Source organism: Pantoea sp. ACRSB, assembly GCF_022346905.1.
Lineage (GTDB): Bacteria > Pseudomonadota > Gammaproteobacteria > Enterobacterales > Enterobacteriaceae > Pantoea > Pantoea piersonii.
Window position 1 is genome coordinate 170,621 of the sequence record NZ_JAKRNL010000006.1, and the last position, 86,546, is coordinate 257,166.

Consider the following 86,546-nt stretch of genomic DNA (forward strand, 5'->3'; position numbering starts at 1 on the left):
GGTAATCGATGACGGAAAAGCCGTCGTCGGACGAATAGGGGAAAAAGGGCAGCAGATGAACCAGAGGAAAGGTGGACTGCAAATGCTGCTGATAGAAGCGGGAAAAAGTTTGCAGCGTCGGGACATCCGCCTCGCGAAACTGATCCGCGTAGGTAATCAGCACGACATCCTGCTCGTCCCAGTGCGCTTTGCGCGGCAGCTTAATCGCATCGCGCGCGGCGGCGATCTGCCGCAGCAGGCGCTCTCGCGCCGCCTGAGGAAAGGTGTCGGCATAAATTTTATCGAGCAGCGCTGTGATCGTTTCCATCGCGAATTGGGTGCCACGTCCCGGGTTGTTTTTTATGCAGGCGTGCTTTCAGCGTAGCGTTAAGAGAGGGATTTTCAACTTTACAGAGGAGGTTACGCGCGCCCGATGCAGAATAAGTCGGGCGCGCGCAGGGTTTAACGCTTTTTGCCGAAGGCCGCCGCCAGCGCATCACCCATCGCGCTGTTGCCTGCGGGCTGGCTGTTCTGGCGCGGCCGCGGCTTCGCGCCGCCAGCCGGACGTGCATTGTCGCGTGGCGCGCTGCGACCGTTGCCGCTGCTGCGCGCGTTGCTGTCGCCAGGCTGTTCATCCAGCCGCATCGTCAGCGCGATGCGCTTGCGTGGCAGGTCGACGTCCAGCACTTTCACCTTCACGATATCGCCCGCTTTCACCACCTGATGCGGATCTTCCACAAACTTGTCCGACAGCGAAGAGATATGCACCAGGCCATCCTGATGTACGCCGATATCGACAAAAGCGCCAAAGTTAGTGACGTTGGTCACCGCGCCTTCCAGCACCATGCCCGGCAGCAGATCGTTAAGGGTTTCGACCCCTTCGGCGAACTGCGCGGTTTTAAACTCAGGACGCGGGTCGCGGCCCGGTTTTTCCAGCTCTTTAATAATGTCGGTAACGGTCGGCAGGCCGAAGCGCTCGTCGGTAAAATCGACCGCCTTAACGTTGCGCAGGCTGGAGGGGTTGCCCATCAGGTCGTTGAGCGCCTGCTCGGTCGCCGCCAGGATGCGCTCCACAACCGGATAGGCTTCCGGGTGCACCGTTGAGGCGTCGAGCGGGTTGTCGCCATGGTTGATACGCAGGAAGCCCGCGCACTGTTCAAAGGCTTTCGGGCCGAGGCGGCTGACCTTAAGCAGCTGCTGACGGTTCTGGAAACGGCCGTTCTCGTCGCGCCAGCTGACAATGTTCTGCGCCATCATGCGCGTTAGTCCGGCGACGCGAGTCAGCAGCGGGACGGAGGCGGTATTAAGATCGACGCCGACCGCGTTCACGCAGTCTTCCACTACCGCGTCCAGCTTCTTCGCCAGCAGACTCTGGCTGACGTCATGCTGATACTGGCCGACGCCGATCGATTTCGGATCGATTTTCACCAGCTCCGCCAGCGGATCCTGCAGGCGTCGCGCGATAGAGACCGCGCCGCGCAGCGAGACGTCAAGATTCGGGAACTCCAGCGCCGCCAGTTCAGAAGCGGAATAGACGGAGGCGCCCGCTTCGCTGACGATCACTTTTTGCGCGGTGATATGCGGATACTGTTTCTGCACGTCGAGGAAGAAACGCTCCGTCTCGCGCGAGGCGGTGCCGTTGCCGATCGCTACCAGCTCAACCTGATGTTTCGCGCAGAGCGCGGCCACCACGGTCGCGGCTTTGGCTGCCTGGCCGGTATGCGGATAAATGGTATCGGTAGCGACCAGCTTGCCGGTGGCGTCCACCACGGCAACTTTTACGCCGGTGCGCAGGCCGGGATCGAGGCCCATGGTGGCGCGCATGCCCGCCGGTGCCGCCATCAGCAGATCGTGCAGGTTGCGGGCGAAGACGTTAATCGCTTCGTCTTCGGCGCGTTCGCGCACAGTGCCCATCAGCTCCGTCTCCAGGTGCAGCATCACTTTGATACGCCAGGTCCAGCTCACCACCGCCTTGCGCCAGCTGTCGGCCGGCGCGCCGTTAAGGCGCAGGTTAAGATGATCGGCGATCAGCGTTTCGCCGTAGCTTTCGCGCGGCGGCTCGTCGAACTGCGGATCGGCGTTCAGCGACAGCTGCAGCACGCCCTCGTTACGACCGCGCAGCATCGCCAGCGCGCGGTGCGACGGCACGCTGTTCAGCGCTTCGTGGTGATCGAAATAGTCGCGGAATTTGGCTCCTTCCTGCTCTTTGCCTTCGACTACGCGCGACACCAGATGCGCGTTTTTCCACAGGTAGTCGCGCACCTTTGCCAGCAGCGTGGCGTCTTCGGCGAAGCGCTCCATCAGGATATAGCGCGCGCCGTCCAGCGCGGCGCGCACGTCGGCAACGCCTTTGTCGGCATCGACATATTGTGCCGCCAGCTGTTCGGGATCCTGCGACGCATCCTGCCACAGCGTTTCGGCCAGCGGTTGCAGACCCGCTTCAATGGCGATCTGACCGCGGGTGCGGCGTTTAGGCTTATAAGGCAGGTAAAGGTCTTCGAGTTCGGTTTTACTGAGCGTGCCGTTAATGGCGCCGGCGAGTTCGTCAGTCAGTTTGCCCTGCTCGTCAATAGACTTCAGAATCGACTGGCGGCGCTCTTCCAGTTCGCGCAGGTAGCCGAGGCGCGTCTCCAGCTGGCGCAGTTGGGTGTCGTCCAGACCGCCGGTCACCTCTTTACGATAGCGTGCGATAAACGGCACGGTGTTCCCTTCGTCCAGCAGACGTACGGCGGCTTCAACTTGCTCCGCACGCGCCTGCAGCTCACTGGCAATAATGTGGCTGAGATCTTTCATCATCGATTCTGTCTTGCTTACAGGGTTGAAAAACAGGGGACAGTTATACGGACTGAAAAGTGAAATTGCCAGCGATGAGGGCGGCTTTCAGCGATATTCTGAATCAGGCGTCCGGGTAGGTAATTTCGTTGACATACCAGAGCGCCGGGCCCAGCGGCGTCTCTACCGTCACGGCGTCGCCCGGCTCTTTTTTCAGCAGCGCGCGCGCCATCGGCGAGTCGATTGAGATGTAGTCTTTCCGGCCGAAAATCTCGTCGTAGCCGACGATGCGAAAGCGTTTTACCTCGCCGTCGTCATTTTCTACTTCTACCCAGGCGCCAAAAAAGACTTTGCCATCCTGCTGCGGCGAATAGTCGACAATGCGCAGCGCCTCAAGGCTTTTTGTCAGATAACGTACGCGGCGATCGATTTCGCGCAGGCGTTTTTTGTTGTACTGGTAGTCGGCATTCTCGCTGCGATCGCCGAGGCTGGCAGCCCAGGTCACTTTTTTCGTGACTTCGGGGCGTTCTTCGCGCCAGAGATAGTCGAGTTCGGCTTTCAGCTTATTGAAGCCTTCACGGGTGATCAGTCGGGTTTTCATGCGTATCGACTCGGAAGCGGAAAAGCAGGCAGTGTAAAGCAAAGCAGGCGCGGCAAAAAAGAGTCGGGGAACAGGTTTTCAACAGTGAAAACCCTTTGTGTCGTTCCCCGGTGGCGAAAGGGGCAGGTACAAAAAGTTAAAACGGCTTAAATCGTTATTTTCCCGCCACGGTAGAGGTGGTGGTAGAAGAAGAGGTGCTCTTATCGCCGCCGCCTGCGGTCGCAAGCGCCACGCCGAGCAGCGCGGCGACAGCGCCGACGCCAATGGCGTTAGAGTTGCCCTGAGCGGTGGTCGAGGCCTGCGCGCCGGCAGCTTCGCCGGTAGCGGTCGCCGCCAGAGCAGGATTCAGACTAAGGGTGGCCAGCGCACCCAGCACTAACAACGTTTTTTTCATTATTGCTATCCCTGTAGTGAAGCGAGTGAAAGCAGTGTGGTGCAATTCACAGCAGGCGGAAAGATAGCTTTACTAATTGATTTAACGGGCTTTATTTTTGAATGGCCTGAACCCTGTCGGAAATAGCGTTAATCCGAGAGAAGCGTGCGGCAAGACGCGCAAAGGATGATATTTTATGCTGTCGCCCGACGAGGCCGCCCCGCATCGGCGTACGGAAAGAAAACGACGAATAGCGCCTAAGCCAAATTGAAAATTAACTCTTTGATCTGCAAGCGTGATTAAACGGCGGCTCAATTTTACGGCCGCAAATATCGAGAAAAAGCGGCTGACTTTCAGAATTGCCGTAAAGGCTGTGATCGCGGCAGAAATAAGTGATTTTACATTTAGCGCAGCGAGAAAATTAAAGATAAGCTCCTGTTTAATATGCTTTGTAACAATTTCGACTAGAATATAAACCATTAATGGCTGTCACAGGCAGACAAGTTTTTTTAACAATATCGTCTCAGGCAATGGCGCCTTTGGGAGTAGGAAATGCAAGAGAACTACAAAATTCTGGTCGTTGATGATGATATGCGTTTGCGTGCGCTGCTGGAGCGCTATCTCACCGAGCAGGGCTTTCAGGTGCGCAGCGTCGCCAACGCCGAGCAGATGGATCGTCTGCTGACCCGTGAATCCTTCCACCTGATGGTGCTGGATCTGATGCTGCCGGGCGAAGATGGCCTGTCAATTTGCCGTCGTCTGCGCAGCCAGAGTAACCCGATGCCGATCATTATGGTGACGGCGAAAGGCGAAGAGGTCGATCGCATCGTCGGGCTGGAGATCGGCGCGGATGACTATATTCCAAAACCGTTCAACCCGCGTGAACTGCTGGCGCGTATCCGCGCGGTGCTGCGTCGTCAGGCTAATGAGCTGCCGGGCGCGCCTTCGCAGGAAGAGGCGGTTATCGCTTTCGGCAAGTTCAAGCTGAATCTCGGCACGCGCGAAATGTTCCGCGAAGATGAGCCGATGCCGCTCACCAGCGGCGAGTTCGCCGTACTGAAAGCGCTGGTCAGCCATCCGCGTGAACCGCTGTCGCGCGACAAGCTGATGAACCTGGCGCGCGGACGCGAATACAGCGCAATGGAGCGCTCCATCGACGTACAGATCTCGCGTCTGCGCCGCATGGTAGAAGAGGATCCGGCGCACCCGCGCTATATCCAGACGGTCTGGGGCCTGGGCTACGTTTTCGTTCCGGACGGTTCTAAAGCATGAGGCGACTGCGCTTCTCGCCTCGAAGCTCATTTGCCCGCACCCTGTTATTGATCGTTACCTTGCTGTTCGTCAGCCTGGTAACGACCTATCTGGTGGTGCTCAACTTCGCCATTCTTCCCAGCCTGCAGCAGTTCAACAAGGTGCTGGCGTATGAAGTGCGCATGTTGATGACCGACCGGCTGCAGCTGGAAGACGGCACGCAGCTGGAGGTGCCGCCCGCCTTTCGCCGCGAGATTTACCGTGAGCTGGGCATTTCGCTCTATACCAATGCGGCGGCCGAAGAGAGCGGGTTGCGCTGGGCGCAGCATTATGAATTCCTCAGTGAGCAGATGGGCCAGCAGCTTGGCGGGCCGACCGACGTGCGCGTCGAGGTCAATAAAAATTCGCCGGTGGTCTGGCTGAAAACCTGGCTGTCGCCTGACATCTGGGTGCGCGTGCCGCTGACGGAGATCCATCAGGGCGACTTCTCGCCGCTGTTCCGCTACACGCTGGCGATTATGCTGCTGGCGATTGGCGGCGCATGGCTGTTTATCCGCATCCAGAACCGACCGCTGGTGGATCTGGAGCACGCGGCGCTACAGGTGGGTAAAGGCATTATTCCGCCGCCGCTGCGCGAGTATGGCGCGTCAGAGGTGCGTTCGGTGACGCGCGCCTTTAATCAGATGGCTGCCGGTGTTAAACAGCTGGCGGACGACCGTACGCTGCTGATGGCGGGCGTCAGCCATGACCTGCGCACGCCGCTGACGCGTATTCGTCTCGCCACCGAAATGATGGGCGAAGAAGATGGTTACCTCGCCGAGTCGATCAATAAAGATATCGAAGAGTGCAACGCCATCATTGAGCAGTTCATCGATTATCTGCGCACCGGGCAGGAGATCCAGACCGAACGCGCCGATCTCAACGGCGTGCTGGGCGAAGTAGTCGCCGCCGAAAGCGGCTACGAGCGCGAGATTGAGAACGCCGTGATGCCGGAAGAGCTGATGCTGGATATCAACCCGCTGTCGATTAAGCGCGCAGTGGCGAACCTGGTGGTGAACGCGGCGCGCTACGGCAATGGCTGGATCAAGGTGAGCAGCGGCCGCGAACTGCATCGCGCCTGGTTTCAGGTCGAGGATGACGGCCCTGGCATCAAGCCGGAGCAGCTGTCGCATCTGTTACAGCCCTTTGTACGCGGCGACAGCGCGCGCAGCACCAGCGGCACCGGCCTTGGGCTGGCGATTGTGCAGCGCATTATTGATGCGCATCAGGGTTCGCTGGAGATTGGTGAGAGCGAGCGCGGCGGGCTGCGGATTCGCGCCTGGCTGCCGCTGACGGAACAGTCTGCGCCGGGCAGTAACAGCGCGACGCAGAGCTGAGCAGTAAGCGGGCGCGGCGATGGCCGCGCCCAAAGTTTTACAGCACCGGACCTGCTTTAACCAGCGCGGCGCCCGCCGCGTTATCGGTATATTTCTCGAAGTTAGTGATAAAACGCTGCGCCAGATCGCGCGCCGCTTCCAGCCACTTCTCATTGCTCTCCCAGCTGCTACGCGGATCGAGCGTCGCGGCGTCAAGCTGACCCAGCGCTTTCGGCACCTGGAGATTGAACACCGGCAGCGTCTCGGTTTCGGCATCGTCCAGCTCGCCAGCCAGAATCGCGTTGATAATGGCGCGCGTATCCTTCAGTGAAATACGTTTACCGCTGCCGTTCCAGCCGGTATTGACCAGATAGGCCTGCGCGCCTGCCGCCTGCATACGCTTCACCAGCACTTCCGCATACTGCGTCGGGTGGAGCGTCAAAAACGCCGCGCCGAAACAGGCAGAGAAGGTAGGCGTCGGCGCAGTGACGCCGCGCTCGGTGCCAGCCAGCTTGGCGGTGAAGCCAGACAGGAAGTGGTACTGCGTCTGCTCAGGGGTCAGGCGCGACACCGGCGGCAATACGCCGAAGGCGTCGGCGGTCAGGAAGATCACTTTCTTCGCGTGGCCCGCTTTCGAGACCGGACGCACGATATTGTCGATATGGTCGATAGGATAGGAGACGCGGGTATTTTCCGTTTTGCTGTCGTCGTCATAATCGACGCTGCCATCTTCGCGCACCACGACGTTCTCCAGCAGCGCATTGCGACGGATGGCGCGGTAGATTTCCGGCTCGGCCTGCTCAGAGAGCTTAATGGTCTTGGCGTAGCAGCCGCCTTCGAAGTTGAACACGCCGTCGTCATCCCAGCCATGCTCGTCGTCGCCAATCAGCTGACGTTCCGGATCGGTGGAAAGGGTGGTCTTGCCGGTGCCGGAGAGGCCGAAGAACACCGCCACGTCGCCCGCTTTGCCGACGTTAGCCGAGCAGTGCATAGAGGCGATGCCGCGCAGCGGCAGCAGGTAGTTCATCACCGCAAACAGCCCTTTCTTCATCTCGCCGCCGTACCAGGTGCCGCCGATCAGCTGCATCCCTTCGGTAAGGTTGAACGCCACGAAGTTTTCTGAGTGCAGTCCCTGCGCCTGCCAGTTGGGGTTAGTGCACTTCGCCCCGTTCAGCACCACAAAATCGGGTTTAAAGTCTGCCAGCTCGCTTTCGCTCGGCTGAATAAACATGTTTTTGACGAAGTGCGCCTGCCAGGCCACTTCAGTCACGAAGCGCACGCTGAGGCGCGAATCGGGGTTGGCGCCGCAGAAGGCGTCGATAACGAACAGACGTTTACCCGAGAGCTGTTCGGTTACGCAGGCTTTTAGCTGCTGCCAGGTTTCCTGCGACAGCGGCTGGTTGTCGTTTTTGCCTGTTCCTTGATCGTTCCACCACAGCGTGTCGCGGGTGGTGTCATCGCGGACGATATATTTATCCTTTGGCGAGCGGCCGGTAAAAATGCCGGTATCGACCGCCACTGCGCCGCTTTGCGTCAGAGTGCCGCGCGCATAACCTTCCAGCTCGGGACGGAGTTCTTCGGTAAACAGCGTATCGAAATCGGGGTTGTGGACCACTTCGGTGTTGCCCTCGATGCCCAAAGCGGCAAGATCTTGCGAGGTCAGGCCGGTAACGCGCATGTGACTGCTCCTTAAATCGTTTTGGTACTGCACAGGCGAATAATTATTGGTGTCGCGCCATCCTCTCCGCGTGTTGCTGGGCGGATGCACGATCGCGCGCAGTGTACTCTTCTGAGCCTGTGGGAAAAGCGTTGTCCATCAGAAATGCGAACCAGGGCGCGTTAAGCAGCAAAAACAACCGCTTTTGAAACTAAAGTTAGCGTGAAAAGCTTATTTTACTTTGTAAATTAAGGGGATATAGCGGGGAGGAAAAAGGGCGGCAAAGCCGCCCAGGGATAAATCAGTGGATGCTGTCGCTGTTTTCGCCTTCTGCGCCGCCTTTGCGGATCGCCGCGATATCGACCGCGTCGTAGACGTAGTGCGTGCCGCAGTAGTCGCAGTGCATATCGACCTGACCATCCTCTTCGATAATCTCATCAACTTCATGCTGAGGCAGGGTTTTCAGCACTTCGCCGCAGCGCTCGCGCGAACAGGTACACTTAAAGCTCACCGTCTGCGGATCGAAGACGGTCGCTTCTTCCTGATGATAGAGACGCCACAGGACGTCGGTCGCCGGCAGATCGATCAGCTCTTCGCTCTTCACGGTTTCGGTCAGCGTCGCCAGGTGGTTGAAGTCTTCGGTCTGGGTATCCTGCGCCGGCAGAACCTGCAGCAGAATGCCCGCCGCCCCTTTTTCATTGGTGCGAATAAACAGGCGGGTTGGCAGCTGTTCAGAACGCATGAAATAGTCTTCCAGACAGGCCGCCAGCGTATCCCCTTCGAGGCCGACGACGCCCTGATAACGCTCGCCTTTCTCAGGCGAAATGGTGATTGCCAGATAGCCGGTACCGACCATGCTTTTCAGGGTACTGTCCGCCGGGATATCGCCCTTCACGCGCGCAACGCCGCGCAGTTCCTGGCGGTTATTGCCGTTGATGACCGCCAGCGACAGCGGACCATCGCCCTGCAGCTGCACCGTAATGTCGCCGTCAAATTTCAGCGTGGCGGTCAGCAGGCTGGTCGCCACCAGCAGTTCGCCCAGCAGCGTCTGCACCGGTGCCGGATAGTCATGGTTTTTGATGATTTCCTGCCAGGTGTGGCTGACATTCACCAGCTCGCCGCGTACGGCCACATTCTCAAACAGGTAACGATGCAGTTGATCTTGTACAGACATAAATTTTCTCTCGTTGGGGCTAAGCCTGGTCGTCGCCCGTTAATTTAAATTTCATCAAATCGCGGCGCTCTTTTTTATCGGGGCGGCGATCGGGATGCGGCATGGTGAGCGCGTTCATTTTGCGCGCCAGCGCCACCTTTTCCCGTTTTTCAATGCTGGCTGCGGTTTCGCTGTAGAGCTGCTGCGCCACTTCCGCTGGGCCGCGCTTATCGCTCAGCGCGGTAACGATCACGGTGCGCTCGTCGTTGCCCTGGCGCAGCGTCAGCTCCGCTTCCAGCTCGACCAGCTTGCTCGGCTTGCTGCGCTGACCGTTATAGTGGACTTTGCCGCCTTCGATCATATCGCGCGCCAGCGAGCGCGTTTTGTAGAAGCGCGCCGCCCAGAGCCATTTGTCGAGGCGCACGCCTTCGCTGTTCTTCTCTTTCATTGCTGCTCCCGTTTACGCCAGCGCGCTGCACAGGGTGCGATAATCGCGGACCGCCGCGTGACGCTGGAAGACCTGATCGGGACGCCCGGAGTCGGGGTTGCTGACGCCTAAACACCAGCCGATGCCCCAGCTTTTCGCCGCGTCGAGAATGGTCTCGTTGTCATCAATAAACAGCGTTCGCGGACGATCAAATCCGGTATGCTGCTCCACCGCCTGCCACAAGCGCGGGTCCTCTTTCGGATACCCAAAGGTATGGGTGGAAAGTAATAAATCAAGGTGCGGCGCAAGGCCGGTCTGCGCCAGTTTGATATCCAGATTGTACGGATGGGCGTTGGTCAGCAGAATGGTGCGTTTTCCTGCCCGACGTAGCGCCTGCAAAAACGGTACGGTATCTTCCCGCATCGTCGCCAGGCTACGTTTGGCAAACGTCATGGCGCGAATATCCAGCGCCAGCTCCGCTGCCCAGTAGTCCAGACAATACCAGTTTAGCGTATGCGCCACCGCCTGGTATTTTCCGGCGATCAGCGCCTCCGCTTCCGCAAGTGTAATGCCGCGCGTTTCGCTCAGCGTTAGCGGCACATGCTCCAGCCAAAAATGACGGTCAAACGCCAGGTCCAGCAGCGTGCCGTCCATATCGAGCAGTACGGTATCGATTTGCGCCCAGTTCAGCGTCATCAGGCAGGTTCTCCGGTCAAAAGAGGGCGACAGGGTAGCACAGAATGGGGCAGGAGAGGGCAGGGCGGCGCGCGGGACAGCAGCCGCGCCGCGGGCATCAGAACATTGAGCGCACGCTCTGCATGGTTGTGAGATTGTGATTAAAGCACTTGTCGTAATATTGCTGGATATTCGCCATGCGCTGGCGGTTGCGGTGGATGCGGCGCAGAGAGAGCAGCGCGTTAATCAGCGCGCAGGCCAGCAATACCACCAGCAGCAGCGTCGTGCCGAGATAGCGCCACATCGCCATCGCATCCGGTTCGTTGTGCAGCGCGATATGACGCGTGCCGTTGGCGTCTACCGACAGGCTGGTAATAATGCCGCTGGCGCTGAACGAAGTATGCAGCAGCATGCCGGAAAGACGCTGCAGCTCGCGCCACTGCGACGGCGCGTCCAGATCGAACAGCGACACCGTAGGCTGCGGCTGATTCACCAGCTGGCGGCCCTCGTCGCTGACGATCAGGAATCCGCCCGGCGGCGGGCTGTTAAGGTTTTCGGCCGCGCGGCGCGTCTCGCGGAAAAAGAAGCTGGAGGTGGCGGTATTAACCAGGTTTTCCAGCGCTTCGGCGCTTACCGGGCGCAGCAGCACGTTCATGCCGTTCAGCTGCCCTGAGTCGGCGCGACGCACCAGCGTATCCCAGTCTTTGGCGTTGCCGAGGTTCACCAGCGCGTTCTTCAGCCGCACGCAATCCTGCTGCTGGCTACAGAGATCCTGCGTTTTCAGCACCAGGTCGGCAAAATCGTCCAGCAGGATCATGCCCGACTTTTGAATCGCCGACGCGAGCTGCGGGTTAAGTTTGGGATCGGTATTGGTTTCCGGATGAAGCTGCCGCGTGGTGGCATCCAGCAGCGCCGAAGCTTTATCGATAATGTCGGACTGGGGTTGCGGCAGCGGCGAGGCGTTGTTCCAGTAGACCGCCGAACAGTCAAACGGCATATAAGCGTAGCTGCGGTTGCTCTGATAGTTATCGGGGACGGAACACATGCCGGTGCCGTTAACTTTTAAAATATCGCCAACGTGCAGCGACTGCGCCGCCAGCTTATCGACGTTGTTTACTTCCAGGCTCTCAGTGCCTTTTATCCAGGCCAGGCTGAGTTTGATTGGCATACTGAGCGGGATCCAGCTGATCAGCAGCGCCATTACCAGCAGCGAACCGCAGGCCAGCACCACGTTTTTACGCCAGCGCTGGATAGGGAAGTTACGCACTTCATCCTGAAGCGATAAAAAGCGCCCCTGACGCACCACATGGCGATTCAGATAAATTTCGACATCGGTGGTCTGGCCCAGATCGTGCGCGACATAGGGCAGCCAGTGCGGCGGATAGGCGAGATCGATAATGCCCAGCGTGATATTGCTCTGCTCCTGATTCGACTCGCCGAACAGCCCCCAGCGCTTGGGCGCGCCGCGCAGGCAGTGAATATCGCGCATGCGCTTTTGGGCGGGAATGTGGAACAGCGACCAGACGCTGGCACCGATCATGGCGCATCCCAGCAGCACCAGCCAGCCCATCAGAGCCGCGGGCACCAGCAGGCTGATAAAAAAGAGTAAAAAGGCGAAGGTAATGGTCACCGCTTCGCGCGTGCCGTCCGGGCGCGTCAGCTGATACTCTTCCAGCGTCTCTTTGCGCACCTGCAGCAGCTCGACGTTTTCGCTCTCTTCTTTGCGTATAGAGGCGTTGGTAGAGCCCGGACGCACCAGCGCCGGCAGCGAAGGCTGATCGCTGCCGTAATTCACCAGCGAGTGTCCGTTAAGCGAGATGACCAGCGGGATGGTCTGGGTGCGGATCAGCTCAACGTAGTTCTCATCGGTAATATATTGTTCCCAGTGCGGCGGCAGATGCACTTCCACTTCATCAAGATAGTAGCGCCACTTGTGCGGGTCGTCGGTTGAGAGGCCATAGCGAGTAATGGCGCGCGTAACAGGGTAGACGTTGTTGCTCTGGGCGGTGAGCGTCAGGTTGTCGAAGAGAGGATGTTTTTCACCGGGTACGGCGGGGCGCGACTGCTTCGCAAGCGAGGCGACGTATTTTTCGACCGCACGACGTTCATCGTCGGTGAGTTTGCGGCAGGGCGGACTGATAAATGGCAGTGGTTTCGCCAACGGCGGACGATGCCGCATAGCGTACCAAAAGCCGATACCTGCCAAACCTGAGCAGACCAGCACTATTACCAGGACAATAAGGATTGTGCTCATGTGTTGCTCAATTCAGCCAAAATCCTGCCTTCACTTTGGACTAATGCTCCCAGATAGAACTGTTATTTAAGACAATTTTGGCGGGAATAAACTATTCTGACAAGCTAAATGCCAGAGGAAATAACGCGCAAAATCATTAAATTAGAAGTTAATGCAGCATGCCTTGTCCGAATGTTAACCGTCAGAACCTGAATTAAATATCGGTCTTTTCTGAATTTTACCCTCTGACGTTGACTTATTGCAAAAGCGTTAACTGGCGCAACAATGCCCGTAAGCCCCTGATACGGCGTAGCGTTGGGCTGAGTGGCTAAACTCGCTGTCGCACAATCGCCTGTGGTCAGGTAAGCTAATTTTTTCCCGGCATCGCACGGCGTTGAAAGTCTGAGGCTGATATGAAGAATCCGTTAAAAAAACCCGACATTCTCAATGTGGAAACCGTGGCGCGTTCGCGGCTCTTCACCGTTGAGTCGGTCGATCTCGCTTTTAGCAACGGCGCGCGACGCGTGTATGAGCGAATGAAGCCGTCCGAGCGCGAGGCGGTAATGATTGTTCCGATTATCGATAATCAGGTCGTACTGATTCAGGAGTACGCGGTTGGGCTGGAAACCTATGAGCTGGGTTTTCCCAAGGGATTGATCGATCCGGGCGAAACGGTGTTTGAGGCGGCCAACCGCGAGCTGAAAGAGGAAGTGGGCTTCGGCGCGGAGAAGCTGGAGTTTCTCAGCAAGCTGACGATGGCGCCCTCTTACTTCTCCAGCAAGATGAATATCGTCGTGGCGGAAGGGCTCTATCCTGAACGGCTGGAGGGCGATGAGCCTGAGCCGCTGATTGAACATCGCTGGCCGCTGGATAACCTGCTGGCGCTGCTGCAGGAGCCAGATTTCCGCGAGGCGCGCAACGTCAGCGCGCTGTTCCTGGTGCGCGAATGGCTGGTGCAGCAGGGACGGCTGCGCTACTAACGATTATGGTAGCGACTGAATAAGACGGCCGGCTTTTAGCATTACAGACAGCTCATAACGTTCACCCGCACTAGCACATTGCTAGTAAAAAAAGGCCGACATCGCTGTCGGCCTTTTTGCTGGGTTTATCAGTATTTAGAACAGTTCGTGGCTCTCACCGTTATCCATAATGGTGGTGCCGACGTCATGCACCGAATATTCCGTCGGCTGGGTGCCGTTGATGAAATATTCCTGACGCGTATTGCCGCCGCCGTTGGCCAGCTTGCCGGTGCTGCGGTCGATAGTGACCGTAACGATGCCGTCCGGCGGCGTCAGAGGCTGCTCCGGCACGCCGTCCAGCGCGCTCTTCATATAGTCATCCCAGGCAGGCTGCGCGCTTTTCGCGCCGCCTTCGTAACCGGAAATCTGGTTTGGAATCGCGCCTGAGAGCGTGCTGCGGCCTAAGTCGCGGCGCGCGTCGTCAAAGCCGATCCATACCGAAGTCACTACGCCAGGGCCGTAACCAGAGAACCAGGCATCCTTCGAGCTATTAGTGGTACCGGTTTTGCCGCCAATATCGTTGCGTTTCAGGTCGCGCGACGCGCGCCAGCCGGTGCCCATCCAGCCCGGTTCGCCAAAGATATTGGAGTTAAGCGCGCTTTTGATCAAGAACGACAGCGGCGTGTTGATCACATGCGGGGCATACTGCTGCTCGCCCGATTGCGGCTGAGCGGGAACCTGCTCCAGCGCGGGCTGCGGCGCAGCCTGGTTCTGGTTTTGATCGGACGTCGCGACGTTTTCGACGCTCTCCTCGTTAAGCGCCAGCGCCTTGCGCGTTTCGCCGTAAATCACCGGTAAATTGCACTGCGGGCAGGCGATGCGCGGTTTCGCTTCGAAAACCGTTTCGCCTTGCTCGTTCTCAATCTTATTGATGAAGTAAGGGTCAACCAGGAAACCACCGTTCGCCATCACCGAGTAGCCGCGAGCCACCTGCATTGGCGTAAAGGAAGCTGCGCCCAGCGCCAGCGATTCGGTATGAACGATATTCTGCGCCGGGAAGCCGAAGCGCTGCAGATATTCCGCCGCGTAATCGACGCCCATCGCGCGCATAGCGCGTACCATCACAACGTTTTTCGACTGACCTAACCCCTGACGCAGACGAATCGGGCCATCATAGGTAGGCGGCGAGTTTTTCGGTCGCCAGTCGGCGCCCGCGCCGGCATCCCAGCGCGAAATCGGTACGTCGTTCAGAATGGAAGCGAGCGTCAGGCCGCGATCCATCGCCGCGGTATAGAGGAACGGCTTGATGTTGGAGCCGACCTGACGCAGCGCCTGGGTAGCGCGGTTAAACATGCTCTGATTAAAGTCGAATCCACCGACCAGCGCGCGTACCGCACCGGTTTGCGGATCGAGCGACACCAGCGCGGAGTTGACGTCCGGCACCTGCGCCAGCCACCAGTCGTTATCCACTTTACGCACCCAAATCTGCTGGCCCGTCTGTACGACCTGGGTCACGCTTCGCGGCGTTGGACCTTGTACGGTATCGGACTTAAACGCACGCGCCCAGCGCACGCCAGCGAGGCCCAGCGAGACGCTGGTGCCATCTTTCAGCATCGCGGTCGCTTCGTCACTGCTGGCCTGGGTTACTACGGCAGGCAACAGCGGGCCGTAAACCGGCAGCGGCTTCAGCGCTTTCAGGATCTGCTCCTGGCTCCAGGCGGGTTCGCCTACTTTCCACAACACGCTGGTCGGCCCACGGTAGCCGTGGCGCATATCATAGGCCAGCACGTTATTGCGCACCGCCTCCTGCGCCGCCTGCTGCAGGCGACGGGTCACGGTGGTATAGACCTTATAGCCGTCGTTGTAAGCGCCGTCGCCGTAGCGTTTCACCATCTCCTGACGCACCATTTCGCTCAGGTAGGGCGAAGAAAAGGCGATTTCCGGTCCGTGATAGCTCGCTTCCAGCGGCGTATTGCGCGCTTCATCGTACTGCTGCTGGGTGATATAGCGCTGATCCAGCATACGCGAGAGCACCACGTTGCGACGCGCCAGCGCGCGGCTGTGGGAGTAGAGCGGGTTAAAGGTCGAAGGCGCCTTCGGCAGGCCCGCGATCATCGCCATTTCGCTCAGCGAGAGCTGGTCCACCGGCTTGCCGAAATAGACCTGCGCAGCAGCGCCGACACCATAGGCGCGGTAGCCGAGGTAAATCTTGTTCAGATAGAGCTCAAGGATCTCATCTTTATTCAGCAGCTGCTCAATGCGAATGGCGAGAAACGCCTCCTTGATTTTACGCATCAGCGTGCGTTCAGGGCTGAGGAAGAAGTTACGCGCCAGCTGCTGCGTAATGGTACTCGCGCCCTGCGACGCATGGCCGGACACCAGCGCGATGCTGGCCGCCCGGAAAATGCCGACCGGATCTACGCCGTGATGTTCATAGAAACGGCTGTCTTCCGTCGCGATAAACGCTTTGATCAGCTCTGGCGGCATCTGCTGCAGCGTCAGCGGAATACGGCGTTTTTCGCCGTACTGGGCGATCAGTTCGCCATCCGCGCTGTACACCTGCATGGGCGTCTGCAGGCGCACATCTTTCAGCGTGTTAACGTCGGGTAACTGCGGCTCTATATATTTGTACAGACCATAAATCGAGCCAGCTCCCAGCAAGATGCAACACACTGCAAGGATTAATAAATACTTTACGAACTTCACCTGGAGTTTCCCATCTGTTGTCGTTTGGGCAGTTTATAAACAACCGCGCGGTAGTATAAAGGCAAGCCAGACGCTTTGATATGTCCTTTTACCCCTGTAGATAAGGAGATCGCGCGCATGGCTTTTCAGACATGGCAAGTCGGACTGGATATTCAGAATACGCAGCTCTGCGCTCTCGCTATACAGCGCCGACGCGGCGGCTGGCAACTGTGCCGCTGGTGGCAGCAAGGGCTGCCGCAAGATACGTTAAGAAACGGCGTGCTGCAATCTTCGCCTGAATTGCAGGCGGCGCTGCGCATGCTGCAACAGCAGCTGCCGCAGCGCTATTCGCTACGCGTCGGATTACCGACGCAGCTGGTACTGCAACGGTCGCTGGCTCTGCCGACGCAGCGTCTGCAGGAGCCTGCGCTGGAACGTTACGTGACGTCGGCGGCGCAGCGTCTCTTTCCTGTCGAGCCGGAAGCGCTGGCGCTGGATTATCGCGCCAGCGACGTGGATCGCCAGCTTTACGTAACGGCCGCGCGGCAGGCGGTGATCGCGCAGTGGCTGGCGCCGCTGCAGCAGAGCGCGCTTCGCCCCAGGGTTTTTGAACTGACGACGCATGCTCTGGCCCTGACGGCGCAGGCCGCTGGGCTGGCCGACGATGCCGCGCTGCTGCTCTGTCACGACGCGCAGTGGCTCTGGTATAGCCGCGCCAGCGAGGGCGTCGTCGGCAGCGCCAGCCTGGAAACAACCGCAGAAGAAGTCGCGCAGCGCTCTTTTCCTCAGGCCAGCACGCTATACGGCTGCGCGCCCTCCGATGTCGTTCTGCCCGCCGCATTTTTTCCTTTCTCGCCGTTCAGGCTGTTTACTTATCAGCAGCCACCGCTGCCGCAGCAGGAAGCGGCGTTCTGTATCGCCGCTGGTCTGGCGCTGCGCCCGGAGGACTGCTGATGATCGCGGTGAATTTACTGCCGTGGCGGCATGCGCGTCTGCGACGTCAGCGCCGCGCCGCCCTGGGCGTTGCCGCGACGCTGTTGCTGGCGCTGATGCTGGCCACAGCCCTACAGCTGTGGCATCTCGACCGCACCAGCCAGCAGCTAAGGAGCACGCAGAACGACGCGCACGACGCGCTGACGACGCTCGCCGGGCAACTCAGCCAGCGTCGCGATCTGCAGCAGCAGCTGGCTACGCAGCAGGCGCAGTGGCGGCACGCGCAGCGCCACGCTGATGAGCTGATGCGATGGCATCAGTTCTGGCAAGCGCTGCCCGCGCTGCTGCCCGATCAGCTCTGGCTGGAGCGCGTGGAAAAAGAGCCGGCGCGGCTGAGCGTAGAAGGGCGCTCGCTGGATATGGGGGCGATAGGCGAGCTGCGTCGACGGCTCGGCGAACAGACGCTGTTTGCGGCGGTAAAGCAGGGCGATGTAGCGCGTCAGCCGGACGGTTACTATCGCTTTGCGCTGCGCGCCCGGCTGGAGGAGTCCGGCGATGAATAGCGTGCTGGAGCGCTGGCTGCGCCTGCCGCTGCGCGCGCAGATCGCTATAGCGACGGCGTGCTTTGCCCTGGCGACGCTGGCGTTGTGGCTGCTGCTTGTGCGGCCGCAGCGGCTGGCGCAGCAGGAGCTGCGCGTTGACATCGCCAGGCTTGAACAGTCATACCAGCAGCAGCTGGCGCAGCTTAACGCGCTGCCTGCGGAGGCACTGCTGCGAGCGCAGCTGGCGGATATTGCAGACCACTCTGCCGCACTCCGCGCCGCGCCGCTTGAAGCGCTGCTGGCGGCGCGTGGGAATCAGCTGGAGGCGTGGCAGCCTGAGTCAGAGCCGCGCAGCTTAACGCTGCTGATGGCGTGGGAGCAGTTTCAGCCGCTGTTCGGCGATCTGGCGCGCACGGAGGTTCCTTTCCCCGCGCGCTTCTTGCTTGAGGCGCACCAGGGAAAAGTACGGGCGAGGCTCTGGCTGGAGAGCGACGATGCGCGCTAAATGGCTGCTCCTCTGGCTGAGCACAGCCAGTCTGTATGCCGCGCCGCGCGATCCGTTTCAGCCGCTGGCGAACAGCCTGTGCGTCGCGCCGACCGCCCTGACCGGCTGGCGGCTGCAGGGCGTGCTGGGGCGAGCGCCTGCCCTGCGTGCCTGGCTGGTTTCTCCCCAGGGCACCACCGTTAAGATCGCCCCGGTGGCCCCCCTTTCACTGTCGGGCTGGCAGCTGAGCGCCATCGCGCCTCGCAGCCTGACGCTAACGACAGGCAGCGGCTGCTCGCCACAGATGATTACTCTCTCCCTGAAAGGAAGCGCTTATGCTCAGGATGACACTTTTTCTGCTGGCGAGCCTCTGGCTGACGCCGACGCTGGCGAATGACGACGATAACGGCCAGCGGCTCAGCCTAAATTTTGATGACGCGCCGGTAGCCCGGATTCTGCAGGCGCTGGCGGATTATCAGCACCTTAATCTGTTAATCGCTCCTGGCGTGGAGGGAAAGCTCTCGCTGCGGCTTGATGACGTGCCCTGGAAGCAGGCGCTCTCGCTGGTGACGCGGCTGGCGGCGCTCACGGTAGTGGAGGAGGAGAACGTGCTGCTGGTCTATCCCGACAGCTGGCAACAGCAGCAAGAGCAAGAGCTGGCGGCCAGCACGCCGCCGCCGCTGGAGCTGCGCGCCGTGACGCTGCACTACGCTAACGCGGCAGAGGTCTATCGCAGCCTGCAGGGCGAGCGGCAGACGCTGCTGACGCCGCGCGGCAGCGTGACGCTGGATGCGCGCGCTAACGCCTTACTGCTGCGCGATACGCCCTCGGCGCTCAGTGAAGCTGAACGCTGGCTGCGGGCGCTTGATGTGCCGCTTGAGCAGGTTGAGCTGGCGGCGCATATCGTCACCATCAGCGAGGAGACGCTGCGCGAACTCGGCGTTAACTGGAATCTCCCTGCCAGCGCGGACGCGGTGACCGACGCGTTGCGTAATCCACGGCTGGCGATTCCGCTGGCGGCTGGCTCGCCGGGAATAACGGCGGGCGTCACGCTGGCGCGGGTCGGCGGTCGACTGCTTGATCTGGAGCTAAGCGCGCTGGAACAGGAAAATCAGGTCGAAATTATCGCCAGCCCGCGTCTGTTTACCTCGCACCAGCAGAAGGCGACGATCAAGCAGGGCAGCGAAATTCCCTATGAAGTTTCGGCGGGCAACAGCGGCGCGACTACTATTGAATTTAAAGAGGCGGTGCTGGGCATGGAAGTGACGCCTGACGTGCTGGGCAACGGGCGCATCCACCTGAAAATCCGCATCAGCCAGAACGTGCCGGGTCGAGCGATTCAGAACGGCGACAGCAGCATACTCTCCATTGATAAGCAGGAGATCGAAACGCAGGTCACGCTGAAAGATGGTGAAACCCTGGCGCTGGGCGGTATTTTTCAGCAGCAGCGAAGCCGCGGCGAAAATCGCGTGCCGGTGCTGGGCAATATCCCGCTGCTGGGGGCGCTGTTTCGTCATCAGACCGCGGAAAATAAAAAACGCGAGCTGGTAATCTTCATTACGCCGCGATTGGTCAGGGAAGCAGCGCTTACGGCCGGATAAACCGGAAAATGCGCTCCGTAGTGCCAACTGCGTTGACGCAGGACTGGAATTAGCATACAAGGTTTAGCGATTTTTAGAACGCTGTAACCGTCCCGACGGCGCGTATCCGTCAGGGTCAGATATCTCTCCTGAAGGCGGCGCGTAAAAAGCGCAGCGCTAATGCGCATCGTTTCGCATATCGCACACCGGTCCCGCAAGGGGAATGCCGGGCGCGATTTATTCGGTTGCCAAACGCCCTTGAGTGTTGAGATAATTTTTCGTCTGACTCTTGCTAACGCTCATGAGGTCTCAGTTCCTGTCCCGCCAGCGATATCGCTGAACGCGGGGTATCATCAACGAATTCTTAGTAATACCGACAAAATGGCAGAGAAACGCAATATCTTTCTGGTTGGGCCGATGGGTGCCGGCAAAAGCACTATTGGTCGTCAGTTAGCTCAGCAACTCAATATGGAATTTTTCGATTCCGATCAGGAAATTGAGCGACGTACCGGAGCGGATGTGGGCTGGGTATTTGACGTCGAGGGCGAAGCTGGATTTCGTGACCGCGAAGAAAAAATCATTAACGAGCTGACCGAGAAGCAGGGCATTGTCCTGGCGACCGGCGGCGGTTCCGTCAAATCTCGGGAAACACGCAATCGTCTCTCCGCCCGCGGTGTCGTGGTGTATCTTGAAACCACCATTGAGAAACAGCTGGCACGCACGCAGCGCGATAAAAAGCGCCCGCTGCTGCAGGTTGATTCGCCGCCGCGTGAAGTGCTTGAAGCGCTGGCGGGCGAGCGCAACCCGCTCTATGAAGAGATCGCGGATGTCACCATTCGTACTGACGATCAAAGTGCGAAAGTGGTGGCCAACCAGATTATCCACATGTTAGAAAAAAACTGATCTAATGCCGAAAGGCTCAGTAACAGGTATCGAGCATCATGGAGAAGATCACCGTCTCACTGGGAGAGCGTAGCTATCCCATCACCATTGCCGCCGGACTGTTCAAGGATCCGGCTTCTTTTTGGCCGCTGAAAGCGGGTGATAACGCGATGCTGGTCACCAACCAGACGCTGGAGCCGCTCTATCTTGAAAAGCTCTCGGCGCTGCTGACGGCTGCGGGCGTCAAAGTGGATCAGGTGATTCTACCCGACGGCGAGCAGTACAAAACGCTGGCTGTGATGGATGAGGTCTTTACCGCGTTACTACAAAAGCCGCACGGCCGCGACACCACGCTTATTGCGCTGGGGGGCGGCGTGATCGGCGATCTTACCGGCTTTGCGGCCGCCAGCTATCAGCGCGGCGTGCGCTTTATTCAGGTGCCCACCACGCTGCTGTCGCAGGTCGATTCATCGGTCGGCGGCAAAACGGCCGTTAACCACCCGTTAGGCAAAAACATGATCGGCGCCTTCTACCAGCCCGCATCGGTAGTGATCGATACTGACTGCCTGCGTACGCTGCCGCCGCGCGAGCTGGCTTCAGGCCTGGCGGAAGTGATCAAGTACGGCATTATTCTGGACGGCGATTTCTTTAGCTGGCTGGAGCAAAATCTCGATGCGCTGCTGGCGCTGGATGAACAGGCGACAGCCTGGTGCATTCGCCGCTGCTGTGAGCTTAAGGCAGAGGTCGTCGCGGCGGATGAGCATGAACATGGCCAGCGCGCGCTGCTGAATCTGGGGCACACCTTCGGCCACGCCATCGAGGCGCACATGGGCTACGGCAACTGGCTGCACGGCGAAGCCGTCGCGGCGGGCATGGTCATGGCGGCGCGTACGGCGCAGCGTCTGGGTCAGTTCAGCGAGGCCGACACGCAGCGCATCATCACGCTGTTGCAGCGCGCGGGCCTGCCGGTACACGGCCCGGAGAGCATGAAGGCGGAAGATTATCTGCCGCATATGCTGCGCGACAAAAAGGTGCTGGGCGGCGAGCTGCGGCTGGTGCTGCCGCTGGCGTTAGGCCGCTCCGAAGTGCGCGGCGGCGTGGCGCATGATATGGTGCTGGCTGCGATTAACGACTGTCAGAAACCCTGAATATAAGCAGTTAAGTGGTGACGCGGCGCGCGGGGTGCGTATGGCCGAATGCCGCTTTACGGAGGAGGCAAAATGGATGAGTTTAAACCGGAAGACGAGTTAAAACCTGACGCCAGCGACCGCCGTCCCTCGCGCCCGCGTAAGACGGCTTCTGCACCTAAAGTGCCGGTTTCGCGCCAGCATATGATGATGGGCATCGGCATTCTGGTGTTGCTGCTGCTGGTGCTTGGCATTGGATCGGCGCTGAAAGGCCCCGATGAGAGCAAACCGGCCGCAGGCAACGGCGCGAATAACGCACCGGCGTCCTCCGGCAGCAACGGCGGCGAAAAGAGTATCGATCTTTCCGGCTCGACCACCATGAGCGGCGGCCAGACGGCGCCGACGGAAGGCGCAGCCACAGGCAACGCGCCAACCGATGGCAGCGCGCCAGCCAGTAGCAGCGCGCCGCGCGACATCTCTATGCCGCCGGTCTCCTCTACGCCGACTCAGGCAGCGCCAGTGGAGGCGCCCGCCAGTCAGCAGCGCGTCACCTTGCCTGGCGACCTCAACAGCGCGCTGAGCAATCAGCAGCAGCAGGTTGATAACGCCGCACAGGGCGGCAGCTCGCTGCCGACTGCACCGGCGACCGTCAGCGGTAGCGCTGGCAACAGCATTAGCGCGCCTGCGGCGACGCGTCCGACCACGCCGCGCCCTGCAGCGCAGCCGCATGTCTCACGCGAACCGGCGCATAAATCCGCCGCTGCCAGCCGCCCGGCGGTTAGCGAAAGCCGCACCCATACCACGCCAGCGCGTCCTGCCCTTAGCGGCACGACAAGCGGCAACGGCGCGGCATCCAGCAGCAGCGCAACAGCCAGCAGCAGCGCAGCAGGCAAGTCGGTGCCGGGCGGCAACTATACGCTACAGCTGAGCGGCGCTTCGCGCGCAGAAAGCCTGAACGCCTGGGCGAAGAAACAAAATCTCAGCGGCTATCACGTCTACAAAACCACCCGCAACGGCCAGCCGTGGTACGTGCTGGTGAGCGGATCTTACGCGACCTCGGCGGACGCCCGACGCGCCGTCGCCTCGCTGCCCGCTGAAGTACGCGCGCAAAATCCCTGGGTGAAGCCCGTGAGCCAGGTTAAAAAAGAAGCCAGCCAGTAAACCATGTGGGGCCGGTTAATCCGGCCCCGTTGATAAGCGCCGTTCTGCTGTCGGTCCGCCACAGCTCCACAATAAGATGTATAACCACGACAGCATGAAGAAAAATCGCGCTTTCCTGAAATGGGCAGGAGGCAAATACCCTCTGATGGAGGATATCCGTCGCCATCTGCCGCAAGGCGACTGCCTGATTGAGCCATTTGTCGGCGCGGGTTCGGTGTTTCTCAACACCGACTATGAGCGCTACCATCTGGCGGATATCAACAGCGACCTGATTAACCTCTATAACATCGTTAAAGACCGCAGCGCGGCGTTTATCGAGGATGCGCGTCGGCTCTTCTCGCCGGAAGGCAATACGTCGGAGTGCTATTACCTGCGCCGCACCGCCTTTAACGCCAGCCGCGACGCCTATGAGCGCGCGCTGCTGTTTCTCTATCTTAACCGCCACGGTTACAACGGCTTATGTCGCTATAATCTGCGCGGCGAGTTCAACGTGCCCTTTGGCCGCTACCGCAAGCCCTATTTTCCTGAGGCTGAACTGCTATGGTTTGCTGAGCGGGCGCAAAAGGCGACCTTTGTCTGCGAATCGTACGATGTTACCCTGACTAACGCGCAGGCGGGTTCGGTGGTCTATTGCGATCCGCCCTATGCGCCGCTGTCGGCAACGGCCAATTTTACGGCCTACCACACCAACAGCTTTAGCCTGCGGGAGCAGCAGCATCTTGCGGAGCTGGCGTCGCGGCTGGCGCTGGAGAGCCGCATACCGGTTCTGATCTCTAATCACGATACCGCGCTGACGCGTCTCTGGTATCAGGATGCAGTCTTACATGTGGTTAAAGCTCGGCGTTCTATCAGTCGGAGCATAACGGGTCGCACACAGGTCGACGAACTGCTGGCACTTTACTGCTAGTCTGTTTCGTCCGCGACCAGGCATTACGTTAGCCGCAAGGCTGGCGCACAACATTGGGAGAATCGGATGAAACAATATTTGCTGGCCCCTTCAATCCTCTCGGCGGATTTTGCCCGCCTTGGTGAAGATACCGCAAAAGCGTTAGCCGCTGGCGGCGACGTGGTGCATTTCGACGTGATGGACAACCACTATGTTCCCAATCTGACGATGGGGCCGATGGTGCTGAAAGCGCTGCGCGACTACGGCATTACCGCGCCGATAGACGTGCATCTGATGGTTAAGCCGGTCGATGCGCTGATTCCGGAGTTCGCCAAAGCAGGCGCCAGCTATATCACTTTTCATCCCGAAGCGAGCGAACACGTTGACCGCACGCTGCAGCTGATTAAAGAACACGGCTGCAAAGCAGGCATGGTATTTAACCCCGCGACGCCGCTGAGCTATCTCGATTACGTGATGGATAAGCTCGACGTGATCCTGATTATGTCAGTCAATCCTGGCTTCGGCGGCCAGTCCTTTATTCCCGGTACGCTGGATAAGCTGCGTGAAGCGCGCAGGCGCATCGATCACGGCGGCTACAATATTCGGCTGGAAGTGGACGGCGGCGTAAAAATTGACAACATCGCGCAGATCGCCGCGGCAGGGGCGGATATGTTCGTTGCCGGTTCGGCGATTTTCGGCCATCCCGACTACAAGAAAGTGATTGATGAAATGCGGCACGAACTGGAGAAGGTTAATGGCTCATTTCACTGATATCCGCGCGCTGGCGTTCGATCTTGACGGTACGCTGGTGCACAGCGCGCCAGGGCTGGCGCAGGCTATCGACCACGCGCTGGCGGATTTACAGCTGCCGCCCGCGGGCGTAGAGCGCGCCTCTACCTGGATCGGCAACGGCGCGGATGTGATGATGTCGCGCGCGCTGACCTGGGCGCTGGGCCGCGCGCCGCAGCCCGATGAGCAGCGCGACGCGCGCGCGCTGTTCGACAAACATTACGCCAGTACGGTGGAGGCGGGCAGCACGCTCTTTCCGCAGGTAAGAGAGACGCTGCTGGCGCTGCATGCCAAAGGCTTGCCGATGGCGATCGTCACCAATAAGCCGACGCCTTTCGTCGCGCCGCTGCTGGCGTCGCTGGGCATCGCCGAAGCCTTTACGCTGATCATCGGCGGCGATGACGTGATCGTAAAGAAACCGCACCCGGCCGCGATTTTCCTGGTGCTGGGCCGCTTCGGCGTGCTGCCGAATCAGCTTTTGTTCGTCGGCGATTCACGCAACGATATTCAGGCGGCCCAGGCCGCTGGGGTGCCGAACGTCGCCATGACCTATGGCTATAACTACGGCGAGCCGATTTCCGGCAGCAACCCTGACTTGACTCTCGACTCTTTTGATGAACTTTTGCCCCTTCTCGGGCTGCACTAATCAGGACACAAGTATGAGCAAACCCATTGTTTTCAGCGGCGCACAGCCGTCCGGCGAACTTACCATTGGCAACTATATGGGTGCGCTGCGTCAGTGGGTGCAGATGCAGGACGATTTCCACTGCATTTACTGCATCGTCGATCTGCACGCTATCACCGTTCGTCAGGATCCGACGGCGCTGCGCAAGGCGACGCTGGACACGCTGGCGCTCTATCTCGCCTGCGGCATCGATCCCAGCAAGAGCACCATTTTCGTGCAGTCGCACGTACCGGAGCACGCTCAGCTGAGCTGGGTGCTGAACTGTTACGCCTATTTCGGCGAGCTGAGCCGCATGACTCAGTTCAAGGATAAATCGGCTCGCTACGAAGAGAACATTAACGCGGGTCTGTTTGATTACCCGGTGCTGATGGCGGCGGATATCCTGCTTTATCAGACCAATCAGGTGCCGGTAGGCGAAGACCAGAAGCAGCACCTTGAGCTGAGCCGCGATATCGCACAGCGCTTTAACGCCATCTACGGCGATATTTTCCGCGTGCCTGAGCCTTTTATCCCGAAATCTGGCGCGCGCGTAATGTCGCTGCTGGAGCCGACCCGTAAGATGTCCAAATCGGACGATAACCGCAATAACGTTATCGGCCTGCTGGAAGATCCGAAGTCGGTGGTGAAGAAAATCAAACGCGCCGTTACCGACTCCGAAGAGCCGCCAGTGGTGCGTTACGACGTCAAGGAGAAGGCCGGGGTGTCGAACCTGCTGGATATCTTGTCGGGCGTGACCGGCAAAACTATTGCCGAGCTGGAAGCGGAGTTCGAAGGCAAGATGTATGGCCACCTGAAGGGCGCCGTGGCGGATGCGGTATCGGGCATGCTCTCTGAGCTGCAGGAGCGTTACAACCGCTACCGCAACGATGAAGCCTTCCTGGAGCAAGTGATGCGCGACGGCGCGCAGAAAGCGCGTGCGCGTGCACAGGAGACGCTGAAGAAGGTCTACGAAGCGATCGGCTTTGTTGCTGCGCCCTGAGACCATAAAAAAATACAAGGACGGCAATTACGCCGTCCTTTCAGAACGCAGGACAAACCCTTTCGCCTGCGTCAGTATCCTGCGCAAAACTTCTCGATACGGCGGCTCTCGGCCGCCGTTTTTATCTCTTCCGCTTAAAACCAGCGCAGCCGATCGCGCAGCGAAACCACGCTGCCGATAATAATCAACGACGGGCTCTCAACCTGTTGCGCCAGGTCGCTGAGCCGCTCCAGCGTGCCCGTCACTACGCGCTGTCGCGTGCTGGTGCCGTTTTCCACCAGCGCTACCGGCATATCCGCGCGCATACCGTGACGCATTAGCTGCTGCTGAATATGCGGCGCCTGCGTCAGCCCCATATAAAACACCAGCGTCTGCTGCTCGGCGGCCAGTTTTTCCCACTCCAGCGCGTTTTCCTGCTGCAGATGACCCGTCACCAGCCGTACGCTCTGCGCATGGTCGCGGTGGGTCAGCGGAATGCCGCTGTAGGCCGAGCAGCCTGACGCCGCCGTCACGCCCGGCACCACGCTGAACGGTATCTGATGCTGCGCCAGGATCTCCAGCTCCTCGCCGCCGCGCCCGAAAATAAAGGGATCGCCGCCTTTCAGCCGCACGACGCGCTTGCCGCGCTGCGCCTGTTCCAGCAGCAGCTGGTTAATCTGCGCCTGAGGCACGCAGTGATGTCCGGCACGCTTGCCGACAAAAATCCGCTCCGCATCGCGACGCACCAGGTTAAGGATCTCCTCTGAAACCAGCCGGTCATACACAATCACATCAGCCTGCTGGATCTGCTGTAGCCCTTTCAGCGTCAGCAGCCCGGCGTCGCCCGGCCCGGCACCCACCAGCGTTACTTCGCCCTGCGCGGGCAGCGCGTCGCTGAAGAGTGAATCGACCATCTGCGTCGCGCGCGCGCCGTCGCCGTTAGCCAGCGTCTGCGCCAGCCTGTCGCTGGTAAAGAAACGCTCCCAGAAATAGCGGCGCTGCGCCATAGAGGCGAAACGCTGTCTGACGCGCGTGCGCAGCGTGCCCGCCAGCGACGCCAGCTGACCAAGATGCTGCGGCAGCAGCGCCTCGATTTTTTCACGCAGCAGGCGGGCCAGTACCGGCGCGCGCCCGCCGGAAGAGACCGCCACCATCAGCGGCGAACGATCGATAACTGATGGCATAATGGCGCTGGCCTGTTCTGGGGCATCCACCAGATTACAGAAAATGCGACGCGCTTCGGCGGCCTGCGCCACCTGCTGATTCACCGCATCGTCATCGGTGGCGGCGACCACCAGCCAGCACCTGTCCAGCCATGCGTCGCTAAATGCGCCTGAGATCGGCGTTATCTCACCGCTGTCGGCCCACTGACGGAACGCAGAGGAGAAGTGCAGCGCGCCGACGTACAGATCGGCGCCGGCAGAGAGCAGCAGCCGCGCTTTGCGCTCAGCAACGTCGCCGCCGCCCACCAGCAAACAGCGTTTGCCCTGCAGGCGGCAAAAAAGAGGAAAGTAGTCCATAGAGCGTCCTGAAAGCGAGAGAGGAAGGCGGGCTGCCGGCGCGCAGGGCGTCGGCAGCGTAGCATAGCATCAGGAGAGAGGTCGGTTCAGGCGCACACTTCGACTTTGCCTGCGTTTACCCGTACCGGAAAAGCGGCGACGGAGCGCGACGCATCCTCCATACAGTAGCCGTCGCTGAGGCGAAAACGCTGCTTCTTCAGCGGGCTGGCTACCCAGAGGCTCTCTTCATGCTCGGCGATAATGCCGCGCGACAGCACGCTGGCCTGCGCAAAGGGATCGATGTTGCTGATGGCGAACAGCTCGCTGTCCTGACGCGGGCGGAAAATAGCGATCTGCTGGTTATTCACCAGCGCGCATACGCCGGTGGCTGGCAGGATTTGCTCCAGATCGCAGACGGGCGTCCACTGGCTCATACTTCGCTCTCCTCAATCAGGGTAACGGCAATGCGCTCTTCCGGCCGCGCCGGACGATGCTGGCTGCGCTCGGCGACCATCTGCACGTTGGGATCGCGCAGCGGCGCGTTGATAAAGTGGGCGAAACGCGCCTGCTGGGCGGGATCTTCCACCGCTTCTTTCCACTCGCAGCGGGCGCGGGCGCGCAGCTCGCTCAGCTCCGCCTCCAGCTTGCTGTTAATGCCCAGTTTGTCGTCGATAATCACGCTGCGCAGATAGTCGATGCCGCCCTCAAGGCTCTCCAGCCACAGCGAGGTGCGCTGCAGCCTGTCCCCGGTGCGGATGTAGAACATCATAAAGCGATCCAGATAAGCGATCAGCGTGTCGCCGTCGAGATCGGCCGCCAGCAGATCGGCGTGGCGCGGCTTCATGCCGCCGTTGCCGCAAACGTAGAGGTTCCAGCCTTTTTCCGTGGCGATAACGCCGACATCTTTGCCCTGCGCTTCGGCGCATTCGCGCGTACAGCCAGAGACGCCGAACTTCATTTTGTGCGGCGTGCGGATGCCTTTATAGCGATTCTCCAGCGCGATGCCGAAGCCGAGGCTGTCGCCGACGCCGTAACGACACCAGGCGCTGCCGACGCAGGTTTTCGCCATGCGCAGCGCTTTAGCGTAGGCCTGACCGGTCTCAAAGCCTGCGGCGATAAGCTGCGACCAGATGGCGGGCAGATCGTCTTTCTGCGCGCCGAACAGGCCGATGCGCTGCGAGCCGGTGATTTTGGTGTAAAGGCTGTAGCGCTCAGCAACCTCGCCAATCACTTTAAGACCCTGCGGCGTGATTTCGCCGCCGGGCGAACGTGGAATAACGGAATAGGTGCCATCTTTCTGGATATTGCCGAGGAAGAGATCGTTGCTGTCCTGTAGCGGCGTATGCTGCGGCGCAAGCACAAAGTCGTTCCAGCAGGAGGCCAGCAGCGAAGCTACCGTAGGTTTGCAGACTTCGCAGCCGTAGCCTTCGCCATATTTTGCCAGCAGCGCGTCGAAGTTTTTAATCTCCTCGACTCGAATCAGGTGATAAAGCTCCTGACGGGAGTAGGGGAAATGGGCGCAAAGGTGGTTATTGACCTCAATGCCCTGACGGCTAAGCTCGGCGTTCAGCACCTGCGTCAGCAGCGGAATGCAGCCGCCGCAGCCGGTTCCCGCGCGCGTTTCGCTCTTCAGCGCCGCCACGGTGTGGCAACCGCCCTGAACCGCTTTGATGATGTCGCCTTTGCTGACGTCGAAGCAGGAGCAAATCTGCGCGCTCTCCGGCAGCGAATCAACGCCCATAACCGGCTTTTCGCCACTGCCGACGGGCAGGATCAGACCTTCCGGATTTTCCGGCAGCGGAATGGCGTTAAGGACAAACTGCAGCAGATTGCCGTAGTCGCTGGTATCGCCTACCAGCACTGCGCCGAGCAGAGTTTTGCCCTCTTCGCTGACGATCAGGCGTTTGTAGATCGACCTGCTCTCATCCAGCCAGACGTAGCTGCGCGCCCCTGGCGTACGGCCGTGGGCATCGCCGATGCCGCCGACATCGACGCCGAGCAGCTTGAGTTTGGCACTCATATCTGCGCCCTGGAAGGTGCTGTCGCGGCCGGTTAAGGCATCGCTCGCCACCTGCGCCATTTTATATCCCGGCGCGACCAGACCAAATACGCGGTTCTGCCATGCGGCGCACTCGCCGATGGCGTAAATTGCCGGATCGCTGGTGCGGCAGCGGTCGTCTACGGCGATGCCGCCGCGCTGGCCGATCGCCAGGCCGCACTGTTTCGCCAGTTTGTCCTGAGGACGGATGCCGGTGGAAAAGACGATAAAGTCGACGTCCAGCGCGCTGCCATCGGCAAACTGCAGGGTTTTGCCGCCCGCAGCATGATGCACGATCTGCTGGGTGTTTTTGCTGGTGTGCACCTGCACGCCCATCTCTTCGATTTTACGACGTAGCTGCTCGCCGCCCTGAACGTCGAGCTGTTCGGCCATTAATACCGGCGCGAACTCAATTACGTGCGTTTCAATGCCTAAGTTTTTCAACGCGCCTGCGGCTTCCAGACCGAGCAGGCCGCCGCCGATTACCGCGCCGCGTTTGCTGCGGCGCGCGCAGGCTTCAATGGCGTTGAGATCTTCAATGGTGCGATAGACGAAGCAGTCCGCGCCTTCCGAGCCTTTGATCGGCGGGATCCAGGGCCAGGAGCCCGTGGCGAAGATCAGCGTATCGTAGCGGACGGCGCGGCCGGTATTGGAGTGGATCAGCTTCTCTTCACGGTTGATGGTGATGGCGCGTTCGCCCAGCAGCAGATTGACCTGATGTTTTTCATAGTAGCCTTCGCGAACCAGGGAGAGTTCTTCGGCGGTATGGTGAGAGAAGTAGGCGGAAAGGTGGACGCGGTCATAGGCGACGCGGGGTTCTTCACAGAACACGGTTAACGCGAACTGGCCGGGTTCGGCTTTGTCGATCAGTTCCTCAATAAAGCGATGCCCCACCATGCCGTTACCGATAACGACGACATTGTGCTTGCTCATACTTGCCTCAAAATTGCGGGAATTGAGGCTACAATAGCGCGCCGTTTTCAGTCCATATTGATATATATCAATTGCCTTTTCGTATACCTATTTTGAGGTATGTGTCTGTTTCTGAATCATTTTTCGTAAGTTATTCGTTCTACTAAGAAAAGAGCTGGATCACATTTTTGCGGCGGCCAGAAAAGAAAAGGGCGGCCAGCGCCGCCCTTAATCTTATTAAGCGATCTTGTTATCAGTGCATCGCATGGCCATGCTGGCGATGGCGGGTAACAAAGCCCAGCAGCACGCACATCACGAACACGACGGCATAGAGTCCATTGGCCGTCAGCAGCGCAGCATGGACGCCGCCTTGCTTCACGATGGGGCTGGTCACCACGAAGGTCAGCATGGTGCCGACGGTGCCGCAGGTGAGGATAAAGTTCACCAGCTTCGGCGAGGAGACTTTAGTCTGCAGCGAGCCGAGCGTAATGATGGTGGTGTAGATGGCGCTGGAGCTAAAGCCGAGGATCATAATCACCCAGCGCAGCATGCTGGCGTCCGTGGCGCTGACGAACCAGTACATCAGCAGCGTCGCCAGACCGGCCAGCACCATCAGAATGCGCTGCAGATCGAAGAAGCGCAGCAGGAAGCTGAAGACCCACATGCCGACCATATAGGCGGTCCAGAAGTTGCCGACCAGCTGGCCCGCGCTGGCGATATCCATGCCCATAGTCTTCGTGGCGTACTCAGGCACCCAGGAGATAAATCCGAGCTGGCCGAGGATATAGCAGAGCGCGGCCACAGCGAGGAACAGGACGCCGATGCCCCATTTCTCTTTCTCTACCGTCGGGCTGTTTTCCGGTTTGCGCAGCACCGGGAACTCGACGCACAGGGTCAGGATGAAGATGGCAACGTAGATAAGGCCGATGCAGACATAGACCCAGTACCAGGGCAGCGCGCGCGCCAGCAGGATGCCAGCCAGAACCGGAAACAGCGTACCGGCCATGCTGAAGAAGGAGTCGGTAAACAGCAGGCGCGAGCCGCGCTGACGGCCTTCATACATATGCGTAATAAGGAAGGTGCCGATCGACATGGTGATGCCGCTGACCACGCCCAGTACAAACATACAGAGCGAGAAGACGGAGAGATCGCGGCTGGTCATCAAACCCAGCACCGCCAGCACCATCAGAATAAAGCCGAAAATCAGCTGGCGCTTCAGCGGTACGATAACCATCAGCCAGGCGTTAAGGAAAACCGAGACCAGAATGCCGGCGTTCAGAAAGGTAAAGGTATTCCCCATACTTTCAATCGGCAGCTGGAAATCCTTCGCGATATCGCCCATAACCATGCCGGTGACGATCACCAGCGCGCCGGTCAGCGCGTACGAGAAAAAGCTTATCCAGGTAAGCCCAATACGATTACGATTTGTCATGTTGTGAACCTGTGAAAAACAGAGGGGGCGGCATAAAACTGTCAGAAAGTGTAAACGGAAGCGTGATCTTAATAAATAAAGACTGAAAATGACCTTTCATATTTCATTCATAATGTGACTTGTATCACGAAAACGTTTGCGCAGGCGCTTTTTCCGTCCTGAACAGGCTGTGCGTAAATAACGGTAAAACGCTGGCTCTTGTATTTTATGCTCTTTACAATCAGTCTCGTTAAAAACTGCTCTCCAGGGTAAGGAATCTTTCATGTTTAAACGTACTCTTACAGCGGCGGTCGCCCTGTTTGCGCTCTCTTCCGTTTCAGCCTCCGCGCTGGCCGCCAAAGGCGATACGCACGTCCTGCTCACGACGTCCGCCGGTAATATCGAACTCGAACTGAATAATCAAAAAGCGCCGGTTTCGGTGAAAAACTTCGTCGACTACGTTAACAGCGGGTTCTACAACAACACTATTTTTCACCGCGTGATCCCAGGCTTTATGGTGCAGGGCGGCGGTTTTACTACCGACATGCAGCAGAAGCAGACCAACGCGCCGATCAAAAATGAAGCGGATAACGGCCTGCGCAACCTGCGCGGCACCATCTCTATGGCGCGCACCGCCGATAAAGACAGCGCGACCAGCCAGTTCTTTCTTAACGTTGCTGATAACGCTTTCCTCGATCATGGACAGCGTGACTTCGGCTACGCGGTTTTTGGTAAAATTGTGAAAGGAATGGATGTAGCCGACAAAATTTCCCAGGTTCCTACCAAAGATGTCGGCCCTTATCAAAATGTGCCGGTAAAACCGGTAGTTATCCTCTCTGCTAAAGTCCTGCCGTAACTTCTTGCGCCGCCATCCTCTGGCGGCGTCGCCTTGCCCGCTTCCGGCAAAGGGAAAATTTGCTCCTATACTCAGCTTCGAGAGTGCGGACAACCCTGAGCAGGAGGCGGCATGGCAAACAAACTCACCGAGAAACAGAAAAATACGCTCTGGCAACAGCGGCGCGTCGCCAGTTATCAGGCAAGCTGCCGGCTGGAAGGCTTAACGCTGGCAGAGCCAGCCAGCGCTTACGAACAGGCTGACGCGGCTGAAGCGCGACTCGAGTCGCTGAGGAGGCAGTATGGTGCCGAATAGCAGCGTCGCACGCGATCCCTATCTGTGGCAAAACGATGACGTGTTGAAAAACCGGCTGGAAATCCACGACGCCGCGCAGCTGCGTAAGGCGGAACTGGCATTTAGCGCCGCGCGTCTCGCCACGCTGGAGCTGGGGCCAGCCACTATCGGCCTTCCTTTCCTGCGCCATATTCACCGCACGCTGTTTCAGGATGTCTATGCCTGGGCGGGCGAGCTGCGCACCATTGATATCTGGCGCGACGACACGCCGTTTTGCCATTTCGAATATATCGAAAAAGAGGGCAATACGCTGATGGACGCGCTGGAAGAGGAAGAGGGGCTGCGCAATCTGGAGCAGGAGGATTTCGTGGCGCGTATCGCGCACTACTACTGCGAAATCCATATGCTGCATCCGTTTCGTGAAGGCAACGGGCGCGCCCAGCGCATCTTCTTCGAACAGCTCGCGCTGCACGCCGGGTATTTCCTGGAGTGGCAGAACGTTGAGGAGCAGCAGTGGCGAGAGGCTAACCAGGCGGGCGCGGACGGCGACCTTGCGCCGCTGGAAGCAGTATTCGCCTGCGTCGTGAGTCGCGCCAGCCTGTAAAAGGCGTAGAATAGCGGCGGTTTTCTCAGTCTGGACTGACTATGCTGCTGCTAATCGACAACTACGACTCCTTTACCTGGAACCTTTACCAGTATTTTTGCGAGCTTGGCGCGCAGGTGCGCGTAGCGCGCAACGACGCCATCACGCTGGAGGAGATGGCGGCGCTGCCGCTGTCGCATCTGGTTATTTCGCCGGGGCCCTGTACGCCCGACGAGTCAGGTATTTCGATGGCGGCAATCCGCCACTTCGCCGGACGCATTCCGGTGCTGGGCGTCTGCCTGGGTCATCAGGCGATCGCCCAGGCTTACGGCGCGAAGGTGGTTCGCGCCCGCCAGGCGATGCACGGCAAAACCTCCGCTATCGCCCACACCAACTGCGGCGTGTTCCGCAATCTCAATCAACCGCTGACCGTCACGCGCTACCACTCGCTGGTTGTGGCGTGGGATTCTCTGCCTGACGCCTTTGAAATCACCGCCTGGAGCCTGAAAGAGGGTGAGCCGGATGAGATTATGGGATTTCGTCACAAGGCGCTGGCGCTGGAAGGGGTGCAGTTTCATCCGGAAAGTATTCTGAGCGAGCAGGGGCACCAGCTGCTGCGTAATTTTCTCGAATCCTGAAGTTATGTTTGCCTTTGGGTGATTTATTATGCATATTTTGTGATTATTATTTCACTATGGCTCAATAAATAATCAAAGGTGGTCGCCGATGGCAGCGGAGAAAATTGCGGTAACGCGGGAAACGTTCGATAAGGTTATTTTGCCTGTTTATGCACCTGCGCAGTTCGTGCCGGTAAAAGGCAAGGGCAGCCGCGTCTGGGATCAGCAGGGCAAAGAGTATATCGACTTTTCCGGCGGCATCGCCGTAACGGCGCTGGGCCATTGTCATCCGGCGCTGGTGGAGGCGCTGAAAACCCAGGGCGAAACCCTGTGGCATTTAAGCAATGTTTTTACCAACGAGCCAGCGCTGCGCCTCGCCAGTAAACTGATTGACGCCACTTTCGCCGAGCGCGTCTTTTTCGCCAACTCCGGTGCCGAAGCGAACGAAGCCGCTTTCAAGCTGGCGCGCTACTACGCCTGCCATCGCCACAGCCCGTTTAAAACCAAAATCATTGCCTTCCACAACGCGTTTCACGGCCGTACCCTTTTTACCGTTTCCGTTGGCGGCCAGCCCAAATATTCCGATGGTTTTGGACCAAAACCGGCGGATATCGTACACGTTCCCTTTAACGATCTTGAGGCGGTCAAAGCGGTTATTGATGACCACACCTGCGCCATCGTGGTTGAGCCGATTCAGGGCGAGGGCGGCGTTATGCCCGCCACGCCGGAGTTTATGCAGGGACTGCGCGCGCTGTGCGATAAGCATCAGGCGCTGCTGGTGCTGGATGAAGTGCAGAGCGGCATGGGACGCAGCGGCAAGCTGTTCGCGTATGAGCACTACGGTGTGACGCCGGATATTCTTACCACCGCCAAAGCGCTGGGCGGCGGCTTCCCGGTGAGCGCCATGCTGACCACCCATGAAATTGCCTCAGCCATGTCGCCGGGCGTACACGGCACCACCTACGGCGGCAATCCGCTGGCCAGCGCGGTTGCGGAAGCCGCACTGGATGTCATCAATACGCCGGAGGTACTGCAGGGCGTTCAGACGCGTCGCGAGCAGTTCGTAACGGCGCTGAAAGCGCTCGACGCGAAGCATAATCTCTTTACGGACATTCGCGGCAAAGGTTTGCTGATCGGCGCGGCGCTGAAGCCGCAGCATGCCGGTAAAGCGCGCGATATCCTCCACGCGGCGGCCGCGGAGGGGCTGATGGTGCTGGTGGCGGGAACTGATGTGATCCGCTTTGCGCCGTCGCTGGTCATTGAGCCCACCGATATTGAAGAGGGCATGGCGCGCTTTGCCCGCGCGGTGGAAAGCGTGCTGACGGCCTGATCAACTCTTGCGCAGACGCCTTATCAGCCAGCGGCCATGATGCGGCCGCTGGCTCCACGCCAGCGACGAAATGGTGTGCATCGCGTTCAGATGTTCCAGAATGCGCTTCACATGCTGCTCCAGAATCGTCCTGGGGCCTTCATCCAGATCCTCTACGCCCGCCATCACGTTAGTCTGCGATCCCGGCCCGTCATACTCCAGCCGCTGCTGGCAGCGCTGTAGCGCGATTTCGCACGACTGCAGATAACGCTGCGCCAGATCCGGCGTCAGCATGGTGTGTTCGCGAGCGAGGATCGTTATGGCGTTGATATGCTCAACGATAAACTGGCTGTGCGTTACCCATAAGCGCATATCTTTCAGGTACTGTGCGTTAAAGCCCGGTTCCTGCATCGCCTGATTGAGCGAGTTGAACAGCGCGTTATGCGCCTGGTTGACCCTCATACGCTGATAAGCCAGCTTTTTCGCCTCCTGCTCTGGCCCCAATAGCAGCCGCAGCGCATCCTGATAGGTTTCCAGCGCGTCGTGGGCGTTCTGACGCAGCAGCCCGCTCTGCCACTGCGGCCAGAGCCATAGCATGCCGCCAAAGGCGATAAGACATCCCATCAGCGTATCCATCAGGCGCGGCAGTAAAAACTGCGCGCCGTTTAGCGACAGCAGCTGTAACGAGTAAACCGCCGTGACGGTAAAGCCGATCATCGACCAGCCGTAATATTTGCGCGTCACCAGGTAGCTCAGCAGCGTTACCACCAGCATAAACAGCAGCACCAGCGATTCCGGCACCGCAAAGCGCAGCGAGGCGGCGGCAATCACCAGACCGGCGAAAGTGCCCAGTGCCCGGTGCTGGATCCGCACCCGCGTGGCGCTGTAGCCGTTCTGACTGACGAACATAATGGTCATCAGGATCCAGTAGGGCTTGGGGATGTCGAACAGCATCGCCAGTGCGCTGCCGAACATCAGCATCACGGCAAAGCGCGCCGCCGTGCGCAGCGCGGAGGATTTCAGCGACAGGTAGCTGCGCAGCGCGGCAAGCAGCGGCAGGCGGCGCTGGCGATCGGACATCAGGTCGCGCTGATAGAGCGGTTTTTGCGTGCGCAGCACGCGCGCGATGCGGCTGAAGTGGTAGAAACAGAAGTGGCCCACCGGATTCTCCGGATGCTGTCGGGCGATTTTTTCCAGCGCGCCGAGCGGCTTATCCATCTCGAAGCGGCTCGGCAGCTGATGGTAAAGAATGGAATCGGCCAGCGCGCGCAGCCGCGCCGAGATAATTTTGGCATTCCAGCGTATGACCGCTTCCGCATGGCTGCGCTCTACCAGCTTCTGCACCTCTTCCGGCTGATGCAGGCTGACAGAGATATGCTCCTGCAGGTCAAGCGCCACCTGAAAGGCGCGCGTCAGCCGCTTATGGCTGTTGTCGCGGCTGGCGGAGAGCATATGCATCTGCTGGTAGCAGGTGTTAATCAAATCGACCGCTTTCTGCTGGCGCGCCAGCAGCGGGGGCAACGCTTTTTCCGGATCGGTAAGCTGGGTGAGCAGCGTATATTTCGCGTCGCAGTAGTCCGCCAGTTCGCGGTAGATCAGGCTCAGGGTTTCGCGCATCGGCTGCTCTTTCCACAGCCAGAACCAGAACCAGTTAAAGAGTCCATACCAGAGCGTGCCGCCGATATAGAGCAGCGGCGGCACATAGATCGGCATGCGGCCAATCAGGCTCAGCGTAAAGATTGCCGCCACCAGCGTGCCTGAGAGCAGCCGCCCGTGCAGGGGACTGATTTCGCCGGTAACGCCCAGCAGCAGCGGCAGAACAAAGAGTACGGCAGGCAGCGGTACGCCTTTCAGCGTTAAGAGCTGGATCAGAAAACTGCCGAGCGCAAACAGCGAGCCGCCGACAATCAGACGTTTGAAGAAGCGCTTGTGCGGCGTATCCAGACCCGCGACGTTGCAGCAGGCAGGAACGAGAGAGAAGAGCAGCCCTTTCTGCAGATCGCCAAACAGCCAGCCGAGCGCCACGGGAATGCACAGCACCAGCGTCTGCCGCAGGGCATAGTTAACTTCGGGGTGATAGATGATTCGACGCCACATCACTTAACTAAAAGCAGTAACGGCGTGACTGAGAGATCACGCCGTGAGTGAGAGGAAATCAGCGGGTGCCGTAAACGACAATGGTTTTGCCGTGTGCGGAAATCAGATTCTGGTCTTCCAGCATTTTCAAAATGCGGCCCACGGTTTCGCGTGAGCAACCAACGATTTGGCCAATTTCCTGACGAGTAATTTTGATTTGCATGCCGTCGGGATGCGTCATGGCGTCTGGCTGTTTAGCCAGGTTAAGCAGGGTTTGTGCAATACGTCCGGTAACGTCGAGGAAAGCTAAATTGCCTACTTTTTCCGATGTGACCTGCAGACGGCGCGCCATCTGCGAAGAGAGACGCATTAAAATATCCGGGTTCACCTGAATAAGCTGACGGAATTTCTTGTAGGAAATCTCCGCCACTTCGCACGCGGTTTTAGCGCGTACCCAGGCGCTGCGCTCCTGACCTTCTTCAAACAGGCCAAGCTCGCCGATAAAATCACCCTGATTCAGGTAAGAGAGGATCATCTCTTTGCCCTCTTCATCTTTGATAAGCACCGCAACGGAACCTTTCACGATGTAGTAGAGGGTTTCAGCCTTCTCACCCTGATGAATCAGCGTACTTTTGGATGGATATTTGTGAATATGGCAATGGGACAGGAACCATTCGAGTGTAGGGTCTGTTTGCGGTTTGCCGAGAACCATTCGCTATTATCCTCTGTTGTAATCGTGCCCAAAACGCGGGGGGATTATTCCCTGCCAGGCGATGAAAGCTTCAAGCGTTTCTCCTGAAGGAGATTATTCGGGCCTTATTTTGCGGCAGGCGCTTGATGTGTCCCGTCTTCGTCCTTAACAGAACGAACTATTTTCAGCACTGTATGTAGCACAGCTTTTGCCGACTGTCTTCTGTTGTCTCGCTTCAGCAAAGGGGGGATTACTCTGGATTGCTGTTTGTCAGGTGAACGCGTACTCTGGCGGCAAACGGGCTATTCTTGAGGTGGAAACATGCAGGCACGAGTGAAGTGGGTCGAAGGGTTAACCTTTCTCGGCGAGTCGGCGTCGGGACATCAGATTCTGATGGACGGCAACTCCGGCGATAAAGCGCCAAGTCCAATGGAGATGGTGTTGATGGCGACGGGCGGCTGCAGTGCCATCGATGTGGTCTCTATTTTACAGAAAGGGCGCAACGAGGTGGCAGACTGCGAGGTGAAGCTGACCTCTGAGCGTCGCGAAGAGGCGCCGCGTCTGTTTACCCATATTAACCTGCACTTTGTGGTCAGCGGCAAAGCGCTGAGCGATAAAGCCGTGGCGCGCGCGGTAGATCTCTCGGCGGAGAAGTATTGCTCGGTGGCGTTGATGCTGGGCAAGGGCGTTGAGATTACCCATAGCTATGAGGTGATTGAGCTGTAAGGCCTGCTCTTACAGACGGCACATAAATTCAAGGAGCGGATGGCAAGGACCGAAGAGCAAAGCGTCCCGCGCCATGGATGGCGCGGGCCGAGCGGGCAAGGATGCCGTCTTTTGCGTCTTTGCGATCGGGCCTTGCCATCCGCGACCACCTCGGTCTTACCATCTGCGACCATCTGCGGCCACCTGCGCTCACAGCCGGTCAGGCAATCCGCTTTCCTTCCATCAGTCGCTGCACCAGCGGCGCCATAATCAGCTCCATCGCCAGCCCCATTTTGCCGCCCGGTACCACCAGGGTATTCATATGCGAAATAAACGAACCCTGCAGCATTGCCAGCAGATAGGGGAAGTCGATATTTTCCAGTCCGCGAAAGTGAATAACCACAAAGCTCTCGTCCAGCGACGGGATCTCACGTGCGGCGAACGGGTTTGAGGTATCGACGGTCGGCACGCGCTGGAAGTTGATGTGGGTGCGTGAAAACTGCGGCGTAATGAAGTTGATGTAATCCTCCATCGAGCGAACCACAGAATCCATCACGGCTTCGCGCGAGTGGCCACGTTCGCTGGTGTCGCGCACCAGCTTCTGGATCCACTCCAGGTTAACGATCGGCACTACTCCTACCAGCAGGTCAACTTTCTCCGCCACATTATGCTGCTGCGTCACTACGCCGCCGTGGAGTCCTTCATAGAACAGCACGTCGGTATTTTCCGGCAGCGGCTGCCAGGGCGTAAAGGTGCCGGGCACCTGATTCCAGGGAACGGCTTCGTCGTAGGTGTGCAGATACTTGCGCGACTGGCCTTTCCCCTCATTGCCGTAGTCGGTAAAAGTTTGCTCCAGCAGACCGAAATCATTGGCTTCCGGGCCGAAATAGCTGACGTGACGCCCCAGGTCGCGCGCCTTGCGGATAGCCATATCCATTTCCGGCCGCGTATAGCGGTGGAAGCTGTCGCCCTCCAGCTCGGCGGCATGCAGATTGAGCTGCTGAAAAATTTTACGGAACGCCAGGCTGGTGGTGGTGGTGCCGGCCCCGCTGGAGCCGGTTACCGCAATAATCGGATGTCGTGCTGACATGAAAAAGCTCCCTGTAGAGTCGGGCGATGAGCATTGTTAACATGAAAAGCGCGTCGACGCATCAGCCGCGAAATTCCCTGCGCGGCATAATATTGATGGTTTCATGCAGTTCCGACCAGACCAGCACGACGTCGCCGCGCTCCAGCTGGCGGCGCACATCATCAACTTTTTGCGCCAGGCTGCGCTCCTGCTCGCCATAGTCGGTGCCTTCGCGCAGCACAAAGGCTTCAATCAGGTTGGTAAGCGTATCGGGATCGAGTTGTTGCCAGGGAATAATCATGATGAGAGCCATTGTGTAAGCCACTGCGGCACACGCTGTTCGAGCCACATCTGCGGTTGACGCAGCGTGCCGCCGACAAAGCCAACGTGTCCGCCATGCGGCGTAAGTTGATAGGTGATACTGGCTGAGAGCTGCTCCGGCAGGGGGATCACCTCATCAGTCATAAAAGGATCGTCTTTGGCGTGAATGATCAGCAAGGGCTTACGCACCTTTTTTAACAGCGGCATAGCGCTGGCGCGCCGGTAATAGTCGCCCGCATCAAGAAAGCCATGGGCGCGGGCGGTGATGGCGTCGTCAAAATCGCGCAGGCGGCGCAGCGCCTTAAGCTGCAGCAAATCTACCGGCAGCGTGCCCGGCCACGCGCGCAGCTTACGCTCGGCGTTCTTTTTCAACTGGTCGAGCAGATAGCGTTGATAAAAGCGTGAAAAGCCCTGTTCAAGCTTCAGGCTGCACGGCTCCAGCAGCAGCGGCGCAGAGACGATAACCCCGGCGTCGAGCGGCGCGGCGTCGCCCAGCCTGCCGAGCAGGCAACCCAGCATATTGCCGCCGAGCGAAACGCCTACCGCGGCGGTCGGCGCATCACCCCAGCGCGTTTTCAGCCAGCGCAGAAAAAAGGCGGCGTCTTCGGTTTCGCCAGAGTGATAGATACGATGCAGGCGGTTCGGCTCGCCGCCGCAGCCGCGAAAATGCATCACGACGCCGAGCCAGCCCTGCCGCTGGCAGGCATGCATCAGCCCGTGGGCGTAAGGACTGTGAAAGTTGCCCTCCAGCCCGTGGAACAACACCACGCGCGGCTTATGGCTCGCCTGCTGCGGATCTTCGCTCCAGGCTAGGTCGAGGAAGTCGCCGTCTGGCAGATCGAGGCGCTGCCAGTGCGGACGAAGTAACAGGCGACGACGCACCAGACGCGGCAGCACCGTCTGCAGATGCGGATTGCGCAGGGCGCGCGACGGCATAAAGCCCGCTGTCGCGTCAGGAGTAAAATTCATGCCGCCAGGGCTTGTCTGATCCATATCACACTGTTAGCTTCGTTAAGTTTGTCGCAAGTCTGGGGTGAGGAGCACCCGTTCATGGAACTGAGCCTGTTTTTCTCAATGTTAGGTTTTCTCTGGGTCGCCGCCATCACGCCAGGCCCTAATAATATGTTACTCACCGCCTCCGGCGCCAATTTCGGCTTCTGGCGTACCTTGCCGTTAATGGTCGGCATTATGATCGGCATGCAGGTGATGCTGCTGATGGTGGCGTTCGGCGTCGGTGGCCTGATCCTGCTCTATCCCGCGCTTCACCTTATCCTTAAGATCGCCGGCAGCCTTTATCTGCTCTGGCTGGCCTGGAAAATCGCCACTGCCGCCTATGAGAAGCTGGAAACCGGCGACGCGCCGCCAAAACCGATGCCGTTCTGGCAGGGTGGCCTGCTGCAGCTGATTAACCCGAAAGCCTGGCTGATGGCGCTGGGCGCGGTCGCGAGCTTTAGTCTTGCCGGCGCTGCCTATCTGCATTCCGTCATGGCCATCAGCTTTAGCATGTTTCTGGTTAACCTGGTAGCGGGTGTTATCTGGATCGGCTTCGGCGCGCTGATTGGCCGCATCCTGCAAAGCCGCCGCGCCTGGACCCTCTTTAACGTGGCGATGGGCCTGCTGACCGCCGCCTGCGTGCTGCTTATCTGGCGCTGAACTAGCTGGAGGCGCGCTCGACGCGCTTCCACGGCAGCAGATCGCGCACCACCGGCGACGTCGGGCGGCGAATACGCTGCAGCAAAAGCTGAACGCTGCGCGCGCCAAGCTGATACATCGGCTGTTCAATGGTGGTAAGCGGCGGGTTCAGGCTGCGAGTAAAGGGAATGCCGTCAAAGCCGACGACGGCGAGATCCTCTGGAACGCGCAGGCCCGCTTCCAGCGCGGCATGCACTACGCCTACCGCCAGTACGTCCGACACCGCCAGCACCGCATCCGGCAGCTCAGGCTGCTGCAACAGCTGACGCAGCGCCTGACTGCCCGCCTCGCATGAAATCTCTTCGGCATAGGCCACGCCGCGCCACGGCAGCCCCAGCTGTTCCAGCTCCTCGCGGTAGCCCGCTTCACGCTGGTGTGAATAGAGATAGCGCATATCGCTGTTAACCAGTCCGATACGGCGGCGGCCTTTGCCTGCCAGATAGCGCACCGTTTCGCGCGCCGCGCCGCGGTTATCAATGGCGACGGAAGAGGCTGCTATGGCGGGATCGTATTCTGCGCACTGCACCCAAGGCGCGTCGCCAATCAGGGCGGCGATATCCTGCAGCGTAGAGGCCGCATCCATGGTGATGACGCCATCAACCACCTTGCCGGTCAGCAGACCGAGCCAGGCGGATTCTCGCCGCAGCTGCGAGGCGGAGTTGCAGAGAAGAATATGGTAGCCCTGCGCTTCCGCTTCCGCCTCGATGCCTTGCACCACGCGCGAACAGAAGGGATTGGTAATATCGGAAATCAGCACCAGCAGCATATGGCTCTGGGCGGTGCGCAGCTGGCGCGCAAGCAGGTTGGGCTGGTATTCGCTGGCGGAGATCGCCGCCAGCACCCGGTCGCGCGTGTCCGCTTTTACGCCTGGATGCGCATTAAGCACGCGGGATACCGTAGCTTTAGAGACGCCCGCCAGCAGCGCGACCTTCTCAATGGACATATTGCCGCATACCTTTCTTGCCGGTTAACAGGGAGCCATATCAATAACACAGCGGCAATGTGAGCGCCTGCCATTTTGTCTGAATAATCGGTTCGCCATTGCCACATTTCGCATCAGCTTTGCCGATCATGATCTAAGAACATCTTTTTATTATGAATAATTTTTAATTCCTTTATGAAATCACTGCCGCTGGCGACACTGCACCCATCATAAGAGCCTGGCGGAGTGCGATTTCATGGCAGTGAAAAGACCTTTAACGATATTGGCCGCAGCGCTTTCGCTGCTGGTGTTTCAGGCGCAGGCCGTCAATGTGACGGTGGCGTATCAGACCTCTGCCGAACCGGCAAAAGTGGCGCAGGCGGACAATACCTTTGCGCGCGAGAGCGGCGCGACCGTTGACTGGCGTAAGTTCGACAGCGGCGCGGGCGTGCTGCGCGCGCTGGCGTCGGGCGATGTGCAGATCGGCAATATCGGCTCCAGCCCGCTGGCCGTGGCCGCCACGCAGCAATTACCGATCGAAGCCTTTTTACTGGCGTCACAGCTCGGCAGCTCCGAAGCGCTGGTAGTGAAAAAGGGGATTGGCGGCCCGAAAGATCTGATCGGTAAACGCATCGCCGTACCGTTTATTTCCACCACCCACTACAGCCTGCTGGCGGCGCTGAAGCACTGGGGCATCAAGCCGACAGAGGTGCAGCTGGTAAACCTGCAGCCACCCGCGATTATCGCCGCCTGGCAGCGTGGAGATATCGACGGCGCCTATGTCTGGGCGCCTGCCGTCAACGAGCTGGAGAAAGATGGCAAGGTGCTGACGGACTCTTCGCAGGTAGGGCAGTGGGGCTCGCCGACGCTTGACGTCTGGGTGGTGCGCAAAGATTTCGCCAGCGCGCATCCTGACGTGGTAACGGCTTTCGCCCGCAGCGCCATCGAAGCGCAAAAAACCTACCTTAATAACCCGGACCAGTGGCTGAAGCAGCCGGATAATCTGAGCAAGCTGTCGCGCCTGAGCGGCGTGCCGGAAGCGCAGATAGCGGATCTGGTGAAAGGCAATACCTACCTCACGGCGCAGCAGCAGGTTGAGCAGCTAGGCAAGCCGGTGAATAAAGCGATCGTCGATACGGCCAGCTTCCTGAAAGAGCAGGGCAAGGTGCCGCAGGCGAACGCCGACTACAGCGATTTCGTCACCAGCCGCTTTGTCGAGCCGCTGGCGAAACAGTAAGGAGAACGCCATGCTGCGCATCGCTCATCTTAACGCGCGTTATGCCGGACGACCCGCCCTGCAGGATATCAGCCTGCAGCTCGATAAAGGCGAACTGCTGGTGGTGCTCGGCCCGTCGGGCTGCGGCAAAACAACGCTGCTTAACCTGATCGCCGGCTTTTTGCCGGTAGAGTCCGGCAGCATCACGCTGGAAGGCAACGCTATCAGCGGGCCGGGCGCGGAGCGCGGCGTGGTGTTTCAGCATGAGGGGCTGCTGCCCTGGCGCAACGTGCTGGACAATGTCGCCTTTGGTCTTCAGCTCGCCGGAATGGCGCGCAGCGAACGCAACGCTATCGCGCGGCGGCTGCTAAAAAAGGTCGGGCTTGAAGGGGCGGAAAATCGTCCCGTCTGGCAGCTTTCCGGCGGTCAGCGTCAGCGCGTTGGCATCGCACGCGCGCTGGCGGCGGATCCGCAGCTGCTGCTGCTTGACGAGCCCTTTGGCGCGCTGGATGCCTTTACCCGCGAGCAGATGCAGACCCTGCTGCTGACGCTGTGGCGCGACAGCGGCAAGCAAATTTTCCTGATTACTCACGATATAGAAGAAGCGGTATTCCTCGCCAGCGAGCTGGTGCTGCTTTCGCCGGGGCCGGGCCGCATAGTGGAGCGCCTGAAGCTTAACTTCGGCCAGCGCTTCGCCGCTGGCGAGCCCTGCCGCGCCATCAAATCCGATCCCGCTTTTATTGAACAGCGCGAATATGTGCTGAATCGGGTATTCGAACAGCGGGAGGCCTTTGTATGAGCGCGGTCATCAGCGATAAAACCACCGCGGCGCGTCGTCTGCGCTGGCCTTTTTCCCGCCCGTTCAGCCTCAGCCTGCTGAGCCTGGCGCTGCTGCTGCTGATCTGGTGGAGCGTTACGGCGCTGGGCCTGATTAGCCCGCTGTTTTTGCCTGCGCCGCAGCAGGTGCTGAGCAAGCTGCTGCTGATCGCCAGTCCTCAGGGGTTTATGGACGCCACGCTGTGGCAGCATCTCGCCGCCAGCCTGACGCGCATGCTGGTTGCGCTGTTCGCTGCGGCAGCGATCGGTATTCCGGTCGGCATCGCCATGGGCCTGAGTCCGGCGGTGCGCGGCCTGCTCGATCCGCTGATTGAGCTTTACCGTCCTGTGCCGCCGCTCGCCTATTTGCCGCTGATGGTGATTTGGTTCGGCATCGGCGAGACCTCGAAAATCCTCCTGATCTATCTGGCCATCTTCGCGCCGGTGACGCTTTCGACCCTGGCGGGCATGCGTAATACGCAGCAGGTACGCATCCGCGCTGCGCAGTCGCTGGGTGCCAGCCGCTGGCAATTGCTGCGCTGGGTCATCCTGCCTGGCGCGCTGCCGGAGATCCTGACGGGGCTGCGTATCGGCTTAGGTGTCGGCTGGTCGACGCTGGTGGCGGCAGAGCTGATCGCCGCGACGCGCGGGCTGGGATTTATGGTGCAGTCCGCCGGAGAATTTCTGGCAACCGACGTGGTGCTGGCGGGTATCGCGGTTATCGCGCTGATTGCTTTTACCTTAGAACTTGGGCTGCGCGCCCTGCAGCGTCGCCTGACGCCCTGGAACGGAGAACAACAATGAATGAAAAGCTGAATATCACGGCGCTCGGCCCTTATATTGGCGCGCAGGTGTCGAATCTCGATTTAACCCGACCGCTCAGCGACACCCAGTTTGAGCAGCTCTATCACGCGCTGCTGCGCCATCAGGTGCTGTTTCTGCGCGATCAGCTGATTACGCCGCATCAGCAGCGCGCGCTGGCGGCGCGCTTCGGCGACCTGCATATTCATCCGGTTTACCCGCACGCTGAAGGCGTAGAGGAGATTATCGTGCTGGATACCCACCAGGATAATCCGCCGGACAACGATAACTGGCATACTGACGTTACCTTTATCAACACGCCGCCGGCGGTCGCGATTCTGGCGTCGAAACTTTTGCCTGAGTCGGGCGGCGATACCTTGTGGGCAAGCGGCATCGCCGCCTTTGAAGCCCTTTCGGCGCCGCTCAAAACCCTGCTGGAAGGGCTGCACGCCGAGCATGATTTCAAAAAGTCATTCCAGGAGTATAAATATCGCCGTACCGCAGAGGAGCACCAGCGCTGGCAGGAGGCGGTAGCGAAGCATCCGCCGGTGCAGCACCCGGTGATCCGCACTCATCCGGTAAGCGGACGCAAGGCGCTGTTCGTTAATGAAGGATTCACTACGCGGATTGTGGAGCTGAGCGAAAAAGAGAGCGACGCCGTACTGGCGCTCTTATACGCCCATGCCACTAAGCCGGAGTTCCAGGTGCGCTGGCGCTGGCGGCCGAATGACGTAGCGATCTGGGATAATCGCGTGACGCAGCACTATGCGAATGCGGATTACTATCCGGCAAGGCGGGTGATGCATCGGGCGACGGTGCTGGGGGATCGGCCTTTTTAAATGTCTGTACCGGGCTGCGGTGTAAATATATTAAAACGTCCGTACCGGGCTGCGACTGTGTTGCTGCGCCGGTACGATCGTTTTAAGGCTGGTGCGACTAGCTTGCCAGCATCGCCTCAAGCTGTTCCTGGGCATCCAGCCACGCCATCTCGACCTCTTCCAGCGCCGCTTTACTCTCCGCCTGGCGCTGCAGCGCGGCGGTCAGATCCGCTTTACGGCTGGGATCGTAGATATCGCCGTCGGCAAGCTGCGTTTCCGCTTCGGTGAGCTGGCTCTGCCATTTCGCCATCTGCTTCTCCAGCTTCTCGATCTCTTTGCGCAGCGGCTGCGTCTGGGCGCGCAGCTCGGCGTCGCGGCGCTTCTGATCTTTACGCGCCTGCGCGCTGTTGCCGTTGTCCTGCTTCGGCGCGGCGTCCGCCTGCGCCTGCTGCTTCTGCAGGTCGCTCAGCCACTGCTGGTAATCTTCAAGATCGCCGGGGAAGACATCAACCTTGCCGTCATGCACCAGATAGAGATCGTCGGTGGTGGCGCGCAGCAGATGACGGTCGTGCGAAACCACCACCAGCGCGCCTTCGAAATCGATCAGCGCTTCGGTCAGCGCCTGCCGCATATCGAGATCGAGGTGGTTAGTCGGTTCGTCGAGCAGCAGCAGGTTAGGGCGCTGCCAGACGATCAGCGCCAGCACCAGCCGCGCCTTTTCGCCGCCGGAGAAGCGCGCCGTGACTTCGCTGACCTTATCACCCTGAAAGCCGAAGCCGCCAAGGTAGTCGCGCAGCTGCTGTTCCAGCACCTTCGGCGCAATGCGCGCCAGATGCTGCAGCGGCGACTCGTCGCTACGCAGATACTCCAGCTGATGCTGCGCGAAGTAGCCGAGCTTGATGCCCTTCGCCAGTCCGACTTCGCCCTCAAGCGGGGTCAGCTCGCCCGCCAGCAGCTTAATCAGGGTCGATTTGCCTGCGCCGTTGCGGCCCAGCAGACCAATGCGCGAGCCGGGCACCAGATTGAGCTTGATGGCGTCGAGAATGATGCGCTCGCCATAGCCAGCGGTGACTTTTTCCATCTTCAGCAGCGGATTCGGCAGGCTTTCCGGGGCGCGGAAGCTGAAGCTGAACGGGTTATCGACGTGAGCCGGCGCGATCATCTCCATGCGTTCCAGCATCTTGATACGGCTCTGCGCCTGTTTCGCTTTAGAGGCTTTGGCGCGGAAGCGGTCAATATAGCTTTGCAGGTGCGCCACTTTCTCCTGCTGGCTTTCGAACAGCGCCTGCTGCTGCGCCAGCTTAGCGACGCGCTGCCGTTCGAATGAGCTGTAGTTGCCGGTGTATTCGTAGAGGGTTTCCTGCTCGATATGAATGATCTTATCCACGACCGGATCGAGGAAGTCGCGATCGTGCGAGATCAGGATCAGGGTGCCTTCATAGCTTTTCAGCCAGCGCTCCAGCCAGATTACCGCGTCGAGATCCAGGTGGTTAGTCGGTTCGTCGAGCAGCAGGAGATCGGAACGGCATACCAGCGCCTGCGCCAGATTAAGGCGCATGCGCCAGCCGCCGGAGAAGTCGCTTACCGGCCGGTTAAGCTGCTCCTGACTAAAGCCAAGGCCGTGTAGCAGGCTGGAGGCGCGAGCGTGAATGCTCCAGGCCTGGATCGCGTCCAGCTTGCCATGCAGCAGCGCGATGGCGTTGCCGTCGTTGCGCTGGTTGGCGTCCGCCAGCTCCGCCTCAAGCTGACGATATTCACGATCGCCGTCGATAACGTATTCCAGCGCCGCTTTGCTCAGCGCCGGGGTCTCCTGGTTAACCCAGGCCAGCGCCCAGTTGCCGGGAAAGGTCACGCTGCCCGCGTCGCTGCTGATCTCGCCTTTTAACAGCGACAGCAGGGTCGATTTGCCGCAGCCGTTTTTACCCACCAGACCAACTTTCTGGCCGGGGTTAATGGTGGCGGAAGCGTTATCGAGCAGCACGCGGACGCCGCGGCGGATTTGCAGAGAAGAAAAGACAATCATAAGCGCCGTATCGTCAGAATATGTTAATTTACCCACCACATAATTAGAGGGTGTCGCGTCGTGCATGGTAGCGGAAAACCGCCGCTATGACGACGCTTTGGAAGAGGATAACTATGTCGCAGCCAGCAAAAGTTTTGCTGCTTTATGCCCACCCGGAAACGCAGGAGTCGATAGCGAATCGGGTTCTGCTGCAGTCGGCGCAGAAACAGGCGAACGTCACCGTACACGATCTGTACGCGCACTATCCTGATTTCTTTATTGATATTCACTATGAACAGCAGCTGCTGCGCGAGCATCAGGTTATCGTTTTTCAGCACCCGCTCTATACCTATAGCTGTCCTGCGCTGCTGAAGGAGTGGCTGGACCGCGTGCTGTCGCGCGGCTTCGCCAGCGGCGTCGGCGGCAACGCGCTGGAAGGCAAATACTGGCGCAGCGTGATCACCACCGGCGAGCCGGAGACGGCCTATCATCAGAACGGCCTTAACCGCTATCCGATGTCGGACATTATGCGTCCGTTCGAACTGACCGCGCAGATGTGCCGCATGCACTGGATGACGCCGATGATCCTTTACTGGGCGCGTCGACAGCCGAAAGAGGTGATGAGCCACTTTGCTCGCGCCTATGGCGAATGGCTTGCCGCGCCGCTGCCCAACGGAGGTCTCTGATGGAAGGACAAACGCTGCTGACCGCAGGCGTTATCTATCTGGTGGCGGCGGTGCTGATTGTACCCATCGCTGCACGCCTTGGCATTGGCGCTGTGCTGGGCTACCTGGTAGCCGGGATCGCCATCGGCCCCTGGGGGCTGGGTTTTATCAGCGACGTCGATGAGATCCTGCACTTCTCGGAGCTGGGCGTAGTTTTCCTGATGTTTATCATCGGGCTGGAACTGAACCCGTCGAAACTCTGGGCGCTGCGGCGTTCGATTTTCGGCGTCGGCGCGGCGCAGGTGCTTATCTCCGCCGGCATCCTCGGCGCGCTGCTGTGGCTGAGCAACTTTAGCTGGCAGGCGGCGGTGATTGGCGGCATCGGCCTCGCCATGTCCTCAACCGCGATGGCGCTGCAGTTGATGCGCGACAAAGGCATGAACCGCAGCGAGGCGGGGCAGCTCGGCTTCTCGGTGCTGCTGTTCCAGGACCTGGCGGTAATCCCGGCGCTGGCGCTGGTGCCGCTGCTGGCGGGCAGCGATAGCGGCAGTATCGACTGGATGAAGGTCGGCATGAAAGTGCTGGCGTTTGCCGGCATGCTGGTGGGCGGACGCTACCTGCTGCGGCCGATTTTCCGCTTTATCGCCGCTTCCGGCGTTCGTGAGGTCTTTACCGCCGCCGCTCTGCTGCTGGTGCTGGGCTCGGCGCTGTTTATGGATGCGCTCGGACTGTCGATGGCGCTGGGCACTTTTATTGCCGGTATCCTGCTGGCGGAGAGCGAGTACCGCCACGAACTGGAAGTCGCCATTGACCCGTTTAAAGGTTTGCTGCTCGGGCTGTTCTTTATCTCTGTCGGCATGGCGCTTAACCTTGGCGTACTCTATACCCATATTCTGGAGATCCTGCTCGGCGTGCTGATTCTGGTCACGGTGAAGACGCTGGTGCTCTATGTGCTGGCGCGCGTCTACGGCCTGCGTAGCTCCGAGCGTCAGCAGTTCGCCGGCGTGCTGAGCCAGGGCGGCGAATTCGCCTTTGTGCTCTTTTCCGCTGCTTCATCGGCGCATCTTTTCGCCGGCGATCAGCTGCCGCTGCTGCTGGTGACGGTCACGCTGTCGATGATGACCACGCCGCTGCTGATGCAGGGGATCGATAAACTGCTGGCGCGGCGCTTTAATGAAGTCGATGAAGATGGCGAAAAACCTTTTGTCGAAGATGACCAGCCGCAGGTAATCGTGGTGGGCTTCGGCCGAATGGGGCAGGTGGTCGGTCGTCTGCTGATGGCTAATAATAAAAGGATCACAGTGCTGGAGCGCGACATCAGCGCGGTAAGCCTGATGCGCAAGTATGGCTATAAGGTTTACTATGGCGATGCGACCGAGCTTGAACTGCTGCGCGCTGCCGGTGCGGCCAGCGCGCAGTCAATCGTGATTACCTGTAACGAGCCGGAAGATACCATGGCGATCGTACACCTTTGTCAGCAGCACTTTCCGCAGCTGGAGATCGTGGCGCGAGCGCGCGGACGCGTAGAGGCGCACGAGCTGCTGCTGGCGGGCGTAACGCAGTTCTCACGCGAAACCTTCTCCAGCGCGCTGGAGCTGGGACGTAAGGCGCTGATTTCGGTTGGTATGCATCCGCACCAGGCGCAGCGCGCGCAGCTGCACTTCCGTCGTCTGGATATGCGTATGCTGCGCGAGCTTATGCCGAACCACGCCGACAACGCGCAGATTTCCCGCGTGCGCGAGGCGCGACGCGAGCTGGAGGATATTTTCCAGCGCGAGATGCAGCATGAGAAACGGCAGTTTGACGACTGGGACGAAGATCAGTAACAGCAACACAGGTTAACCAACATGCGTAAACGATTTATTGCTGGTGCGGTTTGTCCGCACTGTCAGGAAAAAGACTCGCTGGCGATGTGGCGTGAAAACAATGTCGACGTAGTGGAATGCGTAAAATGCGGACACCAGATGCGCGAGGCGGATAAGCAGATCCGCGATCAGGTTCGCAGCCAGGAGCAAGTGATCGGTATTTTCCATCCAGAGTAGCGAAATGGCGCAGCTTTTTTTACGCTTAAACTTACAGTGGGATTGAATTCCGATACAATCGGCGCCACTAACGCTGAGGTTAATCGCGTAGCGCAAGGCGCGGCCTCAGCCCCGAACCTTTCTGGTTGGTGTTATTGCACGTAAGAATAGACCAATGAGACGGGATCTCAGTTCTCAACGGTTAGGAGATATCATGAAAGTAGCAAAAGACCTGGTGGTGAGCCTGGCCTATCAGGTACGTACAGAAGATGGTGTGTTGGTTGACGAGTCGCCGGTAAGTGCGCCGTTAGACTATCTGCACGGTCATGGTTCCCTGATTTCTGGTCTGGAAAAAGCGCTGGAAAATCATGCGGTCGGCGACAAGTTTGACGTGCATATTCCGGCTAACGATGCATACGGCCAGTACGACGACAACCTGGTGCAGCGCGTACCTAAAGACGTCTTTATGGGCGTTGACGAACTGCAGGTTGGCATGCGCTTCCTGGCGGAAACTGACCAGGGTCCGGTTCCGGTCGAAATCACCGAAGTGGAAGACGAGCACGTTGTGGTTGACGGCAACCATATGCTGGCAGGCCAGAACCTGAACTTCAACGTGGAAGTTGTCGCGATCCGCGAAGCGACCCCGGAAGAGCTGGCACACGGTCACGTCCACGGCGAACACGGTCACGATCATGACCACGATCACGACCATGGTCATGACCACGGCAACGGCGGCTGCGGCAGCCACGGCGGTTGCGGCTGCAATCACTAAGCTATCCAGCTTTCAAAGGCCACCTTCGCAGGTGGCTTTTTTTTGCCTTGCGTTCGAAGAGTGCGCAGCCATTCTGAGCCTGTCAGTAATGCGGCGGCGGCGTCTCTTCCGACTGCGACGCAATCATCGACGGCGCGGCCGCTTTCAGCTTATCCAGCAGCAGGCGCTGCTGCTCGCGCATCTTCGCCATCTCCAGCTCGTGCTGCACCACCGTTTGATTAAGCTGCTCGATAGTCAGCTCCTGAAAGGCCAGCTTGCTCTCCAGCGCTTCAAGCCGTTGTTCCCACTCTGATTGTTGCATGACCTCTCCTTATAGTGTGACGCGGCGAATCTCGCATCAGCCGCTGATTTTACGGTTTCCCCGGTAAGAATCACCCCATTTCTTTGCCGCTTCGCCTGACAGGGGTTGAATAACGTCTGCCGCAGCATCATCTCTGATGAAACTTCCTGATGCAAAAAAGGTCGGAGGAGAGCCGGGTAATTACGCTGCGGGAGTGTTCGCCGCTGCCGCGTACAGTTATAGTGTGGAGCTTTAGTCCGCAATAATTCCCGAGGTGAGACGCTTCGGTTTTGGAGAAAGGATGAAATCACTGTTTAAAGTCACAATGTTAGCCACCACCATGGCCATCGCGCTGAACGCGCCGCTGGCGATGGCAGCCGAAGCGACTGCAGCACCGGCTGCGAGCGATGCGGCACCCCAGGCACCGAAAAATGCGGCCTTCAAAAACGAAGATCAGCAATCGGCATACGCTCTGGGCGCCTCGCTGGGTCGCTACATGGACAACTCCCTGAAGGAACAGGAGAAACTGGGCATCAAGCTGGACAAAGACCAGCTGATTGCGGGCGTTCAGGATGCATTCGGCGGTAAGAGCAAGCTCTCTGACCAGGAGATCGAGCAGACCCTGCAGGCCTTTGAAAGCCGCGTGAAAGGCGCAGCACAGGCGAAGATGGAAAAAGACGCGAAAGAGAACGCCGATAAAGGCACCGCTTTCGCCAGCAAGTTCGCCAAAGAGAGCGGCGTGAAGAAAACCGAATCTGGCCTGCTGTATAAAGTAGAGAAAGAAGGCACCGGCGATGCGCCGAAAGACAGCGATACCGTTGTAGTAAACTACAAAGGCACGCTGATCGACGGCACCGAATTCGACAACTCCTATACGCGCGGCGAACCGCTCTCTTTCCGTCTCGACGGCGTTATTCCGGGCTGGACTGAAGGTCTGAAGCACGTGAAGAAAGGCGGCAAAATCAAGCTGGTGATCCCGCCGCAGCTCGCCTACGGTAAAAACGGCGTGCCGGGCATTCCGGCCAACTCTACGCTGGTGTTCGATGTTGAACTGCTCGACATCAAACCGGCGCCTAAAGCAGATGAGAAAGCGCAGGCGCCTGCCGCCGACGCGAAGAAATCTCAATAATCTGTCTGCCGCCGCCTTCGGGCGGCGGTTTCATTTCCCGCCTGTGACAAAGCTCTGGCATAAGCGTGCGACATTTGCCAGACTATCCCCTGCATAACTTTCCCAATAAAAAGAGTCTGCCCGCTGCGCTGAGACAGGCTCCAGCCATTTAGGGTAATGTCTTCGATGTCAAATCCATTCAATCCCGGCGAACTGAGCGACTTCGATTTACTGGAGCAGCGTCCGTTCGAGCAAGCGGACTACGATATTCTCAAATCTTATGAGGCAGTCGTCGACGGCCTGGCGATGCTGATTGGTTCGCACTGCGAAATCGTGCTGCACTCGCTGGAAGATCTGAAATGTTCGGCGGTGCGTATTGCTAACGGCGAACATACCGGTCGTAAAGTGGGCTCGCCAATTACCGATCTGGCGCTGCGCATGCTGCACGATATGCACGGCGCAGACAGCAACGTTTCCCGCGCCTACTTCACCCGCGCCAAAAGCGGCGTGCTGATGAAGTCGGTCACCATCGCAATACGTAACCGGCAGCAGCGCGTGATTGGGCTGTTGTGCATCAATATGAACCTCGATGTGCCTTTCTCGCAGATAATGTCGACCTTTATGCCGCCAGAAATGCATCAGGTTGATTCGAACGTTAACTTCGCCAGCTCGGTAGAAGATCTGGTGACGCAGACGCTGGAGTTCACCATTGAAGAGGTAAGCGCCGATCGCAACGTCTCTAACAACGCCAAGAACCGCCAGATCGTGCTGAATCTTTATGAGAAAGGCATCTTCGATATTAAAGACGCGATTAATCAGGTCGCGGATCGCCTCAATATCTCCAAGCACACCGTTTACCTCTACATCCGCCAGTTCAAGAGCGGAGACTTTCAGGGGCAGGAGCGCTGATGCGCTATACCCTGCTGGTGACCGGCCCGGCTTACGGCACGCAGCAGGCGAGCAGCGCCTTGCTGTTCGCCCGCGCGCTGCTGGCCGCCGGTCATCAGCTGCAGAGCGTTTTCTTTTACCGCGAGGGCGTGCTGAACGCCAATGAGCTGACCGCGCCGGCCAGCGACGAGGCGGATATCGTGCGCGCCTGGCTTGCGCTGCATGAAGAGCAGGGCGTGGCGTTAAATATTTGCGTAGCCGCCGCGCTGCGCCGCGGCGTTACCGATGCGCAGGAGGCGGAGCGGCTGCAGCTGGCAGGCAGCAACTTACAGCCAGGGTTTGAACTCAGCGGTCTGGGCGCGCTGGCGGAAGCCGCGCTCGGCTGCGATCGACTGGTGCAGTTTTAATGAATCGCGTCGCCTTTGTTTTTACCCGCGCGCCACACGGCAGCAGCGCTGGCCGCGAAGGGCTCGATGCCGCGCTGGCGACCGGCGCGCTGAGCGAGTCGATAGGCCTGTTCTTTATTGGCGACGGGGTACTGCAGCTGACGCCCGGCCAGCAGCCGGAAATTATTCTGGCCCGCAATCACGCCGCCACGTTTGGCGTGCTGGCGCTGTATGATATTGAACATTGCTATATCAGCCGCGAGGCGTTGCGCGAACGCGGCCTGGCGGAAGAGGGCGCGCGCGTGCTGGACGTCGGCATTCTGGACGCCGCAGCGCTGCGGCAACAGTTAGCGACCTACGATCGCATCATCACCTTTTAAGAGCGCGCTATGTTGCACACCCTGATGCATTCACCTTATTACAGCGACCTCAATACGCTACTGCTGTTGCTGACGGCGGAAGACGATTTGCTGTTGTTGCAGGACGGCGTGCTGGGCGCGCTGGAAGGCAGCAGCGCGTTGAGCCAGCTTCTCGCCTCGCCTGCGGCCTTATGGGTCCTGACGGAAGATGTGACCGCGCGCGGGCTTGGTGGTCAAATTTCAGCCAAAGTAAGGCCGGTGGACTATACTGGTTTCGTCGCGCTCACTGAAAAACATCAGCAGCAGATGACCTGGTAATGCCGTAAAGCCTGGTTATTTCTTGACACCCTATTGGCTCAGCCCTAAAATTCTGCGTCCTCGTAGTAATACGAGGCGATTTATTACGTGTTTACGAAGCAAAAGCTAATCCAGGAGCTATTTAATGGCAACAGTTAACCAGCTGGTTCGCAAACCACGCGTACGCAAAGTTGCAAAGAGCAACGTGCCTGCGCTGGAAGCTTGCCCGCAAAAACGTGGTGTTTGTACTCGTGTGTACACCACCACTCCGAAAAAACCGAACTCAGCACTGCGTAAAGTTTGCCGTGTTCGTCTGACTAACGGTTTTGAAGTTACCTCCTATATCGGCGGTGAAGGTCATAACCTGCAGGAACACTCCGTGATCCTGATCCGTGGCGGTCGTGTTAAAGACCTGCCAGGTGTGCGTTACCACACCGTTCGTGGCGCGCTGGACTGCTCAGGTGTTAAAGACCGTAAGCAGGCTCGCTCCAAGTATGGCGTGAAGAAGCCAAAGGCTTAATGGTTCTCCGTTAAGTAAGGCCAAACGTTTTAACTTAAATGTCAAACTAAACTCGTAGAGTTTTGGACAATCCTGAATTAACAACGGAGTATTTCCATGCCACGTCGTCGCGTCATTGGTCAGCGTAAAATTCTGCCGGATCCTAAGTTCGGATCAGAGCTGCTGGCCAAATTTGTAAATATCCTGATGGTAGATGGTAAAAAATCTACTGCTGAATCAATCGTTTATACTGCGCTTGAGACCCTGGCTCAGCGTTCTGGTAAAAACGAGCTGGAAGCCTTTGAAGTAGCCCTCGAAAACGTGCGCCCGACTGTCGAAGTTAAGTCACGTCGCGTTGGTGGTTCTACTTATCAGGTTCCAGTAGAAGTCCGTCCGGTTCGTCGTAATGCTCTGGCAATGCGCTGGATCGTAGAAGCTGCTCGTAAACGCGGTGATAAATCTATGGCTCTCCGCCTGGCGAACGAACTTTCTGACGCTGCAGAAAACAAAGGTACTGCAGTTAAGAAACGTGAAGACGTTCACCGCATGGCAGAAGCCAACAAGGCGTTCGCTCACTACCGCTGGTAATCGCCACGTAGTTGTTGTTAAACCAGCGGGCGTGCAAAATGCTAACCCGCTGGGTTCGACTAATTTTGAACGCCCGAGAATCAGAGGAATCAAATGGCTCGTACAACACCCATTGCGCGCTACCGTAACATTGGTATCAGCGCACACATCGACGCCGGTAAAACCACAACTACCGAGCGTATCCTGTTCTACACCGGTGTTAACCACAAAATCGGTGAAGTGCATGATGGCGCAGCGACCATGGACTGGATGGCGCAGGAGCAGGAGCGTGGTATCACCATCACGTCTGCAGCGACCACCGCATTCTGGTCCGGTATGGCTAAGCAGTTTGAGCCGCACCGTATCAACATCATCGACACCCCGGGACACGTTGACTTCACCATCGAAGTAGAACGTTCTATGCGTGTGCTCGATGGCGCAGTAATGGTTTACTGTGCTGTAGGTGGCGTGCAGCCGCAGTCTGAGACCGTATGGCGTCAGGCAAACAAATATAAAGTTCCGCGTATCGCGTTCGTTAACAAAATGGACCGTATGGGCGCGAACTTCCTGAAAGTTGTTGGTCAGATCGAATCCCGTCTGGGCGCGACTCCGGTTCCGCTGCAGCTGGCAATCGGCGCTGAAGAGAACTTCACCGGCGTAGTTGATCTGATCAAAATGAAAGCCATCAACTGGAACGATGCTGACCAGGGCGTTACCTTCGTTTACGAAGATATCCCGGCTGAGATGCAGGAACTGGCTGAAGAGTGGCGCGGCAAGCTGATCGAAGCTGCAGCAGAAGCTTCTGAAGAGCTGATGGAGAAATTCTTCAGCGGCGAAGAGCTGAGCGAAGAAGAGATCAAAACTGCTCTGCGTCAGCGCGTACTGCGCAACGAAATCATCCTGGTTACCTGTGGTTCTGCGTTCAAGAACAAAGGTGTTCAGGCGATGCTGGATGCCGTGGTTGAATACCTGCCGGCACCGACTGACGTTCCTGCGATCAACGGTATGCTGGACGACGGTAAAGATACTCCGGCTGAGCGTCACGCTGACGACAGCGAGCCGTTCTCTGCGCTGGCGTTCAAAATCGCCAACGACCCGTTCGTGGGTAACCTGACCTTCTTCCGCGTGTACTCTGGCGTGGTTAACTCAGGTGACACCGTACTGAACTCAGTGAAATCTGCTCGTGAGCGTTTTGGCCGTATCGTACAGATGCACGCCAACAAGCGTGAAGAGATCAGCGAAGTTCGCGCAGGCGACATCGCAGCAGCGATCGGTCTGAAAGACGTGATCACCGGTGATACCCTGTGTGATCCGAACAACCCGATCATCCTGGAACGTATGGAGTTCCCGGAGCCGGTAATCTCTATCGCCGTTGAGCCGAAAACCAAAGCTGACCAGGAAAAAATGGGTCTGGCTCTGGGTCGTCTGGCTAAAGAAGACCCGTCATTCCGCGTATGGACTGACGAAGAGTCTAACCAGACCATCATCGCCGGTATGGGTGAGCTGCACCTCGACATCATCGTTGACCGCATGAAGCGTGAATTCAACGTTGAAGCGAACGTGGGCAAACCGCAGGTAGCTTACCGCGAAGCGATTCGCTCTAAAGTTACCGACATCGAAGGTAAGCACGCTAAGCAGTCTGGTGGTCGCGGTCAGTACGGTCATGTTGTTATCGACATGTACCCGCTGGAGCCGGGTTCAAACCCGAAAGGCTACGAATTTGTCAACGACATCAAAGGTGGTGTGATTCCTGGCGAATACATCCCTGCGGTTGACAAAGGCATCCAGGAACAGCTGAAATCTGGCCCGCTGGCAGGTTATCCAGTTGTTGATCTGGGCGTGCGTCTGCACTTCGGTTCTTACCATGACGTGGACTCCTCAGAGCTGGCGTTTAAACTGGCCGCTTCTATCGCCTTTAAAGATGGCTTTAAGAAAGCGCAGCCGGTACTGCTTGAGCCGATCATGAAGGTTGAAGTAGAGACTCCGGAAGAGAACACCGGTGACGTCATCGGTGACCTGAGCCGTCGTCGTGGTATGCTGAAAGGGCAGGAATCTAACGCTACCGGCGTTCAGATTCACGCTGAAGTTCCGCTGTCTGAAATGTTCGGATACGCGACGCAGTTGCGTTCTCTGACGAAAGGCCGTGCTTCTTACTCCATGGAGTTCCTGAAGTACGATGATGCGCCGAACAACGTCGCTCAGGCCGTTATTGAAGCTCGTAGCAAATAAGGCTACGGTTTAAAAATTGTGAACAGATGCCTTCATCAATGATGAAGGCATAACAGTAAGGATTATCGCCATGGCGAAAGAGCAATTTCAACGTAACAAACTGCACGTAAACGTGGGCACCATCGGTCACGTTGACCACGGTAAAACCACCCTGACTGCAGCTATCACCACCGTTCTGGCTAAAACCTACGGCGGCCAGGCTCGTGCATTCGACCAGATCGATAACGCGCCGGAAGAGAAAGCACGTGGTATCACCATCAACACTTCTCACGTTGAGTATGAAACCCCGACTCGCCACTACGCGCACGTTGACTGCCCGGGCCACGCCGACTATGTGAAAAACATGATCACCGGTGCTGCTCAGATGGACGGCGCTATCCTGGTTGTTGCTGCGACTGACGGCCCGATGCCGCAGACCCGTGAGCACATCCTGCTGGGTCGTCAGGTTGGCGTTCCTTACATCATCGTGTTCCTGAACAAGTGCGACATGGTTGATGACGAAGAGCTGCTGGAACTGGTTGAGATGGAAGTACGTGACCTGCTGTCTCAGTACGACTTCCCGGGCGACGACACTCCGATCGTTCGCGGTTCTGCACTGAAAGCGCTGGAAGGCGACGCAGAGTGGGAAGCGAAGATCGTTGAGCTGGCTGGCCACCTGGATACCTACATCCCGGATCCGGTTCGTGCTATCGACCTGCCGTTCCTGCTGCCGATCGAAGACGTGTTCTCAATCTCTGGCCGTGGTACCGTTGTTACCGGTCGTGTTGAGCGCGGCATCGTGAAAGTAGGCGACGAAGTTGAAATCGTAGGCATCAAAGACACCGCGAAATCAACCTGTACCGGCGTTGAAATGTTCCGCAAACTGCTGGATCAGGGTCAGGCTGGTGAGAACGTGGGCGTTCTGCTGCGTGGTATCAAGCGTGAAGAGATCGAGCGTGGCCAGGTACTGGCTAAGCCGGGCTCAATCAAGCCGCACACCACTTTCGTGTCAGAAGTATACGTTCTGTCTAAAGAAGAAGGCGGTCGTCACACTCCGTTCTTCAAAGGCTACCGTCCGCAGTTCTACTTCCGTACTACTGACGTGACTGGCAACATCGAACTGCCGGAAGGCGTTGAGATGGTAATGCCGGGCGACAACATCAAAATGACCGTAACTCTGATCCATCCGATCGCGATGGACCAGGGTCTGCGCTTCGCAATCCGCGAAGGCGGCCGTACCGTTGGTGCGGGCGTTGTTGCTGAAGTTATCGCTTAATTGCGTTAGCGAGGTGGCCTTCGGGCCACCAGAGCAGAAAAAGAGCACTTCGGTGCTCTTTTTTTATGCCTTAAATTTCTTCAGGTCGCGTTATCCACACTAACTCTGGGTTTGAAATAAAAATTATTCTCATTTAAGCTTTGATCATAAAATGATCGAGGTGAGCAGTAAATGTACGTCTGTTTGTGTAACGCCATTAGTGATAAGACCATCCGCGAAGCGGTTCGCCGCTATCAGCCAAAATCTATCCAGCAGCTGCGTCAGCTGGTTCCTGTCGGGAAGCAGTGCGGCAAATGTATTCGTGTGGCGCGGGAAATCATGGAAGAAGAGCTGCAAAGCGTGCCGCTCTATAAAGAGATTGCCTGATCCTGGCGCGCTGTTCTTAATACCCACAGATTTTGTCGCGTTTTTTTGACTTCTTTTTATCCGCATCTACGCTCTAACTTAACTGGAAGCGGAGGAAGCAAAATGAAGGGCGACATTAAAATCATAAGCCATTTGAATAAACTGCTGGGAAATGAACTGGTTGCGATTAATCAGTACTTTCTTCACGCGCGGATGTTCAAAAACTGGGGCCTGATGCGCCTCAACGACACGGAGTATCACGAATCCATCGACGAGATGAAGCACGCCGATAAGTATATTGAGCGCATTTTGTTTCTTGAGGGGATTCCGAACCTGCAGGATTTAGGCCGGTTGCGAATTGGCGAAGATGTCGAGGAGATGCTGCGTTCCGATCTCCAGCTGGAGCTGGAAGGGGCGAAGGACCTGCGCGAAGCTATCGCTTACGCTGATAAAGTGCATGATTACGTCAGCCGTGACATGATGATCGAAATCCTTGCGGATGAAGAGCACCATATCGACTGGATCGAAACCGAGCTCGACCTTATCAGTAAGATGGGTATCCAGAACTACCTGCAGGCGCAAATCAGAGAAGAAGGGTAGTCCAGCCGTGAATAACGTATTAAGAGAGCCCGCTTTCACCGCCAGCAGGCGCTAAGCGGGCTTGTTTCCATTCCTGCCTCATTCATTCTTTTACTTCCCCGGCTTTCCGCTTCGCTATAGTCAATTGCAATGACGCCACCAGAAAATAAGGTTAAAAACAGAACGCGGGTTGCTTCCTGAGCAGATTTACGTATAATGCGCGGGCCTGCCAATATTAGCAGGCGCGATTCGAGCAGAATCGCAGGCGGCAGCATGTTAGGTCGCCTGACAATACTCCCAATTGTGGAGTTATATGCTGAACGATTACACTCTCCCATCAATCGTAATGGGTGCGAGTAGTAATTTTTTTCGTCTATAAAAAGTTTGGAGCTCTGGTCTCATGCAGAACCAAAGAATCCGTATCCGTCTTAAAGCGTTTGATCATCGTCTGATCGATCAATCAACCGCGGAAATCGTTGAGACTGCCAAGCGCACTGGTGCGCAGGTTCGCGGTCCGATCCCGCTGCCGACTCGCAAAGAGCGCTTCACCGTTCTGATTTCTCCGCACGTTAACAAAGATGCGCGCGATCAGTACGAAATCCGCACTCACAAGCGTCTGGTAGACATCGTTGAGCCAACTGAAAAAACCGTTGATGCTCTGATGCGTCTGGATCTGGCTGCCGGTGTAGACGTGCAGATCAGCCTGGGTTAATCAGGTCATCGAGCGATTGAGAGGTTGATACAATGATTGGTTTAGTCGGTAAAAAAGTGGGCATGACCCGCGTCTTCACTGAAGACGGCGTTTCAATCCCAGTAACCGTAATCGAAGTTGAAGCAAACCGCGTTACTCAGGTCAAAGGCCTGGAGAACGATGGTTACCAGGCAATCCAGGTTACCACCGGTGCGAAAAAAGCGAACCGTGTGACCAAACCTGAAGCTGGTCATTTTGCTAAAGCTGGCGTTGAAGCCGGCCGTGGTCTGTGGGAATTCCGCACTGCTGAAGGTGAAGAGTACTCAGTTGGCCAGAGCATCAGTGTTGAAATTTTCGCTGACGTTAAAAAAGTAGACGTAACCGGTACCTCTAAAGGTAAAGGTTTCGCAGGTACCGTTAAGCGCTGGAACTTCCGTACCCAGGACGCTACTCACGGTAACTCCCTTTCTCACCGCGTTCCGGGTTCTATCGGTCAGAACCAGACTCCGGGCAAAGTGTTCAAGGGCAAGAAAATGGCAGGTCAGCTGGGTAATGAGCGCGTAACCGTTCAGAGCCTGGATGTGGTACGTGTTGACGCTGAGCGCAACCTGCTGCTGGTGAAAGGTGCTGTCCCGGGAGCAACCGGCAGCGACCTGATCGTTAAACCAGCTGTGAAGGCGTAAGGGGATAGCAATGGAATTAGTACTGAAAGACGCGCAGAGCGCGCTGACTGTTTCCGAAACTACCTTCGGTCGTGATTTCAACGAAGCGCTGGTTCACCAGGTTGTTGTTGCATACGCTGCAGGCGCCCGTCAGGGTACCCGCGCGCAGAAAACGCGTGCTGAAGTAACTGGTTCAGGCAAAAAGCCGTGGCGTCAGAAAGGCACCGGCCGTGCGCGTTCAGGTTCTGTAAAGAGCCCGATCTGGCGTTCAGGTGGCGTGACCTTCGCTGCGCGTCCGCAGGACCACAGTCAAAAAGTTAACAAAAAGATGTACCGCGGCGCGCTGAAAAGCATCCTGTCCGAACTGGTACGTCAAGATCGTCTGATCGTTGTCGAGACGTTTTCTGTAGAAGCACCGAAAACCAAGCTGCTGGTACAGAAACTGAAAGACATGGCGCTGGAAGACGTGCTGATCATCACCGGTGAACTGGATGAGAATCTGTTCCTGGCTGCGCGCAACCTGTACAAGGTTGACGTGCGTGATGCAGCGGGTATCGACCCAGTTAGCCTGATCGCCTTCGACAAAGTCGTTATGACTGCTGATGCAGTTAAGCAAGTTGAGGAGATGCTGGCATGATCCGTGAAGAACGTCTGCTGAAAGTACTGCGCGCGCCGCACGTATCTGAAAAAGCGTCTGCTGCGATGGAAAAAACCAACACCATCGTTCTCAAAGTTGCGAAAGACGCGACCAAAGCAGAGATCGTTGCTGCTGTTGAAAAACTGTTCGAAGTAGAAGTTAAAGACGTGAATACCCTGGTTGTTAAAGGGAAAACTAAGCGTCACGGACAGCGTATCGGTCGTCGCAGCGACTGGAAAAAAGCTTACGTCACCCTGAAGGAAGGCCAGAACCTGGACTTCGTCGGCGGCGCTGAGTAAGTCGGAGGAGAAAGACAATGGCAGTTGTTAAATGTAAACCGACATCTCCGGGTCGTCGCCACGTCGTTAAAGTGGTAAACCCTGAGCTGCACAAGGGCAAACCTTTTGCCCCGCTGATCGAAAAGAACAGCAAATCCGGTGGTCGTAACAACAATGGTCGTATCACTACCCGTCACATCGGTGGTGGTCACAAGCAGGCTTACCGTATTGTTGACTTCAAACGCAACAAAGATGGTATCCCGGCAGTTGTTGAGCGTCTTGAGTACGATCCGAACCGTTCTGCGAACATCGCACTGGTTCTGTACAAAGATGGCGAACGCCGTTATATCCTGGCCCCTAAAGGCCTGAAAGCCGGCGACCAGATTCAGTCTGGCGTTGATGCTGCGATCAAAGCAGGTAACACCCTGCCGATGCGTAACATCCCGGTGGGTTCTACTGTACACAACGTAGAAATGAAGCCGGGCAAAGGCGGTCAGATCGCTCGCTCTGCTGGCGCTTACGTGCAGATCGTTGCGCGTGAAGGCTCCTACGTTACCCTGCGTCTGCGTTCAGGCGAAATGCGTAAAATCGAAGCTGATTGCCGCGCAACCTTGGGCGAAGTCGGCAACGCTGAGCATATGCTGCGCGTTCTGGGTAAAGCGGGTGCAACTCGTTGGCGTGGTGTTCGTCCGACCGTTCGCGGTACCGCGATGAACCCAGTAGATCACCCGCACGGTGGTGGTGAAGGTCGTAACTTTGGTAAGCACCCGGTAACTCCGTGGGGCGTTCAGACCAAAGGTAAGAAGACCCGTAGCAACAAGCGTACTGATAAATTTATCGTACGTCGCCGTAGCAAATAATTTTAGAGGATAAGCCATGCCACGTTCTCTCAAGAAAGGTCCTTTTATTGACCTGCACTTGCTGAAGAAGGTAGAGAAAGCGGTGGAAAGCGGAGACAAGAAGCCCCTGCGCACCTGGTCCCGTCGTTCAACGATCTTCCCTAACATGATCGGTTTGACCATCGCTGTCCATAATGGTCGTCAGCACGTTCCTGTCTTTGTTTCCGACGAAATGGTCGGCCACAAGCTGGGTGAATTTGCACCGACACGTACTTATCGCGGCCACGCTGCTGATAAGAAAGCCAAGAAGAAATAAGTAGGAGGAAGAGATGGAAACTATTGCTCAACATCGCCATGCTCGTTCTTCTGCTCAGAAGGTTCGCCTCGTGGCTGACCTGATTCGCGGTAAGAAAGTGTCGCAGGCTCTGGATATTCTGACCTACACCAACAAGAAAGCGGCTGTACTGGTTAAGAAGGTTCTGGAATCTGCCATTGCTAACGCCGAACACAACGATGGCGCTGATATCGACGATCTGAAAGTCGCGAAAATTTTCGTAGACGAAGGCCCGAGCATGAAGCGCATTATGCCGCGTGCTAAAGGTCGTGCAGATCGCATCCTGAAGCGCACCAGCCACATTACTGTGGTTGTGTCCGATCGCTGAGACTCTGGAGACTAGCAATGGGTCAGAAAGTACATCCTAATGGTATTCGCCTGGGTATTGTAAAACCATGGAACTCTACCTGGTTTGCGAACACCAAAGAATTCGCTGACAACCTGGACAGCGATTTTAAAGTTCGTCAGTTCCTGACTAAAGAACTGGCAAAAGCGTCTGTATCCCGCATCGTTATCGAGCGTCCGGCTAAGAGCATCCGTGTGACCATTCACACCGCTCGCCCGGGTATCGTTATCGGTAAAAAGGGTGAAGACGTAGAGAAACTGCGTACGGTCGTCGCGAATATCGCTGGCGTACCTGCACAGATCAATATCGCCGAAGTCCGTAAGCCGGAACTGGACGCGAAACTGGTTGCTGACAGCATCACTTCACAGCTGGAGCGTCGTGTGATGTTCCGTCGTGCGATGAAGCGTGCTGTTCAGAACGCCATGCGTCTGGGCGCGAAAGGTATCAAAGTTGAAGTTAGCGGCCGTCTGGGCGGTGCTGAGATCGCACGTACCGAATGGTACCGTGAAGGTCGCGTACCGTTGCACACTCTGCGTGCTGACATTGACTACAACACCTCAGAAGCGCACACCACTTATGGTGTAATCGGCGTTAAGGTATGGATCTTCAAAGGCGAGATCCTGGGTGGTATGGCTGCTGTTGAACAACCGGAACCGGCTGCTCAACCTAAAAAGCAGCAGCGTAAAGGCCGTAAGTAAGGAGAGTCGCTGATGTTACAACCAAAGCGTACAAAATTCCGTAAAGTGCACAAAGGCCGCAACCGCGGTCTGGCGCAGGGTACGGATGTTAGCTTCGGTACTTTCGGTCTGAAAGCTGTTGGCCGTGGTCGTCTGACTGCTCGTCAGATCGAAGCAGCACGTCGTGCTATGACCCGTGCAGTTAAGCGTCAAGGTAAGATCTGGATCCGTGTATTCCCGGACAAACCGATCACCGAGAAGCCGCTGGAAGTGCGTATGGGTAAAGGTAAGGGTAACGTGGAGTATTGGGTTGCCCTGATTCAGCCTGGTAAAGTCCTGTATGAAATGGACGGCGTACCAGAAGAGCTGGCCCGTGAAGCCTTCAAGCTGGCAGCAGCAAAACTGCCTATCAAAACCACCTTTGTTACTAAGACGGTGATGTAATGAAAGCAACTGAGCTGCGTGAAAAAAGCGTCGAAGAGCTGAACACTGAGCTGCTGAATCTGCTGCGTGAGCAGTTTAACCTGCGCATGCAGGCAGCATCTGGCCAACTGCAGCAGACCCATCTGCTGAAACAGGTTCGCCGTGATGTTGCACGCGTTAAGACTTTACTGACTGAGAAGGCGGGTGCGTAATGACCGATAAAATCCGTACTCTGCAAGGTCGTGTTGTTAGTGACAAAATGCAGAAATCTGCAGTTGTCGCTATCGAGCGTTTCGTGAAACACCCGATCTACGGTAAATTCATTAAGCGTACGACTAAGCTGCACATCCATGACGAGAACAACGAATGCGGTATTGGTGACGTGGTTGAAATCCGCGAAACCCGTCCGCTGTCCAAGACTAAGTCCTGGACTCTGGTTCGCGTTATTGAGAAAGCGGTTCTGTAATAAGAACAGTTTTTTCTGAAGAAACCCTCTGCTTCGGCAGAGGGTTTTTTTTGCCTCTCGCTCGGCTCATTTTTCATCACGCGTCAATTGTGCCTGCCATTTCATTCAACGCCTGCATCAAGGCGGCGGCAATGCAGTCGCTTATCGCGCCAGCTGCGGCGCCCTGACCGGCACAGAATAACGGTAACATCCGCTCTCCCCAGGATAACTTCAGTATGCTGTCAACAAGGTAGGCTCAGAACCCGGTAGGGCAGGGCATGACTTCTGGCAGGCGCAGCACAGGGCCTGATAAGCAGAGCATCGCGCTATGTCTTGGTCACCACCGGTGCTGTAAGGCAAACGTCTCGCTTCATCTCTTGTGCCGTTGCTGCGCAGCATGGACAACGCAGATCTTCAGTAATCAGGCACAGCTGCCTGTCGCGTCATCAGAGCAAATGGGTACCGTGTAAAGAGAAGTTAGCGGTTATTGACCTGCCGCAGGAGCGCTATTTGCTTACCCAGCTAATCGTTCCGCAGAGGACGCAAAGGCGTTAGATGAGGCGGTAATGGCGAGTGTCGAAAAATAAGGCAGATTACATTTGCTACTGCTGAGACTATTCCCTAGAATACGCCCTCCCTGTTATCAGGGAAAATAAGCGGCCCCATTGTTGAGCCGTTCATTTTTTCTACCCATCTGTGAGAACCGGTGTTATAATGCCGCGCCCTCAAATATGGGGCTTTCTAACGACCTGAAGTTTGGGTCCCGAAGTAGTAGTTGACATTAGCGGAGCACTAAAATGATCCAAGAACAGACTATGCTGAACGTCGCCGACAACTCCGGTGCACGTAGCGTAATGTGTATCAAGGTTCTGGGTGGCTCGCACCGTCGCTACGCAGGCGTCGGCGATATCATCAAAGTTACCATCAAGGAAGCAATTCCGCGTGGTAAGGTGAAAAAAGGTGATGTCCTGAAGGCGGTAGTGGTGCGCACCAGGAAGGGTGTTCGTCGCCCGGACGGTTCTGTCATTCGCTTCGATGGTAACGCATGCGTTATTTTGAACAATAACAGCGAGCAGCCAATCGGAACACGTATTTTTGGGCCGGTAACTCGTGAACTTCGTACTGAAAAGTTCATGAAAATTATCTCTCTGGCACCAGAAGTACTCTAAGGAGCGAACAATGGCAGCGAAAATCCGTCGTAACGACGAAGTTATCGTGCTGACCGGCAAAGATAAAGGTAAGCGCGGTAAAGTTAAGAATGTCCTGTCTTCTGGCAAGGTCATCGTTGAAGGCATCAACCTGGTTAAGAAACACCAGAAGCCGGTTCCGGCTCTGAACCAACCGGGTGGCATCGTTGAAAAAGAAGCCGCTATTCAGGTTTCTAACGTTGCGCTTTTCAATGCGGCAACCGGTAAGGCTGACCGTGTAGGCTTTAGATTCGAAGACGGCAAAAAAGTCCGTTTCTTCAAGTCTAACAGCGAAACTATCAAGTAATTTGGAGTAGTACGATGGCGAAACTGCATGATTACTACAAAGACGAAGTAGTCCAGAAACTCATGACAGAGTTTGGCTACACTTCTGTCATGCAAGTCCCTCGGGTCGAGAAGATCACCCTGAACATGGGTGTTGGTGAAGCGATCGCTGACAAGAAACTGCTGGAAAACGCAGCAGCTGACCTGGCAGCAATCTCCGGTCAAAAACCGCTGGTCACCAAAGCACGCAAATCAGTTGCAGGCTTCAAAATCCGTCAGGGCTATCCGATCGGCTGTAAAGTAACTCTGCGCGGCGAGCGCATGTGGGAGTTCTTTGAGCGTCTGATCACCATTGCTGTACCGCGTATCCGCGACTTCCGTGGTCTGTCCGCGAAGTCTTTCGATGGTCGTGGCAACTACAGCATGGGCGTTCGTGAGCAGATCATCTTCCCAGAAATCGACTACGACAAAGTCGATCGCGTTCGTGGTTTGGATATCACCATTACCACTACTGCGAAATCTGATGATGAAGGCCGTGCTCTGCTGACTGCCTTTGACTTCCCGTTCCGCAAGTAAGGTAGGGTTACTTAATGGCTAAGCAATCAATGAAAGCACGCGAAGTTAAGCGTGTGAAATTAGCAGACAAATTCTTCGCAAAACGCGCTGAACTGAAAGCGATCATTTCTGATGTGAACGCTTCCGACGAAGATCGTTGGAACGCTGTTCTCAAGCTGCAGACTCTGCCGCGTGATTCCAGCCCGTCTCGTCAGCGTAACCGCTGCCGTCAAACAGGTCGTCCGCACGGTTTCCTGCGGAAGTTCGGGTTGAGCCGTATCAAGGTCCGTGAAGCCGCTATGCGCGGTGAAATCCCGGGTCTGAAAAAGGCTAGCTGGTAATTGTCACCAATTGAATCACGGGAGTAAAGACAGATGAGCATGCAAGATCCGATCGCGGATATGCTGACCCGTATCCGTAACGGTCAGGCCGCGAACAAAGCTGCGGTCACCATGCCTTCCTCCAAGCTGAAAGTGGCAATTGCCAACGTGCTGAAGGAAGAAGGTTATATTGAAGATTTCAAAATCGAAGGCGACATCAAGCCGGAACTGGAACTGACTCTTAAGTATTTCCAGGGTAAAGCTGTTGTAGAAAGCATTCAGCGTGTCAGCCGCCCAGGTCTGCGCATCTATAAGAAAAAAGATGAGCTGCCGAAAGTTATGGCGGGTTTAGGTATTGCTGTTATTTCTACCTCTAAAGGTGTCATGACTGATCGTGCAGCGCGCCAGGCTGGTCTTGGCGGCGAAATTATCTGCTACGTAGCGTAATCGGAGGAAACTATGTCTCGTGTTGCTAAAGCACCTGTCGTTGTTCCTGCCGGCGTAGAGGTAAAACTCGACGGTCAGGTAATTTCGATTAAAGGTAAAAACGGCGAGCTGACTCGTACTATCAATAATGCCGTAGAAGTTAAGCATGCTGACAATGCACTGACCTTCGCTCCGCGCGACGGTTTTGCAAACGGCTGGGCGCAAGCGGGTACCGCTCGTGCGCTGCTGAACGGCATGGTTATCGGTGTTACCGAAGGCTTCACTAAGAAGCTGCAGCTGGTTGGTGTTGGTTATCGTGCTGCCGTTAAAGGCAACGTGGTTAACCTGTCACTGGGTTTTTCTCACCCGGTTGATCATCAGCTGCCCGCGGGTATCTCTGCAGAATGTCCGACTCAGACTGAAATCGTGCTGAAAGGCGCTGATAAACAACTGATCGGCCAGGTTGCAGCTGACTTGCGCGCCTACCGTCGTCCTGAGCCTTACAAAGGCAAGGGTGTCCGTTACGCCGACGAAGTCGTGCGTATCAAAGAGGCTAAGAAGAAGTAAGGTAACACTATGGATAAGAAATCTGCTCGTATCCGTCGTGCGACCCGTGCACGTCGCAAGCTCAAAGAGCTGGGTGCTACTCGCCTGGTGGTACATCGTACCCCGCGTCACATTTACGCACAGGTAATCGCCCCGAACGGTTCCGAAGTTCTGGTTGCTGCTTCTACTGTAGAAAAAGCTATCTCTGAACAACTGAAGTACACCGGCAACAAAGATGCAGCTGCCGCAGTAGGTAAAGCTATTGCTGAGCGCGCAATCGAAAAAGGCATCAAAGATGTTTCTTTCGACCGTTCCGGTTTCCAATATCATGGTCGTGTCCAGGCACTGGCAGATGCTGCTCGTGAAGCTGGCCTTCAGTTCTAAGGTAGAGGTCTAGGATGTCACACATCGAGAAACAAGCTGGCGAACTGCAGGAAAAACTGATCGCGGTAAACCGTGTTTCTAAAACTGTGAAAGGTGGTCGTATCTTTTCCTTCACCGCACTGACTGTAGTGGGTGATGGTAACGGCCGCGTTGGTTTTGGTTACGGTAAAGCGCGTGAAGTTCCGGCAGCGATCCAGAAAGCGATGGAGAAAGCCCGTCGCAACATGATTAATGTCGCGCTGACCAACGGCACCCTGCAGCACCCGGTTAAAGGTGCGCACACGGGTTCCCGCGTGTTCATGCAGCCGGCTTCTGAAGGTACCGGTATCATCGCCGGCGGTGCAATGCGCGCCGTTCTGGAAGTCGCTGGAGTTCATAACGTTCTGGCTAAAGCCTATGGTTCCACCAACCCGATCAACGTGGTTCGTGCAACTATCGACGGCCTGGAAAATATGAATTCTCCAGAAATGGTCGCTGCCAAGCGTGGTAAATCCGTTGAAGAAATTCTGGGGTAATCACGATGGCTAAGACTATTAAAATCACTCAAACCCGTAGCTCAATCGGCCGCCTGCCTAAGCATAAAGCCACTCTGGTTGGTCTGGGTCTGCGTCGTATTGGCCACACCGTTGAGCGTGAAGACACGCCTGCTGTACGCGGTATGGTTAACGCGATTTCTTACATGCTGAAAGTAGAGGAGTAACAGATGCGTTTAAATACTCTGTCTCCGGCCGAAGGCTCTAAGCACGCTTCCAAGCGTCTGGGTCGTGGTATCGGTTCTGGCCTCGGCAAAACCGGTGGTCGTGGTCACAAAGGTCAGAACTCACGTTCTGGCGGTGGCGTACGTCGCGGTTTCGAGGGTGGTCAGATGCCTCTGTACCGTCGTCTGCCGAAATTCGGCTTCACCTCGCGTAAATCATTCGTGACTGCAGAAGTGCGTCTGTCTGATCTGGCGAAAGTGGAAGGCGGTATCGTTGACCTGAGCACGCTGAAAGCAGCCAACATTATCGGTGTTCAGATTGAATTCGCGAAAGTGATTCTGTCTGGTGAAGTTTCTGCACCGGTAACGGTTCGCGGTCTGCGTGTCACCAAAGGTGCTCGTGCTGCAATCGAAGCTGCTGGCGGTAAAATCGAGGAATAAGTAGCAGATGGCTAAACAACCGGGATTAGATTTTCAAAGTGCCAAAGGTGGATTTGGTGAACTGAAACGCAGACTGCTGTTTGTTATCGGTGCACTGATTGTCTTCCGAATTGGCTCTTTTATTCCGATCCCTGGTATTGATGCCGCTGTACTTGCCAAACTGCTTGAGCAACAGCGTGGCACCATCATTGAAATGTTCAACATGTTCTCTGGTGGTGCTCTCAGCCGTGCTTCAATCTTCGCGCTGGGTATTATGCCGTATATTTCGGCCTCTATTATTATCCAGCTGCTGACGGTGGTTCATCCAGCGTTAGCGGAGATTAAGAAGGAAGGGGAGGCTGGCCGTCGTAAGATTAGCCAGTACACCCGTTACGGTACGTTGGTATTGGCAATATTTCAGTCAATCGGTATTGCTACCGGTTTACCGAATATGCCTGGAATGCAGGGCCTGGTGCTTAATCCAGGCTTTGCCTTCTACTTTACCGCTGTTGTAAGCCTGGTAACCGGGACGATGTTCCTGATGTGGCTGGGCGAACAGATTACTGAACGAGGTATCGGCAACGGTATTTCGATCATTATCTTCGCGGGTATTGTTGCGGGACTTCCGCCGGCCATTGGCCATACCATCGAGCAAGCGCGGCAAGGCGACCTGCACTTCCTCCTGTTGCTGTTGGTTGCAGTTCTTGTATTTGCAGTGACCTTCTTCGTTGTTTTCGTTGAGCGTGGTCAACGCCGCATTGTGGTGAACTATGCGAAACGTCAGCAAGGTCGTCGTGTATACGCTGCACAGAGCACACATTTACCGTTGAAAGTGAACATGGCGGGCGTAATCCCGGCTATTTTTGCTTCCAGCATTATCCTGTTCCCCGCGACGATAGCATCCTGGTTCGGGGGCGGTACCGGTTGGAACTGGCTGACAACAATTTCGCTGTATTTGCAGCCAGGACAGCCGCTATATGTGCTACTCTATGCGACTGCAATCATCTTCTTCTGCTTTTTCTACACGGCGTTGGTTTTCAACCCGCGCGAAACGGCAGATAACCTGAAGAAGTCTGGTGCATTCGTACCGGGAATTCGTCCGGGAGAGCAAACGGCGAAGTATATCGATAAAGTAATGACGCGTCTGACCTTAATCGGCGCACTGTACATTACTTTTATTTGCCTGATCCCGGAGTTCATGCGTGATGCGATGAAAGTTCCCTTCTACTTTGGCGGTACATCACTGCTCATCGTAGTGGTCGTCATCATGGACTTTATGGCTCAAGTGCAAACTCTGATGATGTCTAGTCAGTACGAGTCTGCATTGAAGAAAGCAAACCTGAAAGGCTACGGCCGTTAATTCAGGCGCTTGAGAAGTTACGGAGAGTAAAAATGAAAGTTCGTGCTTCCGTCAAGAAATTATGTCGTAACTGCAAAATCATCCGTCGCGACGGTGTCGTACGTGTGATTTGCAGCGCCGAGCCTAAGCATAAACAGCGCCAGGGCTGATTTTTTCACATATTTTTCTTGCAAAGTCGGGTTGAGCTGGCTAGATTAGCCAGCCAATCTTTTGTATGTCAATGCGTTTCCATTTGAGTATCCTGAAAACGGGCTTTTCAGCATGGGGCGCATTTATTTAATTATAGGAGTGCATAGTGGCCCGTATAGCAGGCATTAACATTCCTGATCATAAACACACCGTTATCGCATTAACTTCGATTTTCGGTATCGGCAAGACCCGTTCTAAAGCCATTTGCGCTGCAACGGGTATCGCTGAAGATGTTAAGATCAGTGAGCTGTCTGAAGAACAAATTGATCAGCTGCGTGATGCAGTTGGTAAATTCGTTGTTGAAGGTGATCTGCGCCGTGAAATCACCCTGAGCATCAAGCGTCTTATGGACCTTGGTTGCTACCGTGGTTTGCGCCATCGTCGTGGTCTGCCGGTTCGCGGTCAGCGTACCAAGACCAATGCACGTACCCGTAAGGGTCCGCGCAAACCGATCAAGAAATAATCGGGGTGAGTAAATAATGGCAAAGGCACCAGTTCGTGCACGTAAGCGTGTAAGAAAGCAAGTCTCAGATGGCGTGGCTCATGTCCATGCTTCTTTTAACAACACCATCGTGACCATTACCGATCGTCAGGGTAACGCGCTGGGTTGGGCAACCGCCGGTGGTTCCGGTTTCCGCGGTTCACGTAAATCTACGCCGTTTGCTGCTCAGGTCGCTGCAGAGCGCTGTGCAGAAGCCGTGAAAGATTACGGTATTAAGAACCTGGAAGTTATGGTTAAGGGTCCGGGTCCGGGTCGCGAATCAACTATTCGTGCTCTGAACGCCGCAGGTTTCCGCATCACTAATATTACTGATGTGACTCCGATCCCTCACAACGGTTGTCGTCCGCCGAAAAAACGTCGCGTATAACGCCGCGTTTTTAGGATAGTTGGAGAAAGAAAATGGCAAGATATTTGGGTCCTAAGCTCAAGCTGAGCCGTCGTGAGGGCACAGACCTTTTCCTGAAGTCTGGCGTTCGCGCGATTGATTCCAAGTGTAAAATTGAACAAGCCCCTGGTCAGCATGGTGCGCGTAAACCGCGTCTGTCTGATTACGGCGGCCAGTTGCGTGAAAAACAGAAAGTTCGTCGTATCTACGGCGTGCTGGAACGTCAGTTCCGCAACTACTATAAAGAAGCAGCACGTCTGAAAGGCAACACCGGTGAAAACCTGTTAGCTCTGCTGGAAGGTCGTCTGGATAACGTAGTTTACCGTATGGGCTTCGGCGCCACTCGTGCAGAAGCACGCCAGCTGGTCAGCCACAAGTCTGTAATGGTTAACGGCCGCGTTGTTAACATCGCTTCTTATCAGGTATCTCCGAATGATGTCGTAAGCATCCGCGAGAAAGCCAAAAAGCAATCTCGCGTGAAGGCCGCTCTGGAGCTGGCTGAGCAGCGTGAAAAGCCAACCTGGCTGGAAGTTGATGCGACTAAGATGGAAGGTGTGTTCAAGCGTATTCCTGAGCGTACCGATCTGTCTGCGGACATTAACGAACACCTGATCGTCGAGCTTTACTCCAAGTAAAGCTTAGTACCAAAGAGAGGACACAATGCAGGGTTCTGTGACAGAGTTTCTAAAACCGCGCCTGGTAGATATCGAGCAAGTGAGTTCGACGCACGCCAAGGTGACCCTTGAGCCTTTAGAGCGTGGCTTTGGCCATACTCTTGGTAACGCACTGCGCCGTATTCTGCTTTCTTCCATGCCGGGTTGCGCGGTGACCGAGGTTGAAATTGATGGTGTACTGCATGAGTACAGCACCAAAGAGGGCGTACAGGAAGATATCCTGGAAATCCTGCTCAACCTGAAAGGGCTGGCGGTAAGAGTTCAGGGTAAAGATGAAGTCATTCTGACCTTGAATAAATCTGGCATTGGCCCTGTGACTGCAGCCGACATTACCCATGATGGTGATGTCGAAATCGTCAAGCCGCAGCACGTGATCTGTCACCTGACCGATGAGAACGCCGCTATCAGCATGCGTATCAAAGTTCAGCGTGGTCGTGGTTATGTGCCGGCTTCTGCCCGAATTCATTCGGAAGAAGATGAGCGCCCAATCGGCCGCCTGTTGGTCGACGCTTGCTACAGCCCTGTAGACCGTATCGCCTACAATGTTGAAGCAGCGCGTGTAGAACAGCGCACCGACCTGGACAAGCTGGTCATCGAAATGGAAACCAACGGCACAATCGATCCTGAAGAGGCGATTCGTCGTGCGGCAACCATCCTGGCAGAACAACTGGAAGCTTTCGTTGACCTACGTGATGTACGTCAGCCGGAAGTGAAAGAAGAGAAACCAGAATTCGATCCGATCCTGCTGCGCCCTGTTGACGATCTGGAATTGACTGTCCGCTCTGCTAACTGCCTTAAGGCAGAAGCTATCCACTACATCGGTGATCTGGTACAGCGTACCGAGGTTGAGCTGCTCAAAACGCCTAACCTGGGTAAAAAATCTCTTACCGAGATTAAAGACGTGCTCGCCTCACGTGGTCTTTCTCTGGGCATGCGCCTTGAGAACTGGCCGCCGGCAAGCATCGCTGATGAATAACCGGATCACAGGTTAAGGTTTCACTGAGAAGGATAAGGTCATGCGCCATCGTAAGAGTGGTCGTCAACTGAACCGCAACAGCAGCCATCGTCAGGCTATGTTCCGCAACATGGCTGGCTCTCTGGTTCGTCACGAGATCATCAAGACGACTCTGCCGAAAGCCAAAGAGCTGCGCCGCGTAGTTGAGCCGCTGATTACTCTTGCCAAGACCGACAGCGTAGCTAATCGTCGTCTGGCATTCGCCCGTACTCGTGATAACGAGATCGTGGCAAAACTGTTTAATGAGCTGGGCCCGCGTTTCGCGAGCCGTGCAGGTGGTTACACTCGTATTCTGAAGTGTGGCTTCCGCGCTGGTGACAACGCTCCGATGGCATACATCGAGCTGGTTGATCGTCCAGAAGCTCAAGCAGAAGCTGCAGAGTAATTTGTAGCATCGTAAAAAACCCGCTTCGGCGGGTTTTTTATTGCCTGAAATTTGTCTCGTCCGTTAAGCTCAATTAACTGGCTAAATCAGGAGGCGCTCATGTGGTTAATCGATCAGCTAGCTGAACAGCATATTCGTGCGGCGCTGGAGAAAGGCGAACTCAGCAATCTGCCCGGAGAAGGTGCGCCACTCGAACTGGATGACGACAGTCATGTACCGGCTGAATTACGCAGCGGCTACCGGCTGTTGAAAAACGCCGGCTTTTTGCCGCCGGAGCTGGAAATGCGGCGCGAAGCGCTGGAAATTAGCGATCTGCTGCGCAATATCGATCCTGATGATCAACGCTACCGTGAACAGAGCAAGCGTCTGCTTGTGCTGGAAATGCAGCTGCGTCAGGCAGGTATGAGTACCGATTTCTTACAGGGTGCTTACGGCGAAGCGATCCGCGAGCGCTGGTTAAAGGAGAAGTAATGTACCGCATCGGGCAACTGGCAAAGCTGGCGAACGTTACCGTCGACACCATTCGTTTTTATGAAAAACAGCAGATGATGGATCATGAGATCCGGACCGAGGGCGGCTTTCGGTTGTACAGCGAGAGCGATCTTCAGCGTCTCAAATTTATTCGCTTCGGCCGCCAGCTTGGCTTCGGTCTGGACGCTATTCGCGATCTGCTCTCGATCCGCGTTGATCCCGCGCACCACACCTGCGAAGAGTCGAAAGCAATTGTGCAGGCGCGCCTGGAAGAGGTGAATAAGATGATTAGTGAACTGCAAAACGTGCAGCGTTCGCTTCAGCGTTTGTCTGACGCCTGCTGCGGTACCGCACACAGCAGCGACTATTGTTCGATACTGGAAGCGCTCGAACAGGGAACGGAGCCAACACCGGAACACGCTCATTTGCGGGATTGAATTTTACGGGAAAGAGAATATATTTACGCTGTCTGAACGAGGAGATAGTTATGAGTAAGTATCAACATACCAAAGGCGAGATTCGCGATAACGCAATCCAGGCTTTACTACACGACCCGCTGTTCCGCCAGCGCATTGAGCAGAAGCAAAAAGGCAAAGGCAGTTATCGGCGTAAAGATAAACATGCGAAACGTGGCGGTTGGGAGGCCAGTGATAAGAAGAGCGCTTATCACTGGCCTTCTGCTTTATGGGCATAAAAAAGCCGCCTCGCGGGCGGCTATGTTTTAGATTTTGCCGTTCTGCTGCTTCAGCAAATCGCGGATTTCGCTCAGCAGCACCTCTTCGTTAGAGGGTTTCGCTACGGTTTTTTCGACTTCTTTCTTCTTATGCAGTTTATTCATCAGCTTGATGGCGATAAAAATAGCGAATGCCACAATGACGAAGTCAAACACCGTCTGAATAAATACGCCGTACTCCATTACGACCGGCGGCGTAGCGCCTTCGGCAGGTTTAAGCACCCATTTGAACTGTTTAAAGTCCACTCCGCCAATCAGCAGTCCCAGCGGCGGCATGATAATGTTTGCCACCAGTGAAGAGACGATTTTGCCAAACGCAGCGCCAATAATCACACCAACGGCGAGATCAACCACGTTGCCGCGCATTGCAAAATCACGAAACTCTTTGAAAAAACTCATACTTATCTCCTTGCCCTGGCCAATTTCTAAAGTCTAACAAACCTTTTGGCAATTGCCATCTAAGCGGCGGCATTTGTCGGAATAGTCTTGCCGCCGTTGTGCTTACAGAAAGAAAGGGCTTGGCTGGAACAGGCGCTCGACGTCCGGCACAAATTTTTTGTCGGTCAGGAACATAATGACGTGATCGCCTTGCTCGATACGCAGATTATCTTTGGCAATCAGCACATCCTCGCCGCGCACTACTGCGCCGATAAGCGTACCGGGTGGCAGTTTAATATCATTGATCATACGTCCTACCACGCGCGACGTTGTTTCGTCGCCGTGAGCAATAGCTTCGATCGCCTCTGCGATGCCGCGTCGTAAAGAAGAGACGCCCACGATATCCGCTTTACGCACGTGACCTAACAGCGCGGAGATAGTGGCCTGCTGGGGAGATATAGCGATATCGATCACGCTACCCTGAACCAGATCGACATAGGCGCGACGCTGGATCAGCACCATCACCTTTTTTGCGCCCATCTTTTTCGCCAGCATCGCCGACATGATGTTCGCTTCGTCATCATTGGTGACCGCAATAAAAAGATCGACCTGATCGACATGCTCCTCCGCCAGCAGCTCCTGATCCGATGCATCGCCGTAGAAGACGATGGTGTCCTGGAGCTGTTCGGCCAGTTCGGCAGCGCGGCGTGGATTACGCTCAATCAGCTTCACGCTGTAATTTTTTTCCAGCCGCTGCGCAAGACCGAAACCGATATTGCCGCCGCCCACCAGCATGATGCGTTTATAGGGTTTTTCCAGCCGCTGCATTTCGCTCATAACCGCGCGGATATTCTGACTGGCGGCGATAAAAAAGACCTCGTCTCCCGCTTCCACAATGGTCGAGCCTTGCGGACGAATAGGCCGATCCTGACGGAAAATAGCGGCAACGCGGGTATCAATATGCGGCATATGATCGCGTAAAATAGAGAGCGGATTGCCTACCAGCGGCCCACCGTAATAGGCTTTCACTACTGCCAGACTCACCAGTCCTTCAGCGAAATTCACTACCTGCAGCGCGCCGGGATACTGGATCAGGCGATAGATATTTTCGATCACCAGCTGTTCCGGCGAGATGAGATGATCAATCGGTACCGCTTCGGGAATAAAAAGTTTTTCAGCGTCGCGCAGATAATCCGCCGCGCGTATACGCGCAATGCGGTTAGGCGTATTAAACAGCGAGTAGGCTATCTGACACGCCACCATATTGGTTTCATCAGAGCTGGTGACCGCAACTAACATATCGGCATCTTCTGCGCCTGCCTCACGCAAAATACGCGGATGCGACCCGTGGCCCTGAACGACGCGCAAATCAAATTTATCCTGCAGCTGACGTAAGCGGTCAGGATCGGTATCAACCACCGTAATGTCATTGTTTTCGCCGACCAGATTTTCCGCCAGCGTGCCGCCAACCTGACCGGCGCCAAGAATGATAATTTTCATTGCGTATCATGCTCTTTAGTTAGTGCGCTTTTACCAGCTTAGCGTAGAAAAACCCGTCTCCGCCTTCAACAGTCGGGAAGACCTGCAGGCCGCTTGTTTTGCCGCCCGGCAACGCTTCAGCGCGCGCGTCGGGGTGACGCGTCAGAAAGGCAGTAATCTGCGCTTCGTTCTCATCCGGCAGGACTGAGCAGGTTGCGTACAGCAGCGTGCCGCCCGGTTTCAGATGCGCCCAGACCGCCTCGAGGATATCGCGCTGCAGCGCGGCCAGTTCGGTAATATCCCGATCGCGGCGCAGCCATTTGATATCAGGATGGCGACGCACAACTCCGGTGGCGGAGCAGGGCGCATCCAGCAGAATACGATCGAACTGGCGATCGCCGCACCACGCCTCTGGCGTGCGTCCGTCACCCTGTTTAACCTCTGCCTGCATATTGAGACGCTGCAAATTCTCGTTAACGCGCGTTAAACGCTGGGCATCAACATCGACCGCCATCACCTGAGCCTGCGGCGCGATCTCAAGAATATGCGTTGTCTTGCCGCCTGGCGCGGCGCAAAGATCGAGGATCTGCTCGCCATTTTCAGGCGCCAGCAGCAGGGCGCAGCGCTGCGCCGAGAGATCCTGAACGGTGACCCAGCCTTCCGCGAAGCCAGGCAACTGGCCAACTGGAGCAGGGGTTTCAAGACGCAACGCATCCGGCGCCGTATCGTCGGCCACCGCGAATTTTCCGCTCTCGTTCAGCAGTGCCAGCCAGCTATCGCGGCTGTGATGCTGACGATTGACGCGCAGCCACATTGGCGGGCGCTGGTTATTCGCTTCTACAATCTGCTGCCAGTTTTCCGGCCAGGCTTTTTGCAGACGCTGCAGCAGCCAGGTCGGATGCAGATGTCGCTGCGGCTGCTGGTCGACCTCTGCGATCAGCTCTTCCTGCTGACGCTGGAACTGACGCAGCACGCCGTTAATCAATCCTTTGAGATTTGCGCGCTTAAGCGCTTCGGCGCCGGCGACGGTCTCTGCCAGCGCGGCATGAGGAGGTACGCGCGTATAAAGCAGCTGATAGATGCCGATCATAATGAGGTAGTGCAGCACGCGCTGTTTGCCATTCAGCGGACGCGCCATCAGCTTGCCGATTACGGCTTCGAGCTGTGGCAGCGTGCGCAGCACGCCGAAGCAGAGTTCCTGCACCAGCGCGCCATCCTTATCGGAGACTTTTTTCTGCGCGGCGGGCAGCACCGCGCTGAGCGATTCGCCCTTATCAATCACGCGCTCAATCAGTTGAGCGGCCAGGCTTCGCAGGTTTGTTGATTTAGTCATTCGCGTTACGTCATTAAACAAAAAGCCCGGACAGAGCCGGGCTGGGGTCAGGCTAAAATGCGGCCTGGCGTGAACCACTCGCGACGCGAGTTAAGAAGATCCTGTGCTGACATCGCTTTTTTACCGGCTGGCTGCAGCAGCTGAAGATTCAAAACGCCTTCAGCAGTGGCGACCTGAATACCCTGCTTATCGGCCGCAATGATCTCGCCCGGCTGTTTCGCGACGTGCGGCAATACGGTGGCCTGCCACACTTTCACCGGCTGATCCTCAATCAGGAAATAGCTTACCGGCCAGGGGTTAAAAGCGCGGATACAGCGTTCAAGCTGAGCAGCGGAGAGCTGCCAGTCGAGACGGGCTTCCTCTTTGCTGAGTTTCTCTGCGTAGTTAGCCTGCACATCATCCTGCTTCTCCGGCTGCGCGCGGCCGTCTGCCAGCTGAGAGAGCGTTTCCAGCAGCCCCTGCGGGCCGAGCTGCGCCAGCTTGTCATACAGCGTGGCGCTGGTGTCCTGCGCGGTAATCGGGCAGCTAAGCTTATACAGCATATCGCCGGTATCCAGCCCGACATCCATCTGCATGATGGTCACGCCGGTTTCGCTGTCGCCAGCCCAGAGCGAGCGCTGAATAGGCGCGGCCCCGCGCCAGCGCGGCAACAGCGAGCCGTGTACGTTGATGCAGCCGAGACGCGGCATCGTCAGCACCGCCTGCGGTAAAATCAGACCGTAGGCGACCACGACCATCACATCCGCCTGTAGATCAGCAACCAGCTGCTGATTTTCAGCGGGGCGGAGCGACTTCGGCTGAAATACCGGAATGGCGTGAGTTTGCGCCAGCGTTTTTACCGGGCTGGGCGTTAGCTTATTACCACGACCAGCGGGGCGATCGGGTTGGGTAAAGACGCCGACAACCTGATGCTCAGAAGCAAGCAGCGCGTCAAGATGACGCGCTGCAAAATCAGGTGTGCCAGCGAAGATAATTTTCAGCGGAGCAGACACGGTTATCTCTTCTTTGGCCGTCAGGAAGGACGCGCGCTCTGGCGCGCCAGTTTTTCCAGCTTTTGCTTGATGCGTTGACGCTTCAGCGGCGACAGATAATCAATAAACAGTTTGCCGTCGAGGTGATCGATTTCATGCTGAATACAGATAGCCAGCAAGCCGTCGGTTTCCAGTTCAAAGCTGTTGCCTTCGCGATCCAGCGCGCGCACTTTGACGCGCTCGGCGCGCGGAACAAAGGCACGCTGCTCAGGAATAGAGAGACAGCCCTCTTCAATACCGGTTTCGCCGCTTTTATCCAGCAGTTCCGGGTTAATCAGAACCAGACGCTCATCGCGGTTTTCCGACACGTCGATAACGATGATGCGCTGGTGGATATCTACCTGCGTTGCCGCCAGGCCAATACCTTCTTCGGCGTACATGGTTTCAAACATATCGTCGACGATGCGCTGAATCTCAGCGTTAACTTCTTTCACTGGCGCCGCGATTTTGCGGAGACGATCGTCAGGGAAATGTAATACCTGCAAAACTGACATAAATATCCAGATCTGTATGCGATTAAAAAAAGATTATTGCTTCATATTGTAGACTTTTTGAGGCCTGATTGACAGCATTCACCCGCAGGAAGCGGCACGTAAAGCAGGGAGCAACTATGGGAAATATCGAGCGCTATTTGCGGCTTTCCGCCGTAACTGGCCTGACCGGAAAACGCTGGCTTGAGGCAGCGATAACGCTTAATAAAACAGAGGACGCCTCCTTAACCTTTAAAGCGGCCGGTCTGAGCGAGCAGCAGATTCACCAGTTTTACCATTTTCCGTCGCGTCAGATCGCTGCCACCGAAGCGTGGCTTGCTGAAAACGACGCTCACCATCTGGTGACCGCTTTAGACGACGGCTACCCCGCCGCTTTACGCGAGATTCACCGCTTTCCGCCGCTGCTTTACATAAAAGGCGAACCCGCTTTGCTCTCCTCAATGCAGCTGGCGATTGTCGGCAGTCGAAACTGTTCGCACTATGGGCGGCAGTGGGGCGAATGGTTTTCCCAACAGCTGGCGCTGAGCGATCTGACCATTACCAGCGGGCTGGCGCGCGGCATAGACGGCATCGCGCATCGCGCGGCGCTGGAGGCGCAGGGGAAAACCATCGCGGTGCTGGGTAGCGGATTACAGCATCTCTATCCAAAAAGTCATAGCGCGCTGGCAGCAGAGATTGTGGAGAAAGGCGGGGCGCTCGTTTCTGAATTTCCTCTTACGACGCTGCCCCATGCGCTCAACTTCCCGCGCCGTAACCGCGTTATCAGCGGTTTGAGCCGGGGCGTGCTGGTTGTGGAGGCGACGATTAAAAGCGGTTCGCTGGTTACTGCGCGCTATGCGCTGGAGCAAAATCGCAATGTTTACGCTTTACCGGGAGCGCTGGGCAGCCCTGGCAGCGAGGGAACGCACTGGCTGATTCAGCAAGGGGCGCTGCTGGTGGCCCATCCTGTCGATATAGTGGAAGATCTTCGCGCTGCGTTTAACTGGCTACCTTTTACACAGCCGGAAGCAATATATTCTGATGAGAGCGGCGATGCGCCATTGCCATTTGCTGAGGTGTTGGCTAACGTAGGTGATGAGGTTACACCTGTTGACGTCGTCGCTGAACGTGCCGGCCAACCTGTGCCAGTGATTGCAGCCCAACTGCTGGAGCTGGAGTTAGCAGGATGGATCGCAGCTGTACCCGGCGGCTATGTCCGATTGAGGAGGGCATGCCATGTTCGACGTACTAATGTACTTGTTTGAGACATATATCCACAACGAAGCAGAAATGCAGGTTGATCAGGATACATTGACTGATGACTTAACCGATGCCGGTTTTCATCGTGAAGATATCTACAATGCGTTGAACTGGTTAGAAAAGCTGGCAGATTATCAGGAGGGCCTGGTCGATCCGATTCTGCTAGCCAACGATCCGCTTTCAATGCGCATCTACACGGAAGAAGAAGGCCAGCGTTTAGATGCCGAATGTCGTGGTTTCCTGCTGTTCCTGGAGCAGATCCAGGTGCTCAATATGGAAACGCGCGAAATGGTCATCGAACGAGTCATGGCGCTCGACACGCTCGAGTTTGATCTGGAAGATCTCAAATGGGTGGTGCTGATGGTGTTGTTCAATCTCCCGGGATGCGAAAACGCCTATCAGCAGATGGAAGAACTATTATTCGACGTCAATGAAGGCATGCTGCATTAATTATCCGTTATGCAGCCATCGTTATGAGCAAATCAGCACTCTTCACCGTGCGTAAACAGGATCCCTGCCCCGCCTGCGGGGCAGATTTAGTTATCCGCAGCGGTAAACACGGCGCCTTTTTAGGCTGCACAAATTATCCAGCTTGCGACTATATTCGGCCGCTAAAAAATCAGGCTGATGGCCACATCGTTAAGGTGCTAGAAGGGCACGCCTGCCCGCAGTGCGGCGAGGATAAAGCGCTGCGCCAGGGACGCTACGGCATGTTTATCGGCTGTAGCCACTACCCTGAATGCGACTATAGCGAAGCGATAGATAAACCTGATGAAACCCTTATTGCCTGCCCGCAATGTCTGGAAGGCAAGCTGGTGCAGCGTCGTTCGCGTTACGGCAAGACGTTTCACGCCTGTAACCGTTATCCGGCCTGCCAGTTCGCCGTTAACGCTACGCCAGTCGCTGGCGTATGCCCACACTGTCATTTCCCATTGCTGGTAGAGAAGAAAACCGCGCAGGGCGTAAAACGCTTCTGCGCCAGTAAAAGTTGCGGCAAGGCCGCCGCATCAGAGACTTAAGATAACATCATGCAAAAACACTCTTTTTCCGGTTCGCTGGAGGACTGCGTCGAACAGCTGCGTCAGCAGGCCGTTATTGCTTATCCAACCGAAGCCGTCTTTGGTTTAGGTTGCGACCCGGACAGCGAAAGCGCCGTAATGGCGCTGCTGGCATTGAAACAGCGTCCCGTCGAGAAAGGATTGATCCTTATCGCAGCCGATTATACTCAGCTGGAGCGTTATATCTCTGACCGCGAGCTGACCGTCGAGCAGCGTGAACGCATGTTCGCTCACTGGCCTGGCCCGGTAACCTTTGTCGTGCCTGCCACGCCGCAAACGCCGCGCTGGCTGACGGGTCGGTTTGATTCGCTGGCGATACGCGTAAGCGATCACCCTGATGTACAGGCACTTTGTCGCGCGTTCGGCAAGCCGCTGGTATCGACCAGCGCAAACCTGTCGGGCGAAGAGCCTTGCCGTACTGTCGAGGCGGTCAGGGCGCAATTCGGCGAAGCCTTTCCGGTGCTGGTGGGTAACACCGGCGGACGGCAGAATCCGTCGGAAATTCGCGATGTGTTAACCGGCAACCTTATTCGTCAGGGCTAATGCATGGATCAGTTTGCGGTATTCGGCAATCCCATCAGCCACAGTAAGTCCCCTTTGATTCATCTCGCCTTCGCTGAGCAGACGGGTATTGAGCATCGTTATGGCCGCGTCTGCGCGCCGCTCGACGCTTTTCCGGACGCTATTGCTGCGTTTTTTGCTCAGGGCGGACGCGGCGCCAACGTCACCCTGCCTTTTAAACAGCAGGCGTGCGAATTCGCCGATGAGCTAAGCGAACGGGCCTCGCTCTCCGGCGCGGTTAATACCCTGAAAAAAGGCAGCGATGGGTGTATCCTGGGCGACAATACTGACGGCATCGGGCTACTGAGCGATCTTGAACGTCTTGCCTTGATCCGCCCGGGAGATCGCATTTTGCTGGTGGGAGCAGGCGGCGCGGCGCGCGGCGTAATCCTGCCGCTGCTCTCCGCGGGCTGCGCCGTGACGGTTGTTAACCGCACGCAGGCGCGCGCAGAGGAGCTGGCGCAGCTCTTCAGCCAGTATGGGACGATTGACGCCTGCGGCTTTGAGCAACTGGCGGGGCGGGCCTTCGACCTGGTGATGAATGCGACGTCAAGCGGCGTAAGCGGCGAGGTTCCGCCGCTGCCAGGCTCGCTAATAAATGCTCAGGTGCGCTGCTACGACATGTTCTATCAGGCTGGCGCGACGCCATTCCTGCAATGGTGCGTGCAACACGGCGCGCAGCAATATGCGGATGGCCTTGGCATGCTGGTGGGGCAGGCCGCGCACGCTTTTCTGCTGTGGCATGGCGTTATGCCGGAAACTGCGCCGGTTATCGCCCAGCTTAAACAGGCAATGCAGCCATGAATCAGGCTATTCAGTTTCCCGATCGCGAAGAGTGGAACGCTGATAAAGAGGCTGTCTGTTTCCCGGCGCTGGTCAACGGCATAGTGCTGACCTGCGCCATCTCTGCCGAAGCCCTGGCTCAGCGCTTCGGCCAGGGGGAGGCAATGACCTTATTCACCGCTCATCGCTGGGATTTAGAAGAAGAGGCGGAAGCGGCCATCATTAACGAGGCGTTCGACGATCAGGAGTGGGTCTGGCTCGCATCTGCGAGATAGTCATCTTTCCAGCGAACATAGTTGTTAGCGGAGTAGAGTAAGCCCGCGATCTCCTGCTCGTTCAGCGGGCGCACTTGTCTGACCGGGCTGCCAAGATAGAGATAGCCGCTCTCCAGACGCTTGCCCGGCGGCACCAGGCTGCCCGCACCAATCATTACGTCATCTTCAATAATGGCGCCGTCCAGTACGATCGATCCCATTCCTACCAGCACGCGATTGCCGATAGTACAGGCGTGCAGCATCGCTTTATGGCCAACGGTCACGTCATCGCCAATTGTTAAAGGAAAGCCCTGAGGATTGCTGGCGGATTTGTGCGTAACGTGCAGTACGCTGCCGTCCTGAATATTGGTGCGTGCGCCAATACGAACCTGATTTACATCGCCGCGTATCGCGACTAATGGCCAGACGCTGGCATCATCCCCCAGAATGACATCTCCGATAACGACGCTGGAAGCGTCGATCATGACGCGCTGACCGCACTGCGGGTAACTCTCTTTATAACGACGTAGGGCTGACATTCACTTTCTCCTTATCAATTCACGTACAGACTGGGGTGGATCGCAGTGCCAGACAAGGGAAAACGGCCTGCGATCGTTGAAGATCTCTGCAATAAGATGGAATTATCGCCAACCAGAAAAAAAGATCGAAAAAAGGGTTGTGCAATTAAATCGGATCCCTATAATGCGCCTCCACTGACACGGCACAACGGCTTACGAAGCGCAGTGTTCAGGAGGCTCGGGAAGCTGAGTCGCCGGAGAAAATCGCTGAAAAAAGTGGTTGACTCTGAGGGAGGAAAGCGTAATATACGCCACCTCGCAGCAGCAGGCTCGGCCGCTGACTGCACCGCTCTTTAACAATTTATCAGACAATCTGTGTGGGCACTCGCAGGACAGATATCAAAAAGTCCACGGACTTTAAAAATATCAAGTCTCAAGAGTGAACACGTAATTCATTACGAAGTTTAATTCTTTGAGCATCAAACTTAAATTGAAGAGTTTGATCATGGCTCAGATTGAACGCTGGCGGCA

The 86,546-nt window shown here is 56.9% G+C and carries 108 protein-coding genes (1 of these 108 cut by a window edge); 78 read left to right on the forward strand and 30 right to left on the reverse strand.

Annotated elements, in window-relative coordinates; genetic code table 11:
* The 5 genes from MHZ89_RS17630 to MHZ89_RS17650 form a co-directional block, all read right to left on the reverse strand.
* Positions 1 to 307: the 5' end (the start) of an alpha-amylase family glycosyl hydrolase gene (locus MHZ89_RS17630; protein ID WP_311784084.1), read on the reverse strand. The gene continues 1,385 nt to the left of window position 1, outside the view; 307 of the gene's 1,692 nt are visible here — the first part of the coding sequence; it begins with the start codon at positions 305 to 307; its stop codon lies off the left edge, out of view.
* Positions 308 to 441: 134 nt separating this feature from the next.
* A complete protein-coding gene (locus tag MHZ89_RS17635; RefSeq protein ID WP_311784085.1) occupies positions 442 to 2,775 on the reverse strand; it encodes a Tex family protein in 2,334 nt (777 codons plus the stop codon).
* 100 nt (positions 2,776 to 2,875) lie between these two features.
* Positions 2,876 to 3,352: a transcription elongation factor GreB gene (gene greB / locus MHZ89_RS17640; protein WP_120457261.1), complete on the reverse strand. Its 477-nt coding sequence runs from the start codon at positions 3,350 to 3,352 to the stop codon at positions 2,876 to 2,878.
* A gap of 154 nt (positions 3,353 to 3,506) precedes the next feature.
* The gene (yjbE, locus tag MHZ89_RS17645) at positions 3,507 to 3,746 is read right to left on the reverse strand and encodes an exopolysaccharide production protein YjbE (protein WP_311784086.1); all 240 of its coding nucleotides are present in this window, start codon (positions 3,744 to 3,746) and stop codon (positions 3,507 to 3,509) included.
* Positions 3,747 to 3,827: 81 nt separating this feature from the next.
* Positions 3,828 to 4,205 (reverse strand): hypothetical protein, encoded by a 378-nt coding sequence (locus MHZ89_RS17650; protein ID WP_311784087.1) that lies wholly within the window; start codon positions 4,203 to 4,205, stop codon positions 3,828 to 3,830.
* A 72-nt stretch (positions 4,206 to 4,277) separates the two neighbouring features.
* Between MHZ89_RS17650 and ompR the strand changes: the two genes are divergently transcribed.
* On the forward strand, positions 4,278 to 4,997 hold the full coding sequence (ompR, locus tag MHZ89_RS17655) for a two-component system response regulator OmpR (RefSeq protein WP_001157751.1): 720 nt from the start codon (positions 4,278 to 4,280) through the stop codon (positions 4,995 to 4,997).
* Positions 4,994 to 6,352, forward strand: a complete 1,359-nt coding sequence (gene envZ / locus MHZ89_RS17660) for a two-component system sensor histidine kinase EnvZ (RefSeq protein WP_311784088.1) — start codon at positions 4,994 to 4,996, stop codon at positions 6,350 to 6,352. The genes ompR and envZ overlap by 4 nt, the downstream gene beginning before the upstream one ends.
* A gap of 37 nt (positions 6,353 to 6,389) precedes the next feature.
* Here envZ and pckA read toward each other — a convergent pair whose 3' ends face one another.
* The 5 genes from pckA to MHZ89_RS17685 all read right to left on the reverse strand — a co-directional run bounded on the left by pckA (position 6,390) and on the right by MHZ89_RS17685 (position 12,497).
* Entirely contained in the window at positions 6,390 to 8,009 is a 1,620-nt protein-coding gene (gene pckA, locus MHZ89_RS17665) for a phosphoenolpyruvate carboxykinase (ATP) (RefSeq protein ID WP_311784089.1), read from the reverse strand.
* Positions 8,010 to 8,289: 280 nt separating this feature from the next.
* Positions 8,290 to 9,162: an Hsp33 family molecular chaperone HslO gene (gene hslO, locus MHZ89_RS17670; protein WP_311784090.1), complete on the reverse strand. Its 873-nt coding sequence runs from the start codon at positions 9,160 to 9,162 to the stop codon at positions 8,290 to 8,292.
* Positions 9,163 to 9,181: 19 nt separating this feature from the next.
* Complete coding sequence (hslR, locus tag MHZ89_RS17675) at positions 9,182 to 9,589, reverse strand: ribosome-associated heat shock protein Hsp15 (RefSeq protein WP_311784091.1); 408 nt, start codon at positions 9,587 to 9,589, stop codon at positions 9,182 to 9,184.
* Positions 9,590 to 9,601: 12 nt separating this feature from the next.
* A complete protein-coding gene (gene yrfG / locus MHZ89_RS17680; RefSeq protein ID WP_311784092.1) occupies positions 9,602 to 10,264 on the reverse strand; it encodes a GMP/IMP nucleotidase in 663 nt (220 codons plus the stop codon).
* A 97-nt stretch (positions 10,265 to 10,361) separates the two neighbouring features.
* Positions 10,362 to 12,497 carry an intracellular growth attenuator family protein gene (locus MHZ89_RS17685; RefSeq protein WP_311784093.1) on the reverse strand — a complete coding sequence of 712 codons (2,136 nt, stop codon included), beginning with the start codon at positions 12,495 to 12,497 and terminating at the stop codon, positions 10,362 to 10,364.
* Between the two features lie 392 nt (positions 12,498 to 12,889).
* Between MHZ89_RS17685 and nudE the strand changes: the two genes are divergently transcribed.
* Positions 12,890 to 13,456 carry an ADP compounds hydrolase NudE gene (nudE, locus tag MHZ89_RS17690; protein WP_311784094.1) on the forward strand — a complete coding sequence of 189 codons (567 nt, stop codon included), beginning with the start codon at positions 12,890 to 12,892 and terminating at the stop codon, positions 13,454 to 13,456.
* Positions 13,457 to 13,591: 135 nt separating this feature from the next.
* Here the strand turns inward: nudE and mrcA are convergent, their stop codons facing one another.
* On the reverse strand, positions 13,592 to 16,141 hold the full coding sequence (mrcA, locus tag MHZ89_RS17695) for a peptidoglycan glycosyltransferase/peptidoglycan DD-transpeptidase MrcA (protein ID WP_311784095.1): 2,550 nt from the start codon (positions 16,139 to 16,141) through the stop codon (positions 13,592 to 13,594).
* Between the two features lie 117 nt (positions 16,142 to 16,258).
* Between mrcA and pilM the strand changes: the two genes are divergently transcribed.
* The 12 genes from pilM to trpS all read left to right on the forward strand — a co-directional run bounded on the left by pilM (position 16,259) and on the right by trpS (position 26,168).
* Positions 16,259 to 17,074 carry a pilus assembly protein PilM gene (gene pilM, locus MHZ89_RS17700; protein ID WP_311784096.1) on the forward strand — a complete coding sequence of 272 codons (816 nt, stop codon included), beginning with the start codon at positions 16,259 to 16,261 and terminating at the stop codon, positions 17,072 to 17,074.
* Positions 17,074 to 17,616: a PilN domain-containing protein gene (locus tag MHZ89_RS17705; protein ID WP_311784097.1), complete on the forward strand. Its 543-nt coding sequence runs from the start codon at positions 17,074 to 17,076 to the stop codon at positions 17,614 to 17,616. Before pilM ends, MHZ89_RS17705 begins: the two co-directional genes overlap by 1 nt.
* Positions 17,609 to 18,100 carry a hypothetical protein gene (locus MHZ89_RS17710; RefSeq protein ID WP_311784098.1) on the forward strand — a complete coding sequence of 164 codons (492 nt, stop codon included), beginning with the start codon at positions 17,609 to 17,611 and terminating at the stop codon, positions 18,098 to 18,100. Before MHZ89_RS17705 ends, MHZ89_RS17710 begins: the two co-directional genes overlap by 8 nt.
* A complete protein-coding gene (locus MHZ89_RS17715; protein ID WP_311784099.1) occupies positions 18,090 to 18,476 on the forward strand; it encodes a HofP DNA utilization family protein in 387 nt (128 codons plus the stop codon). The genes MHZ89_RS17710 and MHZ89_RS17715 overlap by 11 nt, the downstream gene beginning before the upstream one ends.
* Positions 18,415 to 19,680: a DNA uptake porin HofQ gene (hofQ, locus tag MHZ89_RS17720; RefSeq protein WP_311784100.1), complete on the forward strand. Its 1,266-nt coding sequence runs from the start codon at positions 18,415 to 18,417 to the stop codon at positions 19,678 to 19,680. Before MHZ89_RS17715 ends, hofQ begins: the two co-directional genes overlap by 62 nt.
* Before the next feature lie 360 nt (positions 19,681 to 20,040).
* Positions 20,041 to 20,562, forward strand: coding sequence for a shikimate kinase AroK (aroK, locus tag MHZ89_RS17725; protein ID WP_033753090.1), 522 nt, complete (start codon positions 20,041 to 20,043; stop codon positions 20,560 to 20,562).
* Positions 20,563 to 20,600: 38 nt separating this feature from the next.
* Complete coding sequence (gene aroB, locus MHZ89_RS17730) at positions 20,601 to 21,689, forward strand: 3-dehydroquinate synthase (protein WP_269949774.1); 1,089 nt, start codon at positions 20,601 to 20,603, stop codon at positions 21,687 to 21,689.
* Between the two features lie 72 nt (positions 21,690 to 21,761).
* Positions 21,762 to 22,829 carry an SPOR domain-containing protein gene (locus MHZ89_RS17735; protein WP_311784101.1) on the forward strand — a complete coding sequence of 356 codons (1,068 nt, stop codon included), beginning with the start codon at positions 21,762 to 21,764 and terminating at the stop codon, positions 22,827 to 22,829.
* A 94-nt stretch (positions 22,830 to 22,923) separates the two neighbouring features.
* Complete coding sequence (dam, locus tag MHZ89_RS17740) at positions 22,924 to 23,736, forward strand: adenine-specific DNA-methyltransferase (protein WP_311784102.1); 813 nt, start codon at positions 22,924 to 22,926, stop codon at positions 23,734 to 23,736.
* A gap of 66 nt (positions 23,737 to 23,802) precedes the next feature.
* A complete protein-coding gene (gene rpe, locus MHZ89_RS17745; protein WP_126689796.1) occupies positions 23,803 to 24,486 on the forward strand; it encodes a ribulose-phosphate 3-epimerase in 684 nt (227 codons plus the stop codon).
* Entirely contained in the window at positions 24,470 to 25,150 is a 681-nt protein-coding gene (locus tag MHZ89_RS17750; RefSeq protein WP_120457298.1) for a phosphoglycolate phosphatase, read from the forward strand. The genes rpe and MHZ89_RS17750 overlap by 17 nt, the downstream gene beginning before the upstream one ends.
* 13 nt (positions 25,151 to 25,163) lie before the next feature.
* Positions 25,164 to 26,168, forward strand: coding sequence for a tryptophan--tRNA ligase (gene trpS, locus MHZ89_RS17755; protein ID WP_269949776.1), 1,005 nt, complete (start codon positions 25,164 to 25,166; stop codon positions 26,166 to 26,168).
* 134 nt (positions 26,169 to 26,302) lie between these two features.
* On the opposite strand, the gene cysG is transcribed toward trpS, so the two are convergent.
* The 4 genes from cysG to tsgA form a co-directional block, all read right to left on the reverse strand.
* Entirely contained in the window at positions 26,303 to 27,667 is a 1,365-nt protein-coding gene (cysG, locus tag MHZ89_RS17760) for a siroheme synthase CysG (RefSeq protein WP_311784103.1), read from the reverse strand.
* Between the two features lie 86 nt (positions 27,668 to 27,753).
* Positions 27,754 to 28,080 (reverse strand): nitrite reductase small subunit NirD, encoded by a 327-nt coding sequence (nirD, locus tag MHZ89_RS17765; RefSeq protein ID WP_120457304.1) that lies wholly within the window; start codon positions 28,078 to 28,080, stop codon positions 27,754 to 27,756.
* Entirely contained in the window at positions 28,077 to 30,617 is a 2,541-nt protein-coding gene (nirB, locus tag MHZ89_RS17770) for a nitrite reductase large subunit NirB (protein WP_311784104.1), read from the reverse strand. Before nirB ends, nirD begins: the two co-directional genes overlap by 4 nt.
* A 232-nt stretch (positions 30,618 to 30,849) precedes the next feature.
* The gene (gene tsgA, locus MHZ89_RS17775) at positions 30,850 to 32,028 is read right to left on the reverse strand and encodes an MFS transporter TsgA (protein ID WP_120457391.1); all 1,179 of its coding nucleotides are present in this window, start codon (positions 32,026 to 32,028) and stop codon (positions 30,850 to 30,852) included.
* 262 nt (positions 32,029 to 32,290) lie between these two features.
* On the opposite strand from tsgA, the gene ppiA reads away from it, so the two are divergent.
* The 5 genes from ppiA (at position 32,291) to MHZ89_RS17800 (ending at position 35,666) form a co-directional block, all read left to right on the forward strand.
* A complete protein-coding gene (gene ppiA / locus MHZ89_RS17780; protein ID WP_311784105.1) occupies positions 32,291 to 32,863 on the forward strand; it encodes a peptidylprolyl isomerase A in 573 nt (190 codons plus the stop codon).
* Positions 32,864 to 32,974: 111 nt separating this feature from the next.
* The gene (locus tag MHZ89_RS17785; RefSeq protein ID WP_311784106.1) at positions 32,975 to 33,157 is read left to right on the forward strand and encodes a YhfG family protein; all 183 of its coding nucleotides are present in this window, start codon (positions 32,975 to 32,977) and stop codon (positions 33,155 to 33,157) included.
* Positions 33,144 to 33,740, forward strand: a complete 597-nt coding sequence (locus MHZ89_RS17790) for a putative adenosine monophosphate-protein transferase Fic (protein ID WP_311784107.1) — start codon at positions 33,144 to 33,146, stop codon at positions 33,738 to 33,740. Before MHZ89_RS17785 ends, MHZ89_RS17790 begins: the two co-directional genes overlap by 14 nt.
* Before the next feature lie 41 nt (positions 33,741 to 33,781).
* The gene (locus MHZ89_RS17795) at positions 33,782 to 34,357 is read left to right on the forward strand and encodes an aminodeoxychorismate synthase component II (RefSeq protein WP_311784108.1); all 576 of its coding nucleotides are present in this window, start codon (positions 33,782 to 33,784) and stop codon (positions 34,355 to 34,357) included.
* A gap of 88 nt (positions 34,358 to 34,445) precedes the next feature.
* The gene (locus tag MHZ89_RS17800; protein WP_311784109.1) at positions 34,446 to 35,666 is read left to right on the forward strand and encodes an aspartate aminotransferase family protein; all 1,221 of its coding nucleotides are present in this window, start codon (positions 34,446 to 34,448) and stop codon (positions 35,664 to 35,666) included.
* Here MHZ89_RS17800 and MHZ89_RS17805 read toward each other — a convergent pair whose 3' ends face one another.
* Together MHZ89_RS17805 and crp are read right to left on the reverse strand one after the other, a co-directional pair.
* Positions 35,667 to 37,742, reverse strand: a complete 2,076-nt coding sequence (locus MHZ89_RS17805; RefSeq protein ID WP_311784142.1) for a YccS/YhfK family putative transporter — start codon at positions 37,740 to 37,742, stop codon at positions 35,667 to 35,669.
* A 58-nt stretch (positions 37,743 to 37,800) separates the two neighbouring features.
* A complete protein-coding gene (crp, locus tag MHZ89_RS17810; protein WP_000242758.1) occupies positions 37,801 to 38,433 on the reverse strand; it encodes a cAMP-activated global transcriptional regulator CRP in 633 nt (210 codons plus the stop codon).
* 300 nt (positions 38,434 to 38,733) lie between these two features.
* Between crp and MHZ89_RS17815 the strand changes: the two genes are divergently transcribed.
* On the forward strand, positions 38,734 to 39,138 hold the full coding sequence (locus tag MHZ89_RS17815; protein WP_120457319.1) for an OsmC family protein: 405 nt from the start codon (positions 38,734 to 38,736) through the stop codon (positions 39,136 to 39,138).
* A gap of 199 nt (positions 39,139 to 39,337) precedes the next feature.
* Here MHZ89_RS17815 and MHZ89_RS17820 read toward each other — a convergent pair whose 3' ends face one another.
* The 3 genes from MHZ89_RS17820 to MHZ89_RS17830 all read right to left on the reverse strand — a co-directional run bounded on the left by MHZ89_RS17820 (position 39,338) and on the right by MHZ89_RS17830 (position 41,500).
* On the reverse strand, positions 39,338 to 40,207 hold the full coding sequence (locus MHZ89_RS17820) for a phosphoribulokinase (protein ID WP_311784110.1): 870 nt from the start codon (positions 40,205 to 40,207) through the stop codon (positions 39,338 to 39,340).
* A gap of 61 nt (positions 40,208 to 40,268) precedes the next feature.
* Complete coding sequence (locus MHZ89_RS17825) at positions 40,269 to 40,487, reverse strand: YheU family protein (RefSeq protein ID WP_311784143.1); 219 nt, start codon at positions 40,485 to 40,487, stop codon at positions 40,269 to 40,271.
* Positions 40,484 to 41,500 (reverse strand): hydrolase, encoded by a 1,017-nt coding sequence (locus MHZ89_RS17830; protein WP_311784111.1) that lies wholly within the window; start codon positions 41,498 to 41,500, stop codon positions 40,484 to 40,486. The genes MHZ89_RS17825 and MHZ89_RS17830 overlap by 4 nt, the downstream gene beginning before the upstream one ends.
* 57 nt (positions 41,501 to 41,557) lie before the next feature.
* On the opposite strand from MHZ89_RS17830, the gene MHZ89_RS17835 reads away from it, so the two are divergent.
* Positions 41,558 to 42,160, forward strand: coding sequence for a LysE family translocator (locus MHZ89_RS17835; RefSeq protein ID WP_311784112.1), 603 nt, complete (start codon positions 41,558 to 41,560; stop codon positions 42,158 to 42,160).
* Position 42,161: 1 nt separating this feature from the next.
* Here the strand turns inward: MHZ89_RS17835 and MHZ89_RS17840 are convergent, their stop codons facing one another.
* Positions 42,162 to 43,142, reverse strand: a complete 981-nt coding sequence (locus tag MHZ89_RS17840) for a LacI family DNA-binding transcriptional regulator (protein ID WP_311784113.1) — start codon at positions 43,140 to 43,142, stop codon at positions 42,162 to 42,164.
* A gap of 235 nt (positions 43,143 to 43,377) precedes the next feature.
* Here MHZ89_RS17840 and tauA point away from each other — a divergent pair, with 235 nt between their 5' ends.
* From tauA to tauD, 4 genes are read left to right on the forward strand one after another with little or no spacing between them, the layout of a single operon-like run.
* Positions 43,378 to 44,358: a taurine ABC transporter substrate-binding protein gene (gene tauA, locus MHZ89_RS17845; protein WP_311784114.1), complete on the forward strand. Its 981-nt coding sequence runs from the start codon at positions 43,378 to 43,380 to the stop codon at positions 44,356 to 44,358.
* A 10-nt stretch (positions 44,359 to 44,368) separates the two neighbouring features.
* Positions 44,369 to 45,136 (forward strand): taurine ABC transporter ATP-binding subunit, encoded by a 768-nt coding sequence (gene tauB / locus MHZ89_RS17850; protein ID WP_120457333.1) that lies wholly within the window; start codon positions 44,369 to 44,371, stop codon positions 45,134 to 45,136.
* Positions 45,133 to 45,957 carry a taurine ABC transporter permease TauC gene (gene tauC / locus MHZ89_RS17855; protein WP_311784115.1) on the forward strand — a complete coding sequence of 275 codons (825 nt, stop codon included), beginning with the start codon at positions 45,133 to 45,135 and terminating at the stop codon, positions 45,955 to 45,957. Before tauB ends, tauC begins: the two co-directional genes overlap by 4 nt.
* Complete coding sequence (gene tauD, locus MHZ89_RS17860; RefSeq protein WP_311784116.1) at positions 45,954 to 46,793, forward strand: taurine dioxygenase; 840 nt, start codon at positions 45,954 to 45,956, stop codon at positions 46,791 to 46,793. The genes tauC and tauD overlap by 4 nt, the downstream gene beginning before the upstream one ends.
* Positions 46,794 to 46,890: 97 nt before the next feature.
* On the opposite strand, the gene MHZ89_RS17865 is transcribed toward tauD, so the two are convergent.
* Positions 46,891 to 48,795 carry an ABC transporter ATP-binding protein gene (locus MHZ89_RS17865; RefSeq protein WP_311784117.1) on the reverse strand — a complete coding sequence of 635 codons (1,905 nt, stop codon included), beginning with the start codon at positions 48,793 to 48,795 and terminating at the stop codon, positions 46,891 to 46,893.
* A 113-nt stretch (positions 48,796 to 48,908) separates the two neighbouring features.
* Here MHZ89_RS17865 and kefG point away from each other — a divergent pair, with 113 nt between their 5' ends.
* From kefG to slyD, 4 genes are all read left to right on the forward strand, one after another.
* A complete protein-coding gene (gene kefG, locus MHZ89_RS17870; RefSeq protein ID WP_311784118.1) occupies positions 48,909 to 49,460 on the forward strand; it encodes a glutathione-regulated potassium-efflux system ancillary protein KefG in 552 nt (183 codons plus the stop codon).
* Entirely contained in the window at positions 49,460 to 51,265 is a 1,806-nt protein-coding gene (gene kefB, locus MHZ89_RS17875; protein ID WP_311784119.1) for a glutathione-regulated potassium-efflux system protein KefB, read from the forward strand. The genes kefG and kefB overlap by 1 nt, the downstream gene beginning before the upstream one ends.
* A gap of 21 nt (positions 51,266 to 51,286) precedes the next feature.
* Positions 51,287 to 51,481 (forward strand): YheV family putative zinc ribbon protein, encoded by a 195-nt coding sequence (locus MHZ89_RS17880; protein WP_311784120.1) that lies wholly within the window; start codon positions 51,287 to 51,289, stop codon positions 51,479 to 51,481.
* A gap of 193 nt (positions 51,482 to 51,674) precedes the next feature.
* Positions 51,675 to 52,232, forward strand: coding sequence for a peptidylprolyl isomerase (gene slyD, locus MHZ89_RS17885; RefSeq protein WP_311784121.1), 558 nt, complete (start codon positions 51,675 to 51,677; stop codon positions 52,230 to 52,232).
* 82 nt (positions 52,233 to 52,314) lie between these two features.
* On the opposite strand, the gene MHZ89_RS17890 is transcribed toward slyD, so the two are convergent.
* Entirely contained in the window at positions 52,315 to 52,533 is a 219-nt protein-coding gene (locus tag MHZ89_RS17890) for a SlyX family protein (protein ID WP_120457351.1), read from the reverse strand.
* Positions 52,534 to 52,813: 280 nt separating this feature from the next.
* On the opposite strand from MHZ89_RS17890, the gene fkpA reads away from it, so the two are divergent.
* The 11 genes from fkpA (at position 52,814) to bfr (ending at position 61,045) form a co-directional block, all read left to right on the forward strand.
* Positions 52,814 to 53,641: an FKBP-type peptidyl-prolyl cis-trans isomerase gene (gene fkpA, locus MHZ89_RS17895; protein WP_120457352.1), complete on the forward strand. Its 828-nt coding sequence runs from the start codon at positions 52,814 to 52,816 to the stop codon at positions 53,639 to 53,641.
* A 165-nt stretch (positions 53,642 to 53,806) separates the two neighbouring features.
* Positions 53,807 to 54,529 (forward strand): transcriptional regulator, encoded by a 723-nt coding sequence (locus MHZ89_RS17900; protein WP_120457354.1) that lies wholly within the window; start codon positions 53,807 to 53,809, stop codon positions 54,527 to 54,529.
* The gene (gene tusD / locus MHZ89_RS17905; RefSeq protein WP_126689783.1) at positions 54,529 to 54,915 is read left to right on the forward strand and encodes a sulfurtransferase complex subunit TusD; all 387 of its coding nucleotides are present in this window, start codon (positions 54,529 to 54,531) and stop codon (positions 54,913 to 54,915) included. The genes MHZ89_RS17900 and tusD overlap by 1 nt, the downstream gene beginning before the upstream one ends.
* A complete protein-coding gene (tusC, locus tag MHZ89_RS17910; protein ID WP_311784122.1) occupies positions 54,915 to 55,274 on the forward strand; it encodes a sulfurtransferase complex subunit TusC in 360 nt (119 codons plus the stop codon). Before tusD ends, tusC begins: the two co-directional genes overlap by 1 nt.
* Positions 55,275 to 55,283: 9 nt before the next feature.
* A complete protein-coding gene (gene tusB / locus MHZ89_RS17915) occupies positions 55,284 to 55,571 on the forward strand; it encodes a sulfurtransferase complex subunit TusB (RefSeq protein ID WP_311784123.1) in 288 nt (95 codons plus the stop codon).
* Between the two features lie 124 nt (positions 55,572 to 55,695).
* Positions 55,696 to 56,070, forward strand: coding sequence for a 30S ribosomal protein S12 (gene rpsL, locus MHZ89_RS17920; protein ID WP_003852912.1), 375 nt, complete (start codon positions 55,696 to 55,698; stop codon positions 56,068 to 56,070).
* Positions 56,071 to 56,166: 96 nt separating this feature from the next.
* Positions 56,167 to 56,637 (forward strand): 30S ribosomal protein S7, encoded by a 471-nt coding sequence (rpsG, locus tag MHZ89_RS17925; RefSeq protein ID WP_013510774.1) that lies wholly within the window; start codon positions 56,167 to 56,169, stop codon positions 56,635 to 56,637.
* Between the two features lie 93 nt (positions 56,638 to 56,730).
* Complete coding sequence (gene fusA / locus MHZ89_RS17930; protein ID WP_311784124.1) at positions 56,731 to 58,845, forward strand: elongation factor G; 2,115 nt, start codon at positions 56,731 to 56,733, stop codon at positions 58,843 to 58,845.
* Positions 58,846 to 58,915: 70 nt separating this feature from the next.
* Positions 58,916 to 60,100 carry an elongation factor Tu gene (tuf, locus tag MHZ89_RS17935; protein WP_224481567.1) on the forward strand — a complete coding sequence of 395 codons (1,185 nt, stop codon included), beginning with the start codon at positions 58,916 to 58,918 and terminating at the stop codon, positions 60,098 to 60,100.
* 171 nt (positions 60,101 to 60,271) lie between these two features.
* On the forward strand, positions 60,272 to 60,466 hold the full coding sequence (gene bfd / locus MHZ89_RS17940; RefSeq protein WP_311784125.1) for a bacterioferritin-associated ferredoxin: 195 nt from the start codon (positions 60,272 to 60,274) through the stop codon (positions 60,464 to 60,466).
* Between the two features lie 102 nt (positions 60,467 to 60,568).
* A complete protein-coding gene (bfr, locus tag MHZ89_RS17945) occupies positions 60,569 to 61,045 on the forward strand; it encodes a bacterioferritin (protein WP_120458465.1) in 477 nt (158 codons plus the stop codon).
* 35 nt (positions 61,046 to 61,080) lie between these two features.
* On the opposite strand, the gene MHZ89_RS17950 is transcribed toward bfr, so the two are convergent.
* Positions 61,081 to 61,299, reverse strand: a complete 219-nt coding sequence (locus tag MHZ89_RS17950; RefSeq protein ID WP_311784126.1) for a hypothetical protein — start codon at positions 61,297 to 61,299, stop codon at positions 61,081 to 61,083.
* A 125-nt stretch (positions 61,300 to 61,424) separates the two neighbouring features.
* On the opposite strand from MHZ89_RS17950, the gene rpsJ reads away from it, so the two are divergent.
* The 31 genes from rpsJ (at position 61,425) to MHZ89_RS18105 (ending at position 76,851) form a co-directional block, all read left to right on the forward strand.
* Positions 61,425 to 61,736, forward strand: coding sequence for a 30S ribosomal protein S10 (gene rpsJ, locus MHZ89_RS17955; RefSeq protein WP_001181005.1), 312 nt, complete (start codon positions 61,425 to 61,427; stop codon positions 61,734 to 61,736).
* 32 nt (positions 61,737 to 61,768) lie between these two features.
* On the forward strand, positions 61,769 to 62,398 hold the full coding sequence (rplC, locus tag MHZ89_RS17960) for a 50S ribosomal protein L3 (RefSeq protein ID WP_033792404.1): 630 nt from the start codon (positions 61,769 to 61,771) through the stop codon (positions 62,396 to 62,398).
* Between the two features lie 10 nt (positions 62,399 to 62,408).
* The gene (rplD, locus tag MHZ89_RS17965) at positions 62,409 to 63,014 is read left to right on the forward strand and encodes a 50S ribosomal protein L4 (protein WP_033752971.1); all 606 of its coding nucleotides are present in this window, start codon (positions 62,409 to 62,411) and stop codon (positions 63,012 to 63,014) included.
* Complete coding sequence (gene rplW / locus MHZ89_RS17970) at positions 63,011 to 63,313, forward strand: 50S ribosomal protein L23 (protein WP_033752969.1); 303 nt, start codon at positions 63,011 to 63,013, stop codon at positions 63,311 to 63,313. The genes rplD and rplW overlap by 4 nt, the downstream gene beginning before the upstream one ends.
* Positions 63,314 to 63,330: 17 nt before the next feature.
* Complete coding sequence (rplB, locus tag MHZ89_RS17975; protein ID WP_033752967.1) at positions 63,331 to 64,152, forward strand: 50S ribosomal protein L2; 822 nt, start codon at positions 63,331 to 63,333, stop codon at positions 64,150 to 64,152.
* 16 nt (positions 64,153 to 64,168) lie between these two features.
* The gene (rpsS, locus tag MHZ89_RS17980) at positions 64,169 to 64,447 is read left to right on the forward strand and encodes a 30S ribosomal protein S19 (RefSeq protein ID WP_001138115.1); all 279 of its coding nucleotides are present in this window, start codon (positions 64,169 to 64,171) and stop codon (positions 64,445 to 64,447) included.
* A 13-nt stretch (positions 64,448 to 64,460) separates the two neighbouring features.
* On the forward strand, positions 64,461 to 64,793 hold the full coding sequence (rplV, locus tag MHZ89_RS17985; protein ID WP_007891659.1) for a 50S ribosomal protein L22: 333 nt from the start codon (positions 64,461 to 64,463) through the stop codon (positions 64,791 to 64,793).
* A gap of 17 nt (positions 64,794 to 64,810) precedes the next feature.
* Positions 64,811 to 65,509 carry a 30S ribosomal protein S3 gene (gene rpsC, locus MHZ89_RS17990; RefSeq protein WP_009087585.1) on the forward strand — a complete coding sequence of 233 codons (699 nt, stop codon included), beginning with the start codon at positions 64,811 to 64,813 and terminating at the stop codon, positions 65,507 to 65,509.
* A 12-nt stretch (positions 65,510 to 65,521) separates the two neighbouring features.
* Positions 65,522 to 65,932, forward strand: a complete 411-nt coding sequence (gene rplP / locus MHZ89_RS17995) for a 50S ribosomal protein L16 (RefSeq protein WP_002438716.1) — start codon at positions 65,522 to 65,524, stop codon at positions 65,930 to 65,932.
* Positions 65,932 to 66,123: a 50S ribosomal protein L29 gene (gene rpmC / locus MHZ89_RS18000; RefSeq protein ID WP_025902044.1), complete on the forward strand. Its 192-nt coding sequence runs from the start codon at positions 65,932 to 65,934 to the stop codon at positions 66,121 to 66,123. The genes rplP and rpmC overlap by 1 nt, the downstream gene beginning before the upstream one ends.
* Positions 66,123 to 66,377, forward strand: coding sequence for a 30S ribosomal protein S17 (gene rpsQ, locus MHZ89_RS18005; RefSeq protein WP_033752951.1), 255 nt, complete (start codon positions 66,123 to 66,125; stop codon positions 66,375 to 66,377). The genes rpmC and rpsQ overlap by 1 nt, the downstream gene beginning before the upstream one ends.
* Before the next feature lie 776 nt (positions 66,378 to 67,153).
* The gene (rplN, locus tag MHZ89_RS18010) at positions 67,154 to 67,525 is read left to right on the forward strand and encodes a 50S ribosomal protein L14 (RefSeq protein WP_120458463.1); all 372 of its coding nucleotides are present in this window, start codon (positions 67,154 to 67,156) and stop codon (positions 67,523 to 67,525) included.
* 10 nt (positions 67,526 to 67,535) lie between these two features.
* Positions 67,536 to 67,850 (forward strand): 50S ribosomal protein L24, encoded by a 315-nt coding sequence (rplX, locus tag MHZ89_RS18015; protein ID WP_003850150.1) that lies wholly within the window; start codon positions 67,536 to 67,538, stop codon positions 67,848 to 67,850.
* A gap of 14 nt (positions 67,851 to 67,864) precedes the next feature.
* Entirely contained in the window at positions 67,865 to 68,404 is a 540-nt protein-coding gene (rplE, locus tag MHZ89_RS18020) for a 50S ribosomal protein L5 (RefSeq protein ID WP_033752947.1), read from the forward strand.
* A gap of 14 nt (positions 68,405 to 68,418) precedes the next feature.
* Positions 68,419 to 68,724 (forward strand): 30S ribosomal protein S14, encoded by a 306-nt coding sequence (rpsN, locus tag MHZ89_RS18025; RefSeq protein ID WP_120458462.1) that lies wholly within the window; start codon positions 68,419 to 68,421, stop codon positions 68,722 to 68,724.
* A 33-nt stretch (positions 68,725 to 68,757) separates the two neighbouring features.
* Positions 68,758 to 69,150 (forward strand): 30S ribosomal protein S8, encoded by a 393-nt coding sequence (gene rpsH, locus MHZ89_RS18030; protein ID WP_033752943.1) that lies wholly within the window; start codon positions 68,758 to 68,760, stop codon positions 69,148 to 69,150.
* 12 nt (positions 69,151 to 69,162) lie between these two features.
* The gene (gene rplF / locus MHZ89_RS18035) at positions 69,163 to 69,696 is read left to right on the forward strand and encodes a 50S ribosomal protein L6 (RefSeq protein WP_033752942.1); all 534 of its coding nucleotides are present in this window, start codon (positions 69,163 to 69,165) and stop codon (positions 69,694 to 69,696) included.
* Positions 69,697 to 69,705: 9 nt separating this feature from the next.
* Positions 69,706 to 70,059, forward strand: coding sequence for a 50S ribosomal protein L18 (gene rplR / locus MHZ89_RS18040; RefSeq protein WP_033752941.1), 354 nt, complete (start codon positions 69,706 to 69,708; stop codon positions 70,057 to 70,059).
* 14 nt (positions 70,060 to 70,073) lie between these two features.
* Complete coding sequence (gene rpsE / locus MHZ89_RS18045; RefSeq protein ID WP_033792403.1) at positions 70,074 to 70,574, forward strand: 30S ribosomal protein S5; 501 nt, start codon at positions 70,074 to 70,076, stop codon at positions 70,572 to 70,574.
* A 5-nt stretch (positions 70,575 to 70,579) separates the two neighbouring features.
* Positions 70,580 to 70,759, forward strand: a complete 180-nt coding sequence (gene rpmD / locus MHZ89_RS18050; protein WP_021186404.1) for a 50S ribosomal protein L30 — start codon at positions 70,580 to 70,582, stop codon at positions 70,757 to 70,759.
* 3 nt (positions 70,760 to 70,762) lie between these two features.
* On the forward strand, positions 70,763 to 71,197 hold the full coding sequence (gene rplO, locus MHZ89_RS18055) for a 50S ribosomal protein L15 (protein WP_033752938.1): 435 nt from the start codon (positions 70,763 to 70,765) through the stop codon (positions 71,195 to 71,197).
* 7 nt (positions 71,198 to 71,204) lie between these two features.
* Complete coding sequence (gene secY, locus MHZ89_RS18060) at positions 71,205 to 72,536, forward strand: preprotein translocase subunit SecY (protein ID WP_033752936.1); 1,332 nt, start codon at positions 71,205 to 71,207, stop codon at positions 72,534 to 72,536.
* A 32-nt stretch (positions 72,537 to 72,568) separates the two neighbouring features.
* Positions 72,569 to 72,685, forward strand: a complete 117-nt coding sequence (gene rpmJ, locus MHZ89_RS18065; protein ID WP_004160566.1) for a 50S ribosomal protein L36 — start codon at positions 72,569 to 72,571, stop codon at positions 72,683 to 72,685.
* Between the two features lie 146 nt (positions 72,686 to 72,831).
* Entirely contained in the window at positions 72,832 to 73,188 is a 357-nt protein-coding gene (rpsM, locus tag MHZ89_RS18070; RefSeq protein ID WP_033752934.1) for a 30S ribosomal protein S13, read from the forward strand.
* A gap of 16 nt (positions 73,189 to 73,204) precedes the next feature.
* Entirely contained in the window at positions 73,205 to 73,594 is a 390-nt protein-coding gene (gene rpsK, locus MHZ89_RS18075) for a 30S ribosomal protein S11 (RefSeq protein ID WP_004160563.1), read from the forward strand.
* Positions 73,595 to 73,626: 32 nt separating this feature from the next.
* Positions 73,627 to 74,247: a 30S ribosomal protein S4 gene (gene rpsD / locus MHZ89_RS18080; RefSeq protein ID WP_010618555.1), complete on the forward strand. Its 621-nt coding sequence runs from the start codon at positions 73,627 to 73,629 to the stop codon at positions 74,245 to 74,247.
* Positions 74,248 to 74,272: 25 nt separating this feature from the next.
* The gene (locus tag MHZ89_RS18085) at positions 74,273 to 75,262 is read left to right on the forward strand and encodes a DNA-directed RNA polymerase subunit alpha (protein ID WP_003850179.1); all 990 of its coding nucleotides are present in this window, start codon (positions 74,273 to 74,275) and stop codon (positions 75,260 to 75,262) included.
* A gap of 40 nt (positions 75,263 to 75,302) precedes the next feature.
* A complete protein-coding gene (rplQ, locus tag MHZ89_RS18090) occupies positions 75,303 to 75,686 on the forward strand; it encodes a 50S ribosomal protein L17 (RefSeq protein ID WP_120458461.1) in 384 nt (127 codons plus the stop codon).
* Positions 75,687 to 75,785: 99 nt separating this feature from the next.
* Positions 75,786 to 76,157, forward strand: coding sequence for a DUF1992 domain-containing protein (locus MHZ89_RS18095; protein WP_311784127.1), 372 nt, complete (start codon positions 75,786 to 75,788; stop codon positions 76,155 to 76,157).
* Complete coding sequence (gene zntR / locus MHZ89_RS18100) at positions 76,157 to 76,594, forward strand: Zn(2+)-responsive transcriptional regulator (protein WP_311784128.1); 438 nt, start codon at positions 76,157 to 76,159, stop codon at positions 76,592 to 76,594. The genes MHZ89_RS18095 and zntR overlap by 1 nt, the downstream gene beginning before the upstream one ends.
* Positions 76,595 to 76,644: 50 nt before the next feature.
* Positions 76,645 to 76,851, forward strand: a complete 207-nt coding sequence (locus MHZ89_RS18105; protein ID WP_120458458.1) for an alternative ribosome-rescue factor A — start codon at positions 76,645 to 76,647, stop codon at positions 76,849 to 76,851.
* A 27-nt stretch (positions 76,852 to 76,878) separates the two neighbouring features.
* Here MHZ89_RS18105 and mscL read toward each other — a convergent pair whose 3' ends face one another.
* The 5 genes from mscL to def form a co-directional block, all read right to left on the reverse strand.
* Positions 76,879 to 77,289 (reverse strand): large-conductance mechanosensitive channel protein MscL, encoded by a 411-nt coding sequence (gene mscL, locus MHZ89_RS18110; RefSeq protein WP_311784129.1) that lies wholly within the window; start codon positions 77,287 to 77,289, stop codon positions 76,879 to 76,881.
* Between the two features lie 102 nt (positions 77,290 to 77,391).
* The gene (trkA, locus tag MHZ89_RS18115; protein WP_311784130.1) at positions 77,392 to 78,768 is read right to left on the reverse strand and encodes a Trk system potassium transporter TrkA; all 1,377 of its coding nucleotides are present in this window, start codon (positions 78,766 to 78,768) and stop codon (positions 77,392 to 77,394) included.
* 19 nt (positions 78,769 to 78,787) lie between these two features.
* On the reverse strand, positions 78,788 to 80,080 hold the full coding sequence (rsmB, locus tag MHZ89_RS18120; protein ID WP_311784131.1) for a 16S rRNA (cytosine(967)-C(5))-methyltransferase RsmB: 1,293 nt from the start codon (positions 80,078 to 80,080) through the stop codon (positions 78,788 to 78,790).
* Positions 80,081 to 80,127: 47 nt separating this feature from the next.
* A complete protein-coding gene (fmt, locus tag MHZ89_RS18125) occupies positions 80,128 to 81,072 on the reverse strand; it encodes a methionyl-tRNA formyltransferase (RefSeq protein WP_311784132.1) in 945 nt (314 codons plus the stop codon).
* Positions 81,073 to 81,092: 20 nt separating this feature from the next.
* Positions 81,093 to 81,605, reverse strand: a complete 513-nt coding sequence (gene def / locus MHZ89_RS18130) for a peptide deformylase (protein ID WP_311784133.1) — start codon at positions 81,603 to 81,605, stop codon at positions 81,093 to 81,095.
* Between the two features lie 116 nt (positions 81,606 to 81,721).
* Here def and dprA point away from each other — a divergent pair, with 116 nt between their 5' ends.
* Genes dprA through MHZ89_RS18160 form a run of 6 tightly spaced genes read left to right on the forward strand, consistent with a single transcriptional unit; the run spans position 81,722 to position 85,518 of the window.
* Positions 81,722 to 82,846, forward strand: coding sequence for a DNA-protecting protein DprA (dprA, locus tag MHZ89_RS18135; RefSeq protein ID WP_311784134.1), 1,125 nt, complete (start codon positions 81,722 to 81,724; stop codon positions 82,844 to 82,846).
* A complete protein-coding gene (gene smg / locus MHZ89_RS18140; RefSeq protein WP_033752918.1) occupies positions 82,818 to 83,291 on the forward strand; it encodes a DUF494 family protein Smg in 474 nt (157 codons plus the stop codon). The genes dprA and smg overlap by 29 nt, the downstream gene beginning before the upstream one ends.
* 23 nt (positions 83,292 to 83,314) lie before the next feature.
* Positions 83,315 to 83,860, forward strand: coding sequence for a type I DNA topoisomerase (locus MHZ89_RS18145; protein WP_120458452.1), 546 nt, complete (start codon positions 83,315 to 83,317; stop codon positions 83,858 to 83,860).
* Between the two features lie 9 nt (positions 83,861 to 83,869).
* On the forward strand, positions 83,870 to 84,442 hold the full coding sequence (gene tsaC, locus MHZ89_RS18150) for an L-threonylcarbamoyladenylate synthase type 1 TsaC (RefSeq protein WP_311784135.1): 573 nt from the start codon (positions 83,870 to 83,872) through the stop codon (positions 84,440 to 84,442).
* A gap of 3 nt (positions 84,443 to 84,445) precedes the next feature.
* Complete coding sequence (aroE, locus tag MHZ89_RS18155; protein ID WP_311784136.1) at positions 84,446 to 85,264, forward strand: shikimate dehydrogenase; 819 nt, start codon at positions 84,446 to 84,448, stop codon at positions 85,262 to 85,264.
* Positions 85,261 to 85,518: a DUF1488 domain-containing protein gene (locus tag MHZ89_RS18160; RefSeq protein ID WP_311784137.1), complete on the forward strand. Its 258-nt coding sequence runs from the start codon at positions 85,261 to 85,263 to the stop codon at positions 85,516 to 85,518. The genes aroE and MHZ89_RS18160 overlap by 4 nt, the downstream gene beginning before the upstream one ends.
* On the opposite strand, the gene MHZ89_RS18165 is transcribed toward MHZ89_RS18160, so the two are convergent.
* Positions 85,485 to 86,036, reverse strand: coding sequence for a gamma carbonic anhydrase family protein (locus tag MHZ89_RS18165; RefSeq protein ID WP_311784138.1), 552 nt, complete (start codon positions 86,034 to 86,036; stop codon positions 85,485 to 85,487). The two genes, MHZ89_RS18160 and MHZ89_RS18165, sit on opposite strands and share 34 nt — an antisense overlap.
* Positions 86,037 to 86,546 lie beyond the last annotated feature (510 nt).

What these genes read in the sequence shown, in the direction of transcription:
- aroB (WP_269949774.1), top strand. Translation starts at nt 20,601, where the DNA reads ATGGAGAAGATCACCGTCTCACTGGGAGAGCGTAGCTATCCCATCACC.
- tauD (WP_311784116.1), top strand. Translation starts at nt 45,954, where the DNA reads ATGAATGAAAAGCTGAATATCACGGCGCTCGGCCCTTATATTGGCGCG.
- rplF (WP_033752942.1), top strand. Translation starts at nt 69,163, where the DNA reads ATGTCTCGTGTTGCTAAAGCACCTGTCGTTGTTCCTGCCGGCGTAGAG.
- nirD (WP_120457304.1), bottom strand. Translation starts at nt 28,080, where the DNA reads ATGAGCCAGTGGACGCCCGTCTGCGATCTGGAGCAAATCCTGCCAGCC.
- MHZ89_RS17715 (WP_311784099.1), top strand. Translation starts at nt 18,090, where the DNA reads ATGCGCGCTAAATGGCTGCTCCTCTGGCTGAGCACAGCCAGTCTGTAT.
- ppiA (WP_311784105.1), top strand. Translation starts at nt 32,291, where the DNA reads ATGTTTAAACGTACTCTTACAGCGGCGGTCGCCCTGTTTGCGCTCTCT.
- MHZ89_RS17880 (WP_311784120.1), top strand. Translation starts at nt 51,287, where the DNA reads ATGCGTAAACGATTTATTGCTGGTGCGGTTTGTCCGCACTGTCAGGAA.
- nirB (WP_311784104.1), bottom strand. Translation starts at nt 30,617, where the DNA reads ATGAGCAAGCACAATGTCGTCGTTATCGGTAACGGCATGGTGGGGCAT.
- tusC (WP_311784122.1), top strand. Translation starts at nt 54,915, where the DNA reads ATGAATCGCGTCGCCTTTGTTTTTACCCGCGCGCCACACGGCAGCAGC.
- MHZ89_RS18105 (WP_120458458.1), top strand. Translation starts at nt 76,645, where the DNA reads ATGAGTAAGTATCAACATACCAAAGGCGAGATTCGCGATAACGCAATC.
- MHZ89_RS17785 (WP_311784106.1), top strand. Translation starts at nt 32,975, where the DNA reads ATGGCAAACAAACTCACCGAGAAACAGAAAAATACGCTCTGGCAACAG.
- aroK (WP_033753090.1), top strand. Translation starts at nt 20,041, where the DNA reads ATGGCAGAGAAACGCAATATCTTTCTGGTTGGGCCGATGGGTGCCGGC.
- MHZ89_RS18145 (WP_120458452.1), top strand. Translation starts at nt 83,315, where the DNA reads ATGAGCAAATCAGCACTCTTCACCGTGCGTAAACAGGATCCCTGCCCC.
- aroE (WP_311784136.1), top strand. Translation starts at nt 84,446, where the DNA reads ATGGATCAGTTTGCGGTATTCGGCAATCCCATCAGCCACAGTAAGTCC.
- rpsS (WP_001138115.1), top strand. Translation starts at nt 64,169, where the DNA reads ATGCCACGTTCTCTCAAGAAAGGTCCTTTTATTGACCTGCACTTGCTG.
- MHZ89_RS17900 (WP_120457354.1), top strand. Translation starts at nt 53,807, where the DNA reads ATGTCAAATCCATTCAATCCCGGCGAACTGAGCGACTTCGATTTACTG.
- bfr (WP_120458465.1), top strand. Translation starts at nt 60,569, where the DNA reads ATGAAGGGCGACATTAAAATCATAAGCCATTTGAATAAACTGCTGGGA.
- MHZ89_RS17750 (WP_120457298.1), top strand. Translation starts at nt 24,470, where the DNA reads ATGGCTCATTTCACTGATATCCGCGCGCTGGCGTTCGATCTTGACGGT.
- hofQ (WP_311784100.1), top strand. Translation starts at nt 18,415, where the DNA reads ATGCTCAGGATGACACTTTTTCTGCTGGCGAGCCTCTGGCTGACGCCG.
- MHZ89_RS17825 (WP_311784143.1), bottom strand. Translation starts at nt 40,487, where the DNA reads ATGATTATTCCCTGGCAACAACTCGATCCCGATACGCTTACCAACCTG.
- MHZ89_RS17950 (WP_311784126.1), bottom strand. Translation starts at nt 61,299, where the DNA reads ATGCTGCCGCCTGCGATTCTGCTCGAATCGCGCCTGCTAATATTGGCA.
- zntR (WP_311784128.1), top strand. Translation starts at nt 76,157, where the DNA reads ATGTACCGCATCGGGCAACTGGCAAAGCTGGCGAACGTTACCGTCGAC.
- envZ (WP_311784088.1), top strand. Translation starts at nt 4,994, where the DNA reads ATGAGGCGACTGCGCTTCTCGCCTCGAAGCTCATTTGCCCGCACCCTG.
- rpmC (WP_025902044.1), top strand. Translation starts at nt 65,932, where the DNA reads ATGAAAGCAACTGAGCTGCGTGAAAAAAGCGTCGAAGAGCTGAACACT.
- MHZ89_RS18160 (WP_311784137.1), top strand. Translation starts at nt 85,261, where the DNA reads ATGAATCAGGCTATTCAGTTTCCCGATCGCGAAGAGTGGAACGCTGAT.
- rpsC (WP_009087585.1), top strand. Translation starts at nt 64,811, where the DNA reads ATGGGTCAGAAAGTACATCCTAATGGTATTCGCCTGGGTATTGTAAAA.
- rpe (WP_126689796.1), top strand. Translation starts at nt 23,803, where the DNA reads ATGAAACAATATTTGCTGGCCCCTTCAATCCTCTCGGCGGATTTTGCC.
- MHZ89_RS18095 (WP_311784127.1), top strand. Translation starts at nt 75,786, where the DNA reads ATGTGGTTAATCGATCAGCTAGCTGAACAGCATATTCGTGCGGCGCTG.
- rplC (WP_033792404.1), top strand. Translation starts at nt 61,769, where the DNA reads ATGATTGGTTTAGTCGGTAAAAAAGTGGGCATGACCCGCGTCTTCACT.
- rplO (WP_033752938.1), top strand. Translation starts at nt 70,763, where the DNA reads ATGCGTTTAAATACTCTGTCTCCGGCCGAAGGCTCTAAGCACGCTTCC.
- MHZ89_RS17805 (WP_311784142.1), bottom strand. Translation starts at nt 37,742, where the DNA reads ATGTGGCGTCGAATCATCTATCACCCCGAAGTTAACTATGCCCTGCGG.
- tusB (WP_311784123.1), top strand. Translation starts at nt 55,284, where the DNA reads ATGTTGCACACCCTGATGCATTCACCTTATTACAGCGACCTCAATACG.
- MHZ89_RS17710 (WP_311784098.1), top strand. Translation starts at nt 17,609, where the DNA reads ATGAATAGCGTGCTGGAGCGCTGGCTGCGCCTGCCGCTGCGCGCGCAG.
- dprA (WP_311784134.1), top strand. Translation starts at nt 81,722, where the DNA reads ATGGGAAATATCGAGCGCTATTTGCGGCTTTCCGCCGTAACTGGCCTG.
- kefB (WP_311784119.1), top strand. Translation starts at nt 49,460, where the DNA reads ATGGAAGGACAAACGCTGCTGACCGCAGGCGTTATCTATCTGGTGGCG.
- rplQ (WP_120458461.1), top strand. Translation starts at nt 75,303, where the DNA reads ATGCGCCATCGTAAGAGTGGTCGTCAACTGAACCGCAACAGCAGCCAT.
- MHZ89_RS17635 (WP_311784085.1), bottom strand. Translation starts at nt 2,775, where the DNA reads ATGATGAAAGATCTCAGCCACATTATTGCCAGTGAGCTGCAGGCGCGT.
- rplN (WP_120458463.1), top strand. Translation starts at nt 67,154, where the DNA reads ATGATCCAAGAACAGACTATGCTGAACGTCGCCGACAACTCCGGTGCA.
- mscL (WP_311784129.1), bottom strand. Translation starts at nt 77,289, where the DNA reads ATGAGTTTTTTCAAAGAGTTTCGTGATTTTGCAATGCGCGGCAACGTG.
- crp (WP_000242758.1), bottom strand. Translation starts at nt 38,433, where the DNA reads ATGGTTCTCGGCAAACCGCAAACAGACCCTACACTCGAATGGTTCCTG.
- hslO (WP_311784090.1), bottom strand. Translation starts at nt 9,162, where the DNA reads ATGTCTGTACAAGATCAACTGCATCGTTACCTGTTTGAGAATGTGGCC.
- MHZ89_RS17790 (WP_311784107.1), top strand. Translation starts at nt 33,144, where the DNA reads ATGGTGCCGAATAGCAGCGTCGCACGCGATCCCTATCTGTGGCAAAAC.
- ompR (WP_001157751.1), top strand. Translation starts at nt 4,278, where the DNA reads ATGCAAGAGAACTACAAAATTCTGGTCGTTGATGATGATATGCGTTTG.
- bfd (WP_311784125.1), top strand. Translation starts at nt 60,272, where the DNA reads ATGTACGTCTGTTTGTGTAACGCCATTAGTGATAAGACCATCCGCGAA.
- rsmB (WP_311784131.1), bottom strand. Translation starts at nt 80,080, where the DNA reads ATGACTAAATCAACAAACCTGCGAAGCCTGGCCGCTCAACTGATTGAG.
- MHZ89_RS17650 (WP_311784087.1), bottom strand. Translation starts at nt 4,205, where the DNA reads ATGGTTTATATTCTAGTCGAAATTGTTACAAAGCATATTAAACAGGAG.
- nudE (WP_311784094.1), top strand. Translation starts at nt 12,890, where the DNA reads ATGAAGAATCCGTTAAAAAAACCCGACATTCTCAATGTGGAAACCGTG.
- kefG (WP_311784118.1), top strand. Translation starts at nt 48,909, where the DNA reads ATGTCGCAGCCAGCAAAAGTTTTGCTGCTTTATGCCCACCCGGAAACG.
- tsgA (WP_120457391.1), bottom strand. Translation starts at nt 32,028, where the DNA reads ATGACAAATCGTAATCGTATTGGGCTTACCTGGATAAGCTTTTTCTCG.
- pckA (WP_311784089.1), bottom strand. Translation starts at nt 8,009, where the DNA reads ATGCGCGTTACCGGCCTGACCTCGCAAGATCTTGCCGCTTTGGGCATC.
- MHZ89_RS17685 (WP_311784093.1), bottom strand. Translation starts at nt 12,497, where the DNA reads ATGAGCACAATCCTTATTGTCCTGGTAATAGTGCTGGTCTGCTCAGGT.
- greB (WP_120457261.1), bottom strand. Translation starts at nt 3,352, where the DNA reads ATGAAAACCCGACTGATCACCCGTGAAGGCTTCAATAAGCTGAAAGCC.
- MHZ89_RS17705 (WP_311784097.1), top strand. Translation starts at nt 17,074, where the DNA reads ATGATCGCGGTGAATTTACTGCCGTGGCGGCATGCGCGTCTGCGACGT.
- rpsL (WP_003852912.1), top strand. Translation starts at nt 55,696, where the DNA reads ATGGCAACAGTTAACCAGCTGGTTCGCAAACCACGCGTACGCAAAGTT.
- rplR (WP_033752941.1), top strand. Translation starts at nt 69,706, where the DNA reads ATGGATAAGAAATCTGCTCGTATCCGTCGTGCGACCCGTGCACGTCGC.
- rplW (WP_033752969.1), top strand. Translation starts at nt 63,011, where the DNA reads ATGATCCGTGAAGAACGTCTGCTGAAAGTACTGCGCGCGCCGCACGTA.
- dam (WP_311784102.1), top strand. Translation starts at nt 22,924, where the DNA reads ATGAAGAAAAATCGCGCTTTCCTGAAATGGGCAGGAGGCAAATACCCT.
- pilM (WP_311784096.1), top strand. Translation starts at nt 16,259, where the DNA reads ATGGCTTTTCAGACATGGCAAGTCGGACTGGATATTCAGAATACGCAG.
- fkpA (WP_120457352.1), top strand. Translation starts at nt 52,814, where the DNA reads ATGAAATCACTGTTTAAAGTCACAATGTTAGCCACCACCATGGCCATC.
- rpsQ (WP_033752951.1), top strand. Translation starts at nt 66,123, where the DNA reads ATGACCGATAAAATCCGTACTCTGCAAGGTCGTGTTGTTAGTGACAAA.
- trkA (WP_311784130.1), bottom strand. Translation starts at nt 78,768, where the DNA reads ATGAAAATTATCATTCTTGGCGCCGGTCAGGTTGGCGGCACGCTGGCG.
- rpsG (WP_013510774.1), top strand. Translation starts at nt 56,167, where the DNA reads ATGCCACGTCGTCGCGTCATTGGTCAGCGTAAAATTCTGCCGGATCCT.
- MHZ89_RS17865 (WP_311784117.1), bottom strand. Translation starts at nt 48,795, where the DNA reads ATGATTGTCTTTTCTTCTCTGCAAATCCGCCGCGGCGTCCGCGTGCTG.
- MHZ89_RS17795 (WP_311784108.1), top strand. Translation starts at nt 33,782, where the DNA reads ATGCTGCTGCTAATCGACAACTACGACTCCTTTACCTGGAACCTTTAC.
- rpsD (WP_010618555.1), top strand. Translation starts at nt 73,627, where the DNA reads ATGGCAAGATATTTGGGTCCTAAGCTCAAGCTGAGCCGTCGTGAGGGC.
- def (WP_311784133.1), bottom strand. Translation starts at nt 81,605, where the DNA reads ATGTCAGTTTTGCAGGTATTACATTTCCCTGACGATCGTCTCCGCAAA.
- tauC (WP_311784115.1), top strand. Translation starts at nt 45,133, where the DNA reads ATGAGCGCGGTCATCAGCGATAAAACCACCGCGGCGCGTCGTCTGCGC.
- tauA (WP_311784114.1), top strand. Translation starts at nt 43,378, where the DNA reads ATGGCAGTGAAAAGACCTTTAACGATATTGGCCGCAGCGCTTTCGCTG.
- rpmD (WP_021186404.1), top strand. Translation starts at nt 70,580, where the DNA reads ATGGCTAAGACTATTAAAATCACTCAAACCCGTAGCTCAATCGGCCGC.
- smg (WP_033752918.1), top strand. Translation starts at nt 82,818, where the DNA reads ATGTTCGACGTACTAATGTACTTGTTTGAGACATATATCCACAACGAA.
- rplE (WP_033752947.1), top strand. Translation starts at nt 67,865, where the DNA reads ATGGCGAAACTGCATGATTACTACAAAGACGAAGTAGTCCAGAAACTC.
- MHZ89_RS17840 (WP_311784113.1), bottom strand. Translation starts at nt 43,142, where the DNA reads ATGTCCATTGAGAAGGTCGCGCTGCTGGCGGGCGTCTCTAAAGCTACG.
- rpsK (WP_004160563.1), top strand. Translation starts at nt 73,205, where the DNA reads ATGGCAAAGGCACCAGTTCGTGCACGTAAGCGTGTAAGAAAGCAAGTC.
- yjbE (WP_311784086.1), bottom strand. Translation starts at nt 3,746, where the DNA reads ATGAAAAAAACGTTGTTAGTGCTGGGTGCGCTGGCCACCCTTAGTCTG.
- rplD (WP_033752971.1), top strand. Translation starts at nt 62,409, where the DNA reads ATGGAATTAGTACTGAAAGACGCGCAGAGCGCGCTGACTGTTTCCGAA.
- rplB (WP_033752967.1), top strand. Translation starts at nt 63,331, where the DNA reads ATGGCAGTTGTTAAATGTAAACCGACATCTCCGGGTCGTCGCCACGTC.
- rpsJ (WP_001181005.1), top strand. Translation starts at nt 61,425, where the DNA reads ATGCAGAACCAAAGAATCCGTATCCGTCTTAAAGCGTTTGATCATCGT.
- MHZ89_RS17830 (WP_311784111.1), bottom strand. Translation starts at nt 41,500, where the DNA reads ATGGATCAGACAAGCCCTGGCGGCATGAATTTTACTCCTGACGCGACA.
- secY (WP_033752936.1), top strand. Translation starts at nt 71,205, where the DNA reads ATGGCTAAACAACCGGGATTAGATTTTCAAAGTGCCAAAGGTGGATTT.
- MHZ89_RS17800 (WP_311784109.1), top strand. Translation starts at nt 34,446, where the DNA reads ATGGCAGCGGAGAAAATTGCGGTAACGCGGGAAACGTTCGATAAGGTT.
- rpsE (WP_033792403.1), top strand. Translation starts at nt 70,074, where the DNA reads ATGTCACACATCGAGAAACAAGCTGGCGAACTGCAGGAAAAACTGATC.
- tuf (WP_224481567.1), top strand. Translation starts at nt 58,916, where the DNA reads ATGGCGAAAGAGCAATTTCAACGTAACAAACTGCACGTAAACGTGGGC.
- rpsH (WP_033752943.1), top strand. Translation starts at nt 68,758, where the DNA reads ATGAGCATGCAAGATCCGATCGCGGATATGCTGACCCGTATCCGTAAC.
- rplX (WP_003850150.1), top strand. Translation starts at nt 67,536, where the DNA reads ATGGCAGCGAAAATCCGTCGTAACGACGAAGTTATCGTGCTGACCGGC.
- fusA (WP_311784124.1), top strand. Translation starts at nt 56,731, where the DNA reads ATGGCTCGTACAACACCCATTGCGCGCTACCGTAACATTGGTATCAGC.
- MHZ89_RS17890 (WP_120457351.1), bottom strand. Translation starts at nt 52,533, where the DNA reads ATGCAACAATCAGAGTGGGAACAACGGCTTGAAGCGCTGGAGAGCAAG.
- rpsN (WP_120458462.1), top strand. Translation starts at nt 68,419, where the DNA reads ATGGCTAAGCAATCAATGAAAGCACGCGAAGTTAAGCGTGTGAAATTA.
- tauB (WP_120457333.1), top strand. Translation starts at nt 44,369, where the DNA reads ATGCTGCGCATCGCTCATCTTAACGCGCGTTATGCCGGACGACCCGCC.
- rplP (WP_002438716.1), top strand. Translation starts at nt 65,522, where the DNA reads ATGTTACAACCAAAGCGTACAAAATTCCGTAAAGTGCACAAAGGCCGC.
- tusD (WP_126689783.1), top strand. Translation starts at nt 54,529, where the DNA reads ATGCGCTATACCCTGCTGGTGACCGGCCCGGCTTACGGCACGCAGCAG.
- rplV (WP_007891659.1), top strand. Translation starts at nt 64,461, where the DNA reads ATGGAAACTATTGCTCAACATCGCCATGCTCGTTCTTCTGCTCAGAAG.
- rpmJ (WP_004160566.1), top strand. Translation starts at nt 72,569, where the DNA reads ATGAAAGTTCGTGCTTCCGTCAAGAAATTATGTCGTAACTGCAAAATC.
- MHZ89_RS17835 (WP_311784112.1), top strand. Translation starts at nt 41,558, where the DNA reads ATGGAACTGAGCCTGTTTTTCTCAATGTTAGGTTTTCTCTGGGTCGCC.
- MHZ89_RS17820 (WP_311784110.1), bottom strand. Translation starts at nt 40,207, where the DNA reads ATGTCAGCACGACATCCGATTATTGCGGTAACCGGCTCCAGCGGGGCC.
- trpS (WP_269949776.1), top strand. Translation starts at nt 25,164, where the DNA reads ATGAGCAAACCCATTGTTTTCAGCGGCGCACAGCCGTCCGGCGAACTT.
- yrfG (WP_311784092.1), bottom strand. Translation starts at nt 10,264, where the DNA reads ATGACGCTGAACTGGGCGCAAATCGATACCGTACTGCTCGATATGGAC.
- MHZ89_RS17735 (WP_311784101.1), top strand. Translation starts at nt 21,762, where the DNA reads ATGGATGAGTTTAAACCGGAAGACGAGTTAAAACCTGACGCCAGCGAC.
- hslR (WP_311784091.1), bottom strand. Translation starts at nt 9,589, where the DNA reads ATGAAAGAGAAGAACAGCGAAGGCGTGCGCCTCGACAAATGGCTCTGG.
- tsaC (WP_311784135.1), top strand. Translation starts at nt 83,870, where the DNA reads ATGCAAAAACACTCTTTTTCCGGTTCGCTGGAGGACTGCGTCGAACAG.
- MHZ89_RS17815 (WP_120457319.1), top strand. Translation starts at nt 38,734, where the DNA reads ATGCAGGCACGAGTGAAGTGGGTCGAAGGGTTAACCTTTCTCGGCGAG.
- MHZ89_RS18165 (WP_311784138.1), bottom strand. Translation starts at nt 86,036, where the DNA reads ATGTCAGCCCTACGTCGTTATAAAGAGAGTTACCCGCAGTGCGGTCAG.
- MHZ89_RS18085 (WP_003850179.1), top strand. Translation starts at nt 74,273, where the DNA reads ATGCAGGGTTCTGTGACAGAGTTTCTAAAACCGCGCCTGGTAGATATC.
- slyD (WP_311784121.1), top strand. Translation starts at nt 51,675, where the DNA reads ATGAAAGTAGCAAAAGACCTGGTGGTGAGCCTGGCCTATCAGGTACGT.
- cysG (WP_311784103.1), bottom strand. Translation starts at nt 27,667, where the DNA reads ATGGACTACTTTCCTCTTTTTTGCCGCCTGCAGGGCAAACGCTGTTTG.